This window comes from Streptomyces sp. NPDC032091, assembly GCF_055580265.1.
Map to the genome: position 1 here is coordinate 136627 of NZ_JBVILR010000007.1, position 115343 is coordinate 251969.

Genomic DNA, 115343 nt, shown 5'->3' on the forward strand with positions numbered 1-115343 from the left:
CTGGCCGTGGCCGCCTGGCTCGGCGGGCTCGTCGCCCTGCTCGTCGCCCTGCGCAAGGTGCCGGACATCGAGCGGGCGGCGGTCCGGCGTTTCTCCCGGGTCGCCTTCATCAGCGTCCTGGTCCTCGCCGTCACCGGCGTCTACCAGTCCTGGCGGCAGCTCGGCAGCTGGTCGGCGCTCACCGGCACCAGTTACGGCCGACTGCTGTTGATCAAGGTGGCCCTGGTGGCCGTCCTCGTCGCCATCGCCTCTCTCTCCCGCAAGTGGACCGCCCGCCTCGCCGACCTCGCGGTAGAGGAACGGGCCGTCGAGCCCGCGGCGGTGCTCGCGGGAGACGATGTTTCACGTGAAACGTCGGGCGGGGACGCCGCCGCCCAGCCCGCCGGAGCCGCCAAGTCGGCAGAGCCGGCCGACCCGAAGCGTGCCGCGCAGCTCGCCCGGCAGCGCGCGGCCCGCGAGAAGGCCCTGGAGAACCAGGTGCGCGACGCCGACCCGGGCCGCTCGGGCCTGCGCCGCTCCGTTCTCGCCGAAGCCGCGGTGGCCGTCGTCCTGCTGGCCGTCACCACGGTCCTGACCAGCACCGAGCCGGGCCGGGCCGTGGAGCAGGAGGCCGGCCGGGGCCCGGCCGCCACCGCCGTGCCCAACCGGCCGATCAAGATCTCCCTGCCGTACGACACCGGCGGCCAGAACGGGAAGGGCACCGTGCGGCTGGAGCTCGACCCGGGCCGGGTCGGTGCCAACACCCTGCACCTGTGGGCGGACGGCGCCGACGGCAGCCCCGCCGACCTGCCCGAGGTGAAGATCTCCTTCACCCTCCCGGCCAAGGAGATCGGCCCGCTGCCGGTGGCCCCGGACCGGGCCGCGCCCGGACACTGGACGGCGTCCGGCGTCCAGCTGCCCCTCCCGGGCGAGTGGCGCATCGACGTGACCGTCCGCACCTCCGACATCGACCAGACGACCGTCCAGAAGAACGTGAAGATCGGCTGAACAGCGTGACCGACAGCACCACCGCGATCACCCCCGACATCGAGATCTCCCGGCGCCGCCTGCTGGGCACAGTCGGCGCCGCCGGCGCCGTCGGGCTCGCGCTCGGCGCCACCGGGGGAGCCCTCGTGCACTCGGCGGTCACCGACGCCCCGGCCGGCGCCCCCGGCGCGGCCGGTTCCCTCTCCTCCCTGGGCGCCACCGCGGTCGCCTTCGAAGGAGACCACCAGGCGGGCATCACCACCCCGCTCCAGGCCAAGGGCCACGTCCTCGCCTTCGACCTGACGCCGGGCGCCGGGCGCACGGAGGCGGCGGCGCTGATGCGCCGCTGGTCCGACACCGCACGACGGCTCATGGCCGGGCAGACCGCCCCGACGGCGGACAGCGGCGTCGCCCTCGACGCGGGGCCCTCGTCCCTCACCGTCACGTTCGGCTTCGGCCACTCCTTCTTCGAGCGCACGGGCCTCACCGCCCGCCGCCCGACGGCCCTGGACCCGCTGCCCGACTTCTCCTCGGACCGGCTCGACGCCCAGCGCAGCAACGGCGACCTGTGGGTGCAGATCGGCTCGAACGACGGCCTCGTCGCGTTCCACGCCCTGCGCGCGCTCCAGAAGGACGCCGGGGAGGCCGCGCGGGTGCGCTGGCAGATGAACGGCTTCAACCGCACCCCCGGCGCCACCGCCTCCCCGATGACCGCCCGCAACCTCATGGGCCAGATCGACGGCACCGGGAACCCCAAGCCCGCGGATCCCGACTTCGACAAGCGGATCTTCGTACCGGCCGCGGGCCCCGGGCCCGCGGAGCACGCCTGGATGGCCGGGGGCTCGTACGCGGTCGTCCGCCGGATCCGGATGCTGCTGGACGACTGGGACAAGCAGTCCCTGGCCCAGCAGGAGCAGGTCATCGGCCGGACGAAGGCCGACGGCGCCCCCCTGACCGGCGGTGGCGAGACCACGCCGCTGGCGCTGGACAAGCTCGGCCCCGACGGCAAGCCGGTGATCCCGTCCAACGCGCACGCGCGGATCTCCGCGCCCGCGCAGAACGGCGGCGCCGCCATGCTCCGGCGGCCCTTCTCCTTCCACGACGGGATCGCGCCCGACGGCACACCCGACGCCGGTCTGCTCTTCATCTGCTGGCAGGCCGATCCGCTGCGCGGGTTCGTCCCGGTCCAGCGCAAGCTCGACCGTGGTGACGCGCTGTCGGCGTTCATCCGGCACGAGTCGAGCGGCCTGTACGCCGTCCCGCCCGGCCCACGCGCCGGCGAGTACGTGGGGCAGCGGCTGCTCGAAGGGTGAACGGCCCCACGGCGGCGCCCCGCCCGGCATTAGGCTGACCGCATGTCGGCCACGCGCTTCACCTATCTCGGTCCCGAGGGCACGTTCACCGAGGCGGCCCTCCGCACCCTGCCGGAAGCCGCCACCCGGGAGCTCGTCCCGATGGTGTCGGTCCCGGCCGCCCTGGACGCCGTGCGCAACGGCGAGGCGGCGGCCGCACTGGTACCGATCGAGAACTCGGTGGAGGGCGGCGTCACCGCCACTCTCGACGAGCTGGCCTCCGGCGAGCCGCTGATGATCTACCGCGAGGTGCTGCTACCCATCGCGTTCGCGCTGCTGGTGCGGCCCGGGACCGAGCTGTCGGACGTCAAGACCGTCACCGGGCACCCGGTCGCCCAGCCGCAGGTGCGCAACTGGCTGCGCACGCACCTGCCCGACGCGGTGTGGGAGTCGGCCGCCTCCAACGCGGACGGCGCGCGGCTGGTCCAGGAGGGCCGGTTCGACGCCGCCTTCGCGGGGGAGTTCGCCGCCGCCACGTACGGGCTGGAGGCGCTGGTCACCGAGATCCACGACGCGCAGAACGCCGAGACCCGGTTCGTCCTGGTCGGCCGGCCCGCCCGCCCGGCCGCTCCCACGGGCGCCGACAAGACCTCCGTGGTGGCGTGGCTCGGCGACGACCACCCCGGCGCCCTGCTGGAGCTCCTCCAGGAGTTCGCCGTCCGGGGCGTGAACCTGATGCTGATCCAGTCCCGGCCGACGGGCGAGGGGATCGGCAACTACTGCTTCGCCGTGGACGCCGAGGGGCACATCTCCGACCGCCGGGTGAGCGAGGCTCTGATGGGGCTGCGCCGGACCTGTCCCCAGGTCCGCTTCCTGGGCTCGTACCCGCGCGCGGGCGTTGCGCTGAGTGAGGTGCGCGCGGCGCGGCCGGGCACCTCCGATGGCGACTTCACAGAGGCTTCCGACTGGCTGGCCCGCTGCCTCGACGGCCGGGCGTAGGCCGTCGACACTTCTTCCACTTGTCCACAGAGTTATCCACAGGCCGAGAGGGAGACCTGGGGACAAGTCGACAGAGCGGCCCGACAAGGTCGACAAATCGGTCGGGTGGCCCAGGTTTCGCGCTGGGGAGCGACAGGTGAACGGCGTCACCCCTGTATCACCGATCAACTCTTTGGGGCGAGCCATTCCCACCCGAATGAGTGTGTGAGGGTGGTTTGAACCCTGAACCGGCCCCGCCCCTCAAGGGTCGCCATTGATCTAATTCGGTGTCCACAGACGCGGCTCACAGCCTGTGGATAAGGGGGCTCGGGAAGGAATTCCTGTGGACAAGGCTGAGCGCTCAGCGCTGCTCAGGCCCTCTCGGGCCGCCACCGCCCCGCCCCTTTTCGGGGAATCGGGCCGGTTTTATCAACCTCTTCGAGGGGCCTGTTCCGGCCACTGGGGCAAGGGATTTGCATTCACCTCAATCGGGACATAATGACACGCAGCGTGATATCGGTGTGATCCCAGGAAGCCCAGACCGGTAGCCTGGAGGGGTGATTGACCTTCGGCTGCTCCGTGAAGACCCTGACCGTGTCCGCGCCTCGCAGCGCGCCCGTGGAGAGGACGTCGACCTCGTCGACGCGCTGCTCTCCGCCGACGAGCGCCGCAGGTCCTCCGGCATGCGCTTCGACGAACTGCGCAATGAGCAGAAGTCCCTCGGCAAGCTCATCCCCAAGGCCACTCCGGAGGAGCGGGCCGTCCTGCTGGCCAAGGCCGAGCAGCTCAAGGCCGACGTCAAGGCGGCCGAGGCGGAGCAGAACGAGGCGGACGAGGCTGCCAAGCAGCTCCTGCTCAAGCTCGGCAACATCGTCCACGAGGACGTCCCCGTCGGCGGCGAGGAGGACTTCACCGTCCTTGAGACGCACGGCACGATCCGCGACTTCGCCGCCGAGGGCTTCGAGCCCCGGGACCACCTGGAGCTCGGCGAGGCGCTGGGCGCCATCGACGTCGAGCGCGGCGCCAAGGTCTCCGGATCGCGCTTCTACTACCTGACGGGCGTCGGCGCCCTGCTGGAGCTCGCCCTCGTCAACGCCGCGATCGCGCAGGCCACCGAGGCCGGCTTCATCCCGATGCTCACCCCCGCGCTGGTCCGCCCGCGCGCCATGGAGGGCACCGGCTTCCTCGGCCAGGCCGCGGAGAACGTGTACCACCTGGAGAAGGACGACTACTACCTGGTCGGCACCTCCGAGGTCCCGCTCGCGGCGTACCACATGGACGAGATCATCGACGCCGACAAGCTGCCCCTGCGGTACGCCGGCTTCTCGCCGTGCTTCCGCCGTGAGGCCGGCACGTACGGCAAGGACACCCGCGGCATCTTCCGCGTCCACCAGTTCGACAAGGTCGAGATGTTCTCCTACGTCGCGCCGGAGGACGCCGAGGCCGAGCACAAGCGGCTCCTGGAGTGGGAGAAGCAGTGGCTGACCAGCCTGGAGCTGCCGTTCCAGGTCATCGACGTCGCCACCGGCGACCTGGGCGCCTCCGCCTCCCGCAAGTTCGACTGCGAGGCGTGGATCCCGACCCAGGGCAAGTACCGCGAGCTGACCTCCGCCTCGAACTGTGACGGCTTCCAGGCCCGTCGCCTGCAGATCCGCTACCGCGAGGACAAGAAGACCGCCCCGCTGTCGACGCTGAACGGCACCCTGTGCGCCGTCCCGCGCACCATCGTGGCCATCCTGGAGAACCACCAGCAGGCCGACGGCTCCGTCCGGGTCCCCCCGGTGCTCCGTCCGTACCTGGGCGGCCGCGAGGTGCTGGAGCCGATCGCCAAGTGAGCCCGGCCCCGTTCCCGTACAAGCTCGTCGCGACGGATCTCGACGGCACGCTCCTGCGTGACGACGACACCGTCTCGGAGCGCACCCGTGAGGCGCTCGCCGCGGTCACCGCGGCGGGCGCGGCGCACATCATCGTCACCGGCCGGGCCGTGCCCTGGACCCGGGGCGTGCTGGACGACCTCGGCTACGACGGGATCGCCGTGTGCGGGCAGGGCGCGCAGGTCTACGACGCGGGAGCGCACCGGCTGCTGACCTCGGTGACGCTCGACCGGCAGCTGGCCGGTCTGGCGCTCTCGAAGATCGAGGCCGAGGTGGGCCCGCTGGCGCTGGCCGCCAGCCGGGACGGGGTGGACGGCGAGGTCCTGTTCGGCCCCGGCTACCAGGTGCAGGAGGGCCTCCCGGCGCTCTACCTGGAGGACACCGCGGCCGTCTGGAGCGCTCCGCTCAACAAGCTGTACATCCAGCACCCGGGGATGGGCGAGGACGAGCTGGTCAAGGTGGCCCGGGAGATCGTCGGCAGCCTGGTCGACATCGTGATGGCCGGCCCGGGGATAGTGGAGATCCTGCCGCTGGGACTGAGCAAGGCCACCGGTCTCTCGCTCGCCGCCCGCCGGCTGAAGGTGAAGGCGGCCGAGACGATCGCCTTCGGCGACATGCCCAACGACATCCCGATGTTCGGCTGGGCCGCGCACGGCGTCGCGATGGCCAACGCCCACGCCGATCTGAAGGCCGTGGCGGACGAGGTGACCACCTCGAACCAGGAGGACGGCATCGCGGTGGTGCTGGAACGCCTGCTGGGCGCCGCCTGAGCCGCACCCGCTCATGGAGAAGGTCCGGAACAGCCCGCGCCGCCAGGCGCGCTCGAAGTGGCTGTTCCGGACCTCTTTGTTGCTCCCCGCACCTCCACTGTGCCGGGGGCGTACGCCCCTTACCAGCGAATTTCTCATGTTTCACGTGAAACATGGACCTCGTGCGGGTCCGGATGGAGCGTCAGCGGCCAGGCCAGCAGCCCCACGGCCAGCGAGATGGCGTGGCCGAGGTCGGTGAAGCTGCCGCCGGTGAGCAGGGGGATCCCGAAGAAGGCCACGGCACCGGCCAGGTAGAGCCATCTCCAGGGGTGCGGGAGCCGGTAGGTCAGGACGCCGACGGAGGCCGCGAGCCCGTAGCTGACGCCGATGTCCACGACGTGCGTCATGCTGTGCGGCGCCCGGTTGTCCTGGATGGCCATGAGGAGCACCTTCTGGCTGGCGAGGGTGGCGACGATGTGGGCGGTCGCGACGATCACCAGCCAGCGCAGGGTGCCCAGCCAGCGTTCGACGGTGGCGTGGAAGACCTCGAAGAGCAGGGTGTAGAGGGCGAGCGAGGCGGGGTTCTCGATCCAGAAGGCACTGCTCACCAGGGCCCGCAGCGGGTACTTGACCAGCTGGTGGATGTTGCTGCTGTTGCGATGGAGCAGCACGTGGTCGAGGCGGTCGGGGGCGATCGCCACGATGACGCTGGTCACGGCCACGATCAGCAGCCATATGTGCGTGCCGGGCGCGGAGCGTATCCAGGCCCGCAGAGGCCTGGACGGCTCGGGTCCCGGGTGCTCGATCATGCCCCGATGATGCCCCCTACGGCCGTGCCCCGCCTGGCCGGTGGGCCGGGCGGGGCACGGTTTCCGGCCGGTGACGCGGGCTACTCCTCGCCGGCCAGGGTGAGGCGGCGGAGCTTCTGGCCGGCGTACGCGGTGGCGCCGACGGTGACCGCGACGAGCAGGAGGACGGCGGTGGGCAGGGCCACGCTGGAGTCGACGTACCCCTGTCCGGCGACCTTCTCGGCCAGGGCCAGGGCCCACTGCTGGACGCTGAGGGTCTTGGCCCCGGAAACCAGGCTGCCGAAGAGGGACTCCCAGATCAGCGCGTAGACCAGGCCGAAGACGACCGCGTGCCGGCTGACGGTGCCCAGAAGCAGGAACAGCGCGCTGTAGGCGATGGAGGCGACGAGGGCGGCGACGGTGTAGGCGACGGCGATCTGCTGGCCGTTGCCGTTGAGGACGAAGCCCGCGATCAGGGTGGGGACGGCGGAGAAGACCATGGTGACGGCGATCGCGACGATCAGCTTGGTCATGATGATCGTCGGGCGCTTCACCGGCTTGGAGAGCAGGTAGACGATCGAGCCGTCGTCGATCTCGGGCCCGATGGCTCCGGTCCCGGCGATGACGCCGATCAGGGGGACCATCGTGGCGAGTGCGAAGCCGCCGAGCAGCTCCGCGGCGACCTTGTCGTCCACTCCCGCGAAGAAGCGGACCACGACGGAGATGAGGATCAGCAGGGCCGGCAGTGCGAAGAGGATCGCCGCACGCCGGCGGCCGAGGAGGGCCCGGTAGGTGAGCCGGGCGACGGTGGGGTCGTACATGGGTACCAGCTCCTTTCAGGCCGCGACGAGGTAGGAGAAGACGGATTCGAGGGATTCGTCCGAGGGCGAGACCGTCAGCAGCCGGATGCCGTGCGCGCGGGCGACCCGGGGCAGCAGCTCGGTGAAGCGCCCGAAGTCGACGGCCTGGACGCGCAGGGCGCCTTCCTTGAGGTCGACCTCGATGCCGGCGGTCGACGGGTCGGCGATCAGGGCCGCGGCGAGGGCCCGGTCGTCCGAGGAGCGGATCAGGTAGCGGTGCGGGCGGTCCGTCATCAGGCGGCGGATCTTGCGGAAGTCGCCGGAGGCGGCGTGCCGCCCGGCGACGACCACCTCGATGTGCGAGGCCAGCTGCTCGACCTCCTCCAGGATGTGGGAGGAGAACAGGACGGTGCGGCCCTCGTCGCCCATCCGCCGCAGCAGGTCCATGAGCTGCATGCGCTGGCGCGGGTCCATGCCGTTGAAGGGCTCGTCGAGCAGCAGCACCGACGGGTCGTGGACGAGGGCGGAGGCCATCTTCACGCGCTGGCGCATGCCCTTGGAGTACGTGGCGATCTTTCGGTCCTGGGCGTACTCCATCTCGACGGTGGCGAGCGCCCGCTGGGCCGCCGCGTCGTCGAGCCCGTGCAGCTCGGCGTTGGCGACGACGAACTCCCGGCCGGTGAGGAAGTCGTACATGGCCTCGCGTTCGGGGACGACGCCGATCTGCCGGTAGACCTGCTCGTTGCGCCAGATCGGCGCGCCGTCGAGGGTCACGGTGCCCGTGGAGGGGGCGAGGAAGCCGCCCATCATGTTGATGAGGGTGGACTTGCCCGCGCCGTTGGGGCCGAGGAGGCCGGTGACGCCGGGGCCGATGCGCATGGTCACGTCGTTGACGGCGACGACGTTCCCGAACCAGCGAGAGGCGTGGTCGATGTCGATGGTGGTCACAGCCCGGCCTTCCGGTAGCGGGCCATCAGGGCGGCGTAGGAGCCGGCGATGAGGCCGAGGATGACGAGCAGGTAGACGACACCGGTGCCGGCCGAGGGGCCCTCACCGCCGGGGAAGGCGGAGGTCGCACCGAGGAAGGCGGTCTGCACGCCGTCGATCAGGGTGATCGGGGAGAAGAGGCCCAGCCACTCGATGGGGCCGGTGTTGCCGGTCCCGTAGGCGACCGCCTGCACGGTGGAGACGGCGCCGTAGGGGATGAGCAGCATGGCGATGACCGCGGCGACGCCGAACCCGCGGCGCGGGGTGAGCGCGGCCATGACCAGCCCGAGGCCCGCGAAGAGGAGCGACAGCAGGAGTACCGACACCAGTGCCTGCCCGAATCCCTTGGTCTGGTGACCGAAGTCGAACTTCGCCAGCAGCGAGCCGATCCACATGATCAGCAGCGGGGTGGCGGTGAGGATGAACAGGGCCGAGGCCATCGCCGCGTACTTGGCCAGGACGTAGTCGACCCGCTCGATGGGCCGGGAGAAGTACAGCGGCACCGTCTTGAACCGCAGGTCCCGCGAGACCGACTGGGGCGCCTGGGACGCGAGGTAGAGCCCGATGACCACCTGGGTGGTCACGGCGTACGTCGTGTACTTGATCGGCAGGTCGGTGGAGCCGGGCACCGCGATGGCCACGGCGACGATGATCAGCGCGGGGACGCACATCACCGCGAAGAGGATCATCGGCAGGACCTTGGACTTGGCCGAGCGGCCGAGCCCGTAGGCGCCGCGCAGCGACTGCGAGAACAGCGAGGTGCGGGCGTAGGCGCGGCCGAGCCGGGGGCCGTCGTAGGACCGGTAGCCGATGTTGTGGATCTGGGTCGAGGTCTCAGGCGCCATCGGTACCGGCTCCCGTCTGCTGGATCTGGATCCGCTGCGCGGACTGGTCGCTCTCGCGGAAGACCTCCGCGATGTGGTGGCGGCGCTGTTCCATGCGGACCAGGCCGACGCCGAGGTCGGCGACGGTGTCGCGGATGGTGTCGTACGTGTCCTCGCCCGTCGCCTCGACGAGGAGGATGTGGCCGGCTCCGGGCAGGCCCTGTTCCTCGGCCGCGTGGAGGGTGATGCCCGCCGCCGTGAGGGCCTTGCGCAGGGCGGCCGTTCCGTCCGGGTGCGCGTCGGAGTCGGTGACCTCCACCGCCAGGGTGGTCGTGGTCTGCGTGAAGTCGCTGGTCGAGCTGGAGCGCAGCAGCTTGCCGCCGTCGATGACCACGACGTGGTCGCAGGTCCGCTCCAGCTCGCCGAGGAGGTGGGAGGTGACCAGGACGGAGATGCCGAAGTCGGTGTGGACGCGGCGGATCAGGCCGAGCATCTCGTCGCGGCCCACCGGGTCGAGGCCGTTGGTCGGCTCGTCGAGCAGGACCAGCTGCGGGTCGTGGACCAGCGCCTGGGCCAGCTTGACGCGCTGCTTCATGCCGGTGGAGTAGCCGCCGATGGGGCGGTAGCGCTCCTCGTACAGCCCGACGTGGCGCAGGGTGTCGGCGGTCCGCTCGCGGGCGGCCGTCGGCGGGAGCCCGGACATGCGCGCCATGTGGACGACGAACTCGGTGGCCGAGACGTCGGGCGGCAGGGCGTCGTGCTCGGGCATGTAGCCGACGCGCTCACGGATGGCACTGCCGTGCGTGGCGACGTCCAGTCCGAGGACGGCGGCACGCCCCTCGGTGGCCGGGGACAGCCCGAGCAGGATCTTGATCAGCGTGGACTTGCCGGCTCCGTTGGCGCCCACGAGCCCGGTCACTCCGGGCCCGATGTCCAGGGAGAGCCGGTCGAGGGCGGTCACTCGGGGATACCGCTTGCTCAGGCTTTCGGTCGCGATGACAGTCACGGCTCCGACGTTAGTGCCGGGGCCGGGGCGGATCGTCAGACCTGGAGCGGGACCGCGTATCCGCCTTGAGGACTACGGACCCTGACGCGAGGCTGACACCGGCCGGGCCGGGACCGGGTTGTCCACAGGTCCGTGCACGGCTCTTGACGTGATCTCCGGTCATTGTCACATTCATCAGTGTCAACTTGACGGCGGCACGGCTGACAGGGACGGACGGCTGGCATGGCTGGGGACACGGGCACCAGGGAACGCACCGCGCACGGCTCGGCACGGCTGAGCGCCGAGCTGCGCGGCTTCAGGGAGGTCCAGCGCCTCGCCTACGAGTGCGCGGAGACGGTGGCGGCGCAGCTGCGCGCCGGGGTGACCGAGCGCGAGGCGGCCCGGATGCAGCGCGAGTGGCTGCGCGAGCGCGGGGTGCGGGACTGGTTCCACCTGCCCTTCGCCTGGTTCGGGGACCGCACCGCCTTCACGAACTTCAGGATCCCGCTCCAGTTCTTCCCGACCAACCGGAAGCTGGAGCCGGGGATGCCGTTCATCCTCGACATGGCGCCGGTGTACCGGGGCTACGCCGCCGACATCGGCTATTCGGGCAGCCTCGGCCTCAACCCGGTGCAGGACCGGCTGATGTCCGACCTGCGCCCGCACCGGGCGCTGATCCTGGAGCAGGTGCGCGAGCGCCGCCCGCTGCGCGAGATCTACGAGAACGTCGAGCGGCTGATGACCCGCCAGGGGTATGCCAACCGGCACCGGGCCTACCCGTTCGGGGTCATCGCGCACAAGATAGACCGGGTCAAGGAGCGCCGCTGGTCCCCGACCGCGTTCGGGTTCGGCACCCAGTCCCTCAAGGGGCTGGCCTCCGACGCCCTGCACGGCCACCGCGAGGGCTGGTCCCCGCTGTGGAGCCCGTACCACTTCTCCGACCACCCGCCGCAGCCCGGCCTGTGGGCGGTGGAGCCGCATCTGGGCTTCCGGGGCACGGGTGCGAAGTTCGAGGAGATCCTGGTCGTCACCGACTCCCGGGATCCCGAGGAGAGCGCGTTCTGGCTGGACGACGACCTGCCGCACGTGCGGCGCTGGACCGAGGAGAAGGCGGCATGAGCGGGATGAGCGGCACGGCACTGGCGGGCGCGCGCGAGCGCCGGGTGAGCACGGGCGGGATCGAGCTGTGCGTCGTCGAGCTCGGTGAGCCGGACCGGCCCACCGTGCTGCTGGTGCACGGCTACCCGGACAGCAAGGAGGTCTGGTCCGAGGTTGCCGAGCGGCTCGCGGCCCGGTTCCACGTGGTGCTGTACGACGTGCGCGGGCACGGCCGGTCCTCGGCTCCGGTGCCGCTGCGCGGGGGCTTCACCCTGGAGAAGCTGACGGACGACTTCCTGGCCGTGGCGGACGCCGTCTCCCCGGACCGGCCCGTGCACCTGGTGGGGCACGACTGGGGTTCGGTCCAGGGCTGGGAGTTCGCGACGGTCGCCCGTACCGAGGGCCGGATCGCCTCCTTCACCTCCATGTCCGGCCCCTCCCTCGACCACTTCGGGCACTGGATCAAGAAGCGGATGACGCGGCCGACCCCGCGGCGGGCCGCCCAGCTGCTGAACCAGGGCGCGAAGTCCTGGTACGTGGGGATGCTGCACACGCCGGTGCTGCCGGAGCTCGCCTGGCGCGGTCCGCTGGGCAAGCGCTGGCCGAGGATCCTCGCACGGCTGGAGGAGGTCCCGGCCGGCTCCTCCTACCCGACGTCCTCGCTGCCCTCCGACGCGGCGCACGGCGCCTGGCTCTACCGCGACAACGTCCGGCCCCGCCTGCGCCGGCCGCGCGCCGACGCGTACGCGCACGTACCGGTGCAGCTGATCACCCCGACCGGGGACGCCTTCCTCTCCGAGCGGCTCTACGACGACCTGGAGCGGTGGGCCCCGGACCTGGTGCGGCGCACCCTGCCCGCGAAGCACTGGATCCCGCGGACCCGGCCCGACCAGGTGGCAGCCTGGATCGGCGAGTTCGTCACCGCCCGGGAGGAGCCCACGGCGAAGGCGCCCGAGCGGAGGGCCCCGGGGAAGCACGCCGACCGGTTCGCCGGCCGGCTGGTGCTGGTCACCGGCGCCGCCAGCGGCATCGGGCGGGCCACCGCCTTCGCGTTCGCCGAGGCCGGGGCCCGGGTCGTGGCCGTGGACCGGGACGGGGAGGGGGCGGCCCGTACCGCCGAGATGGCCCGGCTCGTCGGCGCCGCCGATGCCTGGGGGGAGTGCGTCGACGTCAGCGACGAGCAGGCGATGGAGAAGCTCGCGGCGAAGGTCGCCGCCGAGTACGGCATCGTCGACGTGCTGGTCAACAACGCCGGCATCGGGCTGTCGGGGTCCTTCCTGGACACGGCCTCCGAGGACTGGAAGAAAGTCCTCGACGTGAACCTGTGGGGGGTCATCCACGGCTGCCGGATCTTCGGCAGGCAGATGGCCGAGCGGGGTCAGGGCGGACACATCGTCAACACCGCCTCCGCCGCCGCCTACCTCCCCTCCCGGACCCTGCCCGCGTACAGCACCTCCAAGGCCGCGGTGCTGATGCTGAGCGAGTGCCTGCGCGCGGAACTCGCCTCCCGGTCGATCGGGGTCTCGGCGATCTGCCCGGGCATCGTGAACACCAACATCACCGCCACCTCGCGGTTCGCGGGGGTGGACGCGGCCGAGGAGAAGCGCCGTCAGGAGCGGTCCTCGCGGCTGTACGGACTGCGGAACTTCCCGCCGGAGAAGGTCGCCGACGCGATCCTGCTCGCGGTGGTGAAGAACCGGGCGGTGGTGCCCGTGACCCCCGAGTCCAAGGGCGCCCTGTGGATGTCCCGGTTCATGCCGAACACGCTGCGGCGGATCGCGAGGCTGGAGCCCCGGCTGTGAACCGCCGCGTCGGTGCCGGCCGGGCGGGGGCGGCCGGGGGCGGTCCGGTTCCGCGGCGCACAGGGCCCGGCACGGACATACCCCGCTCCTTCCGGCGGTCGTACCATCCCTCGCAGGAGGGCTCGCTGCTCACGGCGGTCGAGTACCTGGCGGCGCCTCCTGCCGCCCGGACCGCGGCGGGCGCGGTCGGCCGAGCCGCCATGTCGTAGGGAGCCGGGATTGTCCGATCAGGCGCCAGCCGAGTACCGGATCGAGGATCTGGCCCACCACAGCGGGGCGACCGTCCGCACGATCCGCGCGTACCAGGACCGCGGCCTGCTGCCGAAGCCGGAGCGGCGGGGCCGGTCCAACGTGTACCGGGACACGCACCTGGCGCGGCTGCGCCAGATCGCGGACCTGCTGGACCGCGGCTACACCCTGGCCTCCATCAAGGAACTGCTGGAGGCCTGGGACGCGGGGCGCGGGCTCGGCGGGGTGCTCGGCCTGGTCGCGGAGGTGCACGGGCCGTGGACCGACGAGGAGGCCGACCGGATCAGCCGGGAGGACCTCAACGCGCGGTTCGGCGGCCTGCCCGACGACGGCGCGGTGGACGAGGCCTGCGAGCTCGGGGTGCTGGAGCGCATCCCGGGCCGCCCGGACGAGTTCCTGGTGCCCTCGCCGCAGGAGCTGGCGGTCGCGGCCGAGCTGTACGCGGCCGGGGTGCCCCTCGCGGCGATCACCGGTCATCTGCGGGAGCTGCGCGGCCAGGTGGAGCACATCGCCTCGCGCTTCCTGGAGTTCACCACCGAGCACGTCTTCGCCCGCTACCTGGGGCAGGTGCCGCCGACGGACTCGGACGCGGCGGAGGCGGCGACGATGGTGCGCCGACTGCGGCCGCTGGCGCAGCAGACCGTCGACGCCGAGCTGGCGCGGGCGATGCGGCTGTTCGCGACCCGGCACCTCCAGCGCCACCTGGGCGCCCCCGGCGCGGTCCAGACGACGGGGCCCGCGCCGGTGGCGCTGCCCGCGGGGACGGTACGGGCGGTGCAGGAACTGGTGGGCGCCGAGCACGTGGCGGAGTTCGTCCGGGCCGCCACGGAGCGCGAGCTCCAGGCCCGGACGATGAACGACTTGGCCAGCAGGGGCGGCCGGTAATGCTCGATCGGTAGTCCACAGGTGACCGCCGGGGCGAATCCCTCAGATGGCTCCGAAACCGTTCGAAACGGCTGTGGACAACTGCCCCCTCCCTGTGGGCAACAGGGGTGAGGCGTCAGACGATCGCCTCGAACCCGCTGCCGGGACGGGGCATATCGGCCAGCGGGGTCTGCGCGTCCGGCTGTCCGGCGAAGGGCCGCTCGGGCTGGGTCCGGCCGCGCTCGCGCCCGTAGAGGAGGGTGGCCAGGGCGAGGCCGACGGCGCCGCCGACCAGTTGCGCCGCGACGAAGCCGGGAAGCGACTGCGGGGCGATGCCGGTGAAGGAGTCGCTGAAGGCCCGGCCGATCGTGCCGGCCGGGTTGGCGAAGGAACCCGACGAGGTGAACCAGATCGCTGCGGCGATGTACGCGGCGACCGCGGCCGGGATGAGCCTCGTACGGCCGATGCGGCCGAGCCCCTGGATGACCAGGACCAGTCCGGCGGTGGCGACGATCTCACCGATCAGGAGGTGGCCGCCGTCGCGGACCTGGGTGGAGAAGGTCCCGGGGACGCGGCCGAACATCGTCTCGGCCAGCACGGCGCCGCCGATGGCCCCGGTGGTCTGGGCGGCGGCGTAGGCGAAGGCCTCCCGGGCGTCGAGCCCCTCGCCGCCCGAGCGGCGGGCCCACCAGGCGGTGAGGGTGACGACGGGGTTGAGGTGGGCGCCGGACAGGGGCCCGAAGAGGGTGATGATCAGCCCGAGGCCGATCGCGGACGCGAGCGAGTTGGCGACGAGGGCGACACCGGTGTCGCGGCTGAGGGACGCGGCTTGGATGCCGGACCCGATCACCACCACGAGAAGGCTCGCGGTGCCGATGAGCTCGGCAGCCGTGCGCCGCAGCAGTGAAGCCTTATTTGTCATAGTTTCTCCCTTGGAGTGGCCGTACAGCGGAAAATGTATTTCGTATCTTGGAATGGCGATAGAGGGAGCATTCCGCTGCCAGAGGGAGAAAATGGCTGTCTGAACACCGATCAAGGCGCCACGCTGGGCACATGGACGAAAAACGCACCGTGAAGGTGTCCAAATACGTCTCGAAACACCTGCGGCACCAGCCGGAACGCATCGGACTGGTGCTCGACCCGCAGGGCTGGGTGGAGATCGAGGACCTGCTGCGCGCCGCGGCGGCGCACGGGTTCCCCTTCAGCCGCGCCGAGCTCGACCACATGATCGCCGCCAACGACAAGCAGCGGTTCGCCGTCGACGGCACCCGCATCAGGGCCAGCCAGGGCCACACCGTGCCCGTCGACCTCGGCCTACCGGAGGCCGAACCGCCCGCGTACCTCTACCACGGCACCGTCGCCACGGCCCTCGACTCGATCCGCGCCGAGGGCCTGCGCCCGATGGCCCGCCACCACGTGCACCTGTCGCCCGACCGGGAGACGGCGACCCGGGTCGGGGCGCGCCGGGGCCGCCCGGTGGTCCTGGCGGTGGACGCCGGGGCGATGCGCGCGGCCGGGCACGTCTTCCTGCTCAGCGCCAACGGGGTGTGGCTGACGGACGCCGTTCCGCCGGAGTTCCTGCGCTTCCGGTAGCCGCCCGGGAACCGCGGACCGGCGGGAGGCCGTTCCTCAGGCGTCCAGCTGGGCGAGCGCCTCGGTGGCGATCTGTTCGAAGACGGCCTCGTCGGCCGCGAAATCGGAGTCCGGGACGGGGGCGTGGACGACCAGCTCGGTGAAACCCAGCTCCCGGTGGCGGCCGGCGAAGTCGACGAACGCGTCCACGGACTCCAGCATCGTGGCGCGCTCCGGGGTGAACCCGGTCAGCAGGATCCGCTCGATGGAGCCGGACTCCCGTCCGGTCTCCGCCAGAGCCTTCTCCAGCTTGCCGACCTGCCCGCGCAGGGCCTCCAGCGACTGCTCGGGCGTGCCCTCGAACACCTTGGGGTCACCCGCGGTCACCCAGGCCTGGCCGTACTTCGCCGCGAGCTTCACGCCCCGCGGGCCGGTCGCGGCCACCGCGAACGGCAGGCGCGGGCGCTGGACGCACCCGGGAATGGTGCGCGCCTCCCCCGCGGAGTAGAAGGTGCCCTGGTGGGTCACCGCGCTCTCGGTGAGCAGCCGGTCCAGCAGCGGGACGAACTCCGCGAAGCGGTCCGCGCGCTCCCGCGGGCTCCACTCCTCCTGCCCCAGCGCGGTCGCGTCGAAGCCGTTGCCGCCCGCGCCGATGCCCAGGGTGATCCGCCCCCGCGAGATGTCGTCCAGGGACATCAGTTCCTTGGCCAGGGTCACCGGGTGCCGGAAGTTCGGCGAGGTGACCAGTGTGCCCAGGCGCAGCCGGCTGGTGACGGCCGCCGCGGCGGTCAGCGTGGGGACCGCACCGAACCAGGGGCCGTCACGGAAGGTCCGCCAGGTCAGGTGGTCGTAGGTATAGGCGGTGTGGAACCCGAGGCGCTCGGCCCGCTCCCACTGGTCGCGGCCGCCATCGTGCCACGGTCGGACCGGCAGGATCACGGTGCTCAGGCGAAGACTCATGTCACCGAGCCTACGGTGCGCACCGATATACCGCTGTGAGCCAGGTTTCACGTGAAACATCTCTGTACGATCTTGGTGAACGGGTGGGAACCCATGGGCGAAGATGGAGCGGTGACCTCGGCTCCCCAGCGCCCCGAAGGGCCTTTCCCCGCACCCCGGCTCATCGCCACCGACCTCGACGGCACCCTGCTGCGCGACGACAAATCCGTCTCGCTGCGCACGGTCGCCGCCCTTGCCGCCGCCGAGGAGGCCGGCATCGAGGTCTTCTTCGTCACCGGCCGCCCGGCCCGCTGGATGGACGTGGTCAGCGATCATGTCCACGGGCACGGCCTGGCGATCTGCGCGAACGGCGCCGCCGTCGTCGACCTGCACGCCGGCCGGGAGTTCGTCCAGGTGCGGTCCCTCCCGCGGGCCACCGCGCTCACGGTCGTGCAGACCCTGCGCGCAGCCGTCCCGGGCACCTCCTTCGCAGTCGAGACGACCGCCGGCATCAACTACGAGCCGGCCTACCCGCCCTTCTTCCAGGACCCGGGGGCCACCGTCGCCACCGCCGAGAAGCTGCTGCGCGAGGAGTCGGACGACAGCGCGGCACCCGTCCTGAAGCTGCTCGCGCACCACGCCGAACTGAGCCCGGACGAGTTCCTCGCCCTGGCCCGCTCGGCCGCCGGCGCCTACGCCGCCATCACCCGCTCCAGCCCGACCGCCCTGCTGGAGATCAGCGAGCTCGGCGTGTCCAAGGCCAGCACCCTGGAGCTGTGCTGCGCCGAGCGCGGCATCTCCCCGGCCGAGGTGGTCGCCTTCGGCGACATGCCGAACGACGTCGAGATGCTCCGCTGGGCCGGAACCTCCTACGCGATGGGCAACGCCCACCCGGACGTGATCGCGGCCGCCTCGGGCCGCACCGTCGCCAACAACGAGGACGGGGTGGCGGTCGTCATCGAACGCATCCTCGCCGAACGCGCCGCGCGCACCTGACAGGCCCTAGAGCGGGGCCTCCCACACCAGGGCGGTCCCGCCGCCGTCCTCGCCGATCCCCGGGCCGTACCAGCTGGAGCCCCCCAGGGACTCGGCCCGGCGCCGCAGGTTCCGCAGACCGCTGCGCCGCCCGCCCTCCGGGATGCCCACTCCGTCGTCGGCGACCTCCAGCCGCACTCCCGGCCGGCCGTCGGCGAGGCTGACGGTGGAGTCGACCACCACCTCGATCCGTGACGCGTCCGCGTGCCGGAAGGCGTTCGACAGGGCCTCGCGCAGGGCCGCGATCAGGTTCTTGCCGACCAGCTCGCCCACGGCAGCGTCGATCGGCCCGACGAAACGGTGGGCGGGTTTGAAGCCCAGCGGGACGGCCGCCATGTTGATCTCCCGCAGGACCCGGGTGCGCAGCCCGGACGGAGCCTCCGCCGGGCCCTGCTGGAGCGCGAAGATGGCGGTGCGGATCTCCTGGATCGTCACGTCCAGCTCGTCCACGGCCTTTCCCACCCCGTCGCGGACCTCCGGAACGATGGAGCGGCGCTGCGCGCCCTCCAGCATCATCCCGGTGGCGAACAGCCGCTGGATGACGAGGTCGTGCAGATCACGCGCGATCCGGTCGCGGTCCTCGAACACCGCGAGCCGCTCCCGGTCGCGCTGCGCCTCCGCCATCATCAGCGCGAGGGCGGCCTGCGAGGCGAACTGGGTGGCCAGGGTCCGCTCGGCCTCGGTGAACGGCCTCTTGCCCAGGGCCCGTGGGGTGACGAGCGCTCCCAGCACCCGCCCGCCGCTGTGCAGCGGCAGCATCATGCAGGGACCGTACCGGCTCGTGAGCCTGCTGATCATGCGGGGATCGGCGGACGCGTTCTCCACGAACACCGGTTCGCCCTGGAGGAGTTTCACCACGACCGGGCTCTCGGCGGGGATCACCAGGCCCAGCGAGGTGGCCGGATCGTCTGCGGAGACGGCGACGATCTCCATCCCGCCCTCCTCCGCCGGCAGCATCACGATCCCGGCCGCCGAGTCGGCGAGGTGGCGGGCCTGTTCGGCGACCACCGCGAGGGCGTCGTCCGCGTCCCCGCCCGACAGGAGGGCCGTGGTGACGGCCACCGAACCGTCAATCCAGCGCTCCCGCTGGGTGGCGGCCTCGTACAGCCGGGCGTTGCCGATGGCGATGCCCGCCTCCGTGGCCAGTACGCGGACCATGTGGACGTCGTAGTCGCTGAACTCGCCGCCGCCGTTCTTCTCGGCGAGGTAGAGGTTGCCGAAGATCTCGCCCTGCACCCTGATGGGAACACCGAGGAAGGTCTTCATGGGCGGGTGGTGCGGGGGGAAGCCGGCCGAGCGCGGATCCTTCGTCAGATCGGCGAGCCGCACCGTGTCGGAATGCGAGTTCAGCGCGCCGAGGAGGCCCCTCTTGCCGTCCGGACGGTGGCCGATGCGCCGCGCCTCTTCGGGGCCGAGCCCGAAGGTCACGAAGTCCGAAAGCCCGGGGCCGTCCGTGTCGACGACACCGATCGCCGCGTAGCGGGCGTCCGCGAGTTCGGCGGCCGTCTCGCAGATGCGGTCGAGCGTGGAGTGCAGTTCGAGACCGGTCCCGACCGAGCGCATGGCCTCCAGCAGTTGCGGCACCCGAGCGGTCAGCTCGGTGGACAGGCCCTGCAGGCTGCGGGTGGCCCGGGTGGCGGCCTCCATCGGGTCCTGTGCTTCCCGGGCGGGCTCCGGCGATTCCTGGGACTCCTGCACTGACATGTCCCTGAGCCTAGTTAGTCCCGTTTAGGAGGGAAAGTCAGCCCGTGGAGTCGGCCGGAACCGCACCTGCCCGGCGTTCCCGCTCCAGCAGGCTCCGCAGCGGGCCGTCGACGGCCGCCAGCTCCGCGTAGGCGCCCCGCTGCACCACCGTCCCCCGGTCCAGTACGAGGACCTCGTCGACCGCTTCCAGTCCGGCGAGCCGGTGCGTGATCAGCACGGTGGCCCGGCCCTCGGTCGCCGCCAGCAGGTCCGCCGTCAGGGCGTCCGCGGTCGCCAGGTCCAGGTGCTCGGCCGGTTCGTCCAGGACGAGGACGGGGAAGTCCGCGAGCAGGGCCCGGGCCAGCGCCAGCCGCTGCCGCTGGCCGCCCGAGAGCCGCTGCCCGTGCTCGCCGACGAGGGTGTCGAGCCCGTCCGGGAGCCCGTCGGCCCACTCCAGCAGCCGGGCCGAGGCGAGCGCCTCCCGCAGCTGCTCCTCGCTCGCACCGGTCCGGGCGAGCCGCAGGTTCTCGCGCACCGAGCTGTCGAAGAGGTGGGCGTCCTGGGCGCACAGGCCCACGAACCGGCGCACGTCGTCGCCGTCCAGGGTGCGCGCGTCCGTGCCGCCCAGGGTGTAGCCGCCCGTGCGCGGGTCGAGGAACCGCAGCAGGACCTGGGCCAGGGTGGTCTTGCCCGAGCCGGACGGCCCGATGACCGCGATGCGCCGGCCCGCCTCCAGCGTCAGGTCCAGGCCGCCCAGCGCGTCCCGCTCCTGGCCGCCGTGGCGGGCGGACAGTGCCGTGAGCCGCAGCGGGAACGGCGAGGACGGCGGCTCCGCCGGCTCGGCCGGTTCGGCGACGGGCGCGGGTGCGTCGATGACCTCGTACACCCGCTCGGCGCTGCGGCGCACCCGCTGCCGGTACTGGACCGCCAGGGGGAGGCCGGTGACCGCCTCGAACGCGGCGAGCGGGGTCAGCACCACGACCGCCACGGCGACTCCGTACAGCCGTCCGTCCGCGACGGCGCCCGCCGCGGCGAACGCGGCGCACACCACGGTGAGCCCGCACACCAGGGCGGACAGCCCCCCGCCCAGTCCGGCGGCCGCGGCCCCGCGCGCGGCGATCCGGGTGAGCACCCTGTCGGCGGCGCGCACCCCGGCCTTCCGGTCGGCGAGGGCGCCCGCGACGGTGAGCTCGGCGGTACCCGTCAGCAGGTCGGCCACCCGGGTGGCGAGCTCGCCCCGGGCGGGCGCGAGCCGCCGCTCCGCACTCCGCGCGCAGGCCCCGCTGACCAGGGGAACCCCGACACCGGCCACGAGCAGCCCCACCGCGAGCGCCGCGCCCGCCGCGGGCAGCAGCCATGCCGTGAACGCCACCGAGCCCAGACCGACGAGCACCGCGGTACCCACCGGCAGCAGCCAGCGCAGCCAGTAGTCCTGGAGGGCATCGGCGTCGGCCACCAGCCGGGACAGCAGGTCCCCGCGCCGCTGCGCGCGCAGTCCGGCGGGTGCGATCCGCTCCAGCCGCCGGTACACGGCGACCCGCAGGTCGGCGAGCATCCGCAGTACGGCGTCGTGCGACACCAGGCGCTCGGCGTAGCGGAAGACGGCCCGCCCGAGGCCGAAGGCCCGGGTCGCCGTGACGGCCACCATCAGGTACAGCACCGGCGGCTGCTGGGAGGCCCGGGAGATCAGCCACCCGGACACGGCCATCAGTCCCACGCTGCACCCCACGGCCAGGGCCCCCAACAGCAGACCGAGGCGGAACCGGCCCTGCCAGGCGGCGGCCACGGCCCGCACCCGCCGCAGCGGGTCACCGCCGCCCGAGTCCGCACCCCCGTCGCCGGGCCGTTCCCGCGCGGCCCCGAGGATCCACTCCCCGGGGTCGGACATCCCAGCCGCGGTACGCGCTGCCGCGCCGGCCCGCACACCCGGTGCCGCAGCCGCACCCGCAGCCGCAGCCGTGGCGTCCTGGGTACCCTCGCCCACCGCCACCACCCGGTCGGCCACCGCGAGCAGCGCCGGCCGGTGCACCACGAGGAGCACCGTCCGCCCGGCCGCGAGGCGCCGTACGGCCTCCACGACCGCGGCCTCGGTCTCCCCGTCCAGTGCCGCCGTCGGCTCGTCCAGCAGCAGCACCGGGCGGTCCGCGAGGAAGGCCCGGGCCAGGGCCAGCCGCTGGCGCTGGCCGGCGGACAGGCCGGTGCCGCCCTCGCCGAGCGTGGTCCGCGTCCCGTGCGGCAGGGCGGAGACGAACTCCCAGGCACCGGCGTCGACCAGTGCCGCCTTCACCGCCTCGTCCCCGGCACCGGGGCGTGCCAGCCGGACGTTCTCGGCGATGGTCCCGGCGAACAGGTGGGGCCGCTGCGGCACCCAGGCGATCCGCTCCCGCCACTGTTCGGGGGAGAGTTCGGCCAGGTCCGTGCCGCCGACCCGCACCCGCCCGGACGTCGGCGTGACGAACCCGAGCAGCACGTTCAGGAGGGTCGACTTGCCCGCCCCGCTCGGGCCGGTGAGGGCCACGCATTCGCCGGGACCCACGCTGAGGGACACCGCCCCCGGGGAGGCGGAGCCGCGCCCCTCGTGGCGGACCTCCACCGCGTCGAGCTCGATGACCGGCCCGCCGGCGGGCACGGGGGCCCCGGCCGCCGGTGCGGGGGCCGGGGTTTCCAGGACCGCGAAGATCTCCTCCGCGGCGGCCAGTCCCTCGGCGGCCGCGTGGTACTGGGCACCGACCTGGCGCAGCGGCAGATAGGCCTCCGGCGCGAGGATCAGGATGACGAGGCCCGTGTACAGGTCCAGTTCGCCGTGGACGAGCCGCATGCCGATGGTCACCGCGACGAGCGCCACCGACAGGGTGGCCAGGAGTTCGAGGGCGAAGGAGGAGAGGAAGGCGATGCGCAGCGTGCGCATCGTGGCCTGGCGGTAGTCGTCGGTGATCTTCCGGATCGACTCGGCCTGCGCCTTGGCCCGCCCGAAGACCTTCAGCGTCGGGAGCCCGGCCACCACGTCGAGGAAGTGCCCCGACAGCCGGGACAGCAGCCTCCATTGGCGGTCCATCCGGCTCTGGGTGGCCATGCCGATGAGGATCATGAACAGCGGGATCAGCGGCAGGGTGGCGACGATGATGGCCGCCGACACCCAGTCCTCGGTGACGATCCGGGCGAGGACCGCCACCGGCACCACCACCGCGAGCCCCAGCTGGGGCAGGTAGCGGGAGAAGTAGTCGTCGAGCGCGTCCACGCCCCGGGTGGCCAGGGAGACCAGCGAGCCGGTCCGCTGTCCGGCGAGCCAGCCGGGCCCCAGGTCGGCGGCCCGGTCCAGCAGCCGGCCGCGGAGCTCCGACTTGACCGCCGCTCCGGCGCGGTGCGCGGCCAGCTCGGTGAGCCAGGCGACCAGCCCCCGCCCGAGCGCCACCGCCGCGAGCAGCAGCAGTGGCGTCCGGAGCGCCCCCGCCCCGAGTCCCCGTTCGAAGGCGCCGACCACGATCTCGGCGATCAGCATCGCCTGGCCGACGACCAGCCCCGCCCCGGCCAGCCCGAGGACCACCACCGCCCCCAGGAAGAGGCGGGTGGAACGGGCGTACCGGAGCAGGCGCGGGTCGATCGGTTTCACGTGAAACATCCCCTCGGCAGGGTCGGGCGGGGTGACGTGCGCGGATCAGTGCGCGTCGGCGATGTGCTGCGTACCGATCCGCTTGCGGAACACCCAGTACGTCCAGCCCTGGTAGAGCATCACGAGCGGAGCGGCCACACCGGCGCACCAGGTCATGATCTTCAGGGTGTACGGGGTGGACGAGGCGTTGGTGACCGTGAGGCTCCACGCCTCGTTCAGCGAGGACGGCATGACGTTCGGGAACAGCGTCAGGAAGAGCATCGCGACGGCCGCCGCGATGGTGATCCCGGACAGGGCGAACGACCAGCCCTCACGGCCCACCAGGTTGCATCCGATGGCGGCGACCAGCGCGACCACGGCGACGGCCATGGCGATCAGGCTCCGGCCGTCACCACGCGAGGCCTGGGTCCAGATCAGGAAGGCCAGGGCCAGCACGGCCGTCACCACGCCCAGCCGGGTCGCCAGCGCCCGCGAGCGCTCCCGGATGTCGCCGACGGTCTTGAGCGAGGCGAATACCGCGCCGTGGAAGGTGAACAGGGTGAGGGTGACCAGCCCACCCAGGACCGCGTACACGTTGAGCAGGTCGAAGAGGCTTCCGACGTACTCCATGTGCTGGTCGATCTTCACTCCGCGCACGATGTTGGCGAAGGCCACGCCCCACAGGAAGGCGGGGATCAGCGAGGTCCAGAAGATGGCGTGTTCCCAGTTGGTCTGCCATCTGTCCTCGGACCGCTTGTGGCGGTACTCGAAGGCGACGCCGCGGACGATCAGGCAGACCAGGATGAGCAGCAGCGGCAGGTAGAAGCCGGAGAAGAGGGTGGCGTACCACTCCGGGAAGGCGGCGAAGGTGGCACCGCCGGCCGTGAGCAGCCAGACCTCGTTGCCGTCCCAGACGGGGCCGATCGTGTTGATCAGCACCCGCTTCTCGGTGCGGTCGCGCGCGAGGAGCTTGGTGAGTACGCCGATGCCGAAGTCGAAGCCCTCCAGGAAGAAGTAGCCGATCCACAGGACGGCGATGAGTACGAACCAGACGTCGTGAAGCTGCATGGTGTGCTCCTTCCTGCCTCAGTACGAGAAGGCCATCGGGCGGTCGGCGTTCCTGTCGTCCCCGCCGACCTTGGCGGGCGGGTTCAGGTCGGCCTCCGTCAGCTCGGGCGGGCCGGCCTTGACGTACTTCACGAGGAGCCTGACCTCGATCACGGCGAGGACGGCGTAGAGCAGCGTGAAGCCGATCATCGAGGTGAGCACGTCGCCCTGTGAGACGTTCGGCGAGACGGCGTCCCGGGTGCGCAGCACTCCGTAGACCACCCAGGGCTGGCGGCCCATCTCGGTGAAGATCCAGCCCCAGGAGTTGGCGAGCAGGGGGAAGCACATGGTCCAGAGCGCGACGAGCCAGTAGAGCTGCGCGTACCGCGGGCTGAGCGCCTTCTTGAAGAGGACGAGATGGGGGACCTCGTCCTCCCCGGTGCGCAGCCCGGGCGGCAGCAGGAAGCGCTTGCGGGTCAGCCACAACCCCAGCACGCCGATGCCGAGGGAGGCCATGCCGAAGCCGATCATCCAGCGGAAGCCCCAGTAGGCAACGGGGATGTTGGGCCGGTAGTCGCCCGGGCCGAACTTCTCCTGCTCGGCCTTGTTGACGTCGTTGATGCCCGGGACGAAGGAGTCGAAGTCGCTGTTCGCGAGGAACGACAGCACGCCCGGGATCTCTATGGCCACCTTGTTGTGGCCCTTGTCGACGTCGCCGTAGGCGAAGACGGAGAAGGGCGCGGGGGCCTCGCCGTCCCACAGGGCCTCGGCCGCGGCCATCTTCATCGGCTGCTGCTTGAACATCACCTTGCCGAGCATGTCGCCGCTGAGGGCGGTGCCCATACCGGCGATGATCATGACGACCAGGCCGAGCCGCAGCGAGCTGCGCATCACGGGGATGTGCTTCTTGCGGGCGAGGTGGAAGGCGGAGATGCCGACCATGAAGGCGCCGCCGACCAGGAAGGCCGCGGTGATGGTGTGGAAGAACTGGGTCAGCGCGGTGTCCTGGGTGAGGACGCGCCAGAAGTCGGTGAGCTCGGCCCGGCCCCGCTCCTCGTTCATGCGGTAGCCGACCGGGTGCTGCATCCAGGAGTTCGCCGCGAGGATGAAGTACGCGGACAGGACGGTGCCGAGCGAGACCATCCAGATGCAGGCCAGGTGGATCTTCTTCGGCAGCTTGTCCCAGCCGAAGATCCACAGGCCGATGAAGGTGGACTCGAAGAAGAAGGCGATCAGCGCCTCGAAGGCCAGCGGCGCCCCGAAGATGTCACCCACGAACCGCGAGTAGTCGGACCAGTTCATGCCGAACTGGAACTCCTGGACGATGCCGGTGACGACGCCCATCGCGATATTGATCAAGAAAAGCTTGCCCCAGAACTTCGTGGCCCTGAGGTATTTCTCCTTCTCGGTACGCACCCAGGCGGTCTGCAGGCCGGCGGTCAGCGCGGCGAGCGAGATCGTGAGCGGCACGAAGAGGAAGTGGTAGACGGTGGTGATGCCGAACTGCCAGCGCGCCAATGTCTCAGGCGCCAAAGCTAGGTCCACGTCGTCTGCTCCTTGTCGTCGCCGTGGTCACAGCGGGCAGTCTGCCTGGCGGGTTCCCCCCATATAGGGAGGAAGCAGGACACGCTTGTGAACGCGTTCACATTCACAAGCATTATGTCCTACACCCTTTGGCCGGAAACAAGGGGGGGTACCCCTGAGCGCGCCGTTCCCGGAGGGGACCCCTAGCCAAGAAATTCAACAGATTGTTGAATGTGGCCATGCAGATTCGAATCTCATGGCCTGCGGGCCTGCTCACCGCGACCCTCGACGAGACCCCGACCAGCAAGGCGCTGGCCGCGGCCCTCCCGATCTCCGCCTCCGCGCACACCTGGGGCGAGGAGGTCTACTTCGACACGGGCGTCTCCGTGGACCTGGAGCACGACGCCCGGCAGGTCGTGGAGCCCGGCACGGTCGCCTTCTGGACCGAGGGCGACGCCCTCGCGCTGCCCTACGGCCCCACGCCCATCTCACGCGGAGGCGAGAGCCGCCTGGCGAGCCCCTGCAACGTGCTCGGCTCGTTCGACGGCGACCCCCGCCTCCTGGCCACCGTCCGCGACGGCGACCCCATCCGCGTGGAACTGGTCTGACGACCACCGCTCCCTACGGCTCTACAGCTCCTTGAAGAAGGCCTCCGCCGTGTGCAGGAAGAGGTCGTTCGCCTCGGTCTCACCGATCGTGACCCGCAGGCCCTCGCCCGCGAAGGGCCGGACCACCACACCGGCCTTCTCGCAGGTCGCCGCGAACTCGGCGGTCCGCTCCCCCAGCCGCATCCACACGAAGTTGGCCTGCGTGTCCGGGACCGTCCAGCCCTGGGCCAGCAGCGTCTCGTGCACCCGGTTGCGCTCGCACACCAGCGCCCCGACGCGGCCCATCAGCTCGTCCTCGGCGCGCAGCGAGGCGACCGCCGCGTCCTGCGCCAGCTGGCTGACACCGAAGGGCACCGCCGTCTTGCGCAGCGCCGCCGCGACCGGCTCGTGCGCCACCGCGAAGCCGACGCGCAGGCCGGCCAGGCCGTAGGCCTTGGAGAAGGTGCGCAGCACGGCGACGTTGGGACGGTCGCGGTAGAGCTCGATGCCGTCCGGCACATCGGTGTCGCGGACGAACTCGCGGTAGGCCTCGTCCAGCACCACCAGGACGTCCGAGGGGACCCGGTCCAGGAACCGGACCAGCTCCTCGCGGCGCACCGCGGTACCGGTCGGGTTGTTCGGGTTGCACACGAAGATCAGCCGCGTCCGGTCGGTGATCGCGGCGGCCATCGCGTCCAGGTCGTGGACGTCGCCGTCGGTCAGCGGGACCCGCACCGACGTCGCACCCGAGATCTGCGTGATGATCGGGTAGGCCTCGAAGGAACGCCAGGCGTAGATGACCTCGTCGCCCGGGCCGGCCGTCGACTGGATCAGCGACTGGGCCACGCCCACCGAACCGGTGCCGGTGGCGATGTGCTCGGCCGGGACGCCGAAGCGTTCCGCCAGCTCGTTCACCAGGCCGGTGCAGGCCATGTCCGGGTAGCGGTTGAACCGGCCCGCAGCGGCGACCGCCGTCTCCAGGACCCCCGGCAGCGGCGGGTACGGGTTCTCGTTCGAGGACAGCTTGAAAGCGACGGCCCCGCCCTCGGCGGCGGGCTTGCCGGGCTTGTAGGTGGGGATGCCGTCCAGCTCGGCGCGCAGCTTCGGGCTCTTCTCGCTCACCGCAGGTCCTCCTCGACCGTCCCGTCGACGTCCCCGTCGACCCAATACTGCTCACCTTATGAGGATTCCGCCGATCCGAGAATGGCGGGCGCCAGGAACACAGGGGGAGCGCGCGCATATATGCGCGCGCCGGTGGCCCGCGCCGTGGCGCGCGTCCCTCGTGCAGGTGAGTTGCGACCGGCCCGGAGTGGCAGCGTTTTGGCATGCCCCGACCCGTCGACAGGCCACACCTTTAGCCCAGGCCGCTAACTACCTTCAATTCCAAGGTCATTGGGGGTGGCGAACCAAGCAGAATCGTGCCTGTCAACCCGTGCATATGCACCTGAACCACCCGCCCCTCCGAGCCCTACTATCGGCTCGCCATGACAGCAGCAGGGAAGCATCACGTGAGCCGGGCCGAGACCACCCGGCGGGTCGGCGGCCGACAGGGGCGCGCCGGCATCAGGGACGTGGCCGCCGCGGCGGGCGTGTCCATCACCACCGTCTCCGACGCGCTCAATGGCAAGGGACGGCTGCCGGACGCCACCCGCCGCCACGTCCGCGAGGTGGCCGATCGGCTGGGCTACCGCCCCTCCGCCGCCGCCCGCACCCTCCGTACGGGCAAGTCGGGCCTCATCGGCCTGACCGTGACGACGTACGGGGATGAACCTTTCACCTTCACCGAATTCGCCTACTTCGCCGAGATGGCACGGGCCGCCACCTCCGCCGCGCTCGCCCGCGGCTACGCCCTGGTCATCCTCCCGGCCACCTCACGGCACGACGTCTGGTCCAACGTGGCCCTCGACGGCACCGTCGTCATCGACCCCTCCGACCACGACCCCGTCGTCAGCGAGCTCGTCCGCCAGGGCCTGCCCGTCGTCTCCGACGGCCGTCCCGCGGGCACCCTGCCCGTCACCGCCTGGGTCGACAACGACCACGAAGCCGCCGTCCTGGGCCTGCTCGACCACCTCGCCGCCGCCGGGGCCCGCCGTATCGGGCTGCTGACCGGCACCACCACCGACACCTACACCCGGCTCTCCACGACCGCCTACCTCCGCTGGTGCGAGCGCGTCGGCCAGGACCCCGTCTACGAGTCCTACCCCGCCCACGACCCCTGCGCGGGCGCCGTGGCCGCCGACCGCCTCCTCGCCAGGCCCGACCGGCCCGACGCCGTCTACGGGCTCTTCGACCCGAACGGCACCGACCTCCTCGCCGCCGCCCGGCGCTACGGGCTGCGGGTCCCCGAGGACCTGCTCCTCGTCTGCTGCAGCGAATCCACCGTCTACGCGAACACCGAACCGCCGATCACCACGCTCTCCCTCAAGCCGCGCCGCATCGGAACGGCCGTCGTACAGCTGCTGATCGACGCGATCGAGGGGGTGGACACGGGCCGTCCGGTCGAACAGGTCGTCCCGACGGAGCTGATCATCCGCACCTCCTCGCAGCGCCGAACCCCCCGGACCACCGTCAGCCCACCGCGCTCACCGTCCCAGGACTGACCTCCGGAACGCCCTATCGGCGGGGCCGACGGCCCCGCCGAGGATTTCAACATCCCCTATATCAGGGCAAAACGGCAGGAAGGTTTGGTTCCGCCCCGGATTCACCACCCCTGGTGCGTCACAGAGCGCGAGCCGCATTCCTATGATGGGCGCACGACATCACGGACCCTCCGCCCCGGAGGTGAGCAGGGTCCGCAGGTGTACGGCAGCGCGACGGTGGTGGAGGGGTCGATGACTCAGGGGGCCGGTCAGGGACCCGCGATGCGGACGGACACGCTGCGGGACTTCCGGGTCCCGGCCGATGAAGCCGCGCCGTACGCCGCGTCCGCCGGTGTGCCCGGCGAGGCGCCCGTCTACGGCGAGTACCCCGCGTACTACGCACCGGAGGCGGTCCCGCAGCAGCGCACGGCGGGCGACCAGGCGGAGTTCCCCGCCGCCGCGGACTTCCCCGCCGCCGGCCCCGCGGACGACCTCGACGGCTACACCCCCACCCAGCGCGACCTCCCCGTCATCGGGCGCGGCGCGGTGGGCGGTCCCGGGGACACCGTCCAGGTCCACTACGTCCCCCAGGAGGCCCCGGCAGCCGGCCCCGGCCCGCTCTACGTGGTGGGCGACGTGCACGGCTACCTCGACGAGCTCATCCACGAGCTCCAGGCGCAGAACCTGATCGACGCCGACTGCCACTGGTCCGCCGGCAACGCCCGCATCTGGTTCCTCGGGGACTTCACCGACCGCGGCCCCGACGGCATCGGCGTCATCGACCTCGTCATGCGCCTGTCCGCCGAGGCCGCCGCCGCCGGGGGCTACTGCAAGGCCCTGATGGGCAATCACGAGCTGCTGCTCATCGGCGCGAAGCGATTCGGGGACACCCCTGTCAACTCCGGCGCCGGCACGGCCACCTTCCAGGCCGCCTGGCTGCTCAACGGCGGCCAGCGCACCGACATGGAGCGCCTCGAAGACGTCCACCTCCAGTGGATGTCCCGGCTGGACGCGGCCACGCTGGCCGACGGGCACCTGCTGCTGCACTCCGACACCACGGCGTACCTGGACTACGGCGACTCCATCGAGGACGTCAACGACACGATCCACGAGCTGCTCAACCGCCACGACGCGGACATCACCTGGGACCTGTTCCGCAAGTTCACCAAGCGCTTCGCCTTCCGCGACGACGAGACGGGCCCGCAGGCGGTACGGCAGCTGCTGACCACGTACGGCGGCAGCCGCATCGTCCACGGTCACAGCCCCATCCCGTACCTGCTCGGCGAGGTGGGCACCGAGGACGGCGACGAAGCGCACGGGCCGGAGGCCGTCGACGGACCGCACGTGTACGCGGACGGGCTGGCCATCGCGATGGACGGCGGCGTGACGATGGCGGGCAAACTCCTGGTCCAACAACTGCCGCTGAGCGACTGAGCGTTCACCGAGCGGGGTATTTCCCGAAAGTCCCTGTCACCCCATGGCCGGGGCGCTCTACCATCGCCCTGTCCGTAGCAGGCTCTCCTCCGTTTTGGGCCGGCGCCCGGTTCTACGCGGGCAAACCGGCTCGTACGGAGCATCGGGGGATGCACATGACCAGCGGTCCGCACCTGCTCACCGAAGACCGACCCGAGTTCGACCGCCTCCTGGACGAGGCGCTGCGCACGGCGGACGAAAGGCCCGAGCTCGCCGCCCTCGGCGAACGGCTGAACGCCGAACAGCTGCGCACCATGGCCCTGGGCGCCGCCGCGCTGCTGACCGCCGCGGCCTCCGCGGAGTACGCCCACTTCGTGAAGGTCCGGGAGGAACTGCGCGACGAGGCCCTGTCGGGCCGCAGGAACGCCGACGCGGACGCCGCCGAGGGCGGCGGGGACGGCCGGGACGACGACGACGGCGGCGGCGCGGGCGTGAGCGCCGTGGTGGCCGTCCTCGCACCGGTCCTGGCGGGCACCGCCATGCTGATCTTCCTGCTGGTGGGTTACTGCCTGAAGGCCATCGACCCCGAACCCGCCTTCGCACGCACGATGCTGACGGCCGGTTGGCTCTTCGGCGGGCTCACCGTGGTGGCGCTGGTCTTCGCGGTGGTCTCGCTGCTGGTGGCGGCGCTCCGCAACAGCTCCACCGAGGTGGCCGCCGAGGAGAGCGTGCCGGTCCCCGACGAGCTCGCGCGGGCCCGGGAGGCCTGGCGCAACGCCCTGCTGGAGCGGGGCATCATGCCGTTCCTGCGCGACGCGCTGGCCGATCCGGCCGCCGGGACGGGCTACCCGGTGCCCCGAACGCCGGGGGCCGGGCGCATCCCCAGTCTGGGATACACCCGGCCCGACTTCAGCAGCCCGTCCGAGGGAACGCCCGGCCCGCGGCCCGGCTACTCCAGCCCGGACTTCACGAGCCCGGACTTCGGCGGCCCGGAACACAGGCCGGACTGATGCGCTACTTCATGTCCTTGAGGCGGTGGTTGGGGCCGCCCATCGGGGCGGTGCCGTGCCGCAGGGGCGGGTGGTCCACGGGAGCGGGAACGGGAGCCCACGCCTGGTTGCACGTGAGACCGAAATTGCTGGCCGGGTTCACGGTGCAGTCGGTCTCGTAGATCTGTCCGTCGGAACCGACGGACTCGACGTGCACCAGTCCGGCGTGGTCGCTGACGGCGATGCCGCACAGGCTCACTCCGGCCGGGATACCTCCGTTGTCACCCAGGTTGTTCCATTCGAAGTCCCGGTTCGTCATGCCGGTGAGCCTTCGGATACCGACCCAGGGAGTGCCGCTGAGCAGGACTGCCTTGACCTCGTCGGCCGAGCTGGGCTTGTACTGAGCGACGTCGGTGCACGGACCGGTGGCGCCCGTCGCACCCGTCGCACCCGTCGCGCCGGTGGCACCGGTGGCACCCGTCGCGCCGGTGGCACCGGTGGCACCGGTGGCGCCCGTGGCGCCGGTCGGGCCCGTCGGGCCCGTGGGGCCGGTGTCGCCCTTCGGGCCCTTCGGGCCCCGGGGGCCCCGCGGGCCGCGGCACTCGTCATCGTCGTCCCGGTCACCGCCGCCGAGCGTCCGGCCGGACGCCCGCGCCTCCGGCCGGTCGTCGTCGTCCCCGTGGTGATGCGGTTTCTGCTTGCAGTGGTCCCCGCCGGCCGGGCCGAACGCGGCCGGCACCGCCGGCGCGGCCTGCTGCGCCACCGCGACGGGGCTGACGACACCCGCCAGCACGAGGGAGAGCGAGGCCAGGCTGCTTCCCACCAGCCAGACCCTGCCCCGCGGAAGAGGACCGAGGAGGGCGGCCTTGGCCCGGTGCTCACGACTCATAGAGCGCTCCTTCAGCGAAGTGACTCGAACCGGAGGCAGCGGCCTCCGGTCGCGAGTCGAGCGTCTCCCCCCGACGTGCGGATCTCCGTGCGACGCCCCTGAAACCACTCCTCCTATCAGCACCTCGGCTGACTATATGCCGCCAATCGGGCCAACTACCGCGTTCCCGGCGCGCCACCTGTCGGCATCCCCGGCCCGCTCCCTAGAGTCCCCGACGATCCATCCGACCCGGCCGGCTACCGGAACGCACGGCCCACACCAGCGGACGGGACCCGTGAGACCAAAAGTCTGTCTGAACATGATCGTCAAGGACGAGGCCCCCACCATCCGGAAATGCCTCGACTCGGTGCGCCCCCTGATCGACACGTGGGTGATCGTGGACACCGGCTCGACGGACGGCACCCAGGACGTGATCCGGGACTGCTTCGGGGACATCCCCGGCACCCTCCACGAACGGCCCTGGAAGGGGTTCGACGGCAGCCGGACGGAGGCCATCGAACTCGCCCGCGCCGACGCCGACTACCTGCTGTTCATCGACGCCGACGACGCGATGGAGGTGGAGCCCGGTTTCCGGATGCCGGAGCTCACCCTCGACGCGTACCGGATCGCCCTGCATGACGGACCGATCGTCCACTACCGGGCGGCTCTCGTCTCCACCCGGCTGCCCTGGCGGTACGTCGGCGTGCTCCACGAGTACATCGACTGCGGAGGCGACTACAGCCTCGGGACGCTCGACGGCGCCCACATCCTCAGCATCGGCGGGGGCGCGCGCCTGCGGGAGGGCGGCCAGCGGCAGAAATACCTGCGTGACGCGGCGATCCTCGAAGAGGGCCTGGCCAAGGAACCCGAGAACGCCCGCTACATGTTCTACCTCGGGCAGAGCTGGCGTGACGCGGGAGAGCAGGAGAAGTCCCTCGCCGCCTACGACCGCCGGGCGGCCATGGTCGGGTTCTACGAGGAGACCTATCTCGCCCGGGTCTACGCCGCACGGGCGGCCGCGAGCCTTGGGCGGCCGACGGCCGAGGTGATGGACCGCTACCTCCGCGCCTTCGAGAGCCGGCCCTCCCGCGCCGAGGCGATCGGTGACCTCGCAGGCCTCTGCCGCGTGGAGGAGCGCTGGCCGCTGGCCTACATGTTCGCCAAGGAGGCCGTCCGCATCCCCTACCCGAAGGACATCCTGTTCGTGGAGTACGCCTGGCACGAGTGGCGCGCACTCGACGAACTCTCCATCGCGGCGTACTGGGTGGGCGAGTACCGCGAGTCACTGGAGTGCTGCGAGCGACTGCTGGGCGAGGGCAAGATGCCCGACGAGCACCGCGAACGCGTCTCCAAGAACCTGGACTTCGCGCGGAGCAAGCTGGGCACCGGGATGTTTCACGTGAAACGCCCCGCCGTTTCACGTGAAACATCCCGCCCGGCTGCGGTCTAGCCCGCAGCCCGCTCGCTCAGCGGGCGCCGCCGCTGCGCGGCGTCCGTGAGCGCCGGCGGGAGCCAGACACCGTCCGGGTGGTAGAGGTTCGCGCCCGGCGGTACGATCTCGTCGATCCGGTCGAGCGCCTCGTCGTCGAGGACCAGACCGGCCCCCTTCGACAGGGACTCGAACTGCTCCATCGTGCGCGGCCCGATGATCACCGAGGTGACCGCCGGGTGCGCGAGCGGGAAGGCCACGGCGAGCTCCGGCAGGGTGCAGCCCAGGTCGTCGGCGATCCCGATGAGCTTCTCCACCGCCTCCAGCTTGGCCACGTTGCCCGGGATGGCCGGGTCGAAGCGGGCCGGGTGCAGCTTCGCCCGCCCCGTGGTCAGGTCGATGGGGCCCCCGAGCCGGTGCTTCCCGCTCAGGAAGCCCGAGGCGAGGGGGCTCCAGGTCAGCACGCCCATCCCGTAGCGCCGGGCGACCGGCAGCACATCGGCCTCGATGCCGCGTGCGAGGATCGAGTAGGGCGGCTGCTCGGTCCGGAACCGGGGGAGCGCCCGGCGCTCGGCGACGTGGTGGGCCTCGACCAGTTCCTCGGCGGGAAAGGTCGAGCACCCGAAGGAGCGGATCTTCCCGGCCCTGACGAGGTCGCCGAGGACGGACAGCGTCTCCTCGACATCGGTCGAGTGGTCGGGCCGGTGCACCTGGTAGAGGTCGATCCAGTCGGTGTCCAGCCGGCGCAGGCTGTCCTCGACGGCGCGCACGATCCAGCGACGCGAGTTGCCGCTGCGGTTGCGTCCCTCCCCCATCTGGAAGTGGACCTTCGTGGCGAGCACGACGTCGTCACGCCGTCCCTTGAGCGCCTTGCCGACGATCACCTCGGACTCGCCCGCCGAGTACATGTCGGCGGTGTCCACGAAATTGATGCCCTGATCGAGGGCCGCGTGGATGATCCGCGCGCACTCCGCGTGGTCGGCGTTGCCCACCGCCCCGAACATCATCGTGCCGAGGCAGTGGGCACTCACCTCTATGCCGGTCCCGCCCAGATTCCGGTATCGCATGGTCATGCGGCCGCACTCTAGGAGCTGGAGCGCACTCCAGCGCAAGACCCTGCCAGGAGTCCGTCAGGACCGGCCCGCGACTCCCCCCATGAGGTCGCGGCCCGGCCCCTCCGGCTGGTTCAGTCCGCCAGCGGCAGGTAGACGCGGTTGCCCGAGGCGGCGAACTCGGCGGACTTCTCCGCCATGCCCGCCTCGATCTCCTCGGCCTTCAGGTCGCCGCCGTGTTCACGGCGGATGTCCTGGGAGATCTTCATCGAGCAGAACTTCGGACCGCACATGGAGCAGAAGTGCGCGGTCTTGGCCGGCTCGGCCGGGAGCGTCTCGTCGTGGAACTCGCGGGCCGTGTCCGGGTCGAGGGCCAGGTTGAACTGGTCCTCCCAGCGGAACTCGAAGCGCGCGTCCGACAGGGCGTCGTCCCATTCCTGGGCGCCCGGGTGGCCCTTGGCCAGGTCCGCCGCGTGGGCCGCGATCTTGTACGTGATGACGCCGGTCTTCACGTCGTCGCGGTTGGGCAGGCCCAGGTGCTCCTTGGGCGTCACGTAGCAGAGCATCGCGGTGCCCCACCAGGCGATCATCGCGGCGCCGATGCCGGAGGTGATGTGGTCGTACGCGGGCGCGACGTCCGTGGTCAGCGGGCCGAGCGTGTAGAACGGCGCCTCCTCGCAGATCTCCTGCTGGAGGTCGATGTTCTCCTTGATCTTGTGCATCGGGACGTGGCCCGGGCCCTCGATCATGGTCTGCACGTTGTGCCGCTTGGCGATCGTGTTGAGCTCGCCCAGCGTCTTGAGCTCGGCGAACTGCGCGGCGTCGTTGGCGTCCGCGATGGAGCCGGGCCGCAGGCCGTCGCCCAGCGAGTACGTGACGTCGTAGGCCGCGAGGATCTCGCAGAGCTCCTCGAAGTTCGTGTAGAGGAAGTTCTCCTTGTGGTGCGCCAGGCACCACGCGGCCATGATCGAGCCGCCGCGCGAGACGATGCCGGTCTTGCGACGGGCCGTCAGCGGCACGTACGGGAGCAGCACACCGGCGTGGACCGTCATGTAGTCGACGCCCTGCTCGGCCTGCTCGATGACCGTGTCCTTGTAGATCTCCCAGGTCAGGTCCTCGGCACGGCCGTCGACCTTCTCCAGCGCCTGGTAGAGCGGCACGGTGCCGATCGGGACGGGGGAGTTGCGCAGGACCCACTCGCGCGTGGTGTGGATGTTGCGGCCGGTCGAGAGGTCCATGACCGTGTCCGCGCCCCACTGGGTGGCCCAGGTCATCTTGTCGACCTCCTCCTCGATGGAGGAGGTGACGGCGGAGTTGCCGATGTTGGCGTTGACCTTCACCAGGAACCGCTTGCCGATGATCATCGGCTCGATCTCGGGGTGGTTCACATTGGCCGGGAGCACCGCGCGGCCTGCGGCGATCTCCTCGCGGACGACCTCGGGGGAGACGTTCTCGCGGATCGCGACGTACTCCATCTCCGGGGTGATCTCGCCCCGGCGGGCGTACGCGAGCTGCGTGACGGCCTGGCCTCCACGGCCCCGGCGCGGCTGGCGCGGGCGGCCCGGGAAGACCGCGTCGAGGTTCTTGAGGCCGCCGCGGGGCGAGGTGTGCTTGATGCCGTCGTCCTCGGGGCGCACGGGACGGCCCGCGTACTCCTCGGTGTCACCGCGGCCGATGATCCAGTTCTCGCGCAGCGGCGGCAGGCCGCGCCGGACGTCGGTCTCGATCTGCGGGTCGGTGTACGGACCGGACGTGTCGTAGAGCGTGACGTCCTTGCCGTTGGTGAGGTGGACCTGGCGGACCGGCACCCGGATGTCCGGGCGGGAACCCGCCAGGTATCCCTTGTGCCAGCCGGGCTGGCGCTCGGTCTGGCCGTCGGCGCCCTGGTCGACGGCAGGCGTGCGTGCGTCCTGAATGGTCATGAGACCTGATCTCCCTACGCCGGCATTACCCGGTAACAGGTTCGGCGGTCGACGCAGCCTCCTCCCGTACGCAATCTCCTGCGCGTACGGTGATCAGCGCCCTCTCAGCCCGGTGCTCCGAGCTCCCGCGTTGTGCAAAGTAGCCCCCACGCTAGCGTCATCTGTGGCGTGCTGAACAGTGGGCCCCCTCATCTCTTGCGATGATCTGCCGGTGACGACCTCGCCGCAGCCCCCCAACGAGCCCACGGATCCCCGGGGCCACACCGGTCACGAGCACGTGTCCCACGGGCATGCTGCCGGCAGTCCGCCGGGGCAGTCCCCCGGCCACGGACACTCCCACGGGCACTCCCATGGCCACGGCCCGGCGGCCCCGGTGTCCAAGCACCTGCGCAAGGTGATCTCCGCCGTACTGATCCCGTTCGCCGTCGCCGTCTTCGTCGGCCTGGTGGTGCTGTGGCCCGGCGGCGCCCCGGCCCACGAGCGCACCGGAGTGGGCTTCGACCGCCAGACGCAGCAGGGCAAGGTGGTCGCCGTGGCCGAAGTCGACTGCAAGTCGGTCAACGCCTCGCAGGTGCCGGCCGCCGGCGGCACCCCCACCCCCGAGGCGCGGACCGCCGGGGCCGGCGCGTGCAAGCGGGCCACCGTCGAGGTCGGCACCGGGCCGGACAAGGGCCGCGTCTTCTTCGAGATCGTCCAGCCGGGGGCACCGAGGCAGCTGGAGAAGGGCCAGGAGGTGGTGGTCGCCTACGCGCCGGACGCGCCGCGTGACCTCCAGTACTCCGTGATCGACCTCAACCGGAAGTTCCCGATGGCCCTGCTCGCGGGCATCTTCGCGGTCGCGGTGGTGGTCGTCGGCCGGATGCGCGGGCTGTTCGCGCTCATCGCGCTGGTGGTCAGCTTCGGCGTGCTGACCCTCTTCATCCTCCCGGCGATCCTGCAGGGCTCCAACCCCCTGGTCGTCGCGGTGGTCGGGGCCAGCGCGATCATGCTGATCGCGCTCTACATGTGCCATGGGCTGACCGCCCGCACATCGGTCGCCGTCCTCGGCACCCTGGTCTCGCTGCTGCTGATCGGGCTGCTGGGCTCGCTGTTCATCGACTGGGCGTTCCTGAGCGGGAACACGGACGACAACACCGGGCTGATCCACGGTCTCTACCCGGACATCGACATGAGCGGTCTGCTGCTCGCGGGCGTGATCATCGGATCGCTCGGCGTCCTCGACGACGTGACCGTCACCCAGACCTCGGCCGTCTGGGAACTCCACCAGGCGGACCCTCAGATGGGCTCGCGCGCCCTGTACCGGGCGGCCATCCGGATCGGCCGTGACCACATCGCCTCCGTGGTCAACACCCTCGTACTGGCCTACGCGGGCGCGGCGCTTCCCCTGCTGCTGCTGTTCTCCATCGCGAACAGCAGCATGGGCACCGTGGCCAACAGCGAGCTGGTGGCGGAGGAGATCGTACGGACGCTCGTCGGCTCCATCGGGCTCGTGGCCTCGGTCCCCGTGACCACGGCGCTGGCCGCGCTGGTGGTGTCCGCGGACCGGCCCGGCCCCGGCGCGGCCGCCACCGCCCCGGGTGCGCCGCCGGCCCGCGGCGGCCGGGGCCGGCGGCGCAAGCGCTGAGGGACGCGGGCACGGCCGCCGGCCGGAGGGGCCTTCAGCCCGCGCTCTGCTCGTTCTGCCGCTGCGCCTCGGCCAGGATCCTGCCGAGCTCCTCGTCGAGGGTCTCCTCGAAGGCGCCGAGGCTGCGCTCCTGACCGAGCGGAACGATCCGGTCGGTGCGGTCGAGGAAGGCGACGAGCGGCGCCGCGCCGGCCCGGAACAGGGCCCGGTCGCCGCCCACCTGCAGGCGGATGTGGACGTCGGAGAGCTCACCCGGTTCGCTGGGGGTGATGTGCACATCACCGTCACCGCACGGCCCGTTGATGCCGTCGAGGAGCAGCTCCCGGCCGAACGCCCAGGTCACGGGGGCGTCTCCGGGAAGGTGGAAGGTCATGCGTACGGCGTAGGGGTCCCGGGCGTCGTACCGGAGTTCCACCGGGATCCGGAACGCGAGCTCCTCGGAAACGAGGAAGCTCATCATGACCTCTGCCTGTACGGACTCGCGCATTGCCTACCCCGCTGTAGTGGAAGTGGCCAGGAATGATCCCCCAGGGCCGTCTTGACAAGGGTGGTGGAAGCGCAAGCAGATCACAAGGAGTGAGTTTTCAGATACTGATAGAGAACGAGAGGGTGCTCAACAGCGCGCCTACTTCACTCCGTAGTCGATCGACTACACAGAGCAAGCGGGATTCCTGGTGCACGGGTAGAGAAATGGCCATCGTCGCAGCGGCGTCGCCGGCAGTGATCGGGATGGCCGCGCACACCGTGCCCAGGGCGTACTCCTGACGTTCGGTCACCGGCTGCATCCGCTCCAGGGAGCCGATCCGCTCCTCCAGCGTGCGCATGTCCCGCACGGTGTACGGCGTGATGCCCTCGACCGGATGACGGTCGTAGTAGTCCCTGCGCGCCTTCTCGTCCAACTGCCCGAGCAGGCACTGGCCGATGGCGTGCGCGTGCCCGGTGGCGCGGAAGTCGGCCCACTCCTCGCAGGCCGGATTCGCCGGGGTGTCCGAGACGCCCACGACTTCGATCTCACCCTCGCGGTAGACCGCGAAGTAGACGGGGGCCCCGACCACGTCGCGGAAGTGCGCGAGCGAATCGAGGATCATGCTGCGACGTTTCTGCTGAAGTCCGCCGTGCCCCAGCCGGGCGGCCGCGTCGCCGAGGACGAACACCCCGCCCTCCCGGCGCAGATAGCCCTCGTGCGTCAGGGTGCGCAGCAGGTGGTACGCGGTCGGGAGCGGGAGCCCGGCCTCGCGCGCCAGCTGTTTCGCCGGGGCTCCTCCGCCGTGGGAGGCCGCCGCTTCCAGCAGCCGGAGCGCCCTTTGCACCGAGCCGATCAGCGTCGGCAGACCGGCATTGTCAACGGGAGACAAAGCTCACCCCCAGGCGTGGCGGCGGGCCCGGGGGCCCGCCGGCGCCCAGGTAACGGCACGGATTGCCAGCCTATCCACCGATTGCCACAGGATGCGGGGTTTGGCAGGTCACGTTCGCCCGCCTGGCGCAATGCCCGTCCCCCTCGGCACGACGGCCTACCAGCCGTCGGAGGAGCTCTTCGCTCCGCTGCCCGTGAACTTCTTGACCACGAAGATCAGGCCGCCGACCAGGGCCGCGAACAGCAGCACCTTGAAGGCGAAGCCGATCAGTGTGCCGATGATCGAGGTGATGATGCCGCCGAAGACGAAGAGCGCCAGCAGCGGAACGGCGACCCACTTGACCCACCACGGCGTGCCCGCGAACATCGCTCGGATCCCGTCCATGTCCTTACCTCTTCCTCGTCCTCGCCGGTGTCCCTGGCTTCTTCCTTGGTCACGAGCTTAGGAGCCGGAAGCACGGACCGGGGGCCCGCGAGCCCCCGGAACCCCCTGACCCGCCCCCTAGGGGGACCAGGGGGACGACCCTGGGTCCGGCGGGGTGCTCAGGCCTCCGGCGGGGAGAAGACCACCATCACCTTCAACGGCTCGGTGATGTGGTGGAACTTGTGCGGCACCCCCGCCGGGACGTAGACGATGCTGCCGTTGGCCACCGTCGTCGTCTCCTCCCCGACCGTGATCGAGGCACGGCCGCTCACCACGAAGTACACCTCGTCCTGACGGTGCGGCTGCTGCGGATCGCTCTGTCCCGCGTCGAGTGAGTAGAGCCCGACCGACATGTTCCGCTCACGCAGGAACTGCAGGTAGGCGCCGTCGTTGGCGGCTCGTTCCGCTTCGAGCTCGTCCAGCCGGAAGGCCTTCATGTTCGCTGTGCCCCTTGCCCTTGCCCGTGGGTGCCGGAGATCCGCTGATCTGCCGATGCCCGACCCGTATCTTCTCTGCCACGATCAGACACATGAGGAATTTCGTAGTCAAGACGCTCGCCAACGCGGGGGCCCTGGCCGTCGCCATCGCGCTGCTCAAGAACATCACCCTCGACGACGGCAGCAGCCTGGGCCGCCGTACGGTGTCGCTGATCCTGGTCGCGCTCGTCTTCGGCCTGGTGAACCTGATCGTCAAGCCCGTGGTGAAGCTGCTCTCGATCCCCCTCTTCATCCTCACCCTGGGCCTGTTCACCCTCGTCGTGAACGCCCTGATGCTGCTGCTGACCTCCTGGGTGGCCGAGCAGGTCGACCTCAGCTTCCGCGTGCACGGCTTCTGGACCGCCGTCCTCGGCGGACTGATCATCTCCATCGTCTCCTGGGCCCTGAACCTCGCCCTGCCCGACAAGGACTGAACGAGCGCCATGAACGCAGACCCCGTGACCGGCCGGCCCGCCGACGGGGCGGCCGCGCCCGCCCCGTACGGCGACGGGACCCGGGCCGTGCGAGCCGGACTGCCCGAACCCGTCAAGAACCAACCGCCGCTGCCCGGCCCCGTGTTCGCCGCCCACTTCCACCTGCCGGGCGAGGTGGCCGGCCCGTACACGTACGGCCGCGACACCAACCCCACCTGGACCCTGCTGGAACGCGCGATCGGCGAACTGGAGGCACCCGGCCGACAGGACGTGGACACGGTCGTCTTCGCGTCCGGCATGGCCGCGGTCTCCGCCGTCCTCCTCTCCCAGGCCCGCGCCGGGGACACCGTCGTCCTGCCCGACGACGGCTACCAGGCGCTGCCCCTGGTCCGGGAACAGCTGGAGGCGTACGGGGTCCGCGTGCGCACCGCCGCGACCGGCGGGGACGCGCAGCTCGCGGCCCTCGACGGGGCCCGGCTGCTGTGGATCGAGACCCCGTCCAACCCCGGGCTCGACGTCTGCGACGTACGCCGCCTCGCGGACGCCGCCCACACGGCGGGCGCCCTGGTCGCCGTCGACAACACCCTCGCCACCCCCCTCGGCCAGCGGCCGCTGGAGCTGGGCGCCGACTTCTCCGTGGCCAGCGGCACCAAGGGACTCACCGGCCACGGCGACCTGCTGCTCGGGTACGTGGCCTGCCGCGACCCGGAACTCGCCGCCGCCGTCCGGCGCTGGCGCAAGGTCGTCGGTGCGATTCCGGGGCCCATGGAAGCCTGGCTGGCCCACCGCTCGCTGTCCACCATCCAGCTGCGCGCCGACCGCCAGTGGGCCAACGCACGGGCGGTCGCCGAGGCGCTGGCCGGCCGCACCGAGGTGAGCGGGCTGCGTTACCCGGGCCTCCCCTCGGACCCCTCCCACACGACGGCGTCACGGCAGATGAGCGGCTTCGGGTCGGTGGTCTCCTTCACCCTGCCCGACCGCGCGCACGCGGAACGCTTCATGTCCGCCCTGCTCCTGGTCGAGGACGCCACGAGCTTCGGCGGGGTGCGCTCCACCGCGGAGCGGCGCGGACGCTGGGGCGGCGATGCCGTGCCGGAGGGCTTCATCCGCTTCTCCGCCGGCGCCGAGGACACCCGGGACCTGGTCGCGGACGTGCTCCGGGCCTTGGATCATGCGGGTTATCAGGCCTGAACACCCCGGGAAAGCGGTCCGAGCCTCCCCCCTGGTGGCTCGGACCGCACCGGGTTCCCTGCCCGCAAGAACCACGTCGACAAGGCTAGTTGACTCTGCGTCAGAGTCCAATCACGGTAACGACAGGAACCTATCGGCATATTTATAGTTGAAGGCCCCCACCGAGAGGGGCCGCCATGGACCTGGCCCTGCTGCGCACCTTCGTCGCCGTGCACCGGGCCGGCTCGTTCACCCGGGCCGCGACGCTCCTCGGGCTGTCCCAGCCCGCGGTCACCTCCCAGATCCGCACCCTGGAGCGCCAGCTCGGGCGCCCCCTGTTCCACCGCCGCGCCCGCGGCGTCACCCCCACCGCCGTCGGCGACGAACTGGCCCACAAGGCGGCCCCGCACCTCGACGCCCTGCTGCGGATCGCCGAAACCGAGCGGCAGACCACCGGGGCCCTGCGCACCCTGCACCTCGCCGGGCCACCCGAGTTCCTGAGCCTGCGGGTGCTCCCCGCCCTCGCACCCCTCGTCGGCCACGGCCAGACCCTGCGCACGGCCTTCGCGGCCGACGCGGAGGAGAACCTCGCCGGGCTCGCCGCGGGCCAGCACGACCTGGTCGTCACCACCGCCCGGCCGCGCGGCGGCCCCTTCACGGCCGGTGTCCTGTGCGACGAGGAGCAGGTGCTGGTCGCCGCGCCCTACTGGGCCGCTCTCGCCGGCCCGGACGAGCTGCTCGCGAAGGGACCCGGTGCCCTCGACGGGATCCCGGTCGTCGAGGTCCACGAGAGTCTCCCGCTCGTGACCCGCTACTGGGCCGCCGTGTTCGACTCCGTTCCCGGCCCCGCTTCCGACACCGCCGCCACCGTCGTCGCCCCCGACCTGCGGGCCGTCCTGGAGTGCGTCCGGGCCGGCGCAGGACTCGCCGTCCTCCCCCGCTACCTGTGCCAGGACGCCCTCGACCGCGGCCAGGTCGTCGCCCTGCTGGAGCCCGCCGTACCCCCGCTGCGCACCTGGTTCCTCGTGGTACGGACCGGCAGCCTGGCCCTCGCCCACCTGGCCCGCGCCCACGACCGCCTGCTGCGCGCCGCCGCGCACTGGTGAGCCCCTCGGGTTTCGGACGACGGCGCGTTTCAGAAGCGCGGGCGTGGGCCACTCTTCTCCCATGACCGAACGTCCCGTGGTCAAACGCACCGCCCGAGCGATCCTGCTCGACGGTGACGACCTGATCCTCATCAAGCGCACCAAGCCCGGCGTCGACCCGTACTGGCTCACCCCGGGCGGCGGTGTGGAACCCTCCGACGCCACCGTCGTGGACGCCCTCCACAGAGAACTCGACGAGGAACTCGGCGCCAAGATCACCGATGTGGTGCCCTGTTTCGTCGACACCGTCGAACACATCGCCTCGGGCGGAGTGACCGGGGTGAAGGTGCAGCACTTCTTCGTCTGTCACCTGGAGTCGATGGACCCCGACCGGCGGCACGGGCCCGAAGTCGACGATCCGCAGGGGGAGTACGAGATCGTCCGCGTGCCCTTCAGCCGCGTCGGCATCGCCGCCGTCCACCTCGTCCCGCTCTCGCTGCGCCACTACCTCGACGGCAACATCGAGGGGGTGCGCGCCATGCACGCTCCCGACCTGGGCTGAGCACGCGGGGAAGCGGGCGGGCCCTCGCCGGTCTCAGCCGGCCACGCCCGCCAGCTCCTCCAGGGCGTCGAAGCGGATGCGCTCCCCCGGGATCCCGATCCGCTTGAGCTCGTCCACACCGCTGCGGATCATCGCGGGCGGCCCGGAGATGAACGCGTCGTACGAGCTCCAGGGCCCGTGCTCACCGACCGCGTGCGGCAGCTGGCCCGCCATCCCCTCCCCGATCACCGGGCGGACCGACAGCCAGGGGTGCGAGCGCTGGAGGCCCAGCAGGGTGTCCTTGTCGTAGAGGTCGCCGTCGCTGCGCGCCCCGAAGAACACCTCCACCGGACGGCGCTCGCCGTGCTCGGCCACGTCCTCGATCAGTGCCTTGATCGGGGCGATGCCGGTCCCCCCGCCCAGGCACAGCATCCCGTTGTCGGTGCTGTGGTCCACCACCATCGACCCGGCCGGCGGGCCCAGCCGCAGGACGTCGCCGGGGCGGGCGTGCCGCACCAGGGCGTTGGAGACCCAGCCGGCCGGTACGGCCTTCACGTGGAAGGACAGCAGCCCGTCGGCGCGCGGCGCCGAGGCGAAGGAGTAGTGCCGCCAGACGCGCGGCCACCACGGTGTCTCCAGGCTCGTGTACTGGCCCGCGAGGAACGGGTACGGCTGGTCGGGGCGGAGGGTCAGAACGGCGATGTCCGAGGTCCGCAGGTCGTGGGAGACCACCTCGGCGTGCCACCACGCGGGGGACCGCACCTCGTCCTCCGCCGCCGCGTCGATCATCGTCTGTGAGATCGCGGTGTACGCCCGCACCCAGGCGGCCTCGGCCTCCGGGCCCCAGGTGAGCTCCGCGTACCGGGCCAGCGCCCCGAGCAGTGCCTCCCCGACCGCCGGATAGTGCGCGGCCACGGTGCCGTACTTGCGGTGACCCGTGCCCAGCCGGCGCAGGTAGGGGGTGAGCACCGCGGGGTCGTCGATGTGCTCCGCGGCGGTCAGCAGCGCCTTCAGCAGCCGGTCGCGCTGGACGTCCATGGCCGCGGGGAACAGTTCCCGCACCTCGGGATGCCCCATGAAGACCAGTGCGTAGAAGTACGAGGTCACCTTGTCCGCGACGGGCGCGATCTCGGCAAGGGTCCGGCGGATGAGAACGGCGTCCGGGGAGGGGTCGGTCACACCGTCCCCGGAAGGTATCCAGCCCGTCGGTCTCGCCGATCTGGTGGGCGGAAGGTCCATGCGGTGCCTCGCTTCGAGCATCTCGGTCGGGTCTCACACGCCACGGCCTCGTATCCGTGGTTCCGGATTCCACAGCGTGCCAGCCGTCCGAGAGCGCTGTGGGGGAATGGGGAAAAACCGGGTTTCGAACCCACGATCCCCTTAAGATGCTGCGACTCCCGGGCGCGTCTACCGCAGGAGCTGGTATGCCTCCCGCAGGTCACGGCCCTCGTAGACGTGGGTGGCGCGCTCCGCCAGATACGGGCGCGCGTTCACCGCCACCGACCGCGGGAGAGCCCCGAAGAGCACCGAGTCGGTCATCGAGTCCCCGTAGGCGACGCAGTCGGCCCGGGTCACCCCGAACCGCTCGCACAGCCGGTCCGCGACCGTCAGCTTGCCCTCCGGCGTGAGGATGCCCGCCACGTCGACGGGCCGGGTGAAGGGCACCTCGGGGAAGACCGAACCGTGAGCGGCGTGCGCGCCCCACTCCAGCAGCAGCTCGACGAAGAACGACGGGGACAGGGAGATCACCGCGCAGTAGTCACCGCGCTCGCGGATCTCCTGCCAGACATCCCGGATTCCGGCCAGCCACGGAGCTCCGTCGAACGCCGCCCGGACGTGCGCGGGCGTCAGGTCGGCCCACATGTCGCGCGCCGCCCGCGAGAAGTCCTGCGGGCCGATCTCCCGGGCTCCGAAGGCCCGCTCCAGCTCCGCGATCTCGACCTCCAGGCCGAGCTGCCGGGAGATCTCGACCGGAGCCGCCGAGCCGTACATCAGGGTCCCGTCGAGATCGAACAAATGCAGCATCGTCATGGTCGTCGAGGCTAGCCCGCGCATCCCGCGTGAGTGACCTGGTTTGACGCCGGCTCCGGCTCGTTTCACGTGAAACATCGGCCGGGTCGCGTGAAACATCGATGGTTTCACGTGAAACATCGACCGGCCGGATCCCGGAATCCCCTGGACGCCCCGCGAGCCGATGATCCACTCTGGGCCGGTGACACCACCACTGCTCACCGATCTGCCGATCCGCGCACTGACCCCGGACGACCTCCGCCACTGCGCCGACCTGTCCCAGGACCGCGGATGGCCGCGCGAGGACCACAAATGGGGGCTGCTCCTCACCGCCGGGACCGGGTACGGGATCGACGCGCCCGACGGACAGGGCCTCGCCGCGGCCTGTGTCGTGACCGCCTACGGGGACAGCCGGGCCGAACCGGAGCTCGCCGCCATCGGAATGGTCCTCGTCGCCGACCGCTTCGCCCGCCAGGGCCTGGGCCGCCGCCTCATGCGGTACGTGTGCGACGAACTCCTCACCGGCGTACCGCTCACCCTGCACGCCACCCCCTACGGCCGCCCGCTCTACGAAGAGATGGGGTTCGACACCACCGGCCGTGCGGAAATGCTCCGTGGCACCTTCGTTGCCGACCCCGGGCCCAGCGGTTCCGTCGTCCCGGTCCGGCCGGCCACCGCCGAGGACCTCCCCGGGATCATCCGGCTGGACACGGAGGTGTTCGGCACCGACAGGACGCACATGATCACGCGACTGCCGGCCTTCACGGACAGGCTCCTCGTCGCCGAGGACCGCTCCGGCACCCTCATCGGCTACGCGGCCATCTGGCCCAACATGGAGACCCACGTCGTCGGCCCGCTCATCGCCCGCGACACCGCCACCGCCCAGGCCCTGGTGACGGCCCTGGCCGCGAGCACCGGGCGGCCCCTGCGCACCGACGTCGACGTACGCCACGAGGAACTCGTCTCCTGGCTCAAGGAGCGCGGGCTGGAGTCCATCGCCTTCAACGCGGTGATGACCCGGGACCTCCCGGGCCTGCCGGGTGACTGGACCCGCCGCTGGGCCCCGCTCACCGTCGCCGCCGGCTGAGGGGGCGTCCGACGATGACCGAGATCCCCGGGCTGTCCATCCGCCCCGCCACCGAGGCCGACCTGCCCGCCATCGTCGCCATGCTCGCCGACGACCCGCTCGGCGCCACCCGCGAGTCCCCGGACGACCTGGCCCCCTATGCGGCGGCCCTCGCGCGGCTGACGGACGACCCCCACCAGCACGTCGTGGTGGCGGTGCGCGGCGAGCGCGTCGTGGGCACCCTCCAGCTGACGATCGTGCCGGGCCTGTCCCGCAGGGGCGCCACCCGTTCGATCATCGAAGGGGTCCGCGTCCACGCCGACGAACGCGGCAGCGGCCTGGGCACCCGCTTCATCGAGTGGGCCGTCGACCGGTCCCGCGCGGAGGGCTGCCAACTGGTGCAGCTCACCTCGGACGTGACCCGCACCGATGCCCACCGCTTCTACGAGCGGCTCGGCTTCACCCCCTCCCACGTGGGGTTCAAGCTCACGCTCTGACCGGACCCGCGGAAGGCCGGGCCGCAGCCGGCGGCCCGGCCTACGATCGGGAGGATGAGCACCGGCCTCCCCCTCGTCACCACCGCCGACCGCCGCCACCGGCTCGGCCGCCGGCACTGTCTGGCCCCCTCGGCCCGCGCCGCCGACACCGCCGCGGCCGCGGACGCGGTCGTCGCCCTGCACGCCACGGACGCGGCGACCCTCTACCTCTCCGCACGCGCCCGCCTGGCGGAAGGCGGCCCGGCGGCGGTCGAACGCGCGCTCTACGAGGACATGAGCGTCGTCCGGCTGCTCAGCATGCGCAACACGCTCTTCGCCGTGTCCGCCGGACTCGCGCCCCTCGTGGACTCCTCCACCGCCCGCGCGATCGCCGCGAAGGAGCGCCGGACCCTCCTCAAGCGCCTCGACGAGGACGGCCGGGGCCTCGACGCCGACTGGCTGGCGCAGGCAGAGGCCGCCGCACTCGAAGCCCTCGACGCCCGGGGCCCCTCGACGGGGTCCCAGCTGTCGGCGGCGGTGCCCGCCCTCCAGCAGAAGATCACCGTCGGCCGGGGCAAGAAGTACGAGGCCGAGACGGGCGTTGCCACCCGCGTCATCCGCCTGCTCGCCGCGGACGGCCGCATCCGCCGGGACCGGCCGCGCGGCTCCTGGACCTCCAGCCAGTTCCGGTGGGTCCACACGCAGCCCTGGCCCGCCGTTCCGGCGGCCGAGGCCCGCGCCGAGATCGCCGGCCGCTGGCTGCGCGCCTACGGACCGGCCACCGAGGCCGACCTCAAGTGGTGGACCGGCTGGACGCTCACCGACGTACGCAGGGCCCTGGCCGCCGTCGGGCCCGAACAGGTCCGCCTGGACGACGGTGCCACCGCGCTCGTCTGCCCCGGCGACACCGCGCCCGAACCCGCCCCCGAGCCCTGGGCCGCACTGCTGCCGGGCCTGGACCCCAGCGGCATGGGCTGGGCCGACCGGAGCTTCCACCTCGACCCGGCCCACCGTCCCGCCCTCTTCGACTACGCGGGCAACATCGGCCCGACCGTGTGGTGGAACGGCGAGGTCGTCGGCGGCTGGGCCCAGCGCCCCGACGGCGAGATCGTCTGGCGGCTGCTGGCCGACCCCGGCCGCGACGCCGAGGAGATGATCGCGGCGGAGGCCGAGCGGCTGGCCGCCTGGGTGGGGGACGCCCGGATCACCCCCCGCTTCCGCACCCCGCTGGAGCGCGAACTCGTGGCCTGACCGGGCCGGGCAGCGTCAGCCGATGCCCCGCCAGCCCTTCGGGTCCACCCCGCCCGGCACCGGGGCCTGCGGGTCGTAGGGCTCACGCGTGAAGACGAACGAGGCCAGGTCGAGGTGGCTCAGGGAGCCGTCCTCGCGCCGTACGGCCCGCAGGGTCTCGCCCGCGTAGTAGCCCGTCAGGCCCGTCCACGTGCCGTCCGGCTCCGCGCGGAACCGGGCAGCGCGCCCCGTCACGCCGACCGGGCCCAGCTCCAGCGACCCGTCCGCCTTCAGCCGCAGGGCGTGCGGCGCGGTGCCCCAGTACCAGACACCGGCCAGCTCCAGCGGCACCCGGTCCGCTTCCGCGAACGGCCGCCACGGCGTGGGGAAGCGGGGCTCCGCGTCCGCCACGATGCCGAGGAGGTCGGCGGCCACCGTCGAAGGCGGCAGTCCCGAGGTGCAGTTGGCCAGCACCACCGCCGCCACGTCGTCCGCCTCGCTCAGCCAGAGCCCCGCGACGAACCCGGGGAGCGAACCGCCGTGCCCGACGAGCCGCCGTCCCCGCTGGTCCGCCAGCTGCAGGCCCAGTCCGTATCCGAGGTCCGCGAACCCGGGCTCCGGGGGCGCCGCGGAGGTGCGCATCTCCCGTGCGCTCTCCGCGCTCAGCACCCGCTCGTCGCCGCGTGCCAGCAGGACCGCGAACCGGGCCAGATCACGGGTCGTCGACCAGAGCTGGCCGGCGGGGGCCATGAGCCCCAGGTCCTCCGCCGGCTCGGGCATCATCAGGTCCGCCCACGGATGGACCGCCCAGCCGCCCGCGTGCGGTGCCTGCGGCCGCGCGCTCGTACGGTGCAGCCCCAGCGGCTCCAGCACCTCGGCCCGCAGCACCTCCTCCCAGGGCTTCCCGCGCAGCGCCTCGACGAGCGAACCCAGCAGGGTGTAGCCCGTGTTGGAGTAGTGGTGCCGGGTACCGGGGGCGTGCTTGAACGGCTCCTCGCCCAGCACGTCGGCGAGCTCGGGCCGCTGCGCGCCGGGGGTGCGCTCCCACCACTCGCCGGGAGTCTCGGCCGCCAGTCCGGCGCTGTGCGCGAGCAGCTGGGCGATGGTCACCTCGTCGGCACCGGTCCCGGGCAGGTGCTTGCCCAGCGGGTCCGAGAGCGCCAGCAGTCCCTCGTCCCGCAGCCGCATCACCAGGACCGCCGTGAACGTCTTGGTGATCGACCCGATGCGGTACTGCACGTCCCCGTCGGGGCCGTGGCCCTCGACGCTGGTCCGCGATCCCTCCCAGACCACCTCTCCGCCCCGTACGACGGCCGCCACCACGGAGGGGGCCCGGCCCTCGCTCTGCGCCACGGCGATCCGGTGGCTCAGCGCACGCCGGGTGGAGGGCAGGAGTTCCAGGTCTTCAGAGAGCGCGTCCATGATCGGATGCTACGTGTTGGCCATGTCCACGAACCGCGAATAATGACCCTGGAAGGCCACGGTGATGGTGGCCGTCGGACCGTTTCGGTGCTTGGCGACGATCAGGTCCGCCTCGCCCGCGCGGGGGGACTCCTTCTCGTACGCGTCCTCGCGGTGCAGCAGGATCACCATGTCGGCGTCCTGCTCGATGGAGCCGGACTCACGCAGGTCGGAGACCATCGGCTTCTTGTCGGTGCGCTGCTCGGGACCACGGTTCAGCTGGGAGAGCGCGATCACCGGCACTTCGAGCTCCTTGGCCAGCAGCTTGAGGTTTCGGGACATGTCCGAGACCTCCTGCTGGCGGCTCTCGGGACGGCGCGAGCCGCCCGACTGCATCAGCTGGAGGTAGTCGATGACCACGAGCGAGAGGTCGTTGCGCTGCTTGAGCCGGCGGCACTTGGCCCGGATCTCCATCATCGACAGGTTCGGGGAGTCGTCGATGTAGAGCGGGGCGGCCGAGACGTCGGGCATCCGGCGGGCGAGCCTGGTCCAGTCGTCGTCCGTCATGGTGCCGGAGCGCATGTGGTGCAGCGCCACCCGGGCCTCCGCCGAGAGCAGGCGCATCGCGATCTCGTTGCGGCCCATTTCCAGGGAGAAGATGACGCTCGGCAGGTTGCTCTTGATGGAGCAGGCGCGGGCGAAGTCCAGCGCCAGGGTCGACTTGCCCATGGCGGGTCGGGCGGCGATGACGATCATCTGGCCGGGGTGCAGGCCGTTGGTCAGGGAGTCCAGGTCGGTGAACCCGGTCGGGACGCCCGACATCTGGCCGGAGCGCGATCCGATGGCCTCGATCTCGTCGAGGGCGCCCTCCATGATGTCGCCGAGGGGGAGGTAGTCCTCGGAGGTCCGCTGCTCGGTGACGGCGTAGATCTCGGCCTGGGCGCTGTTGACGATCTCGTCGACGTCCCCGTCCGCCGCGTAGCCCATCTGCGTGATCTTCGTACCGGCCGCGACGAGGCGGCGCAGGACGGCCCGCTCGTGGACGATCTCCGCGTAGTACTCGGCGTTCGCGGCGGTCGGCACGGACTGCACCAGGGTGTGCAGGTACGAGGCCCCGCCGACCTTGCCGATCTCCCCGCGCCGGGTCAGCTCCGCGCCGACGGTGATGGGGTCGGCCGGCTCGCCCTTGGCGTACAGGTCGAGAATGGCCTGGTAGATCGTCTCGTGCGACGGGCGGTAGAAGTCGTGGCCCTTGAGGACCTCGACCACGTCGGCGATGGCGTCCTTGGACAGCAGCATGCCGCCCAGCACGGACTGCTCGGCGTCGAGGTCCTGGGGCGGGACGCGCTCGAAGCCGCCGCCCCCGCCGTCCCAGGAGCCGCCCTCGCGGCCCCGGTCGCGCTCCTCGTCGCCACGGCCACGGCCGTCGCCGCCCCGGCGCGGACGGGCGGGCAGACGGTCGCTGGGGCCGCTGTCGGCCCAGGGGTCGTCCATGGGCTCGGGCATGGTCACCGGGCCGCCTCCTCCCGTCCGCAACGCGGACCTCGCCGTGTCACTCTTTCTACGACACGGCTCTGACATTTGGGACACCCGGATCGGCTCTCGGCGCGTCGGGCAACGCCCAACGGTAGGGCCGCGGGCGACGTCAGCCAATCTTGTTATCCACAGGCTGTGTGGATGAGTTGTGGACGACGGACCCAATGCTGTGGGTAAGTCGCCCGAAGCTGTGCACAGACCGGGGGACGGCGCTGTGGACAAAATCACCCGACCCACCCCAACACCCAGGTTGACCTGCAGTTTCCTCATCCACGGGCAGCGCTGGAGAAAATTCTTCGCCCCACTCCCAAGATCGCCCGCAACGGTCCGCGACGAACTCCCAAGTCAGCGCCTTGGTAAGGATCTCCAGGGGATTGCATCTATTACCTGTGGAAGATTAGATTGAGCACATGACACAGGCCCCCACAGCTGAGAAGGCCGCCCCGAGACGGCACGACCGCGAGATACTCGCCCTCGCCCTCCCCGCCTTCGGCGCCCTCGTCGCCGAGCCACTCTTCGTGATGGCCGACAGCGCCATCGTGGGACACCTCGGCACCCCTCAGCTGGCCGGCCTCGGCGTCGCCGCCGCCCTGCTCACCACGGCCGTGAGCGTCTTCGTCTTCCTCGCCTACGCGACCACCGCCGCCGTGGCCCGCCGGGTGGGAGCCGGGGACCTGCGGGCGGCCATACGCCAGGGCATGGACGGCATCTGGCTCGCCCTGCTGCTCGGCGCGGCGGTCGTCGCCGCCGTCCTGCCCACCGCCCCTTCGCTGATCGCCCTCTTCGGGGCCTCGGACACGGTCGCCCCGTACGCGGTCACCTACCTGCGCGTCTCCGCGCTGGGCATCCCGGCCATGCTCGTGGTGCTGGCGGCCACCGGGGTCATACGCGGGCTCCAGGACACCCGGACGCCGCTCTACGTGGCCGTCGGCGGCTTCGCCCTCAACGGCGGCCTGAACGTGGCCCTCGTCTACGGGGCCGGCCTCGGCATCGCGGGATCGGCCTGGGGCACCGTCATCGCCCAGTGCGCGATGGCCGCCGCCTACCTCTGCGTCGTGGTCCGGGGAGCCCGCCGGCACGGCGCCTCCCTGCGGCCCGACGCGGCCGGCATCCGCGCCTGCGCCCAGGCGGGCGTGCCGCTGCTGGTCCGTACCCTGTCCCTGCGCGCCATCCTGATGATCGCGACCGCGGTGGCGGCCCGGCTGGGGGACGCCGACATCGCCGCCCACCAGATCGTGCTGTCCCTGTGGAGTCTGCTCGCCTTCGCCCTGGACGCCATCGCCATCGCCGGCCAGGCCATCATCGGCCGTTACCTGGGCGCCGGAGACACCGAGGGCGCCCGGGCCGTCTGCCGGCGCATGGTGCGGTGGGGCATCGGATCGGGAGTCGTGCTGGGCCTGCTGGTCGTCCTGGCCCGCCCGGTGTTCATCCCGCTCTTCACCGGCGACCCTGTGGTGGAGGACGCCCTGCTCCCCGCCCTGCTGGTCGTGGCCCTCGCCCAGCCGGTCTGCGGGGTCGTTTTCGTCCTGGACGGGGTGCTGATGGGCGCCGGGGACGGGCCCTACCTCGCCCGGGCCATGCTCCTGACCCTCGCGGTGTTCGCTCCGGCCGCACTGCTCGTCCCCGTGCTGGGCGGCGGCCTGACGGCGCTGTGGTGGGCCATGACGCTGATGATGCTGGTCCGGATGGCCACCCTCCAGCTGCGCGCCCGCTCGGGCCGGTGGCTCGTTGCGGGCGCCACCCGCTGACCGGACCGCACCGGGCCCCCGATGTTTCACGTGAAACATCGCGGACACGACGAAGGGCCGCACCCCCGGAGGTGTGCGGCCCTTCATGCGCTGCCCTTAGGCGGCGACGACCTCGATGCCCACGTTCGCGGCGACCTCGGCGTGCAGACGCACGGAGACCTGGTACGAACCGAGGGTCTTGATCGGGGAGCCCAGCTCCACGCGGCGCTTGTCGACCTTCGGGCCACCGGAAGACTCGATCGCCGTGGCGATGTCGGCCGGGGTGACGGAACCGAAGAGACGACCGGCGTCACCCGCGCGGGTGGCCAGACGGACCTTCACGCCCTCGAGCTTGGCCTTGACCTCGTTGGCCTGCTCGATGGTCGCGATCTCGTGGATCTTGCGGGCGCGGCGGATCTGCGCCACGTCCTTCTCGCCACCCTTGGTCCAGCGGATCGCGAAACCACGCGGGACCAGGTAGTTACGAGCGTAACCGTCCTTGACGTCGACGACATCGCCGGCGGTACCGAGGCCAGAGACCTCGTGGGTCAGGATGATCTTCATTGGTCGGTCACCCTTTCCTTAGCGCGCGGTGGACGTGTAGGGCAGCAGCGCCATCTCACGGCTGTTCTTGACGGCCGTGGCGACGTCACGCTGGTGCTGCGTGCAGTTGCCGGTAACGCGGCGGGCACGGATCTTGCCGCGGTCGGAAATGAACTTCCGCAGCATGTTCGTGTCCTTGTAGTCCACGTACGCGGTCTTGTCCTTGCAGAACGCGCAGACCTTCTTCTTAGGCTTGCGCACAGGCGGCTTCGCCATTGTGTCTCTCCTGTGTGATCAAGAAGTGGGGATTGAGCTGCCCTTAGAAGGGCGGCTCGTCCGAGTAGCCGCCGCCGGAGCCGCCGGAGCTTCCGCCCCAGCCGCCCCCGCCGCCGCCCTGCTGCTGGCCACCGGCCGGCGCGCTGGACGCCCACGGGTCGTCGGAGGGAGCTCCGCCGCCCTGGGGACCGCCGCCCTGGGGACCGCCGCTGGGGGCTCCCCAGCCGCCGCCGCCCTGCTGCTGCTGACCGCCGCCGCCGTATCCACCCTGGCCGCCGCGACCGGTGGTCTTGGCGACCTTGGCCGTGGCGTTCTTCAGGCTGGGGCCGACTTCCTCGACGTCCAGCTCGTAGACCGTGCGCTTGACACCCTCACGGTCCTCGTACGACCGCTGCCTCAGCCGGCCCTGCACGATGACGCGCATGCCCCGCTGGAGGGACTCGGCGACGTTCTCGGCCGCCTGCCGCCACACCGAGCAGGTCAGGAACAGGCTCTCGCCGTCCTTCCACTCATTGGTCTGACGGTCGAAGGTGCGGGGGGTGGACGCGACACGGAACTTCGCGACCGCCGCACCCGAGGGGGTGAAGCGCAGCTCGGGGTCGTCGACGAGATTGCCGACGACCGTGATGACGGTCTCGCCTGCCATGGATGAACCTCTCGGCGGGGATTGCTGCTGGGCTGCTGTGCTACTCGGTCCCGATTACCGCTGAACCGGAGTTCAGTGGGTCTCGGGGCGAAGGACCTTGGTCCGGAGAACCGACTCGTTCAGGTTCATCTGGCGGTCGAGCTCCTTGACGACCGCAGGCTCGGCCTGCAGGTCGAGGACCGAGTAGATGCCCTCGGGCTTCTTCTTGATCTCGTAAGCGAGACGACGACGGCCCCAGGTGTCGACCTTCTCGACCTTTCCGTTGCCCTCACGGACGACGGAAAGGAAGTTCTCGATCAGGGGGGCGACAGCGCGCTCCTCCAGATCGGGGTCGAGGATGACCATCACTTCGTAGTGACGCATGTGGAACCCACCTCCTTTGGACTCAGCGGCCACGGTCGTTCCGTGGCAGGAGGGTCGTGATGCGTGCCGCACGGTGTCCGAGAGCAGACACCGCGCAGACCGTACAGACTACCTGCTCGACTCCTTCCGGTTGAAATCCGGCGGGAGGGGGCCACAATCTGTAGGCAACGGGTGTGCTCGGTGCTATGCCCCCCGGCCCAGGCCGGAGGCCGCGCCGTCACACCGCTCTGCGTCAGCCAGGAGGTGCCTTCCGATGGCACAGGCAATGGATCGTCCGCCCATCTCCCTGCTCTCGACCGACGGCAAGCCCCATCCCCTCCAGGACACCCTGGTGGCCGTCACCCTCGTCCTCGGCGTCGTGGCGTTCGTCACTGCGTTCTTCCACAATCTGCACCTGCTCAGCTCCTGGACGGGGCTGATCGGGATCGCGACCGGCGCCTACGGGCAGTTCATCTCCGCGACGACACGCGAGCGCTTCGCACTGATCATCGGCCTTGGCGCGTCTGGCATCGGCTTCTTCCTCGGAATGGCGCACGGCGGCCTCTTCGGCGGCTGGGTGGGCTGACCGGGGGATCTCCCCGGAGGGGCGCCGGCCGGACTCCGGCCCGGGCTACGGCCCGTCCCCCAGATGGGTGGCGCCCCCGTCGCAGTAGGCTTCGCGCCATAGCAGCGAAGCCGCCCGAGGAGACACCCCGCATGAGCCTGTCCCTGAGCACCATCAGCCGAGAGCAGCATCTGGCGTACCTCCAGAGCCTGCCCTCGGCTAGCCACTGCCAGGTCCCGGCATGGGCCGACGTCAAGAACGAGTGGCGCTCGGAGAACCTCGGATGGTTCGACAAGTCCGGCCAGCTCGTCGGTGCCGCGCTCGTCCTGTACCGCCAGCTGCCCAAGGTGAAGCGGTACCTCGCCTACCTCCCCGAGGGCCCGGTCATCAACTGGTACGCGCCCAACCTGGAGGAATGGCTCCAGCCGATGCTGGCGCACCTCAAGCAGCAGGGCGCCTTCACCGTGAAGATGGGCCCGCCCGTCGTCATCCGCCGCTGGAACTCCGCCGCCATCAAGGCCGGTATCCAGGACCCCGAGGTCAAGCGCCTGCGCGACGTGGAGGCTTCGTACATCGAGCCCCGCGCCTTCGAGGTGTCCGACAAGCTGCGCCGCATGGGCTGGCAGCAGGGCGAGGACGGCGGCGCCGGCTTCGGCGACGTCCAGCCCCGCTACGTCTTCCAGGTGCCGCTGGCGAACCGTTCGCTGGACGACGTCCTCAAGGGCTTCAACCAGCTGTGGCGCCGCAACATCAAGAAGGCCGAGAAGGCCGGCGTCGAGGTCGTCCAGGGCGGCTACGAGGACCTGCCGACCTGGCAGTACCTCTACGAGATCACGGCCGAGCGCGACAAGTTCCGTCCGCGCCCGCTCAGTTACTTCCAGCGCCAGTGGACGGCCCTCAACTCCGAGGACCCCAACCGCATGCGGCTGTACATCGCCAAGCACGAGGGCGAACCGCTCGCGGCCGCCACGATGCTGACGGTCGGCCAGCACGTCTGGTACTCCTACGGCGCCTCCGCCAACCACAAGCGCGAGGTCCGGCCCTCGAACGCGATGCAGTGGCGCATGCTGCGCGACTCGTACGCGCTCGGCGCCAGCGTCTACGACCTGCGCGGCATCAGTGACACCCTGGACGAGAACGACCACCTGTTCGGCCTGATCCAGTTCAAGGTCGGTACGGGCGGCGAGGCCGTCGAGTACGTCGGCGAGTGGGACTTCCCGCTCAACAAGGTGCTGCACAAGGCGCTCGACATCTACATGTCGCGCCGCTGACCCACCCCGCCCCTTCCACACACACCGCACCGCTGCACCACGCAGCTTTCCGAGAGAGGCTCCGGACGGGCATGGCGCTCACGCTCTACGTCGACACCGCGCGCTGGCGTGCGCACCAGAAGACGATCATCGACCAGTTCCCCGGTCTGATCCCGGTCTGCAAGGGCAACGGCTACGGCTTCGGCCACGAGCGGCTGTGCGAGGAGGCGACCCGGATGGGCGCCGACATCCTGGCCGTCGGGACGACGTACGAGGCCGCGAGCATCAAGGACCGGTTCGGCGGCGACCTGCTCGTCCTCACCCCGTTCCGGCGGGGTGAGGAGCCGGTGCCGCTGCCGGACCGGGTCATCCGCTCGGTGGCGTCGGTGGACGGGGTCCGCGGCCTGGTCGGCGCCCGCGTGGTCATCGAGTGCATGAGCTCGATGCGCCGCCACGGCGTCTCCGAGCAGGACCTGGGCCTGCTCCAGTCGGCGATCGAGGACGTCCGGCTGGAGGGCTTCGCCCTGCACCTGCCGCTCGACCGCCCCGACGGCTCCGACGCCGTCGAGGAGGTCATCGGCTGGATGGACCGGCTGCGCGCGGCCCGGCTGCCGCTGCACACCATGTTCGTCAGCCACCTGCGGGCCGAGGAGCTGGCCCGGCTCCAGCAGCAGTTCCCGCAGACCCGCTTCCGCGCCCGTATCGGCACCCGGCTGTGGCTGGGCGACCACGACGCCACCCAGTACCGGGGGGCGGTCCTGGACGTCACGCGCGTGGCCAAGGGCGACCGGTTCGGCTACCGCCAGCAGAAGGCCGCCTCCGACGGCTGGCTGGTCGTGGTCGCCGGCGGCACCTCGCACGGGGTGGGCCTGGAGGCCCCCAAGGCCCTCCACGGCATGATGCCGCGCGCCAAGGGCGTCGCCCGGGCCGGCCTGGCCACCGTCAACCGCAACCTCTCGCCCTTCGTCTGGGCGGGCAAGCAGCGCTGGTTCGCCGAGCCCCCGCACATGCAGGTGTCGATCCTGTTCGTGCCCTCGGACTCGACCGAGCCGAAGGTGGGCGACGAGCTGGTGGCCCACCTGCGCCACACCACGACGCAGTTCGACCGGGTGCTCGACGCCTGACCGGTCAGTCCCGGGGGTCCATGCCCCAGGCGACCCGCTGTCCCTCCGAAGGCGCCGCGTCCCGCGGCGCCTTCGTCCTGTCCCCGAGGACGAAGACGTCCTCGGCCCCGTCCAGGACTCCGCCGGACGGGTCGTCCGAGCCGTCGCGCCGTACGACGTCGCGCTCGGGCAGCAGGATGTCCCGCACGACGACCGCGCACAGGTAGAGCGTGGCCGCCAGGTGGACGGCGATGGCCAGCTGGTACCCCTCCAGCGGCAGCCCCTGGTGCTTGTCCCCGCTGGTCGTGTAGGCGAGGTAGAACCAGATCCCCAGGAAGTACACGACCTCGCCGGCCTGCCAGATCAGGAAGTCGCGCCAGCGCGGCCGGGCCAGCGCGGCGAGCGGGACGAGCCACAGCACGTACTGGGGCGAGTAGACCTTGTTGGCCAGGATGAAGGCGGCGACGACCAGGAAGGCCAGCTGGGCGAAGCGGGGCCGCCGGGGGGCCGTCAGCGTGAGCAGGCCGATGCCCAGGCACAGCAGGAGGGTCAGCCCGGTCGCGTAGGTGTTGGCGTCGTCCAGCGGGTTGCCGGTGCGCTGCGAGATCAGCAGCCAGACGGAGCCGAAGTCGATCGGCCGGTCCTGGCTGAACACGTAGAACCGCTTCCACCCGTCCCAGGCGTAGAGCATGACGGGCAGGTCGACCACGAGCCACGAGACGACCGCGCCCGCCGCGGCGGCGCCGAACGCCCGCCACTTCCCGGCCCGCCAGCACAGGACGAACAGCACGCCGAGCAGCAGCACGGGGTAGAGCTTGGCCGCGGTGGCCAGGCCGATGAGGACGCCGGCGAGCAGCGGGCGGCGGCGCGACCACATCAGCATCGCGGCGGCGGCGAGGGCGACGGCCGGCAGGTCCCAGTTGATGGTCGCGTTGAGCGCGAAGGCGGGCGCCAGGGCCAGCAGCAGGGCATCCCAGGGGCGGCGGCGGTGGGTCCGGGCGACGCAGACGGCGATGACCGCGGCGCAGGCCATCAGCATGCCGGCGTTGACCATCCAGTACATCTGCTCGCGGTGCTGGATGGCCCCGGACGAGGGGGTCAGCCAGGAGGCCACCTGCATGAACGCCCCGGTGAGCACCGGGTACTCCAGGTACTGCATGCCGCCGTACTTGGGGTCGACCGCCAGGTCGGGGAACCGGTCGCGGTAGGGCACGAGGCCGTCGGCGAAGCCGCGGGCGGAGTACAGGTGCGGGATGTCGGAGTAGCAGGCGTGGGTGTACTGGGAGCCGGCTCCCTGGAACCAGGCCCAGTCGTAGCAGGGCAGCTTCTGCACCATGCCGAGCGCGAACATGCCGAGGGCCACGAGGACCACGACGCGGACGGGGGTGAGCCAGTGGCCGCCCAGGCGGAGGTGGCGGCCGGCCGGGCCGCCGATGAGCTCGCTGCCGGCGGCGGCGACCTCGTCCTGCTGCGTGGGCAGGACGGGCGGCCGGTCCTCGTGCACCTTGGTCATGGGCTCATCCTGCCGTACCGGCCCGGACACGGGGGAGGGCCGCCGCACGGTGTGCGACGGCCCTCGGTGGTGCGGGCGGGGCGGTCAGCCCTGGGTGCCCATGATGCTGCCCCAGTTGCTCCCGCCGCCCGGGCGGCCCGGACGGCCCGTGGCGGGCGCGGTCGGCACGTCGGTGCTGCCGCCGTTGGTGTCGCCGCCGGCTCCGGTGCTCGTGCCGGCCGCGGTCTGCGGGTCGCACAGGTTCCAGGGCTTGGGCTTGCACGGCTTGCCCCCCTGGGAGGGGGAGGGCGACACGGACGTGGACGGGGAGGGGGACACGGACGTGGACGGCGAGGCGGAGGGGGACACCGACACCGACGGGCTGGGCGAGGGGGCGCCGGCGGCGTCGGCGACCACGCCGATGTCCTCGGCCTCGGGGAAGTCCTTGACGGGGGTGCCCTTGAGGGCCTCGCGCATGTACTCGGTCCAGATCACCGCGGGGATGTCACCACCGTGGATGGAGTCGACACCGCCCACGTGGTTCATGGACATGAGCTTCTTGTCCTTGGAGTTCGGGTCGTTGCGGAAGAGCGTGACCGAGGTGGAGAGCTCCGGGGTGTAGCCGACGAACCAGGCCGACTTGTTCTGGTCGGTGGTACCGGTCTTGCCCGCGGCGGGCCGGCCCAGCTTCTTGGCCTTGGTGCCGGTGCCGTTCTCCACCACGTTCCGCAGGACCTTGGTGATGTTGTCCGCGACGGAGTTGTCCATGGCCCGGGACTCCTTCGGGGCCTGGAACCCGGGGACGTCCTTGCCGTCCTTGGTGACCGTCAGGACGGAGAAGGGCTCGTGGTGCGTCCCGGAGGCGGCGAAGGTGGCGTAGGAGTCGGCCATGCGGATCGCGCTGGGCGTCGAGGTGCCCAGGGCGAACGAGGCGTTGTTGTTCTCGTCCATCGACTCTTCGAGGATGCCGGTGGCCTTCGCGACCTGGCGGACCTTGCTGTGGCCGACGTCGAAGACGAGCTGGGCGAACGGGACGTTGATGGACTTCTCCATCGCCTCGTTCAGCGTCACGTAGCCGTACGGGTACTCGCTCTCGTTCTTCTGCTTGAACGGCTGTCCGTCGGAGCCGAGCAGCGGCTTGCCCGAGCGGTCGTTGATCACCGTGAGGTCGTTGGCGTTGTACTTGCTGTTGGCCGAGATGCCCGTGCCCTTGGAGTTCTGCGTGCCGTACTCCATGGCCGCGGCCAGCACGTACGGCTTCCAGGTGGAGCCGACGGGGACGCCGGAGGTGTTGGCGTTGTTGGCGAAGTACTTGTGGTCCCAGCCGGGGCCGCCGTACAGGGCCACGATCGCCCCGGTCTTCACGTCGACGGACGCGGCGCCGAACTGCACGAAGGTGTCGTACTCGGGCCGCTTCTTCTCGTCGAGGAAGTCGTTGCGGGTGTCCTCGACCGCCTTGGACAGGGCGTCCACCTTGGGCTTCTGGAAGGTGGTGCGGATGGTGTAGCCGCCGAGGGCCATCTTCTCGGCGCTGATGTCGGCCGCCTTCATGACGTACGACTTGGCCACCTCGACCAGGTAGCCGGTCTGGCCGGACATGCCGCTGGCCTGGGCGAGGTCGACCCGGGCGGGGAACTCCTTGTACTTGTCCCGCTCGGACTGCTCCATGCGGTGGACGGCGACCTCGCGGTCGAGCACCCACGCCCAGCGGGCCCGGGCCCGCTTCTCGTTGGCCTCGGGGGTGGCCGCCGAGCCGATGCCGCCGTCCGGGTTGTAGAGGTTGGGGCCCTTGAGCAGGGAGGCGAGGAAGGCGCTCTCGGACGGGTTGAGGTCCTTGGCGTCCTTGCCGAAGTAGGCGCGGGCGGCGGCCTGGATGCCGTAGGCGTCGCGGCCGTAGTAGGCGGTGTTCAGGTAGCCGGCGAGGACCGTGTCCTTCGACTCGGTGGCACCGAGTTTGATCGCGATGAAGAGCTCGGTGACCTTGCGCTTGAGCGTCTGCTCGGAGTCGAGGTAGGAGTTCTTGACGTACTGCTGGGTGATGGTGGAGCCACCCTGGGTCGACCCGCCCGTGGCCATGTTCACCACGGCACGGGCGATACCCATCGGGTCGACGCCTTTGTCCGTTTCGAAGGACTCGTTCTCCGCGGCGATCACGGCGTTCCGCATGGAGACCGGAATCTTGTCGATCGGGATGATCTGGCGGTTCGTGGACCCGCCGGTGGCGACCATCTGGGTGCCGTCGGCCCACTGGAAGACGTTGTTCTGCGCCTTGGCCGCCTTGTTCATGTCCGGGGTGCCGACCATGGCGATGCCGACCCCGGCCCCGGCGACGATGAAGGCGAAGAACCCCAGGACGCTGCCGCAGACCAGCTTCCAGGAGGGCACGAACCGCTTCCAGCCGGCCTTCCCGGCCCGGGGGTAGTCGATGAACCGCTTGCGGCCGTCGCCCCCCTTCCCACCTGGGCGTCCTCGGCCGGCGGGCGGGCGCTGGGCGCCCCGGCGGGCGTCGGCGCGGTTGCCGTGGGCGCCCGGGTCCCCGTAGGGGCCGCCGGGCGGTGCGCCGGGCGCCTCCCGTCCGGGACCGGCGCCCCGTCCGGGGCGCTGCTGGGCAGCCCGGCGGGACGCGGCGCGGCCGCCGCCCTGGGGCTGCGGCGGTTTGCGGCGGTGCTCGCTCATCGAACGACTACTCCTCGGGCAGGCGAGTGGCCTGGAAGCGGCAGGTGATTCCGGTTCCCCCCGGTGGTCCTGCCGCACAGCCTACGCACGGTCAAAACCCAACCAGTGCCGAAGTTCACCCCAAATCAGGCAACTTGCGTCGTACGAATTGGTGATGTGACGCCGGTCACCATGTCTCGGCTTGTAGCCGGAAGCGCCCCGATCTATGGTCTGGATGTATCGAGCCGATACATCAGCTCGGCATAAACTCAGAGGCAGAGAGGGGGCAGGCGGATGAGCAGGCGCTCAGGCATCCTTGAGTTCGCCGTCCTCGGCCTGCTTCGCGAATCCCCCATGCACGGCTACGAGCTCCGCAAGCGGCTCAACACCTCGCTGGGGGTATTCAGGGCGTTCAGCTACGGGACTCTCTATCCCTGCCTCAAGACGCTGGTCGCCAACGGCTGGTTGATCGAAGAACCGGGAAACGCCCCGGAGGACGCTCTCGCCGCTTCACTCGCAGGGCGCCGCGCCAAGATCGTCTACCGGTTGACGGCCGCGGGGAAGGAGCACTTCGAAGAGCTCCTCTCCCACACCGGCCCCGACACCTGGGAGGACGAGTCCTTCGCCGCCCGCTTCGCCTTCTTCGGCCAGACCGAACGGGAAGTGCGGATGCGCGTGCTGGAGGGCCGCCGCAGCCGGCTGGAGGAGCGCCTGGAGAAGATGCGCGCCTCGATCGCCCGCACACGGGAGCGCCTGGACGACTACACGCTCGAACTGCAGCGGCACGGAATGGAATCCGTCGAGCGTGAGGTGCGCTGGCTGAACGAGCTCATCGAGAGCGAGAGGGCGGGACGGGACAAGAGACGACCCGGTCCGCCCGACGAAACAGCAAAGTGAGACCTGCATCTCGCAGGCCTCGTTCCGAGAACAGACAGGGAGCAACCGGAATGGGTTCGGTTCGCGTAGCCATCGTCGGCGTGGGCAACTGCGCCGCCTCGCTGGTGCAGGGCGTCGAGTACTACAAGGACGCCGACCCGGCCACCAAGGTCCCGGGTCTGATGCACGTCCAGTTCGGCGACTACCACGTCGGTGACGTCGAGTTCGTCGCCGCGTTCGACGTCGACGCCAAGAAGGTCGGCCTGGACCTCTCGGACGCCATCGGCGCCAGCGAGAACAACACCATCAAGATCTGCGACGTCCCGCACGCGGGCGTCACGGTCCAGCGCGGCCACACCCTCGACGGTCTCGGCAAGTACTACCGCATGACGATCGAGGAGTCCTCCGAGGCCCCGGTCGACGTGGTCCAGATCCTCAAGGACCGTCAGGTCGACGTCCTGGTCTGCTACCTCCCGGTCGGTTCCGAGGAAGCGGCGAAGTTCTACGCCCAGTGCGCCATCGACGCCAAGGTCGCGTTCGTCAACGCCCTCCCGGTCTTCATCGCCGGCACCAAGGAGTGGGCCGACAAGTTCACCGAGGCCGGTGTCCCGATCGTCGGCGACGACATCAAGTCCCAGGTGGGCGCGACCATCACGCACCGCGTGATGGCGAAGCTCTTCGAAGACCGCGGCGTCCGCCTTGAGCGCACCATGCAGCTCAACGTCGGCGGCAACATGGACTTCAAGAACATGCTGGAGCGCGACCGCCTGGAGTCGAAGAAGATCTCCAAGACGCAGGCCGTCACCTCGCAGATCCCCGACCGCGAGCTCGGCGAGAAGAACGTCCACATCGGTCCGTCCGACTACGTCGCGTGGCTCGACGACCGCAAGTGGGCCTACGTCCGCCTTGAGGGCCGCGCCTTCGGCGACGTCCCGCTGAACCTTGAGTACAAGCTCGAGGTGTGGGACTCCCCGAACTCCGCCGGTGTCATCATCGACGCCCTGCGCGCCGCGAAGATCGCCAAGGACCGCGGCATCGGCGGCCCGATCCTGTCGGCGTCCAGCTACTTCATGAAGTCCCCGCCGGTCCAGTACTTCGACGACGAGGCCCTGGCCAACGTCGAGAAGTTCATCAAGGGCGAGGTCGAGCGCTAGTCTTCGCGCCCGGTCGGGTCCAGGCTCCCCCGGGACGCCTGCTCTTCGACGGTTCTTCCACCGAGGGTCTCCGGACTGTGTGTCCGGAGACCCTCGGTGTATGTGACGCTTGCTCCCATGCCCGTCGTACGTGATCTGCGCGTACTCCTGCGCCGGAGGGACTTCCGCAACCTGCTCGCCGTGCGGCTGCTGTGCCAGGCGGCCGACGGGACGTACCAGGTCGCGCTCGCCACCTATGTGGTCTTCTCGCCGGAGAAGCAGGCCTCACCCGCGGCCATCGCCTCGGCGATGGCCGTACTCCTGCTGCCCTACTCCGCCATCGGCCCCTTCGCCGGAGTACTCCTCGACCGGTGGCGCCGCCGCCAGGTCTTCCTCTACGGCAACCTGCTCAGGGCCCTCCTCGCCTGCGTCACGGCGGCGCTGATCCTCGCGCACGTCCCCGACTGGCTCTTCTACGCCTCGGCCCTGTCCGTGACGGCCGTGAACCGCTTCGTCCTCGCCGGACTCGCGGCCGCCCTGCCCCATGTCGTCGAAGCCGACGAACTCGTCACCGCCAACGCCCTCTCGCCGACCGCCGGAACGCTCGCGGCCGTCGCCGGCGGCGGCCTGGCCTTCCTGGTCCGGCTGCTCGCCTCGGGGTCCAACACCCTCGTGGTCCTGGTCGGCGCCGCGCTGTACCTGTGTGCCGGGCTGGTGGCCCTGCGACTGGCCGTCGGCCTCCTGGGACCCGACCACCCTCCCGGCCGGACCCGCCCTTCGGTCGCCGAAGGGGTCGCGCTCACCGTCAGGGGCATGGCCGAGGGGCTGCGGCACCTGGCCGGGCGGCGGGAGGCAGCCCGGGCCCTCACCGCGATGACGCTGATGCGCTTCGCGTACGGCGCCCTGACCGTGATGCTGCTGATGCTCTGCCGCTACGCGTGGACGGACAACGAGGCCGACGGCCTGGCCCTGCTGGCCGTCGCCGTCGGGGTCTCCGGCGCGGGGTTCTTCGCGGCCGCGGTGGTGACCCCCTGGCTCGTGGGCCGGCTCGGACCGCTGGGCTGGATCGCCGCCTGCGCGGCCGGAGCGGCCCTCCTCGTACCGGCCCTCGGCCTCTTCTTCGCCACCGGGCCGATGCTCGTCGCCGCCTTCGCCCTGGGCATCGCCACACAGGGAGCCAAGATCTCCACCGACACGGTGGTGCAGTCCCGGGTGGACGACGACTACCGGGGCCGGGTCTTCTCCGTCTACGACGTGCTGTTCAACGTCGCCTTCGTCGGGGCGGCCGCGGTGTCCTCGCTGATGCTCCCGGCCGACGGCCGGTCCGTGGCCCTGCTGCTGACCACGGCACTGATCTACGCCGTGACGGCGGTGTTCCTGCGCCGCGGACGCGACCGCATCGATGTTTCACGTGAAACGTAGGACCGTTTCACGTGAAACATCGGCCTTTCCTCGGCGCGCCCGCCCCCGTCAGCCCCGGGGAGCCTGCTCGGCCCACCACTGCTTGAGGGCGGCCACGGCCGCGTCGTGCCCCATCGGGCCGTGCTCCAGCCTCTGGTCCAGCAGGAAGGCGTAGGCCTTGCCCACCGCCGGCCCCGGGCCGATCTCCAGGATCTGCTGGATCTCGTTGCCGTCGAGGTCGGGGCGGATCGCGTCCAGCTCCTCCTGCTCCTGGAGCTGCGCGATCCGCTCCTCCAGCCCGTCATAGGTACGGGACAGCGCGTTGGCCTTGCGCTTGTTGCGGGTGGTGCAGTCGGACCGGGTCAGCTTGTGCAGCCGGTCCAGCAGCGGGCCCGCGTCGCGGACGTAGCGACGCACCGCCGAGTCGGTCCACTCGCCGTCCCCGTACCCGTGGAAGCGCAGGTGCAGCTCCACCAGCCGGGACACGTCCTTGACCATGTCGTTCGAGTACTTCAGGGCCGTCATGCGCTTCTTGGTCATCTTCGCGCCCACCACCTCGTGGTGGTGGAAGGAGACCCGGCCGTCGCTCTCGAAGCGGCGTGTGCGGGGCTTGCCGATGTCGTGCAGCAGGGCCGCGAGCCGCAGCACCAGGTCCGGGCCGTCCTCCTCCAGGGCCATCGCCTGCTCCAGGACGATCAGCGAGTGGTCGTAGACGTCCTTGTGCCGGTGGTGCTCGTCGCTCTCCAGCCGCAGCGCGGGCAGCTCGGGCAGGACCCGGTCGGCCAGACCGGTGTCCACCAGGAGCGCCAGACCCTTGCGCGGGTGGGCGGAGAGCAGCAGCTTGTTCAGCTCGGCCTGCACCCGCTCCGCCGAGACGATCTCGATCCGGTCGGCCATCGCCTTCATGGCCGCCACCACGCCGGGGTCGACCTCGAAGTCCAGCTGCGCGGCGAACCGGGCCGCGCGCAGCATGCGCAGCGGGTCGTCGGAGAAGGAGTCCTCGGGAGTGCCGGGCGTCCGGAGCACGCCGGCCGCCAGGTCCTCCAGGCCTCCGTGCGGGTCGACGAACTCCTGCTCCGGCAGAGCCAGGGCCATGGCGTTGACCGTGAAGTCCCGGCGGACCAGGTCCTCCTCGATCGAGTCGCCGTAGGAGACCTCGGGCTTGCGGGAGGTGCGGTCGTACGCCTCGGAGCGGTACGTCGTCACCTCGATCTGGAAGCCTCCCCGCTGGGCTCCGACGGTGCCGAAGGCGATGCCGACGTCCCAGACCGAGTCGGCCCACGGCCGCATGATCTTCAGCACGTCCTGGGGACGCGCGTCGGTGGTGAAGTCGAGGTCGTTGCCGAGACGCCCGAGCAGCGCGTCGCGTACGGACCCACCGACCAGGGCGAGGCGGAAGCCCGCCTCCTGGAACCGGCGGCCGAGCTCGTCGGCGACGGGTGCGACCCGCAGCAGTTCACTGACCGCGCGGCGCTGCACCTGACTCAGGGCACTGGGGTTGTCTTCATTGGCGTTCGGCACAACAGAAAAGGGTACGTGGCCCGCCCGGCGAAGGCCGCCCGGTTTCGCCCGGCGGGACACCGCGCACACGGGGCCGGCGGTCCGGGAACCGGAACGGATCCGGAACGGATCTTGTGGAGCAAGGCGCGGCACTCGCGCACAGCGCGTCTCGTTACCATGCGTGGACGCAGAACCGACGACCACTGACACTTCGAGGGACTGGTGAGCGCGTGGCCGAGGCGGCAGAAATCCAGGGGGCGTCCTCCGCCCCTGCCCGGCGCCGATGGCTGCGGCGGGCGGTCGTCCTGCTGAGCGGGACGCCGGTGCTGGCCGCCCTGATCTACACCCCCGCCCCCGCGGCCCAGGCCGCCGAGCCCCCCTCCGTCGACGTCCAGCTGACCGAGGTGGCGCCCAGCGCTCCCGTGAAGACCGACACCCTGACCATCCAGGGGACCGTGGTCAACAACGGCCGCGAGACGATCAAGGGAGCCCACGTCGGGCTGCGGGTCGGGCCCCTGGTCGGTGACCGGTCGGCCATCGACGAGATCGCGGACCGCAAGGGCTTCCGGCCCGGAACGGACCCCGCGGAGATCGACCCGGCCTTCGCCGTGAAGATCGACTCCCTCCCGTCGAAGGTCGGCCAGCCCTTCACGATCAAGGTGCCGGTCAACAAACTGGACCTGGGCGCCGACGGCGTCTACCAGCTGGGCGTCTCCCTCTCCGGGTCGACCGACAGCCGCCCGTCCGAGCAGGTGCTCGGCATCCAGCGGACCTTCCTGCCCTGGCAGCCGGACCCGGCCGCCAAGCGGTCCTCCCTCACCTATGTGTGGCCGCTGATCTCCACGACCCGCGTCACCGCGGAGACCGGCTCGGACGAGGTGCAGACCCCGGTCTTCATGGACGACTCCCTCGCCGACGAGCTGCGGCCGGGCGGCCGCCTGGAGCGGATGGTCTCGCTCGGCAAGGACCTGCCCGTCACCTGGGTCGTCGACCCCGACCTGCTCGCCACCGTCGACGCCATGACCAAGGGCTACCGGGTGCGCGGCGCGGACGGCGGGAAGCCCGTCCAGGGCCGGAGCAGGGCCGTCGCCGAGCAGTGGCTGAGCTCTCTGGAGAACGCCGTACAGGGCAAGAAGGTGGTCGCCCTGCCGTTCGCCGACCCCGACATCGCCTCCCTCGCCCACCACGGCAAGGACGTCTCCGGCACCCTGGGCCAGCTGCGGCCCGCCACCGACAAGGCCAAACAGGCCGTCGAGACGGTGCTGCACGTCGCCGCCTCCACCGATTTCTCCTGGCCCGTGGACGGCGCGATCGACCCGTCGATCGTGAACGTCGCCACCTCGGCCGGCGCCCACAACGTCCTCACCCGCAGCGACAGCCTCCAGGAGACCGGCGCCCTCGGCCACACCCCGAGCGCCGCCCGTCCCATCGGCGCGGGCACCACCGCCGTGGTCGCCGACGCCGAGCTGTCCACCGCCTTCGAGGGCGACATGGCCAGCGCCGGAACCTCCACGCTCGCCGTGCAGAAGTTCCTCGCCCACAGCCTGGCGCTCAACCTCCAGGGCGGCGACGAGCCGCGGAGCTACGTGGTCGCGCCCCAGCGCCGCCCCTCCGCCAGCCAGGCGGACTCGATGGCCATCGCGCTGCGGGGGCTCCAGGCCGCGCGCTGGAGCCAGCCCTCCGACCTGGAGGCGGCGGCCGCCGCCAAGCCCGACCCCGGCGCCGCGACCCAGGTCCCCGGCGCCGGCCAGTACCCGGAGGCCCTGAGCAGGCAGGAGCTGCCCGTATCGGCCTTCGAGAAGATCCGGACCACCCAGAGCACCCTCGACCACTTCAAGGTCATCCTCACGGCACCGGACCGGGTGGAGATCCCCTTCGGCAACACCACCAACCGGGAGATGTCCACCTCCTGGCGCGGCCGCCCCGAGGAGGGCGACCGCTACCGCGACGAGGTCCAGGCGTACCTGGTCGGGCTGACCGACAAGGTCAAGGTCGTCCCCAAGTCGGACGCGACCTTGTCCGGACATAGCGCGACGATCCCGGTCAGCGTCCAGAACAGCCTGGTCCAGGACGTGCACAACCTCGTGCTGCGGGTGAAGTCCGCCAACCCCACCCGCCTGATGTTCAGCGAAACGGAACAGGAAGTCACCGTTCAGGGCGGCCACAGCCAGACGGTAAAGTTCACCGCCAACGCCACCGCGAGTGGTCCGGTCGAGGTCACCGCACGCCTGTTCACCAAGGACGGCGTGCCGTACGGCAAGGAACGCAGGTTCACCGTCGAGGCCACCGAGATCACCCCCACCGTCATGCTCGTCATCGCCGGCGGCGTGCTCCTCCTCGTCCTTGCGGGCATCAAGATGTACGCCAGCCGCAAGCGCGTCGCCGCCCGGGCGGCCGCCGAGGAGAGCACGCAGCCGAGTGACGAGACCACGGACACCGGACCGCAAAGCACAGAGGGGTCCGGAACGGGTGAGACAGTGGACCGTTGAGCGATGCCGTGGCCGGTCGGCCTGGGGACGATGAGGTGGGGTTGCGATGAACGCGCCGTACGACGGTGACCGCGCGCAGGGCGCCGGCGGGCCTGGGCCCTCCCGGGGCACTGCCGCCGGCACTCCGGTGCCCGGGCAGGTTCCGCCGCCCGCGCCCGCGCCGGACCACGACCCGTACGTCCAGGACGCCTACGACCACGACCCCTACCGGTCGCAGGACCTGTCGGCCCAGGACCCGGTGACCGAGGCCCTCTACGACCGTGCCTCGCACCCCCCGCCGCCGCCCGGCACCTACCAGGAGCCCGGTCCGCTCTACGCGGCCCCGCAGGCGCCCTCGCACGGACCCGACCCCCGCGTTTGGGCCCAGACCCCGCCACCGGAGCCGGACGGCCCGTCCCGCCACCTGCCCTACGGCGACCACGCGGCGACCACGCAGTTCGTCGGGGTGGACTCGCTCGTGACCAGCGCCTCGGACGAGCAGCCCGAGCCGGACGCCTTCACCCACCTCTACCGGGACCAGCAGGCGGCGCCCGGCGCGCCCGCCGAAGAGGCCCCCGTCGCGACCCCGGCGCCGAGCAAGCCCGCCGGCAAGGCCGCCAGCCTGCTCAAGTCCAGCGCTCTGATGGCGGCCGGCACGATCGTCTCCCGCCTCACCGGCTTCGCCCGCACCCTGGTGATCGCCGGCGCGATCGGCGTCACCACCCTCAACGACTCCTACCAGGTCGCCAACACCCTGCCGACGATCATCTACATCCTGGTCGGCGGCGGCGCCCTCAACGCGGTCTTCATCCCGCAGCTCGTCCGGTCCATGAAGACCGACGAGGACGGCGGCGAGGCCTACGCCAACCGCCTGCTCACCCTCGTCGTCACCCTGCTCGGCGCGGTCACCACCGTCTGCGTGCTCGCGGCCCCGCTCTTCATCAGCCTGATGTCGCCGACGATCGCGGGCGATCCGAAGCGCCTCGACGTCGCCGTGGCCTTCGCCCACTACTGCCTGCCCACGATGTTCTTCATGGGCGTCCACGTGGTGCTCGGTCAGATCCTCAACGCCCGGGGCCGCTTCGGCGCGATGATGTGGACCCCGGTCCTCAACAACATCGTCGTCATCGCCACCTTCGGCGCCTTCATCTGGGCCTTCGGCGGGTTCACCACCTCCGGGGTCTCGGAGGCGACCATCACTCCCGAGGGCGTTCGCCTCCTGGGCATCGGCACCCTGCTCGGCCTCGCCGTCCAGTCCCTGGCGATGCTGCCCTACCTGCGCGACGCCGGTTTCAAGCCGCGCCTGCGCTTCGACTGGAAGGGCCACGGCCTCGGCAAGGCGGTGGGACTGGCCAAGTGGACGTTCTTCTTCGTCCTCGCCAACCAGGTCGGCCTCGTCGTCGTCACCCAGCTCGCCACCGCGGCCGGGACGGCCGCCGACAAGCTGGGCCACGGCGGTACCGGTATCACCGCCTACAACTACGCGCTGCTGCTGTGGCAGATGCCGCAGGCCATCATCACCGTCTCCGTCATGACGGCCGTCCTGCCCCGCATTTCCCGCTCCGCCCACGACGGCGACGCCGCCGCGGTCCGCGACGACATCTCCTACGGCCTGCGCACCTCGGCCGTCGCCATCGTGCCCTGCGCCTTCGCGTTCCTCGCGCTCGGCGTCCCGATGTCCACCCTGCTCTACGCCAGCGCCGGCAAGGACGCCGTGAACATCGGCTACATCCTGATGGCCTTCGGTCTCGGCCTGATCCCCTACTCCGTCCAGTACGTGGTCCTGCGCGGCTTCTACGCCTACGAGGACACCCGGACCCCCTTCTACAACACCGTCATCGTCGCGGCCGTCAACGCCGGCGTCTCCGCCCTGGCCTACTTCGTCCTGCCCGCGCGCTGGGCCGTCGTCGGCATGGCCGCCGCGTACGGTCTGGGCTACCTGGCGGGCGTCGGCGTGGCATGGCGCCGCCTCAAGACCCGTCTCGGCGGGGACCTCGACGGCGCCCACGTCATGCGCACCTACACCCGCCTGATCGGCGCGTGCGTCCCGGCCGCCGCGGTGGCGGGCGCCGCCGCTTACGGGGTCACGCGGGTCCTGGGCAGCGGGGCCCTCGGCTCCCTCGCCGCCCTGGTCGCCGGCGGGATCGCGCTGGGGGCCGTGTTCCTCCTCGCCGCCAAGCGCATGCGCATCGAAGAGCTCAACTCCATGGTCGGAATGGTCCGCGGCCGACTGGGACGCTGATGCGCACAACCGTCGGGCCCCATCGTGTGTCGTGCATAGCGCCGGACTGTGGGCACAATTGGCATGGCTTCGCAGACTGGCCGACAGCGCGCAACGGATGGGGAGGCAGGGACGACGGTGGCGGAACGTAGCACAGCTGCCGTCGACGTGGCCGACAACAGCGGCGACCAGCCGCTGGCCGCAGATGCGGCCAAGGCCACGGCCGACGGGGTGGACACCCAGGAGGGACGAGCCGCGAACGAGCCCATGCCCGAAAAGGACGGCGAACGCAGGAGCGCGGCACCCGCGGCCGCACCGGAACTCCACAGCGGCCACAAGCTCGCCCGGCGCTACCGCCTGGAGGAGTGCGTCACCCGTCTGGACGGATTCAGCAGCTGGCGCGCGATGGACGAGAAGCTGCGCCGCGCCGTCGGCGTGCACCTGCTGCCCGCCGACCACCCCCGCGCCCGCACGGTCCTGGCCGCGGCCCGCTCCTCCGCCCTGCTCGGCGATCCCCGGTTCGTCCAGGTCCTCGACGCCGTGGAGGAGAACGACCTCGTCTACGTCGTCCACGAGTGGCTGCCCGACGCCACCGAGCTCACCGCCGTCCTCGCCGCCGGCACGCTGGAGCCCCACGAGGCCTACCAGCTGGTCAGCCAGGTCTCCCAGGCCATGGCCGCCGCCCACCGCGAGGGCCTGGCCCACCTGCGCCTGACGCCCAGCGCGATACTGCGGACCTCCACGGGCCAGTACCGCATCCGCGGCCTCGCCGTGAACGCCGCCCTGCGCGGCATCACCAGCGACACCCCGCAGCGGGCCGACACCGAGGCCATCGGGGCGCTGCTGTACGCGGCCCTCACCCAGCGCTGGCCGTACGAGAACGACGCCTACGGCCTGCGCGGCCTGCCCAAGGGCGTCGGACTGCTCGCCCCCGACCAGGTCCGCGCCGGCGTCCACCGCGGCCTCGGCGAACTCGCCATGCGCGCCCTCGCCAACGACGGGGCCACCGCCTCCCGCCAGGAGCCCGCCTGCACCACCCCGGAGGAACTGGCCAAGGCCGTCGCCGCGATGCCCCGCATCCGGCCGCCGGAGCCCGCCTTCACGGCGCCGCCGGAGTACCAGCACACCACGTACCAGCAGGGCAGCTACGGCCGCCCGGCTCCCGTCGGCATGCCCACGACCCCGGTCGCCGTACCGGTGCCCCCTCCGCCGCCGCTGCAGAGCCGTACGGGCCGCGCCCTGAAGTGGGGCGTCGCCGCCCTTCTGATCGCCGCCCTGGGCCTGGGCAGCTGGCAGCTCGCGGACGCCCTGCTGGACCACGGCAAGCAGAACAACAGCGAAACCACCCAGACCCAGCAGCAGGGCCCGGCCCCGGAGAAGAAGGAGCTCGCGCCGCTCGCCATCAAGGGTGCGAAGGAGTACGCCCCCGACGGCAACCCGCAGAACGCCGGTGACGTCGGCAAGACGTACGACGGGAGCGCGTCGAGCTACTGGCGTACCAAGAGCTACGACGAGGGCCCCGAGTTCCAGATCAAGGACGGCGTCGGGATCGTCTACGACCTCGGCGCCGAACACGAGGTCGGCATGGCGTCGATAGCACTGAAGTACGGCGGGGACCACACCACCCTGGCGCTGTACGCGGTCGATTCCACCACCCCGTCGGGCAAGGTCGACTCCATGAAGAAGATCGCCGGTACGACGTCCAAGGACACCAAGGTGAGCCTGACGGCCGAGACGCCGGTGAAGACGCGTTACGTGCTGCTGTGGATGACCGCGATGCCGCACGCGGGCTACGACGACTTCAGCAAGCCCGGCTACAAGCAGGGCATCACGGACGTGAAGTTCAAGGGCTGAGGTACGGCAGGGGAGGGGGCCCACCGTTGGACGGAGCCGCGACCGGCGAGAGCAGCGACCAGGATCTCCTTTCCCTGCACGTCGCCGGGGACCCCGATGCGTTCGGGGAGCTGGTGCGGCGGCACCGGGACCGGCTGTGGGCCGTCGCGGTGCGGACCCTGGGGGACCGGGAGGAGGCGGCCGACGCCGTCCAGGACGCCCTGGTCTCCGCCTACCGGGCCGCCCACACCTTCCGCGGGGACTCCGCGGTGACCACCTGGCTGCACCGGATCACCGTCAACGCCTGCCTGGACCGCGCCCGCAAGGCCGCCTCGCGCCGGACCGCACCCCTCGACGACACGGACCGCCTGGAGCGGCTCCTGGAGCCCCACGAATCCGCCGAAGCCCCCGCGGAACGGCAGGACCTCCACCGCCAGCTGCTGGCCGCGCTGGCCACCCTGCCCGCCGACCAGCGGGCCGCCCTCGTCCTCGTCGACATGCAGGGCTACCCGGTCGCCGAGGCCGCCGCCGTCCTCGACGTCCCCGTCGGAACCGTGAAGAGCCGGTGCGCGCGCGGCCGGGCGAAACTCCTCCCCCTCCTCACTCATCTGCGCACGAATGCCGGGGATAACACCGCCACCGGGCGGGGAAGGAACCGGACGCCGGGGACACCCGTCCCATCTGCGGCAGAACCCAGGCATCCCGAACCAGACCCAGACCCTGTGAAGGGCGGAGGTGGACGACCGTGACCCCCACGACCGGCGCTGCCGGCACGATCCGGCACCCGGAGGTCTCGGAGATCTCCGACCTCACCGAAGGGCTCCTCTCCCCCGTCCGCACCACCGAGGTCCGCCGCCACCTCGCGGAGTGCGCCCTGTGCGCCGACGTCCTGGCCTCCCTGGAGGAGATCCGCTCCCTGCTGGGCACCCTGCCCGGGCCGCCCCGGATGCCCTCCGACATCGCCGGGCGCATCGACGCGGCCCTCGCCGCGGAGGCCCTCCTCGACTCCACCGCCTCCCGGGCCGAGGCCCTGTCCCCTCCCCGGGAGCCCGCCCCGGACGACGTTCCGCCGGTGTCACCCGCAGCGGTGGCCGGGGGAGCGGTACCGGACCCCGGTCCCGGCCGGACCGGGGCCACCCGGCCCGCCGGTCACCCGTCCGGCGCAACGGGGCCCGGCCGTCGACGCGCCCGCCGCCGGATCGCCGTCCTCGCCGGCCTGGCCGGAGCGGCCGCCTGCGTCCTCGGCGTGGTCCTCTTCAACGGGCTGACCGGCACCGGCGCCCACGACACCGCCACGAGCAACAACACCGTGCGGGCCGCCGGCTCGGCCGCCCCCGGGGAGTACACCGCCCAGGGGCTCCAGCAGAACGTCCACCGGCTCCTGGCCGCCGCGCCCGCCACGGACGGGCCCAAGGCCGCTCCCCAGTCCTCTTCCGGGGAGTCGAACCGGACCATGGAGCTGGGCGAGCCCTCCCCCGGTCTGGCCCCCGCCGAGCGGCCGGGCACACCGGAGCCGGCCCCCGCCGCGGTGCCCCCCTGTGTGCAGCGGGCCACCGGCCGCACCGAGACGCCGCTCGCCGCCGAGCCGGGCCGCTACCAGGGCACCGAGGTCTACCTCGTCGTCCTCCCCCATCCGCAGGACCCCGCCCTCGTGGACGCCTACCTCGTACCGGCCGGCTGCGCCGACGCCCCCGCCGCGACCCCCGAAAAGCCGCTCATCACCCGGACCTATCCCCGGAGCTGAAGGGTTCCGCGGGCGGCGCCCGGCGCATTCGGAGGCGGAGGAGGCCGGGCGGGGAATGCGCGCGCCGTAGGATCCGTTGGGTGGGGTGAGAGTCCGCACCGGCCCCCGGTAGGCACCACGAAGTCCGCAGAGACGAGGAAAGAACCCGTGAGCGACGTACGAAACGTGATCATCATCGGCTCCGGGCCGGCCGGCTACACGGCCGCCCTGTACACCGCACGCGCTTCGCTCAACCCGCTGGTCTTCGAGGGTGCCGTCACCGCCGGCGGCGCGCTGATGAACACCACCGAGGTCGAGAACTTCCCGGGCTTCCGGGAGGGCATCATGGGTCCGGACCTCATGGACAACATGCGCGCGCAGGCCGAGCGCTTCGGCGCCGAGCTCGTCCCCGACGACGTCATCTCCGTGGACCTCACCGGTGAGATCAAGACCGTCACCGACACCGCCGGCACGGTGCACCGCGCCAAGGCCGTGATCGTCGCCACCGGCTCCCAGCACCGCAAGCTGGGCCTGCCCAACGAGGACGCACTCTCCGGTCGCGGCGTCTCCTGGTGCGCGACCTGTGACGGGTTCTTCTTCAAGGACCAGGACATCGCCGTGGTCGGCGGCGGCGACACCGCGATGGAGGAGGCGACCTTCCTCTCCCGGTTCGCCAAGTCCGTCACGATCGTCCACCGCCGTGACACGCTGCGCGCCTCCAAGGCCATGCAGGACCGCGCCTTCGCCGACCCGAAGATCAGCTTCGCCTGGGACAGCGAGGTCGCCGAGATCCACGGCGAGCAGAAGCTCTCCGGCCTGACGCTGCGCAACACCAAGACCGGTGAGACCTCCGAGCTGCCCGTGACCGGCCTGTTCATCGCCGTCGGCCACGACCCGCGCACCGAGCTCTTCACCGGCCAGCTCGACCTGGACGACGAGGGTTACCTCAAGGTCGACGCGCCCTCGACGCGCACCAACCTCTCCGGTGTCTTCGGCGCCGGCGACGTCGTGGACCACACCTACCGTCAGGCGATCACCGCCGCCGGCACCGGCTGCTCCGCCGCCCTGGACGCGGAGCGCTTCCTCGCGGCCCTCTCGGACGCCGAGCCCGCCGCCGCGACCGTCTGATCCCGCTCCACCCCCCTACACCCCACCCCGCAGGAAAAAGGAGGCCGCTGTGGCCGGCACCCTCAAGAACGTGACCGACGCCGACTTCGACGCCGAGGTCCTTCGCAGCGACAAGCCCGTGCTCGTGGACTTCTGGGCCGAGTGGTGCGGTCCGTGCCGCCAGATCGCCCCCTCGCTGGAGGCGATCGCGGCCGAGTACGGCGACCAGATCGAGATCGTCAAGCTCAACATCGACCAGAACCCCGCCACGGCCGCCAAGTACGGCGTCATGTCCATCCCGACGCTGAACGTCTACACGGGCGGCGAGGTCGCCAAGACCATCGTCGGCGCCAAGCCGAAGGCCGCCATCCTGCGCGACCTGGACGGTTTCATCGAGGTCAAGACCGCCTGACGCGGTCGATGTTTCACGTGAAACGGGGCCGCCCCCTGAGGGGGCGGCCCCGTTTCGCATGCCCGACGTCTGTCACAGGGGCCGAAGCACCGGTTCCTTGCGTGCCCTCGCCCCGCCCAGCAGCCGGTCCAGGGCCAGTTCCACGTCTTCCTTCCAGGAAAGCGTCGTACGCAGCTCCAGCCGCAGCCGCGGATGGGCCGGATGGGGGCGTACGGTCTTGAAGCCCACCGACAGCAGGTGGTCGGCCGGCAGCAGGCAGGCGGGCCTCTCCCAGCGGGCGTCGCCGAAGGCCTCGATGGCCTTGAAGCCCCGCCGCAGCAGGTCCTTGGCGACCGTCTGGACCATCACCCGTCCCAGGCCCTGCCCCTGATAGCCCGGCATGATCCAGGCGGTGATCAGCTGCACCGCGTCCGGAGAGACGGGACTCGTCGGGAAGGAGGCGGCGCGCGGTACGTAGGCGGGGGGAGCGTAGAGGACGAAGCCCACGGGGACCTCGTCCACGTAGACCACCCGCCCGCAGGATCCCCAGTCCAGGAGGACGGAGGAGATCCAGGCCTCCTTCTCCGGCTCCGCGGTCCCCGCCTTCACGGCGGCCTCGCCGGTGACGGGATCGAGCTCCCAGAACACACAGCTACGGCAACGCCTCGGCAGGTCCTGGAGGTTGTCCAGCGTGAGCGGTACGAGCCGACGACCCATGACCGCATCGTAACCACTGCCCCCTGCTTCTTCGAGGGTGGACATCTCGGAGAAGCAGGGGGCAGTGGGAAACACGACGGGCGGGACTACTCCCCGGAGAGGCCTTGCTCCAGCACCCGGCCCTCGCCCGGAGCCAGGGTCCCCAGGATCCGCTCCAGGTCCTCCATCGACGCGAACTCGACGGTGATCTTGCCCTTCTTCTGTCCCAGGTCCACCTTCACCCGGGTCTCGAACCGGTCCGACAGGCGCGTCGCGAGCTCGCTGAGCGCCGGCGACACCCGGCCGCCGGCCCGCGGACCCTTGGGCTTCACGGTGCTCGAAGCCTCCGAGCCCAGCAGGGCGACGATCTCCTCGACCGCGCGCACCGAGAGCCCCTCGGCCACGATCCGGTGCGCCAGACGGTCCTGCTCCTCGGTGTCCTCCACCGACAGCAGGGCCCGGGCGTGCCCCGCCGACAGCACCCCGGCTGCCACCCGGCGCTGTACCCGGGGCGAGAGCTTCAGCAGGCGCAGGGTGTTCGAGACCTGCGGACGCGAGCGCCCGATCCGGTCGGCCAGCTGGTCGTGGGTGCAGTTGAACTCCCGCAGGAGCTGGTCGTAGGCGGCCGCCTCCTCCAGCGGGTTCAGCTGCGCCCGGTGCAGGTTCTCCAGGAGGGCGTCGAGAAGGAGCTTCTCGTCGTCCGTCGCCCGGATGATCGCGGGGATGGTCTCCAGCCCCGCCTCGCGGCAGGCACGCCAGCGCCGCTCACCCATGACCAGCTCGTAGCGTCCGGCGGACGCCGCCTGCCGAACCACCACCGGCTGGAGCAGGCCCACCGTCTGGATCGAGGTCACCAGTTCCGCCAGCGCGTCCTCGTCGAACACCTCGCGCGGCTGCTTCGGGTTCGGCGTGATGGCGTCCAGCGGAAGTTCCGCGAACGTCGCACCGGCCACCACGTCCACCTCCGGTGGCGTGGTTTCACGTGAAACCTCGGCTTGCGACAGCGCGGCGAGCTTCGCCGCGGCGATGCCCCGCTCCGACGTCAGTACCGGTACCGCCGACGGAGACGTGGACCCCGCGCCCATCGCCGGCGTCTTCTCCTGGGGAGCGGCCGGGATCAGCGCGCCGAGCCCCCGCCCTAGACCCCTACGTCGCTCACTCACTGGATCCCCTCCGCCATGCTCTGCGTGCTGTTCGTGCCCGCGCCCAGATGGGCGTGCTGGGCGTCGTAATGGATTCCGGCTCCCCGGAGCGCGATCTCCCGCGCCGCCTCCATGTAGGAGAGGGCCCCGCTGGAACCCGGGTCGTAAGTGAGGACCGTCTGCCCGTAGCTCGGGGCCTCGGAGATGCGCACCGACCGCGGGATGCTCGTGCGCAGCACCTCCTTGCCGAAGTGCGTGCGCACCTCCTCCGCCACCTGCGAGGCCAGCCGCGTCCTGCCGTCGTACATGGTCAGCAGGATCGTGGACACGTGCAGGGTCGGGTTCAGGTGGGCCCGCACCAGGTCGACGTTGCGCAGGAGCTGGCCCAGCCCCTCCAGCGCGTAGTACTCGCACTGGATCGGGATCAGTACCTCCGCGCCCGCCACGAGGGCGTTCACGGTCAGCAGGCCCAGGGAGGGAGGGCAGTCGATCAGGATGTAGTCGAGCGGCTGCTCGTACGCCTGGATCGCCCGCTGGAGCCGGCTCTCGCGGGCCACCAGGGAGACCAGCTCGATCTCGGCGCCCGCGAGGTCGATGGTGGCCGGAGCGCAGAAGAGGCCCTCCACGTCCACCACCGGCTGGACGACCTCCAGCAGCGGCCGGCTGTCGACGAGCACGTCGTAGATGGAGGGCACGTCCGCGTGGTGGTCGATCCCCAGCGCCGTGGAGGCGTTGCCCTGCGGATCGAGGTCGATCACGAGGACGCGCGCTCCGTGCTGTGCCAGGGAGGCCGCCAGGTTCACGGTCGTCGTCGTCTTGCCGACGCCGCCCTTCTGGTTGGCGACCACCATGATCCGGGTCTCCGCCGGCCGGGGCAGGGGGACACCGGTACGGCCGATGGCCTCGACCGCCAGCTGTGCGGCCCGGCCGATCGGGGTGTCCTCGTCGTTGTCCACGAGGGGCGCGGGCGCTTCTCCGCCAGGCATGGCCGGGGGTGCGCCCAGCGAAACGTCGTCGCCTGGCGGTTCAGAGCGGGGACCGGGGACCGGATCGGCCATCGGCCCCGCGAGGTTGGCGTCGGACCGCACGGTGTCACTCTCCTCGGCAGCGGGCTCGCGATGAACAGAGCCTGCCATGCCACCCGGGTCGCGAACCAGCGGGGCCCGTACTCCTGTGGATGAATCCACCGTTGTGGACAACTCCGTCACCCCCGTGTCCCGGCGGGGTCGGGGGGCCGCAGCAGCCCGGCCGCGGCTGATGATTCCGTGCAGCAGAGAGCGACGTTTCACGTGAAACACGATGCCGGGACGGAGTCTTCAGCCCGCTACGACACTCCGAAATCCATACCGATAGGGATCAACCCGCCCCACATCGCCCCTTCCACTCGGCCCCCAGGGGCCGTCAGCGGCGTCGGCGCACCCGGCCGACCCGCGCCGCCTTCGCCCGCTTGGCCGCGAAGCGCACCCCGCCGGGGCTCTCTCCGACCTCCACCCGGACCACCGTGGACAAGGGGTCGACCACGCCTTCGCCGACGTGGAGCACTGAGGTCTTCACCACACCGAGCTTGCTGAGCGCCACCTTCGCCGAGACCAGTTCCTCCTCGGCCGTGTCGCCCTTGAGCGCCAGCATCTCGCCGTAGGGACGCAGCAGCGGCACCCCCCAGCCGGCCAGCCGGTCCAGCGGGGCGACCGCGCGCGCCGTGACCACGTGCACCGGCTGGACCTTGCCGAGTACTTCCTCGGCCCGGCCGCGCACCACCGTGACGTGGTCCAGCCCCAGCAGCTCCACGGCCTCCTGGAGGAAGGTCGTGCGGCGCAGCAGCGGCTCCAGCAGTGTGATCTTCAGGTCCCGCCGGACCAGGGCGAGGGGGATGCCGGGCAGGCCGGCGCCCGAGCCCACGTCGCACACGGTGACGCCCGCGGGCACCACCTCGGAGAGCACCGCGCAGTTCAGCAGGTGCCGCTCCCACAGCCGGGGAACCTCACGGGGCCCGATGAGGCCCCGTTTGACGCCCGCGTCCGCGAGCAGCTCCGCATACCGCACAGCTTCCGGGAAAAATTCACCGAACACCGCGCGCGCCTCTTCAGGCGCCGGGGGAAGCTCCGCTGCCTCCGTCACGGGGACCGTCCTTCCGTACAGAACCGCTCGCGCCACATCCGTGGTCGCTCGACTGCCAGGCTTACAAACATCGGCCCCGCCTGCGACACAGGCGGGGCCGACTCACAACATTCCGGGTCAGGCCGGAAGCACAACGACGAAGCGCTGCGGCTCCTCGCCCTCGGACTCGCTCTTGAGACCGGCGGCGGCCACGGCGTCGTGGACGACCTTGCGCTCGAACGGGGTCATCGGAGCGAGCTTCAGCGGCTCGCCCGAGGCCTTCACGTCCGCCGCGGCCTGGGCGCCCACGGCGGCCAGCTCCGCGCGCTTCTTCGCCCGGAAGCCCGCGATGTCCAGCATCAGCCGGCTGCGGTCCCCGGTCTCCCGGTGCACCGCGAGGCGGGTCAGCTCCTGGAGGGCTTCCAGGACCTCACCGTCGCGGCCCACGAGCTTCTGCAGCTCGCGGCTGGAGGAGTCGCTGACGATCGACACCGAGGCGCGGTCGGCCTCGACGTCCATGTCGATGTCGCCGTCGAGATCGGCGATGTCCAGCAGACCCTCAAGGTAGTCGGCCGCGATCTCGCCCTCCTGCTCAAGGCGGGTGAGGGTGTCGCCACTCTCAGCGGCGGCGGTGGTGGTGCCTTCCGTCACGGGAGGGACTCCTTCTACTTCTTGGAGGGCTTGCTGGGGGGCGTCTGGCGCTTCGACTTCGACTGCCGCTTGGGCTGCTGCCGCTTCGTCGCGACACCGCCGCTCGCCGCGTCGGCGTCCGCGGTGGCCTCGGCGCTCCTGACCACGGAGCCGTCCGCCTGTGCGGCCATGCCCTGCTTCGACAGCGCGGTGATGAACTTGCGCTCGTTGTCGTTGCGGTCCGGGCCCTTGGCCACGATCGCAGCGACGATCTTCTTCTTACCGCGGCCCTTGACGCTCCCGTGGGTGGAGACGTGCTTCAGCAGACGGGTCAGGTACTGGTCCTGCGCCTTGCTGCCCGGGGTCGGGTTCTGGTTGATCACGTACATCTGCTGGCCCATGGTCCACACGTTGGTGGTCAGCCAGTAGACGAGGACACCGACGGGGAAGTTGATGCCCATCACCGCGAAGATCAGCGGGAAGATGTACATCAGCATCTTCTGCTGCTGCATGAACGGCGTCTTGACCGAGAGGTCGACGTTCTTCTGCATCAGCTGGCGCTGGGTGTAGAACTGCGACAGCGACATCATGACGATCATGACGGCGGTCACGATGCGCACGTCGGTGACCGAGGCGTTCAGGCTCGCGACCTTGTCGGCGCCGTCCGTGAACTTGGCGGCCAGCGGGGCGCCGAAGATGTGCGCCTGGCGGGCGCTCTCCAGCAGCGACTGGTTGATCACGCCGATGGTCTTGCCGTTGGCGATGGCCGCGAGCACGTGGTACAGCGCGAAGAAGAACGGGGACTGCGCCAGGATGGGGAGGCACGAGGAGAGCGGGTTGGTACCCGTCTCCTTGTACAGCTTCATCATCTCTTCGGACTGGCGCTGCTTGTCGTTCTTGTAGCGCTCCTGGATCGCCTTCATCTTCGGCTGGAGCGCCTGCATGCCGCGCGTGGCCTTGATCTGCTTGACGAAGAGCGGGATCAGGCAGATACGGATCAGGACCACCAGGGACACGATGGACAGGCCCCAGGCCCATCCACTGTCCGCACCGAAGATCGCCCCGTACAGCTTGTGGAACTGGACGATGATCCACGACACGGGTGTGGTGATAAAGCTGAACAGACTGGCAATCGTGTCCACTAATCAGGCTCCTTGAGCATTGCGAGATCTACGCAACGCACTGCGCAGCTGCTCGTGCCAACGCGGGCGTTTACGGGGTGGGACGTGGTCCACACCGCCCGGGGACCACGGGTTGCACCGCAGGATCCGCCAGGCGGTCAGGGCCGTCCCCTTCACCGCACCATGCCGGTCGATGGCCGTGAACCCGTAGCGCGAGCACGACGGGTAATAGCGGCACACCGGCCCGAGCAGCGGACTGATCGTCCACTGGTACAGCTTGATCAAAGCGAGCAGCGGGTACTTCATCGAGCCACGCCTCCCAGCAGCCGCCCGAGGGCGGCGTCCAGGTCGCGGGCCAGCTCGTCGACGTCGGCGTCACCCGCTCCGGGCAGGGCCCGCACCACCACCAGGCTACCGGCGGGCAGCCGGGGCAGCCGGTCGCGGACGAGGTGGCGCAGACGGCGCTTCACCCGGTTACGGACGACGGCGACGCCGACGGCCTTGCTGACGACGAAACCCGCACGCGGCGAGGGAACAGTCTCCCCCGGCTCGTGCGGGTCCGTGGCACCGCTGGTACGTAGGTGGACGACGAGGAGCGGGCGACCGGCCCGGCGTCCTCGGCGTACCGCGCTCGCGAAGTCCTCGCGCCGCCTCAGCCGATTTTCGGGAGACAGCACGACGTCACGACCTGCGCGTTGTTACGCGGAGAGGGCGGCGCGGCCCTTGCTGCGGCGGTTCGCCAGGATGGCGCGACCGGCGCGGGTACGCATACGCAGACGGAAGCCGTGGGTCTTGGCACGACGGCGGTTGTTCGGCTGGAAGGTGCGCTTGCTCACTCGGGGGCTCCAGAGAATGAATCGTTGTGGCGGTACATCGCCTGGCTGTCACCGTGCGCCCACGAGGAACTCGCGTGTTCGCCCGAGTGGACACCGCTAAATGATCACGATGTGATCTTCGCCCATCGGTAGGCAGGCGGCAGCAGCCATCGACAACTCGACCTCGCTACGGTACGCGGGGCTACGCCATCCGGTCAAACCGAGTGCCCTCTGCCCCAGACTGTGCACAGGCTGTGGACAACGACTTGAACCGCACCCACCGGCCTGACTACCGTTGCCTGATCCCTGTTTTTTGTCCCGACCGTCCCAAAGAACCACACATTCGTGGGACGAGGGACCTGTGAGAGAGCGTGCTCTGTGGCTGACGTACCTGCCGATCTTGCCGCAGTGTGGCCACGCGTGCTCGAAAAGCTGCTCGGCGAGGGTCAGCAGGGGATCGAGCCGAAGGACAAGCAGTGGGTGGAGCGCTGCCAGCCGCTGGCCCTCGTGGCCGACACCGCCCTGCTCGCCGTCCCCAACGAATGGGGCAAGCGGGTCCTGGAGGGCCGGCTCGCCCCGCTGATCAGCGACGCCCTCAGCCGCGAGTGCGGCCGCCCGATCCGGATCGCCATCACCGTGGACGACTCCGCCGGCGAGCCCGCGCCCCCTGCCGCGCCCGCCCCCTCCTCACGCGAGTCCTACGAGCCGTACGGCGGCCCGCGCCCCGGCGCCGGCCCCGGCGAGGAGCAGCTGCCCAGCGCCCGCCCCGCCTACCCGGACTACCAGCAGCCGCGCCCCGAGCCCGGCGCCTGGCCCCGCGGCGGCCAGGACGACTACGGCTGGCAGCAGCAGCGCTTCCCCGAGCGGGACCCGTACGCCTCCCCCCAGCCCGGCTACCTCCAGCAGCCGGAGACCGGCGGCTACGACCAGGGCGGCTACGAGCAGCAGAAGTACGAGCCGTCCTCCTACGAGCAGCAGAAGTACGAGCAGCAGAAGTACGAGGGGAACAAGTACGAGCCCCAGAAGTACGAGCAGCAGTCCTACGACCAGCCGTCGTACGACCAGCCGGCCCCGCGTCCCGCCCCCGGCCGGCCCACGCCCGCGCCGCCGCCGTCGGCCCCGTCCGGCGGCTCCACCTCGGGGCCCCTGGAGCCGACCGCGCGGCTGAACCCCAAGTACCTCTTCGACACCTTCGTCATCGGTGCCTCCAACCGCTTCGCGCACGCCGCCGCGGTGGCCGTCGCCGAAGCGCCCGCGAAGGCGTACAACCCGCTCTTCATCTACGGGGAGTCGGGTCTGGGGAAGACGCACCTGCTGCACGCCATCGGCCACTACGCGCGCAGCCTCTATCCCGGCACCCGGGTGCGGTACGTGAGCTCGGAGGAGTTCACCAACGAGTTCATCAACTCCATCCGCGACGGCAAGGGCGACGCGTTCCGCAAGCGCTACCGCGAGATGGACATCCTGCTCGTCGACGACATCCAGTTCCTCGCGAGCAAGGAGTCGACGCAGGAGGAGTTCTTCCACACCTTCAACACGCTCCACAACGCCAACAAGCAGATCGTGCTGTCCTCCGACCGGCCGCCCAAGCAGCTCGTCACCCTGGAGGACCGGCTGCGCAACCGCTTCGAGTGGGGCCTGATCACCGACGTCCAGCCGCCCGAGCTGGAGACCCGGATCGCGATCCTGCGCAAGAAGGCCGTCCAGGAGCAGCTCAACGCCCCGCCGGAGGTGCTGGAGTTCATCGCCTCGCGGATCTCGCGCAACATCCGCGAGCTGGAGGGGGCGCTGATCCGGGTGACGGCGTTCGCGAGCCTCAACCGGCAGCCGGTGGACCTGGGGCTGACCGAGGACGTCCTCAAGAACCTGATCCCCGGCGGCGAGGACAGCGCGCCGGAGATCACGGCCGCCGACATCATGGCGGCCACCGCGGACTACTTCGGGCTGACCGTGGACGACCTGTGCGGATCCTCCCGCAGCCGGGTCCTGGTGACGGCGCGGCAGATCGCCATGTACCTGTGCCGCGAGCTCACGGACCTGTCGCTGCCGAAGATCGGGGCCCAGTTCGGCGGCCGCGACCACACCACCGTCATGCACGCGGACCGCAAGATCCGCGCCCTGATGGCGGAGCGGCGCTCCATCTACAACCAGGTCACGGAGCTCACCAACCGCATCAAGAACGGCTGACGGCGGCCCCCGGCCGGCGCGTCAGGGGGCCTCACGAACCCCGCACAGGGCGCTCCCGGATCCGACCGGGGGCGCCCTTCGTCGTTCGTGCGCCCCTGCTCTGTTCGAATACGCCCCCGGGGGCGGCAGTTGTCCACAGATTCCCCAACTTTCTTCCGTCCACAGCCTGAGGACAGCGATCCTCACCCACAATCTGTCCACAGGAGCGCTGGTTGAGGGGTCATCAGTCCAGGTCAGACGGCTGTGGAATTGTGCGCAAGCGCCATCCACAACCTGTGGACAGAAAAATCATCCACAGGCTCATCCACTCCTCTGTCCACCACCGACTCACAGGTTCCCGCATCCTGTGCACAGGTTCCCGACGGTTCTCCACACCGTTGTCCACTGTTCGGCAACCAGACCCCTCCGCTCACCGTCAAGAGTGAAAGCCGTCACACGGATGTCGACGTTTGGGCTGTGGACTTCCGGGGGAAAACTGGGGACACACCTGTGGAGTAGTGAGGGTCCCCTGGGGACGACCTGTGCAGAACTTTCCTTTCTCCACAGAGACACCGTGTTGTCCACCGGTGTCACCCACAGGGTGTGGGGATAAAAAACCGGGGTTGACCTGCGAGAACGAGCTTTTCCACCGTTTCCACAGGCCCTACTACTACCCCCATAGACAGTTAGCGCGGATTCGGTTTTCAAGCAGGTCCTGTGCACAACTCGTCGAGCGGCCGTCCCGCCGCCTCGGTCCCGACTTGACCGCCAGCCGCAACGACTGTCGGCGCCGTACGTCAGACTGGTCACCGGCATCGGTCGAGGCATCGACGACCGACGACGAAGGCCGGCAGACGAGCGAGCAACAGCAGGAGGCGGTTCCGGTGAAGATCCGGGTGGAGCGCGACGTACTCGCGGAGGCGGTGGCCTGGGCTGCACGCAGCCTCCCGGCCCGGCCGCCGGTGCCCGTGCTCGCGGGCCTGCTGCTGAAGGCCGAGGACGGGACCCTGTCCCTCTCCGGCTTCGACTACGAGGTCTCGGCCCGCGTCTCCGTCGAGGCGGACGTGGAGGAGGACGGCACCGTCCTCGTCTCCGGCCGGCTCCTCGCCGACATCTGCCGCGCCCTCCCCAACCGCCCGGTGGAGATTTCCACAGACGGTGTACGGGCGACCGTGGTCTGCGGCTCCTCGCGGTTCACACTCCACACCCTGCCTGTGGAGGAATACCCGGCACTCCCGCAGATGCCCACCGCCACCGGCACCGTCCCCGGCGAGGTCTTCGCCTCCGCCGCCGCCCAGGTGGCCATCGCCGCCGGCCGCGACGACACGCTGCCCGTCCTGACCGGTGTCCGCATCGAGATCGAGGGCGACCGCGTCACCCTGGCCTCCACCGACCGCTACCGCTTCGCGGTGCGCGAGTTCCTGTGGAAGCCGGAGAACCCGGACGCCTCGGCCGTGGCCCTGGTGCCCGCCAAGACCCTCCTCGACACCGCCAAGTCCCTGACCAGCGGCGACACCGTCACCCTGGCGCTCTCCAGCTCCGGACAGGGCGAGGGCCTCATCGGCTTCGAGGGCGCGGGCCGCCGCACCACCACCCGCCTGCTCGAAGGCGACCTGCCGAAGTACCGCACGCTCTTCCCGACGGAGTTCAACTCGGTCGCCGTGATCGAGACCGCCCCGTTCGTCGAGGCCGTCAAGCGCGTGGCCCTGGTCGCCGAGCGCAACACGCCCGTCCGCCTCAGCTTCGAGCAGGGCGTCCTCATCCTGGAGGCCGGCTCCAGCGACGACGCACAGGCTGTGGAGCGCGTCGACGCGACGCTGGAGGGCGACGACATCTCGATCGCCTTCAACCCCACTTTCCTGCTCGACGGCCTGAGCGCGATCGACTCGCCGGCCGCCCAGCTCAGCTTCACCACGTCGACCAAGCCCGCGCTGCTCAGCGGCCGCCCCGCGGTCGACGCCGAGGCGGACGAGGCCTACAAGTACCTGATCATGCCGGTCCGCCTCTCCGGCTGACGCTCCCGTACGCGGACGCCGGGCCCGGTCCCGCACCGGCGGGGCCGGGCCCGGCGGTACGGGACCGGGCCCGCGCCGTGCGGAGCGGCCCCGCGCCACCGCCCGGCGTAGGCTCGGACCCGGCGGGCGACCCAGGAGAAAACGGCGGGAAACCACCGGCCCCCGGGGAGCCCCGACACAGACGGCCCCAACGCTTAAGGAACCCACCTGATGGAGCTCGGTCTCGTCGGTCTCGGCAAGATGGGCGGCAACATGCGCGAGCGCATCCGCCGCGCAGGCCACACCGTCATCGGATACGACCGCAACCCGGACCTCGCCGATGTCCACAGCCTGCGGGAGCTTGTGGACAGCCTCCAGGCCCCCCGCGTGGTGTGGGTCATGGTCCCGGCCGGCGCCGCGACGCAGTCCACCGTGGACGAGCTGGCGGAGCTGCTCTCCCCCGGCGACGTCGTCGTCGACGGCGGCAACTCCCGCTGGACGGACGACGAGAAGCACGCCAAGGAGCTGGAGGCCAAGGGCATCGGCTTCGTCGACTGCGGCGTCTCCGGCGGCGTCTGGGGCCTGGAGAACGGCTACGCGCTGATGTACGGCGGCGACGAGAAGCACGTCGCGGCCGTCCAGCCGGTCTTCGACGCCCTCAAGCCCGAGGGTGACTTCGGCGCCGTGCACGCGGGCAAGGTCGGCGCCGGCCACTTCGCGAAGATGGTCCACAACGGCATCGAGTACGCCATGATGCAGGCCTACGCCGAGGGCTGGGAGCTCCTGGAGAAGGTGGACTCGGTCACCGACGTCCGCGAGGTGTTCCGCTCCTGGCAGCAGGGCACGGTCATCCGCTCCTGGCTGCTGGACCTGGCCGTCAACGCGCTGGACGAGGACGAGCACCTCGACCAGCTCCGGGGCTTCGCCCAGGACTCGGGCGAGGGCCGCTGGACCGTCGAGGCGGCGATCGACAACGCGGTGCCGCTCCCGGCGATCACCGCCTCCCTCTTCGCCCGCTTCGCGTCCCGCCAGGACGACTCCCCGCAGATGAAGATGATCGCGGCGCTGCGCAACCAGTTCGGCGGCCACGCGGTGGAGAAGAAGTAACCGCACCACAGCAGCACCAGCACAGCAGCAGGAAGCCGGGGGAGGTCGGCGCCGTATGCACGTTTCGCATCTCTCGTTGGCCGACTTCCGCTCGTACGCCCGGGCCGAGGTTCCCCTCGCCCCGGGCGTCACGGCTTTCGTGGGCCCCAACGGCCAGGGCAAGACCAACCTCGTCGAGGCCGTCGGCTACCTGGCCACCCTGGGCAGCCACCGGGTCTCCTCCGACGCCCCGCTCGTGCGCATGGGCGCCGACCGGGCCGTGATCCGGGCGGCCGTGACCCAGGGGGAACGCCAGCAGCTGGTCGAGCTGGAGCTCAACCCGGGCCGCGCAAACCGGGCCCGCATCAACCGGTCCTCGCAGGTCAGGCCCCGGGACGTGCTGGGGATCGTACGCACCGTGCTGTTCGCCCCCGAGGACCTCGCCCTGGTCAAGGGCGACCCCGGCGAGCGGCGCCGCTTCCTGGACGAGCTCGTCACCGCCCGCTCCCCGCGCATGGCGGCCGTCCGCTCCGACTACGAACGGGTGCTCAAGCAGCGCAACACCCTGCTGAAGTCCGCGGCCATGGCCCGTCGGCACGGCGGCCGGTCCATGGACATGTCCACCCTCGACGTGTGGGACCAGCACCTCGCCCGCGCGGGCGCCGAGCTGCTCGCCCACCGCCTGGACCTGCTCGCCACCCTGCTGCCGCTGGCCGACAAGGCCTACGAGCAGCTCGCGCCCGGCGGCGGCCCGCTCGGCCTCTCCTACAAGTCCTCCGCCGGCGAGGGCGTCGACAGCGGCGGGGCCCGCACCCGCGAGGCGCTCTACGAGGTGCTGCTCGCCGGCCTGTCCGAGGTGCGCAAGCAGGAGATCGAACGCGGGGTCACCCTGGTCGGCCCGCACCGCGACGACGTCCTCCTGCGCCTCGGCGAGCTCCCGGCCAAGGGGTACGCCAGCCACGGCGAGTCCTGGTCGTACGCGCTGGCGCTGCGGCTGGCCTCGTACGAGCTGCTGCGCTCGGAGGGCAACGAGCCGGTACTGGTCCTGGACGACGTCTTCGCCGAGCTGGACGCCCGCCGCCGCGAGCGGCTCGCGGAACTGGTGGCCCCGGGCGAGCAGGTCCTGGTCACCGCGGCGGTGGACGACGACGTGCCGGGGGTACTGACGGGGACCCGCTTCGCGGTGTCCGGCGGTGAGGTGACGCGGTTGTGAACGACGGCGAGCAGCAGAAGCGGAAGGCCCCCGAACCCTCCGGGGTCGACCTGGCGCGCCAGGCCCTGGCCGCCGCGCGCGAGCAGGCCCGGGCCCGCGGCAACGCGGTCGGCGGACGGAAGCGCCAGCAGCAGCCCGGGCTGCGGTCGGGCGCGCGGGCCGACGGCCGGGACCCGATGCCGCTGATGGCGGCGCTGGACCGGCTGCGCACCGAACGCGGCTGGGAGATGCCGATCGCGGTGGCCGGGGTGATGGAGCGCTGGGCGGAGATCGTCGGCCCGGAGATCGCCGCGCACTGCGAACCGGAACGGTACGAGGAGCGCGAGCTGCTGGTCCGCTGCGACTCCTCCGCGTGGGCGGCCCAGCTGAAGCTGCTCGCGCCGCAGCTGGTGGCGCGGCTCAACGCGGAGCTGGGGCAGGGGACCGTGCGGCTGATCAAGGTGCAGGGGCCCGGCGGGCGGCCGAAGCGGTACGGGCCCTTGCGGGCGCCGGGTGGGTCCGGGCCGGGGGACACCTGGGGCTAGGCCCTGCGGGGACCCGGCTGCGCCGGGACCTGGGGCGCTGCCCCAGACCCCGCGCCTCAAACGCCGGCGGGGCTGGATTTCGCCCGGCGGTGCCGGAGCGTGCCGAGCGCGCTTCGCGGAGGCCGTGAATGCGGTGTCCCTCACCGTAGCGACGGGTTGACAGGCCGAAGCGCTGGGTGCCCGTGTGAGCCTCTTTGAGCCCCTCCCCGGATATGGGGAGTCGGAGAGTGGAGGTTCAGGGCGGCACATGCGGACTCAGGCACCGGCAAACCCCCACTCATGTCAGCGGTACCGGTAGACTGGAGACAATCCCGCCCGTTCGCGGGGTGACATCGACAACGCAGACAACGCAGATCGACGCGGCCGCTCCCGCCGGCGCACACGCTGGTCCGGAGTACGGGCTGCGCTGTGCCAGAAAGGGCGCTTCGTGGCCGATTCCGGCGACTCCAACGAGAAGAATTACGACGCCAGTGCGATCCAGGTCCTGGAGGGCCTGGACGCGGTCCGCAAGCGGCCGGGTATGTACATCGGCTCGACGGGTGAGCGTGGTCTGCACCACCTCGTCTACGAGGTCGTCGACAACTCGGTCGACGAGGCGCTGGCGGGTCACGCGGACACCATCGACGTGACGATCCTCGCCGACGGCGGGGTGCGCGTGATCGACAACGGCCGAGGCATCCCCGTCGGCATCGTGCCGTCCGAGGGCAAGCCGGCCGTCGAGGTCGTCCTCACGGTCCTCCACGCGGGCGGCAAGTTCGGCGGCGGCGGCTACGCCGTCTCCGGCGGTCTGCACGGCGTCGGTGTGTCCGTCGTGAACGCGCTGTCGACCAAGGTCGCGGTCGAGGTCAAGACGGACGGCCACCGCTGGACCCAGGACTACAAGCTGGGCGTGCCGACGGCCCCGCTGGCCAAGAACGAGGAGACCGACGAGACCGGCACGTCGGTGACGTTCTGGGCCGACGGCGACATCTTCGAGACCACCGAGTACTCCTTCGAGACGCTGTCGCGGCGCTTCCAGGAGATGGCCTTCCTCAACAAGGGCCTGACCCTCTCGCTGACGGACGAGCGCGAGTCGGCCAAGGCCACCGCGGACGCCGACAACCCCGACGCGGACGCGCAGGAGCCCAAGGCGCGCACGGTCCGGTACCACTACGAGGGCGGCATCGTCGACTTCGTGAAGTACCTCAACTCGCGCAAGGGCGAGCTGATCCACCCGACCGTCATCGACGTCGAGGCCGAGGACAAGGAGCGCATGCTCTCGGTCGAGATCGCGATGCAGTGGAACTCGCAGTACACCGAGGGCGTGTACTCCTTCGCGAACACGATCCACACGCACGAGGGCGGCACCCACGAGGAGGGCTTCCGCGCGGCGCTGACGGGTCTGGTGAACCGTTACGCGCGCGACAAGAAGCTGCTCCGCGAGAAGGACGACAACCTCGCCGGCGAGGACATCCGCGAGGGTCTGACGGCGATCATCTCGGTCAAGCTGGGCGAGCCCCAGTTCGAGGGCCAGACGAAGACCAAGCTGGGCAACACGGAGGCCAAGACCTTCGTGCAGAAGGTGGTCCACGAGCACCTGAACGACTGGTTCGACCGCAACCCGGTCGAGGCCGCGGACATCGTCCGCAAGGCGATCCAGGCGGCCACGGCCCGTGTCGCGGCCCGCAAGGCCCGCGACCTGACCCGCCGCAAGGGCCTCCTGGAGAGCGCCTCGCTGCCGGGCAAGCTCTCGGACTGCCAGTCGAACGACCCGACCAAGTGCGAGATCTTCATCGTCGAGGGCGACTCCGCCGGCGGCTCGGCGAAGTCCGGCCGCAACCCGATGTACCAGGCCATCCTGCCCATCCGCGGCAAGATCCTGAACGTCGAGAAGGCCCGGATCGACAAGATCCTCCAGAACACCGAGGTCCAGGCGCTGATCAGCGCCTTCGGCACCGGTGTGCACGAGGACTTCGACATCGAGAAGCTCCGCTATCACAAGATCATCCTGATGGCGGACGCCGACGTCGACGGCCAGCACATCAACACCCTGCTGCTGACCTTCCTCTTCCGCTTCATGCGCCCGCTGGTCGAGGCCGGACACGTGTACCTGTCCCGCCCGCCGCTCTACAAGATCAAGTGGGGCCGTGACGACTTCGAGTACGCGTACTCGGACCGCGAGCGCGACGCCCTGGTCGAGCTCGGCAAGCAGAACGGCAAGCGCATCAAGGAAGACTCGATCCAGCGCTTCAAGGGTCTGGGCGAGATGAACGCCGAGGAGCTGCGCGTCACCACCATGGACGTGGACCACCGCGTGCTCGGCCAGGTCACGCTGGACGACGCGGCCCAGGCCGACGACCTGTTCTCGGTGCTGATGGGTGAGGACGTCGAGGCGCGGCGCTCCTTCATCCAGCGCAACGCCAAGGACGTCCGCTTCCTCGACATCTGAGTCGGCCCGACGCTGACCGCCTGAAAGGACTTCTGACCAGCAATGGCCGACGAAACCACCCCCACCGCAGAGAACGCCGCGGAGGAGCAGCCGCAGCTGCGCATCGAGCCCGTCGGGCTCGAAACGGAGATGCAGCGCTCCTACCTCGACTACGCGATGTCCGTCATCGTCTCCCGCGCGCTGCCCGACGTACGGGACGGCCTCAAGCCGGTCCACCGGCGTGTGCTGTACGCGATGTACGACGGCGGCTACCGGCCCGAGAAGGGCTTCTACAAGTGCGCCCGCGTCGTCGGCGACGTCATGGGCACCTACCACCCGCACGGTGACAGCTCCATCTACGACGCCCTGGTCCGCCTGGCCCAGCCGTGGTCGATGCGCATGCCGCTGGTGGACTCCAACGGCAACTTCGGCTCCCCGGGCAACGACCCGGCGGCCGCCATGCGCTACACCGAGTGCAAGCTCATTCCGGTGGCCATGGAGATGCTCCGGGACATCGACGAGGAGACCGTCGACTTCCAGGACAACTACGACGGCCGCAACCAGGAGCCGACGGTCCTGCCGGCGCGCTTCCCGAACCTGCTGGTCAACGGCTCCGCCGGGATCGCGGTCGGCATGGCGACCAACATCCCGCCGCACAACCTGCGCGAGGTCGCGGCCGGCGCCCAGTGGGCGCTGGAGCACCCGGAGGCCACGCACGAGGAGCTCCAGGACGCGCTCATCGAGCGGATCAAGGGTCCTGACTTCCCGTCGGGCGCCCTGGTCGTGGGCCGCAAGGGCATCGAGGAGGCGTACCGGACCGGGCGCGGCTCCATCACGATGCGCGCGGTCGTCGAGGTCGAGGAGATCCAGAACCGCCAGTGCCTGGTGGTCACGGAGCTTCCGTACCAGACCAACCCGGACAACCTGGCGCAGAAGATCGCCGACCTGGTCAAGGACGGCAAGATCGGCGGCATCGCCGACGTCCGCGACGAGACCTCGTCCCGGACGGGCCAGCGCCTGGTGATCGTGCTCAAGCGCGACGCCGTCGCCAAGGTCGTGCTGAACAACCTCTACAAGCACACCGACCTGCAGACGAACTTCGGCGCGAACATGCTGGCGCTGGTCGACGGGGTGCCGCGCACCCTGTCGATCGACGCGTTCATCCGCCACTGGGTGACGCACCAGATCGAGGTCATCGTCCGCCGTACGCGCTTCCGCCTGCGCAAGGCGGAGGAGCGGGCCCACATCCTGCGCGGCCTGCTCAAGGCGCTGGACGCCATCGACGAGGTCATCGCCCTCATCCGGCGCAGCAACACCGTCGAGATCGCGCGCGAGGGCCTGATGGGCCTCCTGGAGATCGACGAGATCCAGGCCAACGCGATCCTGGAGATGCAGCTGCGCCGCCTGGCGGCCCTGGAGCGCCAGAAGATCGTCGCCGAGCACGACGAACTCCAGGCGAAGATCAACGAGTACAACGCGATCCTGGCCTCGCCGGAGAAGCAGCGCTCGATCGTCAGCGAGGAACTGGCGGCGATCGTCGAGAAGTACGGCGACGACCGGCGCTCCAAGCTGGTGCCCTTCGACGGTGACATGTCCATCGAGGACCTGATCGCCGAAGAGGACATCGTCGTCACCATCACCCACGGCGGCTACGTCAAGCGCACCAAGACCGAGGACTACCGCTCGCAGAAGCGCGGCGGCAAGGGCGTGCGCGGCACGAAGCTGAAGCAGGACGACCTGGTCGACCACTTCTTCGTCTCCACCACGCACCACTGGCTGCTGTTCTTCACGAACAAGGGCCGCGTCTACCGGTCCAAGGCGTACGAGCTCCCGGACGCCGGCCGCGACGCCCGCGGGCAGCACGTGGCGAACCTGCTGGCCTTCCAGCCGGACGAGAAGATCGCCCAGATCCTCGCGATCCGCGACTACGAGGCGGCGCCCTACCTGATCCTGGCCACCAAGGGCGGCCTGGTGAAGAAGACGGCGCTGAAGGACTACGACTCGCCGCGTTCGGGTGGGGTCATCGCCATCAACCTCCGCGAGACGGAGGACGGCAGCGACGACGAGCTGATCGGCGCCGAGCTGGTGTCCGCCGAGGACGACCTGCTGCTCATCAGCAAGAAGGCGCAGTCCATCCGCTTCACGGCGACGGACGACGCGCTGCGCCCGATGGGCCGCGCCACCTCCGGCGTGAAGGGCATGAGCTTCCGCGAGGGTGACGAACTGCTCTCGATGAGCGTTGTCCGGCCGGGTACGTTCGTGTTCACCGCGACCGACGGCGGCTACGCCAAGCGGACCGCGGTGGACGAGTACCGCGTCCAGGGCCGTGGCGGTCTGGGCATCAAGGCCGCCAAGATCGTGGAGGACCGCGGGTCGCTCGTCGGCGCGCTGGTGGTGGACGAATCGGATGAGATCCTCGCCATCACGCTCGGCGGCGGTGTGATCCGTACGCGCGTCAACGAAGTCAGGGAGACGGGCCGTGACACCATGGGCGTCCAGCTGATCAACCTGGGCAAGCGGGATGCCGTGGTGGGTATCGCCCGCAACGCCGAGGCCGGTCAGGAAGCTGACGAGGTCGACGAGATCGAGACAGGGATCGAGGCCGCGGCAGCCGAGGGTACGGCCGCCGAGGCCGCCGGGGACGAAGCGTCCCCGGATCGGGAGCACGAGGAGTAAGTCGTGAGTGGAGCCACGGGCGCCGGACCGGCCAAGACTGGAGCGAACGGTGCCCGTGGCCCCGCCGCGGACTCCGAGGGTGGGGATACCCCCGCCGAAGGCAGGGGGGGAACCGTGACGGACACCCGAGGACCGCAGTCGGAGCCGAAGGCGAAGCCGCAGTCCCAGTCCAAGCAGAAGCAGAAGCCCGCTGCGGCGGCCAAGGAGGCCGCGGAGCAGCCCTACCACCCCCCGCAGGCGTACGCGGCTCCCAAGAAGCCGGGGACGCAGCGGGGGCCCGTTCCGGGGACCCGTACGACGCCCCGGACGCGCAAGGCGCGGCTGCGGGTGGCCAAGGCCGACCCGTGGTCGGTGATGAAGGTCAGCTTCCTGCTGTCGATCGCGCTCGGCGTCTGCACGATCGTGGCGTCGGTGGTGCTGTGGATGGTCATGGACGCCATGGGCATCTTCTCGACCGTCGGCGGCACGATCAGCGAGGCCACCGGCTCGAACGAGGGCAACGGCTTCGACCTCCAGTCGTTCCTGTCGCTGCCGCGCGTACTGATCTTCACCTCGGTCATCGCGGTGATCGACGTGGTGCTGATGACCGCCCTGGCGACGCTGGGCGCGTTCATCTACAACCTGTCGGCGGGCTTCGTCGGCGGCGTGGAGCTCACGCTGGCCGAGGACGAATGATCCGCTGACTGACCTGCGGGAAAGCCCCGCCGGAGCGGATTTGGGTTCCACAGCGTCTGTGCGCTAATCTTCAGGAGTCAGCGCGCAGGCGCGGAGGGGCTATAGCTCAGTTGGTTAGAGCGCATCCCTGATAAGGATGAGGCCACAGGTTCAAATCCTGTTAGCCCCACAGTGACGAAGACCCTCAGGCCACCGGCCCGGGGGTCTTCTTCGTTGGGCCGTCCAGGGCCCCCTAGATAACCGATCGGTATCGGTCGGTGTGTATTGTTGGCGCCCAGAAGTCCCCAACGTCAACGAAAGACGAGGTCGCGCGGTGAAGAAGCTGCTCCTGGTCGCACTGGCCGCCATCGGCGGGCTCCTCGTGTACCGCCAGATCCAGGCGGACCGCGCCGAGCAGGACCTGTGGACGGAGGCTACCGACTCCGTGCCTTCCGGTTCCGGCGTGTGAGCCCCACGTTTGATCTCATGAAGCCCCGGCTGCCGCTGCTGCCGGGGCTTCGTGCTGTTCCGGGGGCACCCGGGCCCCGTCCGCGTCATCGGGCGGGGTGGGGAGCAACTGGGTAGCCCCGGCAAGGGCCTTGTGCGGCCCTGTGGCGCGCCGGAACCGGTCGGGGGTTCCCGGGGGTGCGGCGGACGGATGATCACGTCCCACAGCGGCGCCGGGACCCCGTGCCGCTGCCGCCCCCCGTCGCCTCGCGCGTCAGTTCTGGTGGGCCTCGTAGTGGGCCACCGCTTCCGCGGTGCGCCCGGCGCCGTACACCCGCAGGAACTCCGCGAGTTCGGGGTGGCTGGGGGCGAGGGCGTTCGCCGCGTCGATGATGTCGCCGGCCGCCGAGACGGAGCGCAGCAGCGACTGGATCTCGCGGACGACCCGCCTGACGGTGGGGGCGCCGGAACTGGTGGTGGTCTGGCCGCTGTTGCTGAGGACGGAGCCGCCCTGGGTGTTCTTGATCTCGTCCATCCGGTCGGTGGCCTCGCCGGCGCTGACGCTGCCGTCCGCCACCTGCCCGGCGAGGTCCTGGAGGGCCTGGACCCGCTGGACGACGGCCGGGTTCCCGATCTTGGCGCGCTGCCCGCTCATCAGCTGGGACAGCATCGGTGCCGACAGTCCGAGGACAGCAGCGAGGCGAGCCTGGTTCAGGCCGAGGTCATCTATGAGCCGCCGGAACAGGGCGCCGAGCGGTTCCCCGTACCAACTGCGCTGAAGCTCCCGGGCTCTGGCGGTGGCCTCTTGCTGTACTGCGTCCACGCTTACTACTCCCCTTCGCTGGTGCGAACCTCGCGAGCATCTTACGGAGCGTGGTCGCGGGGCGGGAGTCCCTATCATTTTGCGGGATGAGGGGGTGCACCGGGTACTCTGTCCTGCGGAACGGACACTCCCTCCCGGGGGAGGAGCCGCGTCCGGACGCACGGGGCCTTAGCTCAGTTGGTAGAGCGCTGCTTTTGCAAGGCAGATGTCAGGAGTTCGAATCTCCTAGGCTCCACTCCATGAAACCCCCTGACCTGCGGAAACGCCGGTCAGGGGGTTTCGTCGTGCCTGCCCTCGCGGCCGCCCGGTTCCGGTCCGTTACCGCCCCGGTCGGGGTCTTCTGGAGGATCCCCGGAAGGAGTCTCGGGCCGTGCTGGACGGGCCGGGGCCCCCTGCCGGTACGTATCCGGACAGTCCGGAAAAGATGTCGGCCCTTCAGGACCGCCGAGGGATCTGATCGGGAAGGCGGGGCGTCACTATCTCCCCGGAAGTCCGAGAAGGGGGACACGGTGAGTGACAGCCAGACGGCACAGCGGGCGAGGCGGGCCCTGCTGGTGATGCCCGGACCGGGGCTCGTACGCGCGGCCCGCGCGGCGGGCCTGGAGGTCTGGGCCGCCCTGGACCACCGGGTGGAGGTGGAGCCGGGGATCCGCGCGGAACTGCCTCCCGAGCGGATCCTGCGGGTGGACTTCGCGGAGGCGGCCGAGCTGCGCGCCGTCCTGACGGACACGGCCCGTCACCACGGGATCGGGCACATCCTCTACCTCCCCGGAGCACTGACCGGCGGGGCCTCGGCGGCCGCCGAGGCGGTGGCCCGGGAGCTCGCGGAGGACCGGGAGGAAGGGGCGGACGAGGTGCCCGGTCTGCCGGACGCGGCGGCCATGCGGCGCGTCCTGAACGCCAGCGGGATCTCGGCCGTGCGCGCCGAGGAGGCGGCCACCGTCGCCGAGGCACGGGCGCTGGCGGAGGCCTTCCCGCTGCCGGTGGTGATCAAGTCCGCCGACGCGGCGGGCGCGTGGCACACCGCCCCCGTACGGGACCACGCGGCCCTGGCGGACTGGGCCGAGCGGGCCGTGGCCGGCCGGTACCCGGGTCCGCACCTCGTCGAAGAGCTGCTGACCGGGCCGCAGTTCAGCGTGGAGACGTTCTCGGTGGGCGGGATGCACCTGGTCGCCGGCATCACGGCGGAGGGGCACGCGGAGCCGCTCTCCGAGGAGGACCGGGCGGGCGTCCGCGCGACCGTGCGGGCGTTGCTGGACCTGGCGGGGTACGAGTGCGGGACGACCCGTACGGACGTGCTGATCACCGCCCGGGGCTCCCGGATCGCCGCCTCGCGGGAACCGTACGGGAACCGGGCGCGCGGGGTGGCGGCCAGCGGGGCGCCTGCCTGACGGTTGGTTATCGGACAACGGTAACCAGCCAGGTTTTCAAGGGAGTTGGACAGGTATCGGGACGGGAACGCTCCGGTATCGCCCTGGCCCAATCTCAGTGATGTCGAAAGCGGCCCACCGCACGGGGGGCCGCACACAGCAGACATCAGGGGGATGCGATGAACAGCAAGCTGGCGGGCCTGGCGGGAATCTTCACGGCGGCGGCTCTGGTCCTGGGCCTCGGGGCGACCGTCCAGTTCTCGGACGCGGGCCCGTCGGCCGGGCACCGGGTGCTCGCCGACGACCGCGGCCCCGCGGCCCCCTCCCCGGCCCCGGCCCACTGACCCGGCCGGCCCCCGCGAACGGAAGTGCCCCGCACCGGAGGACCGGTGCGGGGCACTTCCGCGTCCGGCGGTCAGCCGGCGCGGCAGAGCTCCGGGATTCCCATGAAGGCGAAGATCTCCTCCGCCTTCGCCCACTGCCGGGAGGCGGCCGCGAGGTCCCCGGCGGCCTCCGACGCCCTCGCCAGGCCGACCAGGGCGTCGGCCTCCTCGGGGCGCAGGCGCATGCCCGTCGCGATCTTGTAGGCGTGGCCGTGCAGGATGCGCGCGGCCTCCCATTCCCCCCGGCGCACGTGCCGGCGTCCGAGGAGGTTCTCCACCTTGGCCAGCCGGATCGGCGCGCCGTTGGCCCGGGCCAGCGCCAGGGCCCGCTCCGCGAAGCCGGAGGACTCCTCCTCGTTGCCCAGCCGGTCCGCGACCTCCGCGGACAGCGCGAGCAGCACGGCCCCGTCCACCTGCTCCCGGGCCCAGTCGCACAGGCCGTGCGCCGTCCGCAGGGAGGCGGACGCCTCTTCGTACGCCCCGCGGCCCGTCTGGGCGAAGGCCAGGTCCGTCAGCGCCGTGACCTCCCCGCTCCGGTACCCGAGGCTGCGGCTGATGCCCAGCGCCCGGCGGGCGGCCTCCTCCGCCTCCCGGTGGCGTCCGCAGCGCGCGTGCAGCGTGCTGAGCATGGTGAGGCCCTCGGACTCCTCACGCCGCGCGCCCAGTTCGGCGGCCATGCCGATCGCCCGCTCGATCAGGGGCACGGCCGCGGTGTACTGCCCGAGGGTGGACAGCAGCAGGCCGATGGTCGACTCGCTGTGGGCCTCGATGTGCCGGTCGCCGAGCCGTACGGCGGTGTCCCGGCTCTCCGCGGCGACCTCCAGGCCCTCCTCGAACCGGCCGAGCTTCCAGCACGCCGCGCCCAGGTTGGCCAGGCTGACGGTGAGCAGGTGCGGGTCGTCGAGCCGGCGGGCGGCGGCCACCGAGAGGCGGCCCAGGCTCCAGAAGTCGTCGAACCGGCCCCGCGCGTGCAGGTGGAACGCCAGGTTGCGGCTCAGGCAGGCCGTGTAGCGGTCGTGGCCCCGGTGGTCGGCGAGGGTGACCGCGGCCAGGAGGCCGTCGTGTTCCTGGTCGAACCAGCGGCCCGCCAGGTCCGCGCGGGTGAGCGGCGGCAGCTCGCCCTCGTACGGGGCGATGCCGGTCGGGCGGTGCTTGCGGCCCGGGAAGAGCACCTCGCAGGCGGTGTCCGTGGCCGTCAGGTAGTAGCCGAGCAGCCGCTCGACCGCCGCCGCGTCGGCGGCCTCCGTCGCCGGGACGCGCAGGCTCTGGGCGAAGCTGCGCACCAGGTCGTGGAAGGTGTAGAGGCCTATGTCGGGCTGTTGGACGAGGTGCACGTCGAGGAGGAACTCCAGGGTGTCCTCGGCGTCCCGGACGGCCGTGCCGAGGAGCGCGGCCGCCGTGTGGACGTCGATGTCGGCGCCCGGGTGCAGGCTGAGGATGCGGAAGGCCGTGCGGTGCTTCTCGTCCATCGCCAGGTACGACAGCCGCAGCGTCGCCGCCACGCTGCGCTCGCCGGAGCTCAGCTCGTCCATCCGGCGGGTCTCGTCGCGCAGCCGCTCGACCAGGTAACGGACCGTCCAGCGCGGCCGGTTGCGCAGCCGCGCGGTGGCGATGCGCAGGGCCAGCGGGAGGTGCCCGCACAGCTCCGCCAGCTCGGCGGACGCCTCCGGCTCGGCGGCCACGCGGGCCGCGCCGAGCGTCTGCGTCATCAGGTCCGTGCTCTCCTCGGGCTTCATCAGGTCGATGGAGACCCACTCGACCCCGTCGAGGTCCAGCAGCCGGGCCCGGCTCGTGACCAGCACCAGGCAGCCCGGCGAGGCCGGGAGCAGGGGCCGGATCTGGGCGGCGTCGCCGGCGTTGTCGAGCAGCAGCAGGATCCGCCGGCCGTCCAGCACCGCCCGCCACAGGGCGGCGCGGCCCTCCAGGTCCTCGGGGATGCGGTCGCCGGGCGTGCCGAGGGTGCGCAGCAGGGTGTCGAGGGCGGCCGCGGGCGTCACCGGGGTCTCGCCCGGGGTGAACCCGCGCAGGTCGATGAGGAGCTGGCCGTCCGGGTAGCGGTCGGCCAGCCGGTGGGCGGCCCGGACGGCGAGGGAGGTCTTGCCCATGCCGCCCATGCCGTCGATGGCGATGACGCGCGCGTACCGCTCCTGGCCCGGCCGTCCCTCCCGGACGAACGCGAAGAGCTCGTTCAGCTCCTCGGCGCGGCCCGTGAAGTCGGGCAGGTCGTAGGGGAGCGTGCACGGGGCGTCGGCGGCGGGCCCCGGCGGCGCGGCCGGCGCCTCCCGGACGGGCGGCGGTACGGGGGCCGGCGCGGCCGCGGGCTCCGGGGCGGCGGCCGTCGACGGCTGCGGTTCCCGTACCCCCGGTTCCGCCCGTTCGGGGCCGGCCAGTTCGGGACCGTCGCGCAGGATCGCCTCGTACAGCTTGGCCAGCTGCGACCCCGGGTCGACGCCGAGCTCCTCCACCAGCAGCTCGCGCACCCGCCCGTACTCCTGGAGCGCCTCGGCCTGCCGGCCGGTGCGGTACAGGGCGAGCATCAGCTGCCCGCGCAGGGTCTCCCGCAGCGGGTGCTCGGTGATCAGGGCGCGCAGCCCGGACACCAGCTCGCCGCTCTCCCCGAGGGTCAGGCACAGGCCGAAGTACTGTTCGGCGGCGGACAGCCGCCGCTCCTCCAGCGCGGTCGCCACGGTGTCGATCACCGGCCCCCCGGCGCCGGACAGGACGGGACCCCGCCACAGGGCCAGCGCGGCGGCCAGGTGCTCGGCGGCGGTCGACAGCCGCCCCTCCTTCGCGGCCTGGCCCGCGGCCTGGACGAGGGCGTCGAATTCGAGCAGGTCGAGCTGCCCGGCCGTCACGGCGGCGCGGTACCCGGGGCCGTCGGTGACGATCACCGCACCGCCGTCGGGGATGCGCCTGCGCAGGTCGGCGACGGCTTTGCGGACCTGGTGCGAAGCCGTTGCAGGTGGATCCTGTTCCCACGCGGCCTCGACCAGCCGGGCGACGGTCACCACCCGGCCGGATTCCAGCAGCAGCATGGACAGGACGCGTTCCTGGATCGCCCCGCCCAGTCTCAGCCGCCCCCCGGCGGCCCAACTCTCAAGGGATCCGAGGACGTTGAAACGCAGCGGATTCCCTTGCGGAATCGCCTCGCCTCTTCCTCCGGACCCTGGTTCTGTCGCGGTCATCGACAGCTGATACCCCCCCAGCCCAACAAATCCCCAGGTAGGGGCCTTTGCCAACGGGATCATAGGCGGTTCCCCTGTGCGCGGTAAGGCTCCGGGAAGGGAACGGGAATCCGAACACGGAGGCTGTGCGGGTCGACAGGACCGGCCCGGACGGCCGGTGTCGCCAGGCGCATTGGACACAGCGAGCGGCAAAGGAGCAGAAGGTGGGCAGACTGGAGAGACCCCTCGCCCCGGACGCGGGACCCGTCACCGCGTTCGCCCGGGAGCTGCGCAGGCTCCGGACCGCCGCGGGCAGCCCCGGCTACCGCGACATGGCCAACCGGGCGATGTTCTCCGCGTCGGTGCTCTCCGACGCGGCCGCCGGATACCGGCTCCCGACCCTCCAGGTGGCCCTCGCCTTCGCCGAGGCCTGCGGCGGGGACCGGGCGACCTGGGAGCGCCGCTGGCGCGAGGCCGCCGGGGCCGAGGGGGCCGAAGGGGTCTCCCGTCCGGCCGCCAAGAGCGTGCAGCAGCACCAGGAGGCGGAGCTGCGGGCCGCCGCGGTACGGGCCGCGGTGCCCCCGCCGGCGCAGCTGCCGATGGAGCCGCACCGGCTCGTCGGGCGCGGCCACCTGCTCCAGCGGGCCCGGGCGCTGACGGACTCCCGGGAGGGCGCGGACACCGCGCCCCGGCCGCTGGTGATCACCGGTCAGGTCGGTGTGGGCAAGTCGGCGTTCGCGCTGCGGCTGGCCCACGAGCTCGCGGCGGACCTGCCGGACGGGCAGCTGTACGTCGACCTCGACCCGGCCGCCGACGGCCGCAAGGACGCCCACGGGATCGTGGGGGGTTTCCTGGAGGCGCTCGGCATGCCCGCCGACCGGATCCCGAACGACACCGGCCCGCGCTTCGGCCTGTACCGCTCGCTGCTCGCCCGCCGCCGGGTCCTGGTGGTCCTCGACGGGGTGCAGCACGAGCGCCAGGTGCGCGAGCTGCTGGCCGCCGCGCCCGAGAGCCGGATGATCGTCACCAGCCGCTCCCGGCTGCTGGGCCTCGACGGGGTCAACCGGATGCGGCTGCCGGTGCTGGAGCGGGACGAGTCGGTGGAGCTGCTGGTGGGGCAGCTCGGCGAGGAGCGGGTGGGCGCCGAACCGCGGGCCTGCCTGCGTCTGGCGGAGGCCTGCGGGGACCTGCCCGCCGCGCTGAACCTGGCCGGCCGGCGCATCGCGGCCCGGCCCGAGTGGATGCTGGAGGACTGCGTCTCGGAGCTGCTCGGCGAGGGCGTGCAGGTGCCGGGGCTGTTCCTGTCCCGGCTGCGGGCCGGGGACGACAGCCTGAACCGGCGCCTGGACGCCGCCTATCGCTCGGCGGTCCCGTGGGCCCGGCCCCTGCTGCGCCGGATCGCCGCCTCGGGACGGCTGTCGGTGGACTCGGTGGTGTACGAGTGCGCGGACGCGCTCGTCCACGCGGTGGAGCGGTCGGCGGAGCCGGTCGAGGACCTCCTGGAGAGCCTGCTGGACGCCGGCCTGCTCGCGCCCTCCGACCTGCCGGGCCAGTACGGCCTGCCGCCGGTGGTACGGGCCTTCGCGCTGGCCCAGCCCGAGCCGGAGGCGCCCCCCGGTGCCCCGGCCGCCGCCACTCCGGCCGCCGCCGCGGCCGCCGCGGTGGTCGCCGCCGCCCGGGCGGCCGCCGCGCCGCAGCCGGCGCACCGGGCCTGACGGCCCGGCCCCGTCCCCCGTACCGGTCCCCCTCCGGTACGGGTCACGGCCGGGCGGTACCGGCCCCCCTCCGGTACCGCCCGGCCCTCCGGCCGGCCCCCTTCCCCCGGGGGGTCTCAGCCGCGCGCTGCCGCGTCCACCCCCTGGGCGCGCAGCGCGCGGCTCACTTCGTCGCGGGCCTCGGTGAGCAGGCGCCGCAGGGCGGGCGGGGGCGCGGCCTCGGCCAGATAGGCATCGGTGCGGTCCACCGTCTCCTGCTCGACGAGCAGCCGCGGGTAGAGCCCGGTCACCAGGGTGCGGGCCACCTCCGCGGAACGCCCCGCCCACACCTCGCCGATCTCCGCGAAGTACCGGTCCGCGTACGGGCGCAGCAGTTCGCGCTGGCAGCCCTGGGCGATGCCGAGGCCGATGGGGCTGTGGATCCCGCCGACCAGCGCCCGCCGGGTGCCGTTGCTCACGTCGCCCCGTACGGCCGCCTCCCAGGCCTCGGCCTTGGCGGCCGCGTCGGGCCGCGCCGCCAGGGCGCCCGCGGCGTACTCGGCGCCGGCGGTGGTGCCGTCGCGCAGCCGTTCCGCCTCGATCTCGGCGGGCCCGGCCTGGTCGCCCCGGACGAGGGCGGCGAGCAGGGCCCAGCGGAGCTCGACGTCGACGACGAGGCCCTCGATCTCCACGGTGCCGTCCCGCAGGCCGGCGACCAGCCGCAGGTCGGCCGTGGTGCCCGCGACCCGGGCCAGCAGGAGTGCCCAGGCGAGCTGGATGTCGCTGCCCGGCTCGGACGAGGTCAGCCGCTTGCGGGCGGCCTCTGCCACGGTGGCCCGCAGCTGCCGGCGGGCCTGCGGGGCCGTGTACTGCTCCAGGCCGGTCAGCAGGGTGGTGTGCAGGGTCTGGACGACCTCGGTGTCGCTCTCGCTGTCCACGCCGGCCAGGACGAGGTGGACGTAGTCCCCGGCGGCCAGTTCGCCGGAGCGGACCATGTCCCAGGTGGCGGCCCAGGTCAGGGCGCGCGGCAGGCCGTCGGTGAAGGCGCCGATGCCGTCGGGGCTGTCGAGGAGGCCGCTCAGGGAGTGCGGGTCGAGCCGGATCAGGGCGTAGGTGAGGTCCTCGTCGTTGAGCAGGACCACGTCGGGGCGGGCGGTCCCGACGAGGGCGGGCACCTCGGTACGGGCGCCGGAGACGTCGACGTGCACCTGGCCGACCCGGCGCAGTCCGTCCTCCCGCCGGGCGTACAGGCCCACCGCCAGCCGGTGCGCGCGCAGGTACGGGTGCTCGGCCGGGGCTTCCTGGAGGACGGCGAAGGAGGTGAAGCGGCCCTCCTCGTCCACCGTGTACGAGGGGCGCAGGGTGTTCACGCCGGCCCGGCCCAGCCATTCCCGCGCCCAGGCGCCCAGGTCCCGGCCGGATGCCTCCTCCAGTGCGCCGAGCAGGTCGGCGAGGGTGCTGTTGCCCCAGGCGTGGCGGGCGAAGTACGTGCGCATCCCGGCCAGGAACGCCTCGTCGCCGACCAGGGTGACCAGCTGTTTGATGGCCGAGGCGCCCTTGTAGTAGGTGATCTGGTCGAAGTTCTCCAGGGCCTGCTCGATGTCGGCGGCCGGGCTGGCGACGGGGTGGGTGGAGGGGAGCTGGTCCTGCCGGTAGGCGTTGGCCTTGTCGGCGTTGGCGAAGCCGGTCCAGGAGTCGTGCCAGCGGGTCGTGGCGACCTGGGCGCGCACCGACATGTAGGTCGCGAAGGTCTCCTTCAGCCAGATGTCGTCCCACCAGCGCATGGTGACCAGGTCGCCGAACCACATGTGGGCGAGCTCGTGGAGGATCGTCGCGGCCCTGCGGTGGCGGACCGCGTCGGTGACCTTGGAGCGGAAGACGAAGTTCTCGCGGAGGATGACGGTGGCCGCGTTCTCCATGCCGCTGAGGTTGTACTCGGGGACGAAGACCTGGTCGTACTTGGCGAAGGGGAAGTCGGTGTCGAACGCCTCCAGGTAGAAGTCGAGGCCGCGCTTGGTGGTCTCGAAGAGCTCCTCGGCGTCCAGGTGGGCGGCGGCCGAGGCCCGGCTGGCCAGGCGCAGCGGGACCTCCTGGCCGGACTTGGCGGTGTAGTGGTCGGCGACCAGGTGGTACTCGCCGGCGACGATCGAGGTCAGGTAGGTGGGCAGCGGCGGCGTGGGCGCGAACCGCCAGACGGCGGCGCCGTCCGGGGCCGGCTCGGGCTCGGGGGTGGGTGAGGCGGACAGGACCGTCCAGGCGGCGGGGGCGGTCACGGTGAAGGTGAACGGGGCCTTCAGGTCGGGCTGTTCGAAGGTGGTGAAGACCCGGCGGGCCTCCTGCACCTCGAAGTGGGTGAACAGGTACACCTTCCCGTCCACCGGGTCCACCGAGCGGTGGAGTCCCGCGCCGGTATTGGAGTACGCGCAGTCCGCGACGACGAGGAGCTCGTTGTCGGCGGCGAGCCCGTCCAGGTGGACGCGGCCGCCGCGGTGGACGGTGTCCGGGTCGAGGGCGCGCCCGTTGAGGGTGATTCCGTGGACCCGCTCGGCCAGCAGTTCCGCGAAGGTGGACGCGGGTCCGGCGGGATCCGCCGTGAAGCGGACGCGCGTGGTCGAGCGGAAGGTGTCGGGGCCCCGGGTGAGGTCGAGGCCGATCTCGTAGGAGGTGACCGAGAGCAGGGCACTCCGGGCGGCCGCTTCTTCGTAGGTCAGGTTCGGGCCGCTCATGGTGGTGCTCCTCGTCTGTGTGGTGGTGAAGGGGGTCGGGGGTCAGGCGGCGGGGACGAGCCGGGTGGCGTCCAGGGGGTGGTCGAGGGCGGTGACCCCGATCGGCGCGGGGTCGCCGCCGGTCAGCCGATCGGCCAGGGACCGGGCGATGAGCGGGGCGAACTTGAAGGAGGTGCCGCCGCAGGCCGCGTACGCGTATCCGGTGCCGCCGAGCGCCACCAGGAGCGGGCCGCCGGTGTCGGCGAAGGACATGTAGTAGGCGTCCTTGGCGTCGAGGATCCAGGCGGGGCCGATGCCGGGGATCAGGTCGGCGAACTCCGCCTCCAGCTGCCGGCGGAAGACGTCCTCGGTGCCGTAGTCGGTGATCTCGTCGACCTCGCGGCAGACGGACGCCGAGGTGATCTTGAGGGCGGTGCCGGCCACGGGCGGGATCAGCCAGGCGCCGCGCCGGGTGCCGAGGGACGGGACGGCCGGGGTGGCCGCCCAGGCGGCCGCCTGCCCCCGGGGGACCCGGCAGTACAGCAGGGACTGGCGGGACAGGACCAGCCGTTCGGCGATCTCCGGCGGGAGCAGGCCGCGCGACCAGGGGCCCACCGCGACCAGGACGGCGTCGCCGCGCAGCACCCGCCCGTCGGCGAGCCGGACGCTGCCGCCGTCGCCGTCGACCTCGGTCGCCGCCCGGTGCTCGATCAGCTCGATGCCGGGCTGCCACTTGAGCCAGGCGACGCAGGCGTTCAGGACGCGGTCGGCGAGCAGGACGCCCGCCTCGTCCTCCAGTACGGCGCCCAGCGCGCCGTCCAGGTACAGGTGCGGGTAGCGGTCGGCGAGACCGGCGGCGGTCAACTCCCGGGCGTTGCCCCCGGCGCCGGCGACGAGCAGCGCTCCGGCGGCGGCCGCCGCGGGGGGCAGCACGGTCAGGGCGCCGACCTGCTCGTAGAAGCGGGTCGAGAAGAGCTCTTGCAGTTCGAGCCAGCGGTGGTGCGCCCGCAGCGCGGCCGCGGTGGCCGGCGGGTCGGCGGGGTGCAGGGCCCGCAGGATCCGGTGCTGGTCGAAAGAGGTGGCCCGGCTGAAGGGGATGGGGCCCTGGTCCACGATCGTGACCTTGTGCCCGCCGAGTACGCACTCGACTGCCGTGAGCAGGGCGATCACGCCTCCGCCCACCACTGTCACCCTCATCGCACACCTCGCTTTCCTTGTCGGCGAAGGTCTTGCCGGCGTCTGCCGGCGGGACCGGTGGGTCAGCTGTCGAGCACGAGCGTGGTGAGGGCGGCCGCCTTGTCGAGGCCCTCCTCGACGCCGTCGGGGTCCTCGCCGGCGCAGATCACGTACGCGTAGCGGGCGAGGTAGCCCTCCGGCGGGAGCAGCAGGGTGGTGCCGGGTTCCACCATCGGGACGGCTTCCAGCAGGCCGGGGCTGTCCGCGGGGGCGGGGACGTCGACCGAGCGGACGGTGCCGTTGGCGTGCGGGTAGAGGAAGCGGATGCCGACGGTGCGCCGGTGGGCGGGGGTCCACTCGGGGCGGACGCCGGTCGCCGCGTCCACGGCCAGCGCGGCCGGGTCGACGCCGGTGGCGAGCTTGCCGAGGTAGGGGATGAGGTCGCCGCCGAGCCGGGCGTTCACCTCGATGATCACCGGGCCGCGGGAGGTCAGCTTCACCTCGGTGTGGGTGATGCCGTACGCGATCCCCAGCTCCCGGTGGGCCGTCCGCAGGACGTGCAGCAGCTCCGGGTCCTCCAGCAGCGGGTCGGTGGCGCTGAGGGTGTGGCCGGTCTCCTCGAAGTACGGGGCGGGGCCCAGCTCCTTGTGGGCGAGGAACAGCGGCGTGTACGTGCCGTCGAAGTTGACCCCGTCGATGCTGATCTCGGGTCCGGTCACGCACTCCTCGACCAACACCCCGCCCTCGTAGGACAGGGAGCCGCCGCGGCTCGCGGAGTCCGCGACGTCGAAGGCGGTGAGCACCTCGTCCGGGCCGTCGACGCGGATGACGCCGATGCTGGCGCCCATGCCGCGGGGCTTGAGGACGACCGGGTAGCCGAAGGAGTCGGCGGTGACGAGGGCCTCGTCGGCCTCGGTGACGTAGGCGAACCGGGGCTGGGGCAGTCCGGCGGCGGTGAGCACCTGCCGGGTGTTGTGCTTGTTGCGGCAGTTCTCCACGCCGGCCACGGTCAGGCCGGGCAGGCCGAGCCGTTCGGCGATGTGGGCGGTGGCCACCACGAGGGTCTCGTCGTAGCTGAACACGCCCGCCACGCGGTGGGTGCGGGCCACCTCCTCGGCGGCCGCGATGAGCGCCTCCTGGTCGGGGACCAGGCGTTCGGCGTCCAGCAGGGGGACCGTGGTGGAGCCGCGTACGTAGGGTTCCTGCCAGGTGGGGTCCACCGCGTCCAGGATCCAGACCGGGTGGCGGCGGGCCGCTCCCGCGAGCAGGTACTCGCGGTAGGGGCGGCCCCCGCTGCCGACCAGGATCACCACTGCGTCGTCCGTCATGTCCTTCACCTCGTTCGTCGTTCGTCGTGCGTCGGTCGTGTGGGCGTCCATCGGTGTGCCGTTCCCGCGCGTCAGCCGGCCGCGGCGGCGAGGACCCGGTCGCCGGCGGTCGATATCGCCGCGACGCGCGGTGCGGCGATGCGGAGGTAGTCGGCGGTGTTCAGGGCCACGGAGCGGTCCAGGCGGGCGGCGTTGAACCAGATCTCGTCGTGGTCGAGCAGCCGCTCGTCGACGATCAGGTGGAGGTCCGGGTGGAAGCCGAACGGCATCACCGTGCCGCTGACGCTGCCGGCGAGGCGTTCCGCGATCTCCCGCGTGGCGAAGGCGGTGCGGCCGCAGCCGCCGACCAGGTCCGCGAGGGCGTCCATGTCGACCTGGCGGTCGCCGGGCACCACGGCCAGCACGTACATGCCGGTGCGCTTGGTGATGCTCACCCGGACGATGAGGCACTTGGCGGCCTCTTCGAGCGGGTGGCCGCGCAGCAGGCTCGCGAGGTCCGTGCGCCCCTCGGCGGGGTGGTCGATCAGCCGGTAGCGGGCCTGGTGGGAGTCGAGGAGGTCGATCAGCTTCCCGTACATCACAGCTCCTGTTCCGCGTAGTACCAGTCCTCCGGGTTGATGAGCCCGAAGGGGTTGACGGGGGCGACGCCGTGGAGGCCCTTGGCGACCTCCAGCAGCCGGAAGGGGAAGTTCGGCATCCAGATCACCGGGACCTGCTCGGCGATGTAGTCCTGGTAGGCGTGCAGGTCGGCCAGGTCGTCGCTGACGACGGTCCGCGCGATCAGCGCGTCGGCCTTCGGGTCGCTGTAGCTGCCGAAGTTGACGGAGGATCCGGTGGAATAGAGGGCCTCGCCGGTCGGGTGGAAGCCGGGTCCGTAGCCCCAGCCGCCGTTCCAGTCGCTGAACTCCCACAGGCAGGGGCTGTCGGGGCCCGGGGTGCAGGTGGTGTCCTCCAGGACCAGGACGCTCGCCTCGACCTCGGTCAGCTCGATCTCGATGCCGGCCCGGGCGGCGTCGGCGGCGAACTTCCGCATGACCTCCGTGAGGGTCTCGTGGCCCTGGGCGTAGCGCATCGAGAACCGCAGCGGGGTGCCGGCCGGGATGCCCTCGCCGGCCTCGCCGGGGCCGGTGCCCGGGCGGACGCAGACGGCGGGGGTGGTGGAGGTGTCCCAGCCGTTGGCCTCCAGCAGGGAGCGGGCCCGGTCGACGTCGAAGGGGTACGGGTCCTGGCGGCGGGCGGGGGAGAGCAGGGGGCTGTCGGGGAGGGCCGGGACGGGGCCGGTGGTCGGGTAGCCGTAGCCCTTGTAGACGTCGCGGATGGCGCCGTTCGAGTCGAGGCAGGACTGGAGGGCCTGCCGGAAGTAGAGCTCCTTGAAGATCCGGCCCTTGACGGTCGGGTTGTTGAAGTTGATCGGGAAGTAATGGATCTTGTAGGTGAGCTGGGGCAGCAGGTCGTAGTGCTCGCCCAGCGGGTTGGGGCCGCCGGTCATCGGGTCCTCGGCCGGCTCGGTGATCTCGTCGAACGGCAGGAAGCCGATCTGTACGCCGTCGGGGACGTCGGGTCCCTTGAGGAGGCGCTCGTACTGGTCGCCGTCGGAGTCGGTCGGGATCAGCCGGAACTCGTCCAGGTGGGGCTTGTTCGGGCCCGAGTAGCTCTCGTTCGGGACGAGCACGCACTCGCCCGAGACCCCGTCGATGGTGTAGCGGTCCATCCGCCAGGGGCCGTTGACCACGCTCCACACCGGGCTGGTGTCCCAGCCCGCGCGGTCGTCGTTGCAGGCCCGCAGGTAGGCGTAGACGGCGGAGGCCTGCGCGGGGTCGTGGGTGGCGTCGGCCGGCGCGTCGTCGGCGGTGCGGTCCCAGGCCTTCGGCAGCGGGGTGATGGTGCTGAACTGGTTCATCAGCACCCAGTTGTGGGAGTACGCGTCGTCGAAGGTGAAGCTGACCTTGTCCTCGGCGACCTTCCCGTAGGAGACCAGGTTGTCGGGGAAGAAGCCCGGGGTGTAGCCGCCGAAACGCTCCTTCTCCGCCTCCAGCAGGTGCATCCACAGCATCACGCCGTCGGCGTCGACCGTTTCGCCGTTCGACCACTTGTACGGCTTGATGGTGAGCGTCGCCGTCCGGCCGTCGGCGTCCCACACGGGGGGCTCGGCGAGGCTGCGCTCGTAGTCGACCGTCGGCTGTCCGCCGCTGCCGTACCAGTACAGCGGCCGGTACATCAGCGTCTGGAATTCGTGCAGGTTGGCGACGCCGTAGTAGTCGCCGGGGGTGAACGGGAAGACGAACACCGGGCTGAACCCGCTGGTGCAGGCCCAGGTGACGCTCCCGCCGCGGCGCGGGGTCAGGGTGGTCGTGCTCATGTCATTACCTCTTCCAGGGCGGACTCGCCGCTGCTCGCGCCGGCGCCGTAGCGCTCCCAGCGCTCGTTCAGCCGGATGCGCCCGTCGGCGAGGAACTCGGGGGTGCTCCAGCACCGCCCGGCCACCACTTCGCCGTCGTCGAGCACCATCGTGTAGGTGAATTCGAGCTTCCCGTCGGCCTCGACGCGGCCGGTGAGGGAGCCCCGGCGGACCGGGCCGCCGTCGAAGTGGGCCCACAGCAGGTCGCCCTCGTGGCGGTAGTGGCCGATGGGGGCGCTCGCGCCGGGCGCGTAGCCGGTGTTGCGGAAGCGCCTGCCGTCGTAGTCGATGCTCACCGGCGGATCTCCAGCGTGCAGCACTTCACCGATCCGCCGGCCTTCAGCAGCTCCGAGGTGTCCATCCCGTGCGGGACGAACCCGCGCTCGCGCAGCTCGGCGATCAGCCCGGTGGCGGTCTCCGGCAGCACCACGTTGAGCCCGTCGCTGACCGCGTTCAGCCCGAAGGCCTCCGCGTCCTCGCCGGAGGCGATGACCGCCTCCGGGTACAGGGCCCGCAGCACCGCCAGGCTCTCGGCCGAGAACGCCGCCGGGTAGTACATGACCGTCTCGTCGTCCAGGACGCACAGGGCGGTGTCCAGGTGGTAGAAGCGCGGATCGACCAGGGTCAGGACGACCACGTGCAGCCCGAAGAAGGACTTCAGCCCCTCGTGGGCCGCCGCGTCGCTGCGGAACCCGGTGCCGGCCAGGATGCGCCGGCCGGCCGGGGCGAAGTCCCCCTCGCCCTCGTTGACGTACTCCGGGACGTGGACCTCGGCGTAGCCGCGCTCGGCGAACCAGGTCCGGTACGCGGCCGCCTCCGCGGCCCGCTCCTCGTGGCGGAAGCGGGCCACCAGCACCTTCCCGTCGACGACGGTGGCCCCGTTGGCGGCGAACACCATGTCCGGCAGGCCCTCCACCGGGTCGATCAGGTCGACCTCGTGGCCCAGCTCCAGGTACAGCTCCCGCAGCCGCTCCCACTGCGCCATCGCCAGCTCGGTGTCCACCGGCTTGTCGGGCCGCATCCACGGGTTGATGGCGTAGCTGACCTCGAAGTGGGCGGGCGGGCACATCAGGTAGTGCCGCTTGGTCGCCTCACGCATGCTCCGGCCTCATCTCGGTGCGGATGCGGCTGGCCATCACGTGGGCGGTGCTCAGGGCCTCCTCCAGCGAGGCGCCGCGGGCGCCGAGGAAGCCGAGGATGTTGTTGCCGGCCGGCGGCCGCTTGATGACCGTGCCGGGGGTGGCCGTGATCTTGAGGAAGAAGACCGAGGGGTCCTCGGCGGCCCCTTCCGGCACCTCGACCGAGGCCACCGTCCCCGAGCCGCTGATCAGGCACATCGCGGCGGTGTGCACGTCCGTCGGGGAGTAGGCGGAGACCTCCGGGCGGGCGCCGCGCGAGACGTCCGCCACGCACCGGATCGGGTCGTGTCCGGCGCTGATCCGGGCCATGTGGTCCAGGCCGCCGCCGCCGGGGCGGACGGCGATCTCCAGGACGAACGGCCGGCCCTGGTGGAAGCGGATCTCGGCGTGCAGCACGGCCCGGCGCAGCCCCTGGGCGTGGGCGGCCGTCCTGACCACCCGGTGGACCTCTTCGACCTGTTCGGGCGTCAGGGAGGTCGGGGCGTGGTGGACGTCGTCGTCGAAGGTGCCGCTCTCGACGGTGATCCGGTCGACGATGGAGCCCAGGTAGACCTCGTCGTCCCAGGCCACGGCCTCGATGAGGTGCTCGTGGCCGTCGAGGTAGCCCTCGATGATGACACCGTTCGGGCCCAGGTCCAGGCCCTCGGCCTCCATCAGCGCCCAGGTCATGGTCTCGATGCCGGTCATCACGTCGGCGAAGCGGACCCGCATCTCCTCGGGGTCGTCGACCTTGAAGACGAAGTTGCTCGCCGCGCCCAGGGTCGGCTTGAGGATGAGCGGGTAGCCGAGGTCGGTGCCGGCGGCCAGGGCCGTCTCCACGTCCGCGGCGAAGCGGAAGGCGGGGTGCGCGGCGCCGCCGCGCTCGTGCGCCTGGCGCATCAGGTACTTGTTGCGGCTGGTGCGGGCGGCCTCGACGCCGATGCCCGGCAGGCCCAGGGCCTCGGCGACGGCCGCGACCGCGACCACGCCCGACTCCGAGAAGGTCAGGACCCCCTCGAACTCCTCCTCGGCGTGCCACCGCTTGGCCGCCGTGATGATGTCCTCGATCTGCTGGGACCCGGCGATCCGGTAGCGGGAGGCCTCCCAGAAGTCCTCGGTGCCCAGGCCGTTGAGCACGTACAGCTCGGCCCCGAGCGCCTCGACCTGCTGGTAGCGCGACACGTAGTACGTGGCGTTCTGGCTGGCCTCTACGGCGAGCAGCTTCATCTCGTTCGCCCTCTCAGGACTGGGCCGCGGCGGCCACGAGGACCTCGGCGTCGGCGTCGGATGCGGACTCGGCGGCCGGGGCGGGGGCCGGGACGGCGGCGGGCTCGTCGCCGGTGGCGGACGCCGCGAGGAAGGACTTCGGCAGGGCCAGGACGGTGGCCGTCGCGACGACCACGACCAGGGCGGACAGGGCGTAGAAGCCGTACTGCACCTTGGTGGCGTCGACCAGCAGCGAGATGCCCGTCACGGCGGCGGTGCCCGCCGCGAGGCCGAAGGCGTTGGTGGCGCCGAAGACGAAGCCGGTGCGCTCCTCGGGGGCGGCCTTCATCAGGGCGGTGCGGGCCGCGATGCGGGCCACGCAGAAGGTGATGCCGGCGAACGGGATGGCCGCCATCATCGCGTACAGGTGCAGGGACTCGGTGACCAGGATGACGGCCCAGACGAGGTAGCCGATGAGGGCCGTCTTCACGAGCCCGGACTTCGCGCTGAGCTTGCCGAAGGTCCAGGGCGCGGCCAGGGCGCCGATGCCGAAGAGGGCGTCGACGATGCCCAGGTAGCCGGTGTTGCTGTGGAAGGCGTCGATGACCAGGACCAGCATGATGCTGTTGCCGGTGATGATGACGATGTTGCCGATGGCGTAGAGCAGGGCGAGGCGGGCCAGCGGCGGGCGGGGCCCGGAGGCCTTGGCGGCGGCGGTGGCCTTGGCGGCCGCGGCGGCGGCGGAGCTCGTGGAGCCCGCCGGGCGGCGGCCGATCGCGAACAGCATCAGGGCGGAGAGGAAGAACGTCGCGGAGTTGAAGTAGAAGAGGGCGTCGACGCCGGTCCAGACGATCACCCAGCCGCCGAGGGCCGCCGAGGCGAGCGAGCCGGCCTGGATGGCGACCTCGGAGTTGCCGTTGAACTTGGCGAGGCGGTCCTCCGGGATGCGCTCCTTGATCAGGGCGTTGCTGGCCGGGAAGAACAGGGCCGCCGAGATCGACAGGACGAAGCTGGCCACGTAGCTGACCGTGGACGGCTCGCCGCCCAGCGCCAGCCACAGCGGGAGGCCGATCGCCGCCACACCGCTGACCAGGTCGGAGGTGACCGCGAGCGTGCGGCGGTCGAAGCGGTCGACGAGCTTGCCGAAGTACACCGACAGCGCGACCTGCGGGATGGTCACGGCGATCATCAGCCAGCTGACCGCGAGCATGGTGTTCTGGGCGGTGAAGACCAGGTACGAGGCGGCCGTCAGCTGGATGCCGTTGCCGAGGTTGGTGATGAACGTCGCGGGGACGAGCAGCCGTTCGGCCTTGTTGGCCTTCGGCGGGGCGGTCGTGGACACAGGGGCTCCTCGGGGGGTCAGACTCGGGCGTCGACCGGCTCGGCGGGGGCGGCGAAGGCCCCCACGGCGGTGGACAGGGTGGGCAGTCGCAGGGCGGGAACGGGGGTGGCCGCGGTGAAGCGGCCCGGCAGGCTCAGGTCCATGCCCGCCGCCTCGGCGCGCTCGGCCAGGTCGACGAGCAGCGGAGCGGCGCAGGCGAGCAGCGCGCGCACGGACAGCAGCAGGTCGCCGGTGGCCGGCAGGTCGCCCGCCGTGGTGCGCCCGGCCTGCTTGAGGAGCCGGTCGAGGGAGACGACGACCAGGTCGGAGGCCCGGTGCAGGCTGAAGCTCGCCAGCTCGTAGTGGGCGCGGAAGCGGTCGACGAGGATCCCCGCCCGCTCGGCGCCGGTGTCGGACACCGGCAGC

General features: G+C 71.4%; 100 protein-coding genes and 2 tRNA genes (2 of these 102 only partly in view). 51 read left to right on the forward strand and 51 right to left on the reverse strand.

Annotation, left to right across the window (positions count from 1 at the left end; genetic code table 11):
- The 5 genes from ACZ5NJ_RS14115 to ACZ5NJ_RS14135 form a co-directional block, all read left to right on the forward strand.
- On the forward strand, positions 1-987 hold the 3' portion of the coding sequence (locus ACZ5NJ_RS14115; protein WP_468765097.1) for a copper resistance CopC/CopD family protein. 1002 nt of this gene lie to the left of the window's left edge; only the last 987 of its 1989 coding nucleotides appear in the window; the start codon falls outside the window, past its left edge; it ends in the stop codon at positions 985-987.
- A 5-nt stretch (positions 988-992) separates the two neighbouring features.
- Positions 993-2279 (forward strand): iron uptake transporter deferrochelatase/peroxidase subunit, encoded by a 1287-nt coding sequence (gene efeB, locus ACZ5NJ_RS14120; RefSeq protein WP_468765098.1) that lies wholly within the window; start codon positions 993-995, stop codon positions 2277-2279.
- Positions 2280-2321: 42 nt separating this feature from the next.
- On the forward strand, positions 2322-3257 hold the full coding sequence (gene pheA, locus ACZ5NJ_RS14125) for a prephenate dehydratase (RefSeq protein WP_468765099.1): 936 nt from the start codon (positions 2322-2324) through the stop codon (positions 3255-3257).
- A gap of 536 nt (positions 3258-3793) precedes the next feature.
- Complete coding sequence (gene serS / locus ACZ5NJ_RS14130) at positions 3794-5071, forward strand: serine--tRNA ligase (RefSeq protein ID WP_468765101.1); 1278 nt, start codon at positions 3794-3796, stop codon at positions 5069-5071.
- On the forward strand, positions 5068-5880 hold the full coding sequence (locus ACZ5NJ_RS14135; protein WP_468765102.1) for an HAD family hydrolase: 813 nt from the start codon (positions 5068-5070) through the stop codon (positions 5878-5880). The genes serS and ACZ5NJ_RS14135 overlap by 4 nt, the downstream gene beginning before the upstream one ends.
- Before the next feature lie 134 nt (positions 5881-6014).
- On the opposite strand, the gene ACZ5NJ_RS14140 is transcribed toward ACZ5NJ_RS14135, so the two are convergent.
- The 5 genes from ACZ5NJ_RS14140 to ACZ5NJ_RS14160 form a co-directional block, all read right to left on the reverse strand.
- Positions 6015-6668 carry a rhomboid-like protein gene (locus ACZ5NJ_RS14140; protein ID WP_468765103.1) on the reverse strand — a complete coding sequence of 218 codons (654 nt, stop codon included), beginning with the start codon at positions 6666-6668 and terminating at the stop codon, positions 6015-6017.
- 80 nt (positions 6669-6748) lie between these two features.
- Positions 6749-7468: an ABC transporter permease gene (locus ACZ5NJ_RS14145; protein WP_468765104.1), complete on the reverse strand. Its 720-nt coding sequence runs from the start codon at positions 7466-7468 to the stop codon at positions 6749-6751.
- Positions 7469-7483: 15 nt separating this feature from the next.
- Complete coding sequence (locus ACZ5NJ_RS14150) at positions 7484-8395, reverse strand: ABC transporter ATP-binding protein (RefSeq protein WP_468765105.1); 912 nt, start codon at positions 8393-8395, stop codon at positions 7484-7486.
- Positions 8392-9279, reverse strand: coding sequence for an ABC transporter permease subunit (locus ACZ5NJ_RS14155; protein WP_468765106.1), 888 nt, complete (start codon positions 9277-9279; stop codon positions 8392-8394). The genes ACZ5NJ_RS14150 and ACZ5NJ_RS14155 overlap by 4 nt, the downstream gene beginning before the upstream one ends.
- Positions 9269-10264 carry an ABC transporter ATP-binding protein gene (locus ACZ5NJ_RS14160; RefSeq protein ID WP_468765107.1) on the reverse strand — a complete coding sequence of 332 codons (996 nt, stop codon included), beginning with the start codon at positions 10262-10264 and terminating at the stop codon, positions 9269-9271. Before ACZ5NJ_RS14160 ends, ACZ5NJ_RS14155 begins: the two co-directional genes overlap by 11 nt.
- A 222-nt stretch (positions 10265-10486) precedes the next feature.
- Between ACZ5NJ_RS14160 and ACZ5NJ_RS14165 the strand changes: the two genes are divergently transcribed.
- The 3 genes from ACZ5NJ_RS14165 (at position 10487) to ACZ5NJ_RS14175 (ending at position 14277) form a co-directional block, all read left to right on the forward strand.
- The gene (locus ACZ5NJ_RS14165; protein ID WP_468765108.1) at positions 10487-11362 is read left to right on the forward strand and encodes a M24 family metallopeptidase; all 876 of its coding nucleotides are present in this window, start codon (positions 10487-10489) and stop codon (positions 11360-11362) included.
- 5 nt (positions 11363-11367) lie between these two features.
- Complete coding sequence (locus ACZ5NJ_RS14170; protein ID WP_468765250.1) at positions 11368-13143, forward strand: SDR family oxidoreductase; 1776 nt, start codon at positions 11368-11370, stop codon at positions 13141-13143.
- Between the two features lie 219 nt (positions 13144-13362).
- Positions 13363-14277: a MerR family transcriptional regulator gene (locus tag ACZ5NJ_RS14175; protein ID WP_468765109.1), complete on the forward strand. Its 915-nt coding sequence runs from the start codon at positions 13363-13365 to the stop codon at positions 14275-14277.
- A gap of 115 nt (positions 14278-14392) precedes the next feature.
- Here the strand turns inward: ACZ5NJ_RS14175 and ACZ5NJ_RS14180 are convergent, their stop codons facing one another.
- Positions 14393-15178 carry an aquaporin gene (locus tag ACZ5NJ_RS14180; protein ID WP_468765110.1) on the reverse strand — a complete coding sequence of 262 codons (786 nt, stop codon included), beginning with the start codon at positions 15176-15178 and terminating at the stop codon, positions 14393-14395.
- Between the two features lie 131 nt (positions 15179-15309).
- Between ACZ5NJ_RS14180 and ACZ5NJ_RS14185 the strand changes: the two genes are divergently transcribed.
- The gene (locus tag ACZ5NJ_RS14185; RefSeq protein ID WP_468765111.1) at positions 15310-15849 is read left to right on the forward strand and encodes an RNA 2'-phosphotransferase; all 540 of its coding nucleotides are present in this window, start codon (positions 15310-15312) and stop codon (positions 15847-15849) included.
- A 36-nt stretch (positions 15850-15885) separates the two neighbouring features.
- On the opposite strand, the gene ACZ5NJ_RS14190 is transcribed toward ACZ5NJ_RS14185, so the two are convergent.
- On the reverse strand, positions 15886-16788 hold the full coding sequence (locus ACZ5NJ_RS14190; protein ID WP_468765112.1) for an LLM class flavin-dependent oxidoreductase: 903 nt from the start codon (positions 16786-16788) through the stop codon (positions 15886-15888).
- Positions 16789-16881: 93 nt separating this feature from the next.
- On the opposite strand from ACZ5NJ_RS14190, the gene ACZ5NJ_RS14195 reads away from it, so the two are divergent.
- Complete coding sequence (locus tag ACZ5NJ_RS14195; RefSeq protein ID WP_468765113.1) at positions 16882-17763, forward strand: Cof-type HAD-IIB family hydrolase; 882 nt, start codon at positions 16882-16884, stop codon at positions 17761-17763.
- Positions 17764-17769: 6 nt separating this feature from the next.
- On the opposite strand, the gene ACZ5NJ_RS14200 is transcribed toward ACZ5NJ_RS14195, so the two are convergent.
- Genes ACZ5NJ_RS14200 through ACZ5NJ_RS14215 form a run of 4 tightly spaced genes read right to left on the reverse strand, consistent with a single transcriptional unit; the run spans position 17770 to position 25666 of the window.
- Positions 17770-19506, reverse strand: coding sequence for a sensor histidine kinase (locus tag ACZ5NJ_RS14200; RefSeq protein WP_468765115.1), 1737 nt, complete (start codon positions 19504-19506; stop codon positions 17770-17772).
- A 37-nt stretch (positions 19507-19543) separates the two neighbouring features.
- A complete protein-coding gene (cydD, locus tag ACZ5NJ_RS14205) occupies positions 19544-23095 on the reverse strand; it encodes a thiol reductant ABC exporter subunit CydD (protein ID WP_468765116.1) in 3552 nt (1183 codons plus the stop codon).
- Between the two features lie 45 nt (positions 23096-23140).
- A complete protein-coding gene (gene cydB, locus ACZ5NJ_RS14210) occupies positions 23141-24142 on the reverse strand; it encodes a cytochrome d ubiquinol oxidase subunit II (protein WP_468765117.1) in 1002 nt (333 codons plus the stop codon).
- An 18-nt stretch (positions 24143-24160) separates the two neighbouring features.
- Entirely contained in the window at positions 24161-25666 is a 1506-nt protein-coding gene (locus tag ACZ5NJ_RS14215) for a cytochrome ubiquinol oxidase subunit I (protein ID WP_468765118.1), read from the reverse strand.
- A 218-nt stretch (positions 25667-25884) separates the two neighbouring features.
- Between ACZ5NJ_RS14215 and ACZ5NJ_RS14220 the strand changes: the two genes are divergently transcribed.
- Positions 25885-26253: a cyclophilin-like fold protein gene (locus tag ACZ5NJ_RS14220; RefSeq protein ID WP_468765119.1), complete on the forward strand. Its 369-nt coding sequence runs from the start codon at positions 25885-25887 to the stop codon at positions 26251-26253.
- A gap of 21 nt (positions 26254-26274) precedes the next feature.
- On the opposite strand, the gene hisC is transcribed toward ACZ5NJ_RS14220, so the two are convergent.
- Entirely contained in the window at positions 26275-27354 is a 1080-nt protein-coding gene (gene hisC, locus ACZ5NJ_RS14225; RefSeq protein ID WP_468765120.1) for a histidinol-phosphate transaminase, read from the reverse strand.
- Between the two features lie 362 nt (positions 27355-27716).
- On the opposite strand from hisC, the gene ACZ5NJ_RS14230 reads away from it, so the two are divergent.
- From ACZ5NJ_RS14230 to ACZ5NJ_RS14240, 3 genes are all read left to right on the forward strand, one after another.
- A complete protein-coding gene (locus ACZ5NJ_RS14230) occupies positions 27717-28832 on the forward strand; it encodes a LacI family DNA-binding transcriptional regulator (protein WP_365144935.1) in 1116 nt (371 codons plus the stop codon).
- A gap of 216 nt (positions 28833-29048) precedes the next feature.
- A complete protein-coding gene (locus ACZ5NJ_RS14235; protein ID WP_468765251.1) occupies positions 29049-30245 on the forward strand; it encodes a metallophosphoesterase in 1197 nt (398 codons plus the stop codon).
- A gap of 149 nt (positions 30246-30394) precedes the next feature.
- Positions 30395-31234, forward strand: a complete 840-nt coding sequence (locus ACZ5NJ_RS14240) for a hypothetical protein (protein ID WP_468765121.1) — start codon at positions 30395-30397, stop codon at positions 31232-31234.
- 4 nt (positions 31235-31238) lie between these two features.
- Here ACZ5NJ_RS14240 and ACZ5NJ_RS14245 read toward each other — a convergent pair whose 3' ends face one another.
- Positions 31239-32102 (reverse strand): hypothetical protein, encoded by an 864-nt coding sequence (locus ACZ5NJ_RS14245; RefSeq protein ID WP_468765122.1) that lies wholly within the window; start codon positions 32100-32102, stop codon positions 31239-31241.
- Between the two features lie 298 nt (positions 32103-32400).
- Here ACZ5NJ_RS14245 and ACZ5NJ_RS14250 point away from each other — a divergent pair, with 298 nt between their 5' ends.
- Positions 32401-33531, forward strand: a complete 1131-nt coding sequence (locus tag ACZ5NJ_RS14250) for a glycosyltransferase (RefSeq protein ID WP_468765123.1) — start codon at positions 32401-32403, stop codon at positions 33529-33531.
- On the opposite strand, the gene ACZ5NJ_RS14255 is transcribed toward ACZ5NJ_RS14250, so the two are convergent.
- Entirely contained in the window at positions 33528-34577 is a 1050-nt protein-coding gene (locus ACZ5NJ_RS14255) for an aldo/keto reductase (RefSeq protein WP_468765252.1), read from the reverse strand. The genes ACZ5NJ_RS14250 and ACZ5NJ_RS14255 overlap by 4 nt on opposite strands.
- A 119-nt stretch (positions 34578-34696) precedes the next feature.
- Positions 34697-36484 (reverse strand): phosphomethylpyrimidine synthase ThiC, encoded by a 1788-nt coding sequence (gene thiC, locus ACZ5NJ_RS14260; protein WP_468765124.1) that lies wholly within the window; start codon positions 36482-36484, stop codon positions 34697-34699.
- Between the two features lie 211 nt (positions 36485-36695).
- Between thiC and ACZ5NJ_RS14265 the strand changes: the two genes are divergently transcribed.
- Positions 36696-38108, forward strand: coding sequence for a YibE/F family protein (locus ACZ5NJ_RS14265; RefSeq protein ID WP_468765125.1), 1413 nt, complete (start codon positions 36696-36698; stop codon positions 38106-38108).
- Between the two features lie 34 nt (positions 38109-38142).
- Here the strand turns inward: ACZ5NJ_RS14265 and ACZ5NJ_RS14270 are convergent, their stop codons facing one another.
- The 4 genes from ACZ5NJ_RS14270 to ACZ5NJ_RS14285 all read right to left on the reverse strand — a co-directional run bounded on the left by ACZ5NJ_RS14270 (position 38143) and on the right by ACZ5NJ_RS14285 (position 40323).
- Entirely contained in the window at positions 38143-38595 is a 453-nt protein-coding gene (locus ACZ5NJ_RS14270) for an SsgA family sporulation/cell division regulator (RefSeq protein WP_468765126.1), read from the reverse strand.
- 97 nt (positions 38596-38692) lie between these two features.
- Positions 38693-39463, reverse strand: coding sequence for an IclR family transcriptional regulator (locus ACZ5NJ_RS14275; protein WP_468765127.1), 771 nt, complete (start codon positions 39461-39463; stop codon positions 38693-38695).
- 156 nt (positions 39464-39619) lie between these two features.
- Positions 39620-39847: a DUF5326 family protein gene (locus ACZ5NJ_RS14280; protein WP_468765129.1), complete on the reverse strand. Its 228-nt coding sequence runs from the start codon at positions 39845-39847 to the stop codon at positions 39620-39622.
- A 158-nt stretch (positions 39848-40005) separates the two neighbouring features.
- Positions 40006-40323, reverse strand: a complete 318-nt coding sequence (locus ACZ5NJ_RS14285) for a cupin domain-containing protein (RefSeq protein ID WP_468765130.1) — start codon at positions 40321-40323, stop codon at positions 40006-40008.
- A gap of 92 nt (positions 40324-40415) precedes the next feature.
- Here ACZ5NJ_RS14285 and ACZ5NJ_RS14290 point away from each other — a divergent pair, with 92 nt between their 5' ends.
- From ACZ5NJ_RS14290 to ACZ5NJ_RS14305, 4 genes are all read left to right on the forward strand, one after another.
- The gene (locus ACZ5NJ_RS14290) at positions 40416-40796 is read left to right on the forward strand and encodes a phage holin family protein (protein WP_468765131.1); all 381 of its coding nucleotides are present in this window, start codon (positions 40416-40418) and stop codon (positions 40794-40796) included.
- Positions 40797-40805: 9 nt separating this feature from the next.
- Entirely contained in the window at positions 40806-41987 is a 1182-nt protein-coding gene (locus ACZ5NJ_RS14295; RefSeq protein ID WP_468765132.1) for a cystathionine gamma-lyase, read from the forward strand.
- Between the two features lie 176 nt (positions 41988-42163).
- Entirely contained in the window at positions 42164-43072 is a 909-nt protein-coding gene (locus tag ACZ5NJ_RS14300) for a LysR family transcriptional regulator (protein WP_468765133.1), read from the forward strand.
- 61 nt (positions 43073-43133) lie between these two features.
- The gene (locus ACZ5NJ_RS14305) at positions 43134-43613 is read left to right on the forward strand and encodes an NUDIX domain-containing protein (RefSeq protein WP_468765134.1); all 480 of its coding nucleotides are present in this window, start codon (positions 43134-43136) and stop codon (positions 43611-43613) included.
- Positions 43614-43646: 33 nt separating this feature from the next.
- Here ACZ5NJ_RS14305 and ACZ5NJ_RS14310 read toward each other — a convergent pair whose 3' ends face one another.
- Complete coding sequence (locus ACZ5NJ_RS14310; protein ID WP_468765135.1) at positions 43647-44852, reverse strand: globin domain-containing protein; 1206 nt, start codon at positions 44850-44852, stop codon at positions 43647-43649.
- Between the two features lie 147 nt (positions 44853-44999).
- Positions 45000-45623 carry an HAD family hydrolase gene (locus ACZ5NJ_RS14315; protein ID WP_468765136.1) on the reverse strand — a complete coding sequence of 208 codons (624 nt, stop codon included), beginning with the start codon at positions 45621-45623 and terminating at the stop codon, positions 45000-45002.
- 163 nt (positions 45624-45786) lie between these two features.
- Here ACZ5NJ_RS14315 and ACZ5NJ_RS14320 point away from each other — a divergent pair, with 163 nt between their 5' ends.
- The 3 genes from ACZ5NJ_RS14320 to ACZ5NJ_RS14330 are packed head-to-tail and all read left to right on the forward strand — an operon-like array spanning position 45787 to position 48395.
- Positions 45787-46689, forward strand: coding sequence for a GNAT family N-acetyltransferase (locus tag ACZ5NJ_RS14320; protein WP_468765137.1), 903 nt, complete (start codon positions 45787-45789; stop codon positions 46687-46689).
- A 23-nt stretch (positions 46690-46712) separates the two neighbouring features.
- Positions 46713-47165: a GNAT family N-acetyltransferase gene (locus ACZ5NJ_RS14325; RefSeq protein ID WP_468765253.1), complete on the forward strand. Its 453-nt coding sequence runs from the start codon at positions 46713-46715 to the stop codon at positions 47163-47165.
- Between the two features lie 54 nt (positions 47166-47219).
- Positions 47220-48395, forward strand: coding sequence for a winged helix DNA-binding domain-containing protein (locus tag ACZ5NJ_RS14330; protein WP_468765138.1), 1176 nt, complete (start codon positions 47220-47222; stop codon positions 48393-48395).
- A gap of 15 nt (positions 48396-48410) precedes the next feature.
- On the opposite strand, the gene ACZ5NJ_RS14335 is transcribed toward ACZ5NJ_RS14330, so the two are convergent.
- Complete coding sequence (locus ACZ5NJ_RS14335) at positions 48411-49796, reverse strand: serine hydrolase domain-containing protein (protein WP_468765139.1); 1386 nt, start codon at positions 49794-49796, stop codon at positions 48411-48413.
- A 9-nt stretch (positions 49797-49805) separates the two neighbouring features.
- Positions 49806-51269 (reverse strand): replicative DNA helicase, encoded by a 1464-nt coding sequence (gene dnaB / locus ACZ5NJ_RS14340; protein WP_468765254.1) that lies wholly within the window; start codon positions 51267-51269, stop codon positions 49806-49808.
- 452 nt (positions 51270-51721) lie between these two features.
- Between dnaB and ACZ5NJ_RS14345 the strand changes: the two genes are divergently transcribed.
- Entirely contained in the window at positions 51722-53059 is a 1338-nt protein-coding gene (locus ACZ5NJ_RS14345; protein ID WP_468765140.1) for an MATE family efflux transporter, read from the forward strand.
- A gap of 96 nt (positions 53060-53155) precedes the next feature.
- On the opposite strand, the gene rplI is transcribed toward ACZ5NJ_RS14345, so the two are convergent.
- The 4 genes from rplI to rpsF all read right to left on the reverse strand — a co-directional run bounded on the left by rplI (position 53156) and on the right by rpsF (position 54866).
- Positions 53156-53602: a 50S ribosomal protein L9 gene (gene rplI / locus ACZ5NJ_RS14350; protein WP_468765141.1), complete on the reverse strand. Its 447-nt coding sequence runs from the start codon at positions 53600-53602 to the stop codon at positions 53156-53158.
- An 18-nt stretch (positions 53603-53620) separates the two neighbouring features.
- Positions 53621-53857, reverse strand: coding sequence for a 30S ribosomal protein S18 (rpsR, locus tag ACZ5NJ_RS14355; protein ID WP_005315025.1), 237 nt, complete (start codon positions 53855-53857; stop codon positions 53621-53623).
- A gap of 43 nt (positions 53858-53900) precedes the next feature.
- Positions 53901-54503 (reverse strand): single-stranded DNA-binding protein, encoded by a 603-nt coding sequence (locus ACZ5NJ_RS14360; protein WP_468765142.1) that lies wholly within the window; start codon positions 54501-54503, stop codon positions 53901-53903.
- Positions 54504-54575: 72 nt separating this feature from the next.
- Positions 54576-54866, reverse strand: coding sequence for a 30S ribosomal protein S6 (gene rpsF / locus ACZ5NJ_RS14365; protein ID WP_007265254.1), 291 nt, complete (start codon positions 54864-54866; stop codon positions 54576-54578).
- A 253-nt stretch (positions 54867-55119) separates the two neighbouring features.
- Between rpsF and ACZ5NJ_RS14370 the strand changes: the two genes are divergently transcribed.
- The 3 genes from ACZ5NJ_RS14370 (at position 55120) to ACZ5NJ_RS14380 (ending at position 57784) form a co-directional block, all read left to right on the forward strand.
- Positions 55120-55431 carry a hypothetical protein gene (locus ACZ5NJ_RS14370; protein WP_468765143.1) on the forward strand — a complete coding sequence of 104 codons (312 nt, stop codon included), beginning with the start codon at positions 55120-55122 and terminating at the stop codon, positions 55429-55431.
- A 131-nt stretch (positions 55432-55562) separates the two neighbouring features.
- Entirely contained in the window at positions 55563-56681 is a 1119-nt protein-coding gene (locus ACZ5NJ_RS14375) for a lipid II:glycine glycyltransferase FemX (RefSeq protein ID WP_079428650.1), read from the forward strand.
- 71 nt (positions 56682-56752) lie between these two features.
- Entirely contained in the window at positions 56753-57784 is a 1032-nt protein-coding gene (locus tag ACZ5NJ_RS14380; RefSeq protein ID WP_468765144.1) for an alanine racemase, read from the forward strand.
- Between the two features lie 4 nt (positions 57785-57788).
- On the opposite strand, the gene ACZ5NJ_RS14385 is transcribed toward ACZ5NJ_RS14380, so the two are convergent.
- Positions 57789-59276, reverse strand: a complete 1488-nt coding sequence (locus ACZ5NJ_RS14385; RefSeq protein ID WP_468765145.1) for a glycosyltransferase family 87 protein — start codon at positions 59274-59276, stop codon at positions 57789-57791.
- 84 nt (positions 59277-59360) lie between these two features.
- Complete coding sequence (locus ACZ5NJ_RS14390) at positions 59361-61931, reverse strand: transglycosylase domain-containing protein (protein ID WP_468765146.1); 2571 nt, start codon at positions 61929-61931, stop codon at positions 59361-59363.
- Between the two features lie 273 nt (positions 61932-62204).
- On the opposite strand from ACZ5NJ_RS14390, the gene ACZ5NJ_RS14395 reads away from it, so the two are divergent.
- The 3 genes from ACZ5NJ_RS14395 to ACZ5NJ_RS14405 all read left to right on the forward strand — a co-directional run bounded on the left by ACZ5NJ_RS14395 (position 62205) and on the right by ACZ5NJ_RS14405 (position 65341).
- The gene (locus tag ACZ5NJ_RS14395) at positions 62205-62807 is read left to right on the forward strand and encodes a PadR family transcriptional regulator (protein ID WP_468765147.1); all 603 of its coding nucleotides are present in this window, start codon (positions 62205-62207) and stop codon (positions 62805-62807) included.
- A 50-nt stretch (positions 62808-62857) separates the two neighbouring features.
- On the forward strand, positions 62858-63940 hold the full coding sequence (locus tag ACZ5NJ_RS14400; protein WP_468765149.1) for an inositol-3-phosphate synthase: 1083 nt from the start codon (positions 62858-62860) through the stop codon (positions 63938-63940).
- A 117-nt stretch (positions 63941-64057) separates the two neighbouring features.
- Positions 64058-65341 (forward strand): MFS transporter, encoded by a 1284-nt coding sequence (locus ACZ5NJ_RS14405; protein ID WP_468765150.1) that lies wholly within the window; start codon positions 64058-64060, stop codon positions 65339-65341.
- Positions 65342-65389: 48 nt separating this feature from the next.
- On the opposite strand, the gene ACZ5NJ_RS14410 is transcribed toward ACZ5NJ_RS14405, so the two are convergent.
- On the reverse strand, positions 65390-66841 hold the full coding sequence (locus ACZ5NJ_RS14410) for a CCA tRNA nucleotidyltransferase (RefSeq protein ID WP_468765151.1): 1452 nt from the start codon (positions 66839-66841) through the stop codon (positions 65390-65392).
- A gap of 209 nt (positions 66842-67050) precedes the next feature.
- Here ACZ5NJ_RS14410 and ACZ5NJ_RS14415 point away from each other — a divergent pair, with 209 nt between their 5' ends.
- From ACZ5NJ_RS14415 to trxA, 7 genes are all read left to right on the forward strand, one after another.
- Positions 67051-69309 carry a DUF6049 family protein gene (locus tag ACZ5NJ_RS14415; RefSeq protein WP_468765152.1) on the forward strand — a complete coding sequence of 753 codons (2259 nt, stop codon included), beginning with the start codon at positions 67051-67053 and terminating at the stop codon, positions 69307-69309.
- A gap of 46 nt (positions 69310-69355) precedes the next feature.
- A complete protein-coding gene (gene murJ, locus ACZ5NJ_RS14420) occupies positions 69356-71530 on the forward strand; it encodes a murein biosynthesis integral membrane protein MurJ (protein ID WP_468765154.1) in 2175 nt (724 codons plus the stop codon).
- A gap of 117 nt (positions 71531-71647) precedes the next feature.
- Positions 71648-73363: a protein kinase family protein gene (locus tag ACZ5NJ_RS14425; RefSeq protein WP_468765155.1), complete on the forward strand. Its 1716-nt coding sequence runs from the start codon at positions 71648-71650 to the stop codon at positions 73361-73363.
- Positions 73364-73389: 26 nt separating this feature from the next.
- A complete protein-coding gene (sigM, locus tag ACZ5NJ_RS14430) occupies positions 73390-74091 on the forward strand; it encodes an RNA polymerase sigma factor SigM (RefSeq protein ID WP_468765156.1) in 702 nt (233 codons plus the stop codon).
- On the forward strand, positions 74088-75086 hold the full coding sequence (locus tag ACZ5NJ_RS14435) for an anti-sigma factor family protein (RefSeq protein WP_468765157.1): 999 nt from the start codon (positions 74088-74090) through the stop codon (positions 75084-75086). Before sigM ends, ACZ5NJ_RS14435 begins: the two co-directional genes overlap by 4 nt.
- Positions 75087-75233: 147 nt before the next feature.
- Positions 75234-76193: a thioredoxin-disulfide reductase gene (gene trxB / locus ACZ5NJ_RS14440; protein WP_468765158.1), complete on the forward strand. Its 960-nt coding sequence runs from the start codon at positions 75234-75236 to the stop codon at positions 76191-76193.
- 49 nt (positions 76194-76242) lie between these two features.
- A complete protein-coding gene (gene trxA / locus ACZ5NJ_RS14445) occupies positions 76243-76584 on the forward strand; it encodes a thioredoxin (protein ID WP_468765159.1) in 342 nt (113 codons plus the stop codon).
- A gap of 72 nt (positions 76585-76656) precedes the next feature.
- Here the strand turns inward: trxA and ACZ5NJ_RS14450 are convergent, their stop codons facing one another.
- From ACZ5NJ_RS14450 to rpmH, 9 genes are all read right to left on the reverse strand, one after another.
- Positions 76657-77280 (reverse strand): GNAT family N-acetyltransferase, encoded by a 624-nt coding sequence (locus ACZ5NJ_RS14450; protein WP_468765160.1) that lies wholly within the window; start codon positions 77278-77280, stop codon positions 76657-76659.
- Positions 77281-77366: 86 nt separating this feature from the next.
- Positions 77367-78422 (reverse strand): ParB/RepB/Spo0J family partition protein, encoded by a 1056-nt coding sequence (locus tag ACZ5NJ_RS14455; protein WP_468765161.1) that lies wholly within the window; start codon positions 78420-78422, stop codon positions 77367-77369.
- Complete coding sequence (locus ACZ5NJ_RS14460) at positions 78419-79537, reverse strand: ParA family protein (protein WP_468765162.1); 1119 nt, start codon at positions 79535-79537, stop codon at positions 78419-78421. Before ACZ5NJ_RS14460 ends, ACZ5NJ_RS14455 begins: the two co-directional genes overlap by 4 nt.
- A 265-nt stretch (positions 79538-79802) precedes the next feature.
- Entirely contained in the window at positions 79803-80519 is a 717-nt protein-coding gene (gene rsmG, locus ACZ5NJ_RS14465; protein WP_468765163.1) for a 16S rRNA (guanine(527)-N(7))-methyltransferase RsmG, read from the reverse strand.
- Positions 80520-80636: 117 nt separating this feature from the next.
- Positions 80637-81149, reverse strand: coding sequence for a Jag family protein (locus tag ACZ5NJ_RS14470; RefSeq protein WP_468765164.1), 513 nt, complete (start codon positions 81147-81149; stop codon positions 80637-80639).
- Between the two features lie 14 nt (positions 81150-81163).
- Positions 81164-82270: a membrane protein insertase YidC gene (gene yidC / locus ACZ5NJ_RS14475; RefSeq protein WP_468765165.1), complete on the reverse strand. Its 1107-nt coding sequence runs from the start codon at positions 82268-82270 to the stop codon at positions 81164-81166.
- Positions 82271-82273: 3 nt separating this feature from the next.
- Positions 82274-82555 carry a membrane protein insertion efficiency factor YidD gene (gene yidD, locus ACZ5NJ_RS14480; protein ID WP_389055265.1) on the reverse strand — a complete coding sequence of 94 codons (282 nt, stop codon included), beginning with the start codon at positions 82553-82555 and terminating at the stop codon, positions 82274-82276.
- Positions 82552-82926 (reverse strand): ribonuclease P protein component, encoded by a 375-nt coding sequence (gene rnpA, locus ACZ5NJ_RS14485; protein WP_468765166.1) that lies wholly within the window; start codon positions 82924-82926, stop codon positions 82552-82554. The genes yidD and rnpA overlap by 4 nt, the downstream gene beginning before the upstream one ends.
- Positions 82927-82947: 21 nt before the next feature.
- Positions 82948-83085: a 50S ribosomal protein L34 gene (rpmH, locus tag ACZ5NJ_RS14490; RefSeq protein ID WP_018547628.1), complete on the reverse strand. Its 138-nt coding sequence runs from the start codon at positions 83083-83085 to the stop codon at positions 82948-82950.
- 399 nt (positions 83086-83484) lie between these two features.
- On the opposite strand from rpmH, the gene dnaA reads away from it, so the two are divergent.
- The 10 genes from dnaA to ACZ5NJ_RS14540 all read left to right on the forward strand — a co-directional run bounded on the left by dnaA (position 83485) and on the right by ACZ5NJ_RS14540 (position 96253).
- On the forward strand, positions 83485-85251 hold the full coding sequence (gene dnaA, locus ACZ5NJ_RS14495; protein ID WP_468765167.1) for a chromosomal replication initiator protein DnaA: 1767 nt from the start codon (positions 83485-83487) through the stop codon (positions 85249-85251).
- 863 nt (positions 85252-86114) lie between these two features.
- Complete coding sequence (dnaN, locus tag ACZ5NJ_RS14500) at positions 86115-87245, forward strand: DNA polymerase III subunit beta (RefSeq protein ID WP_079428605.1); 1131 nt, start codon at positions 86115-86117, stop codon at positions 87243-87245.
- Positions 87246-87455: 210 nt separating this feature from the next.
- Positions 87456-88331 carry a phosphogluconate dehydrogenase (NAD(+)-dependent, decarboxylating) gene (gene gnd / locus ACZ5NJ_RS14505; RefSeq protein WP_468765168.1) on the forward strand — a complete coding sequence of 292 codons (876 nt, stop codon included), beginning with the start codon at positions 87456-87458 and terminating at the stop codon, positions 88329-88331.
- A gap of 55 nt (positions 88332-88386) precedes the next feature.
- Positions 88387-89523, forward strand: a complete 1137-nt coding sequence (gene recF / locus ACZ5NJ_RS14510) for a DNA replication/repair protein RecF (protein ID WP_468765169.1) — start codon at positions 88387-88389, stop codon at positions 89521-89523.
- Positions 89520-90047, forward strand: a complete 528-nt coding sequence (locus ACZ5NJ_RS14515; RefSeq protein ID WP_468765170.1) for a DciA family protein — start codon at positions 89520-89522, stop codon at positions 90045-90047. Before recF ends, ACZ5NJ_RS14515 begins: the two co-directional genes overlap by 4 nt.
- 406 nt (positions 90048-90453) lie before the next feature.
- Positions 90454-92475, forward strand: a complete 2022-nt coding sequence (gene gyrB, locus ACZ5NJ_RS14520) for a DNA topoisomerase (ATP-hydrolyzing) subunit B (protein WP_468765255.1) — start codon at positions 90454-90456, stop codon at positions 92473-92475.
- A gap of 42 nt (positions 92476-92517) precedes the next feature.
- Positions 92518-95130, forward strand: coding sequence for a DNA gyrase subunit A (gene gyrA, locus ACZ5NJ_RS14525; RefSeq protein WP_468765171.1), 2613 nt, complete (start codon positions 92518-92520; stop codon positions 95128-95130).
- A 3-nt stretch (positions 95131-95133) separates the two neighbouring features.
- Positions 95134-95805, forward strand: a complete 672-nt coding sequence (locus tag ACZ5NJ_RS14530; RefSeq protein WP_468765172.1) for a DUF3566 domain-containing protein — start codon at positions 95134-95136, stop codon at positions 95803-95805.
- A gap of 95 nt (positions 95806-95900) precedes the next feature.
- A tRNA-Ile gene (locus tag ACZ5NJ_RS14535) sits at positions 95901-95974 on the forward strand.
- Between the two features lie 144 nt (positions 95975-96118).
- Complete coding sequence (locus ACZ5NJ_RS14540; RefSeq protein ID WP_208809277.1) at positions 96119-96253, forward strand: DLW-39 family protein; 135 nt, start codon at positions 96119-96121, stop codon at positions 96251-96253.
- A 252-nt stretch (positions 96254-96505) separates the two neighbouring features.
- Here the strand turns inward: ACZ5NJ_RS14540 and ACZ5NJ_RS14545 are convergent, their stop codons facing one another.
- Entirely contained in the window at positions 96506-97054 is a 549-nt protein-coding gene (locus ACZ5NJ_RS14545; protein WP_468765173.1) for a helix-turn-helix domain-containing protein, read from the reverse strand.
- 162 nt (positions 97055-97216) lie between these two features.
- Between ACZ5NJ_RS14545 and ACZ5NJ_RS14550 the strand changes: the two genes are divergently transcribed.
- The 3 genes from ACZ5NJ_RS14550 to ACZ5NJ_RS14560 all read left to right on the forward strand — a co-directional run bounded on the left by ACZ5NJ_RS14550 (position 97217) and on the right by ACZ5NJ_RS14560 (position 98768).
- Positions 97217-97289, forward strand: a tRNA-Ala gene (locus tag ACZ5NJ_RS14550).
- Between the two features lie 274 nt (positions 97290-97563).
- Positions 97564-98445 (forward strand): ATP-grasp domain-containing protein, encoded by an 882-nt coding sequence (locus tag ACZ5NJ_RS14555; protein WP_468765174.1) that lies wholly within the window; start codon positions 97564-97566, stop codon positions 98443-98445.
- Between the two features lie 158 nt (positions 98446-98603).
- Positions 98604-98768 (forward strand): hypothetical protein, encoded by a 165-nt coding sequence (locus ACZ5NJ_RS14560; protein WP_468765175.1) that lies wholly within the window; start codon positions 98604-98606, stop codon positions 98766-98768.
- 71 nt (positions 98769-98839) lie between these two features.
- Here the strand turns inward: ACZ5NJ_RS14560 and ACZ5NJ_RS14565 are convergent, their stop codons facing one another.
- Positions 98840-101992, reverse strand: coding sequence for an AfsR/SARP family transcriptional regulator (locus ACZ5NJ_RS14565; protein ID WP_468765176.1), 3153 nt, complete (start codon positions 101990-101992; stop codon positions 98840-98842).
- 203 nt (positions 101993-102195) lie between these two features.
- Here ACZ5NJ_RS14565 and ACZ5NJ_RS14570 point away from each other — a divergent pair, with 203 nt between their 5' ends.
- A complete protein-coding gene (locus tag ACZ5NJ_RS14570) occupies positions 102196-103686 on the forward strand; it encodes an AAA family ATPase (RefSeq protein WP_468765177.1) in 1491 nt (496 codons plus the stop codon).
- 116 nt (positions 103687-103802) lie between these two features.
- Here ACZ5NJ_RS14570 and pepN read toward each other — a convergent pair whose 3' ends face one another.
- The 10 genes from pepN to ACZ5NJ_RS14620 all read right to left on the reverse strand — a co-directional run.
- The gene (gene pepN, locus ACZ5NJ_RS14575) at positions 103803-106391 is read right to left on the reverse strand and encodes an aminopeptidase N (RefSeq protein WP_468765178.1); all 2589 of its coding nucleotides are present in this window, start codon (positions 106389-106391) and stop codon (positions 103803-103805) included.
- 42 nt (positions 106392-106433) lie between these two features.
- On the reverse strand, positions 106434-107567 hold the full coding sequence (locus tag ACZ5NJ_RS14580; protein ID WP_468765179.1) for an NAD(P)/FAD-dependent oxidoreductase: 1134 nt from the start codon (positions 107565-107567) through the stop codon (positions 106434-106436).
- A 62-nt stretch (positions 107568-107629) separates the two neighbouring features.
- Positions 107630-108874, reverse strand: a complete 1245-nt coding sequence (locus ACZ5NJ_RS14585; RefSeq protein ID WP_468765180.1) for an ATP-grasp domain-containing protein — start codon at positions 108872-108874, stop codon at positions 107630-107632.
- A gap of 71 nt (positions 108875-108945) precedes the next feature.
- Complete coding sequence (locus ACZ5NJ_RS14590) at positions 108946-109452, reverse strand: YbaK/EbsC family protein (RefSeq protein WP_468765181.1); 507 nt, start codon at positions 109450-109452, stop codon at positions 108946-108948.
- Positions 109452-111233, reverse strand: a complete 1782-nt coding sequence (locus ACZ5NJ_RS14595) for an ABC transporter substrate-binding protein (RefSeq protein ID WP_468765182.1) — start codon at positions 111231-111233, stop codon at positions 109452-109454. Before ACZ5NJ_RS14595 ends, ACZ5NJ_RS14590 begins: the two co-directional genes overlap by 1 nt.
- A complete protein-coding gene (locus ACZ5NJ_RS14600; RefSeq protein ID WP_468765183.1) occupies positions 111230-111568 on the reverse strand; it encodes an avidin-fold protein in 339 nt (112 codons plus the stop codon). The genes ACZ5NJ_RS14595 and ACZ5NJ_RS14600 overlap by 4 nt, the downstream gene beginning before the upstream one ends.
- Entirely contained in the window at positions 111565-112371 is an 807-nt protein-coding gene (gene ddaH / locus ACZ5NJ_RS14605; protein WP_468765184.1) for a dimethylargininase, read from the reverse strand. Before ddaH ends, ACZ5NJ_RS14600 begins: the two co-directional genes overlap by 4 nt.
- Positions 112364-113617, reverse strand: a complete 1254-nt coding sequence (locus ACZ5NJ_RS14610) for an ATP-grasp domain-containing protein (RefSeq protein WP_468765186.1) — start codon at positions 113615-113617, stop codon at positions 112364-112366. The genes ddaH and ACZ5NJ_RS14610 overlap by 8 nt, the downstream gene beginning before the upstream one ends.
- A gap of 13 nt (positions 113618-113630) precedes the next feature.
- A complete protein-coding gene (locus ACZ5NJ_RS14615; RefSeq protein WP_468765187.1) occupies positions 113631-114938 on the reverse strand; it encodes an MFS transporter in 1308 nt (435 codons plus the stop codon).
- A gap of 17 nt (positions 114939-114955) precedes the next feature.
- Positions 114956-115343 carry the 3' portion of a class I tRNA ligase family protein gene (locus ACZ5NJ_RS14620; protein ID WP_468765188.1) on the reverse strand. It continues 1232 nt past the right edge of the window, so 388 of the gene's 1620 nt are visible here — the last part of the coding sequence; the start codon falls outside the window, past its right edge; it ends in the stop codon at positions 114956-114958.

Coding starts and splice junctions, on each gene's coding strand:
- ACZ5NJ_RS14345 (WP_468765140.1), top strand. CDS start 51,722: ATGACACAGGCCCCCACAGCTGAGAAGGCCGCCCCGAGACGGCACGAC.
- ACZ5NJ_RS14590 (WP_468765181.1), bottom strand. CDS start 109,452: ATGTACGGGAAGCTGATCGACCTCCTCGACTCCCACCAGGCCCGCTAC.
- pepN (WP_468765178.1), bottom strand. CDS start 106,391: ATGAGCGGCCCGAACCTGACCTACGAAGAAGCGGCCGCCCGGAGTGCC.
- ACZ5NJ_RS14335 (WP_468765139.1), bottom strand. CDS start 49,796: ATGGACGCGCTCTCTGAAGACCTGGAACTCCTGCCCTCCACCCGGCGT.
- ACZ5NJ_RS14400 (WP_468765149.1), top strand. CDS start 62,858: ATGGGTTCGGTTCGCGTAGCCATCGTCGGCGTGGGCAACTGCGCCGCC.
- ACZ5NJ_RS14290 (WP_468765131.1), top strand. CDS start 40,416: ATGAGGAATTTCGTAGTCAAGACGCTCGCCAACGCGGGGGCCCTGGCC.
- ACZ5NJ_RS14170 (WP_468765250.1), top strand. CDS start 11,368: ATGAGCGGCACGGCACTGGCGGGCGCGCGCGAGCGCCGGGTGAGCACG.
- ACZ5NJ_RS14370 (WP_468765143.1), top strand. CDS start 55,120: ATGGCACAGGCAATGGATCGTCCGCCCATCTCCCTGCTCTCGACCGAC.
- ACZ5NJ_RS14285 (WP_468765130.1), bottom strand. CDS start 40,323: ATGAAGGCCTTCCGGCTGGACGAGCTCGAAGCGGAACGAGCCGCCAAC.
- ACZ5NJ_RS14270 (WP_468765126.1), bottom strand. CDS start 38,595: ATGCGCGAGTCCGTACAGGCAGAGGTCATGATGAGCTTCCTCGTTTCC.
- ACZ5NJ_RS14380 (WP_468765144.1), top strand. CDS start 56,753: ATGGCGCTCACGCTCTACGTCGACACCGCGCGCTGGCGTGCGCACCAG.
- ACZ5NJ_RS14585 (WP_468765180.1), bottom strand. CDS start 108,874: ATGACGGACGACGCAGTGGTGATCCTGGTCGGCAGCGGGGGCCGCCCC.
- ACZ5NJ_RS14180 (WP_468765110.1), bottom strand. CDS start 15,178: ATGACAAATAAGGCTTCACTGCTGCGGCGCACGGCTGCCGAGCTCATC.
- gyrA (WP_468765171.1), top strand. CDS start 92,518: ATGGCCGACGAAACCACCCCCACCGCAGAGAACGCCGCGGAGGAGCAG.
- ACZ5NJ_RS14145 (WP_468765104.1), bottom strand. CDS start 7,468: ATGTACGACCCCACCGTCGCCCGGCTCACCTACCGGGCCCTCCTCGGC.
- ACZ5NJ_RS14280 (WP_468765129.1), bottom strand. CDS start 39,847: ATGGACGGGATCCGAGCGATGTTCGCGGGCACGCCGTGGTGGGTCAAG.
- ACZ5NJ_RS14140 (WP_468765103.1), bottom strand. CDS start 6,668: ATGATCGAGCACCCGGGACCCGAGCCGTCCAGGCCTCTGCGGGCCTGG.
- ACZ5NJ_RS14155 (WP_468765106.1), bottom strand. CDS start 9,279: ATGGCGCCTGAGACCTCGACCCAGATCCACAACATCGGCTACCGGTCC.
- murJ (WP_468765154.1), top strand. CDS start 69,356: ATGAACGCGCCGTACGACGGTGACCGCGCGCAGGGCGCCGGCGGGCCT.
- ACZ5NJ_RS14240 (WP_468765121.1), top strand. CDS start 30,395: ATGCACATGACCAGCGGTCCGCACCTGCTCACCGAAGACCGACCCGAG.
- ACZ5NJ_RS14300 (WP_468765133.1), top strand. CDS start 42,164: ATGGACCTGGCCCTGCTGCGCACCTTCGTCGCCGTGCACCGGGCCGGC.
- cydB (WP_468765117.1), bottom strand. CDS start 24,142: ATGCAGCTTCACGACGTCTGGTTCGTACTCATCGCCGTCCTGTGGATC.
- ACZ5NJ_RS14330 (WP_468765138.1), top strand. CDS start 47,220: ATGAGCACCGGCCTCCCCCTCGTCACCACCGCCGACCGCCGCCACCGG.
- yidD (WP_389055265.1), bottom strand. CDS start 82,555: ATGAAGTACCCGCTGCTCGCTTTGATCAAGCTGTACCAGTGGACGATC.
- recF (WP_468765169.1), top strand. CDS start 88,387: ATGCACGTTTCGCATCTCTCGTTGGCCGACTTCCGCTCGTACGCCCGG.
- ACZ5NJ_RS14390 (WP_468765146.1), bottom strand. CDS start 61,931: ATGAGCGAGCACCGCCGCAAACCGCCGCAGCCCCAGGGCGGCGGCCGC.
- ACZ5NJ_RS14610 (WP_468765186.1), bottom strand. CDS start 113,617: ATGAAGCTGCTCGCCGTAGAGGCCAGCCAGAACGCCACGTACTACGTG.
- ACZ5NJ_RS14220 (WP_468765119.1), top strand. CDS start 25,885: ATGCAGATTCGAATCTCATGGCCTGCGGGCCTGCTCACCGCGACCCTC.
- ACZ5NJ_RS14315 (WP_468765136.1), bottom strand. CDS start 45,623: ATGACGATGCTGCATTTGTTCGATCTCGACGGGACCCTGATGTACGGC.
- ACZ5NJ_RS14385 (WP_468765145.1), bottom strand. CDS start 59,276: ATGACCAAGGTGCACGAGGACCGGCCGCCCGTCCTGCCCACGCAGCAG.
- ACZ5NJ_RS14560 (WP_468765175.1), top strand. CDS start 98,604: ATGAACAGCAAGCTGGCGGGCCTGGCGGGAATCTTCACGGCGGCGGCT.
- ACZ5NJ_RS14595 (WP_468765182.1), bottom strand. CDS start 111,233: ATGAGCACGACCACCCTGACCCCGCGCCGCGGCGGGAGCGTCACCTGG.
- ACZ5NJ_RS14375 (WP_079428650.1), top strand. CDS start 55,563: ATGAGCCTGTCCCTGAGCACCATCAGCCGAGAGCAGCATCTGGCGTAC.
- ACZ5NJ_RS14580 (WP_468765179.1), bottom strand. CDS start 107,567: ATGAGGGTGACAGTGGTGGGCGGAGGCGTGATCGCCCTGCTCACGGCA.
- ddaH (WP_468765184.1), bottom strand. CDS start 112,371: ATGCGTGAGGCGACCAAGCGGCACTACCTGATGTGCCCGCCCGCCCAC.
- ACZ5NJ_RS14245 (WP_468765122.1), bottom strand. CDS start 32,102: ATGAGTCGTGAGCACCGGGCCAAGGCCGCCCTCCTCGGTCCTCTTCCG.
- ACZ5NJ_RS14450 (WP_468765160.1), bottom strand. CDS start 77,280: ATGGGTCGTCGGCTCGTACCGCTCACGCTGGACAACCTCCAGGACCTG.
- ACZ5NJ_RS14185 (WP_468765111.1), top strand. CDS start 15,310: ATGGACGAAAAACGCACCGTGAAGGTGTCCAAATACGTCTCGAAACAC.
- dnaB (WP_468765254.1), bottom strand. CDS start 51,269: ATGGACGACCCCTGGGCCGACAGCGGCCCCAGCGACCGTCTGCCCGCC.
- ACZ5NJ_RS14190 (WP_468765112.1), bottom strand. CDS start 16,788: ATGAGTCTTCGCCTGAGCACCGTGATCCTGCCGGTCCGACCGTGGCAC.
- ACZ5NJ_RS14310 (WP_468765135.1), bottom strand. CDS start 44,852: ATGCTCGAAGCGAGGCACCGCATGGACCTTCCGCCCACCAGATCGGCG.
- ACZ5NJ_RS14255 (WP_468765252.1), bottom strand. CDS start 34,577: ATGCGATACCGGAATCTGGGCGGGACCGGCATAGAGGTGAGTGCCCAC.
- gnd (WP_468765168.1), top strand. CDS start 87,456: ATGGAGCTCGGTCTCGTCGGTCTCGGCAAGATGGGCGGCAACATGCGC.
- ACZ5NJ_RS14200 (WP_468765115.1), bottom strand. CDS start 19,506: ATGTCAGTGCAGGAGTCCCAGGAATCGCCGGAGCCCGCCCGGGAAGCA.
- ACZ5NJ_RS14565 (WP_468765176.1), bottom strand. CDS start 101,992: ATGACCGCGACAGAACCAGGGTCCGGAGGAAGAGGCGAGGCGATTCCG.
- ACZ5NJ_RS14295 (WP_468765132.1), top strand. CDS start 40,806: ATGAACGCAGACCCCGTGACCGGCCGGCCCGCCGACGGGGCGGCCGCG.
- ACZ5NJ_RS14405 (WP_468765150.1), top strand. CDS start 64,058: ATGCCCGTCGTACGTGATCTGCGCGTACTCCTGCGCCGGAGGGACTTC.
- thiC (WP_468765124.1), bottom strand. CDS start 36,484: ATGACCATTCAGGACGCACGCACGCCTGCCGTCGACCAGGGCGCCGAC.
- ACZ5NJ_RS14460 (WP_468765162.1), bottom strand. CDS start 79,537: ATGGCAGGCTCTGTTCATCGCGAGCCCGCTGCCGAGGAGAGTGACACC.
- ACZ5NJ_RS14360 (WP_468765142.1), bottom strand. CDS start 54,503: ATGGCAGGCGAGACCGTCATCACGGTCGTCGGCAATCTCGTCGACGAC.
- ACZ5NJ_RS14165 (WP_468765108.1), top strand. CDS start 10,487: ATGGCTGGGGACACGGGCACCAGGGAACGCACCGCGCACGGCTCGGCA.
- ACZ5NJ_RS14320 (WP_468765137.1), top strand. CDS start 45,787: ATGATCCACTCTGGGCCGGTGACACCACCACTGCTCACCGATCTGCCG.
- ACZ5NJ_RS14305 (WP_468765134.1), top strand. CDS start 43,134: ATGACCGAACGTCCCGTGGTCAAACGCACCGCCCGAGCGATCCTGCTC.
- ACZ5NJ_RS14195 (WP_468765113.1), top strand. CDS start 16,882: ATGGGCGAAGATGGAGCGGTGACCTCGGCTCCCCAGCGCCCCGAAGGG.
- ACZ5NJ_RS14230 (WP_365144935.1), top strand. CDS start 27,717: ATGACAGCAGCAGGGAAGCATCACGTGAGCCGGGCCGAGACCACCCGG.
- ACZ5NJ_RS14395 (WP_468765147.1), top strand. CDS start 62,205: ATGAGCAGGCGCTCAGGCATCCTTGAGTTCGCCGTCCTCGGCCTGCTT.
- rpsF (WP_007265254.1), bottom strand. CDS start 54,866: ATGCGTCACTACGAAGTGATGGTCATCCTCGACCCCGATCTGGAGGAG.
- ACZ5NJ_RS14250 (WP_468765123.1), top strand. CDS start 32,401: ATGATCGTCAAGGACGAGGCCCCCACCATCCGGAAATGCCTCGACTCG.
- rplI (WP_468765141.1), bottom strand. CDS start 53,602: ATGAAGATCATCCTGACCCACGAGGTCTCTGGCCTCGGTACCGCCGGC.
- pheA (WP_468765099.1), top strand. CDS start 2,322: ATGTCGGCCACGCGCTTCACCTATCTCGGTCCCGAGGGCACGTTCACC.
- rpsR (WP_005315025.1), bottom strand. CDS start 53,857: ATGGCGAAGCCGCCTGTGCGCAAGCCTAAGAAGAAGGTCTGCGCGTTC.